Origin of the sequence: Kitasatospora sp. NPDC094019 (genome assembly GCF_044764505.1) — a bacterium.
In the GTDB taxonomy this organism is placed as follows: domain Bacteria; phylum Actinomycetota; class Actinomycetes; order Streptomycetales; family Streptomycetaceae; genus Kitasatospora.
Window position 1 is genome coordinate 1 of sequence record NZ_JBIWIF010000026.1, and the last position, 92,182, is coordinate 92,182.

80 protein-coding genes, 1 pseudogene and 1 riboswitch are annotated in these 92,182 nt (G+C 75.1%); of the genes and pseudogenes, 42 read left to right on the plus strand and 39 right to left on the minus strand.

Features of this window, described 5'->3' with window-relative positions:
* Positions 1-163: 163 nt before the first annotated feature.
* Positions 164-895 carry a dienelactone hydrolase family protein gene (locus tag ACIQ9P_RS35665; RefSeq protein WP_402365687.1) on the minus strand — a complete coding sequence of 244 codons (732 nt, stop codon included), beginning with the start codon at positions 893-895 and terminating at the stop codon, positions 164-166.
* A gap of 267 nt (positions 896-1,162) precedes the next feature.
* Here ACIQ9P_RS35665 and ACIQ9P_RS35670 point away from each other — a divergent pair, with 267 nt between their 5' ends.
* Both ACIQ9P_RS35670 and ACIQ9P_RS35675 read left to right on the plus strand, forming a co-directional pair.
* Positions 1,163-2,194, plus strand: coding sequence for a medium chain dehydrogenase/reductase family protein (locus tag ACIQ9P_RS35670; RefSeq protein WP_402365689.1), 1,032 nt, complete (start codon positions 1,163-1,165; stop codon positions 2,192-2,194).
* Between the two features lie 144 nt (positions 2,195-2,338).
* Positions 2,339-2,935, plus strand: a complete 597-nt coding sequence (locus ACIQ9P_RS35675) for a TIGR03086 family metal-binding protein (protein WP_402365691.1) — start codon at positions 2,339-2,341, stop codon at positions 2,933-2,935.
* Positions 2,936-2,962: 27 nt separating this feature from the next.
* Here the strand turns inward: ACIQ9P_RS35675 and ACIQ9P_RS35680 are convergent, their stop codons facing one another.
* The 5 genes from ACIQ9P_RS35680 to ACIQ9P_RS35700 form a co-directional block, all read right to left on the minus strand.
* Positions 2,963-3,676: a hypothetical protein gene (locus tag ACIQ9P_RS35680; protein ID WP_402365693.1), complete on the minus strand. Its 714-nt coding sequence runs from the start codon at positions 3,674-3,676 to the stop codon at positions 2,963-2,965.
* Positions 3,677-3,869: 193 nt separating this feature from the next.
* Positions 3,870-4,691 carry a lipase family protein gene (locus tag ACIQ9P_RS35685; protein ID WP_402365695.1) on the minus strand — a complete coding sequence of 274 codons (822 nt, stop codon included), beginning with the start codon at positions 4,689-4,691 and terminating at the stop codon, positions 3,870-3,872.
* Between the two features lie 165 nt (positions 4,692-4,856).
* The gene (locus tag ACIQ9P_RS35690) at positions 4,857-5,318 is read right to left on the minus strand and encodes a MerR family transcriptional regulator (protein ID WP_402365697.1); all 462 of its coding nucleotides are present in this window, start codon (positions 5,316-5,318) and stop codon (positions 4,857-4,859) included.
* Between the two features lie 283 nt (positions 5,319-5,601).
* Positions 5,602-7,059, minus strand: a complete 1,458-nt coding sequence (locus ACIQ9P_RS35695) for a hypothetical protein (RefSeq protein WP_402365699.1) — start codon at positions 7,057-7,059, stop codon at positions 5,602-5,604.
* A gap of 175 nt (positions 7,060-7,234) precedes the next feature.
* On the minus strand, positions 7,235-8,263 hold the full coding sequence (locus tag ACIQ9P_RS35700) for an MDR family NADP-dependent oxidoreductase (RefSeq protein WP_402365701.1): 1,029 nt from the start codon (positions 8,261-8,263) through the stop codon (positions 7,235-7,237).
* A gap of 228 nt (positions 8,264-8,491) precedes the next feature.
* On the opposite strand from ACIQ9P_RS35700, the gene ACIQ9P_RS35705 reads away from it, so the two are divergent.
* The gene (locus tag ACIQ9P_RS35705; RefSeq protein WP_402365703.1) at positions 8,492-9,595 is read left to right on the plus strand and encodes an NADH:flavin oxidoreductase/NADH oxidase; all 1,104 of its coding nucleotides are present in this window, start codon (positions 8,492-8,494) and stop codon (positions 9,593-9,595) included.
* 56 nt (positions 9,596-9,651) lie between these two features.
* Here ACIQ9P_RS35705 and pip read toward each other — a convergent pair whose 3' ends face one another.
* The gene (gene pip, locus ACIQ9P_RS35710; RefSeq protein WP_402365705.1) at positions 9,652-10,611 is read right to left on the minus strand and encodes a prolyl aminopeptidase; all 960 of its coding nucleotides are present in this window, start codon (positions 10,609-10,611) and stop codon (positions 9,652-9,654) included.
* Positions 10,612-10,661: 50 nt separating this feature from the next.
* On the opposite strand from pip, the gene ACIQ9P_RS35715 reads away from it, so the two are divergent.
* From ACIQ9P_RS35715 to ACIQ9P_RS35750, 8 genes are all read left to right on the plus strand, one after another.
* A complete protein-coding gene (locus ACIQ9P_RS35715; RefSeq protein WP_402365707.1) occupies positions 10,662-11,579 on the plus strand; it encodes a helix-turn-helix domain-containing protein in 918 nt (305 codons plus the stop codon).
* Positions 11,576-11,869 (plus strand): putative quinol monooxygenase, encoded by a 294-nt coding sequence (locus ACIQ9P_RS35720; protein ID WP_402365709.1) that lies wholly within the window; start codon positions 11,576-11,578, stop codon positions 11,867-11,869. The genes ACIQ9P_RS35715 and ACIQ9P_RS35720 overlap by 4 nt, the downstream gene beginning before the upstream one ends.
* A 217-nt stretch (positions 11,870-12,086) precedes the next feature.
* Complete coding sequence (locus ACIQ9P_RS35725) at positions 12,087-12,998, plus strand: arginase family protein (RefSeq protein ID WP_402365711.1); 912 nt, start codon at positions 12,087-12,089, stop codon at positions 12,996-12,998.
* A gap of 152 nt (positions 12,999-13,150) precedes the next feature.
* Positions 13,151-14,572 (plus strand): FAD/NAD(P)-binding protein, encoded by a 1,422-nt coding sequence (locus tag ACIQ9P_RS35730; protein WP_402365713.1) that lies wholly within the window; start codon positions 13,151-13,153, stop codon positions 14,570-14,572.
* Between the two features lie 208 nt (positions 14,573-14,780).
* Entirely contained in the window at positions 14,781-15,500 is a 720-nt protein-coding gene (locus ACIQ9P_RS35735; RefSeq protein WP_402365715.1) for a polysaccharide deacetylase family protein, read from the plus strand.
* A gap of 170 nt (positions 15,501-15,670) precedes the next feature.
* Positions 15,671-17,215 carry an alpha/beta fold hydrolase gene (locus ACIQ9P_RS35740; protein ID WP_402365717.1) on the plus strand — a complete coding sequence of 515 codons (1,545 nt, stop codon included), beginning with the start codon at positions 15,671-15,673 and terminating at the stop codon, positions 17,213-17,215.
* Between the two features lie 144 nt (positions 17,216-17,359).
* A complete protein-coding gene (locus ACIQ9P_RS35745) occupies positions 17,360-18,058 on the plus strand; it encodes a response regulator transcription factor (RefSeq protein WP_402365719.1) in 699 nt (232 codons plus the stop codon).
* Positions 18,058-19,521, plus strand: coding sequence for an ATP-binding protein (locus ACIQ9P_RS35750; RefSeq protein ID WP_402365720.1), 1,464 nt, complete (start codon positions 18,058-18,060; stop codon positions 19,519-19,521). The genes ACIQ9P_RS35745 and ACIQ9P_RS35750 overlap by 1 nt, the downstream gene beginning before the upstream one ends.
* Positions 19,522-19,593: 72 nt before the next feature.
* On the opposite strand, the gene ACIQ9P_RS35755 is transcribed toward ACIQ9P_RS35750, so the two are convergent.
* From ACIQ9P_RS35755 to ACIQ9P_RS35785, 7 genes are all read right to left on the minus strand, one after another.
* The gene (locus ACIQ9P_RS35755; RefSeq protein WP_402365722.1) at positions 19,594-21,126 is read right to left on the minus strand and encodes a hypothetical protein; all 1,533 of its coding nucleotides are present in this window, start codon (positions 21,124-21,126) and stop codon (positions 19,594-19,596) included.
* Positions 21,127-21,210: 84 nt separating this feature from the next.
* Positions 21,211-23,271 (minus strand): hypothetical protein, encoded by a 2,061-nt coding sequence (locus ACIQ9P_RS35760; protein WP_402365724.1) that lies wholly within the window; start codon positions 23,269-23,271, stop codon positions 21,211-21,213.
* A 190-nt stretch (positions 23,272-23,461) separates the two neighbouring features.
* Positions 23,462-25,192 carry a helix-turn-helix domain-containing protein gene (locus ACIQ9P_RS35765; RefSeq protein ID WP_402365726.1) on the minus strand — a complete coding sequence of 577 codons (1,731 nt, stop codon included), beginning with the start codon at positions 25,190-25,192 and terminating at the stop codon, positions 23,462-23,464.
* Positions 25,193-25,429: 237 nt separating this feature from the next.
* The gene (locus tag ACIQ9P_RS35770) at positions 25,430-28,210 is read right to left on the minus strand and encodes a molybdopterin-dependent oxidoreductase (RefSeq protein ID WP_402365728.1); all 2,781 of its coding nucleotides are present in this window, start codon (positions 28,208-28,210) and stop codon (positions 25,430-25,432) included.
* Positions 28,207-29,139, minus strand: a complete 933-nt coding sequence (locus tag ACIQ9P_RS35775; RefSeq protein ID WP_402365837.1) for an FAD binding domain-containing protein — start codon at positions 29,137-29,139, stop codon at positions 28,207-28,209. Before ACIQ9P_RS35775 ends, ACIQ9P_RS35770 begins: the two co-directional genes overlap by 4 nt.
* A gap of 273 nt (positions 29,140-29,412) precedes the next feature.
* The gene (locus ACIQ9P_RS35780) at positions 29,413-30,540 is read right to left on the minus strand and encodes a nucleotide disphospho-sugar-binding domain-containing protein (RefSeq protein ID WP_402365730.1); all 1,128 of its coding nucleotides are present in this window, start codon (positions 30,538-30,540) and stop codon (positions 29,413-29,415) included.
* A gap of 610 nt (positions 30,541-31,150) precedes the next feature.
* The gene (locus ACIQ9P_RS35785) at positions 31,151-31,963 is read right to left on the minus strand and encodes a LysR family transcriptional regulator (protein ID WP_402365732.1); all 813 of its coding nucleotides are present in this window, start codon (positions 31,961-31,963) and stop codon (positions 31,151-31,153) included.
* Between the two features lie 254 nt (positions 31,964-32,217).
* Here ACIQ9P_RS35785 and ACIQ9P_RS35790 point away from each other — a divergent pair, with 254 nt between their 5' ends.
* The 3 genes from ACIQ9P_RS35790 to ACIQ9P_RS35800 all read left to right on the plus strand — a co-directional run bounded on the left by ACIQ9P_RS35790 (position 32,218) and on the right by ACIQ9P_RS35800 (position 34,247).
* Entirely contained in the window at positions 32,218-32,913 is a 696-nt protein-coding gene (locus ACIQ9P_RS35790) for an SDR family oxidoreductase (RefSeq protein WP_402365734.1), read from the plus strand.
* Positions 32,914-33,087: 174 nt separating this feature from the next.
* Entirely contained in the window at positions 33,088-33,744 is a 657-nt protein-coding gene (locus ACIQ9P_RS35795; RefSeq protein WP_402365736.1) for a hypothetical protein, read from the plus strand.
* Positions 33,745-33,818: 74 nt separating this feature from the next.
* Positions 33,819-34,247: a cold-shock protein gene (locus ACIQ9P_RS35800; RefSeq protein WP_402365738.1), complete on the plus strand. Its 429-nt coding sequence runs from the start codon at positions 33,819-33,821 to the stop codon at positions 34,245-34,247.
* A 133-nt stretch (positions 34,248-34,380) separates the two neighbouring features.
* Here the strand turns inward: ACIQ9P_RS35800 and ACIQ9P_RS35805 are convergent, their stop codons facing one another.
* Complete coding sequence (locus ACIQ9P_RS35805; RefSeq protein WP_402365740.1) at positions 34,381-34,968, minus strand: lytic polysaccharide monooxygenase; 588 nt, start codon at positions 34,966-34,968, stop codon at positions 34,381-34,383.
* 164 nt (positions 34,969-35,132) lie between these two features.
* The gene (locus ACIQ9P_RS35810; protein ID WP_402365742.1) at positions 35,133-36,068 is read right to left on the minus strand and encodes a haloalkane dehalogenase; all 936 of its coding nucleotides are present in this window, start codon (positions 36,066-36,068) and stop codon (positions 35,133-35,135) included.
* Positions 36,069-36,201: 133 nt separating this feature from the next.
* On the opposite strand from ACIQ9P_RS35810, the gene ACIQ9P_RS35815 reads away from it, so the two are divergent.
* Complete coding sequence (locus ACIQ9P_RS35815) at positions 36,202-36,732, plus strand: MarR family winged helix-turn-helix transcriptional regulator (RefSeq protein ID WP_402365744.1); 531 nt, start codon at positions 36,202-36,204, stop codon at positions 36,730-36,732.
* A 121-nt stretch (positions 36,733-36,853) separates the two neighbouring features.
* Positions 36,854-37,339, plus strand: coding sequence for an RICIN domain-containing protein (locus tag ACIQ9P_RS35820; RefSeq protein WP_402365746.1), 486 nt, complete (start codon positions 36,854-36,856; stop codon positions 37,337-37,339).
* A 125-nt stretch (positions 37,340-37,464) separates the two neighbouring features.
* Here ACIQ9P_RS35820 and ACIQ9P_RS35825 read toward each other — a convergent pair whose 3' ends face one another.
* From ACIQ9P_RS35825 to ACIQ9P_RS35835, 3 genes are all read right to left on the minus strand, one after another.
* On the minus strand, positions 37,465-38,004 hold the full coding sequence (locus tag ACIQ9P_RS35825) for a hypothetical protein (RefSeq protein WP_402365748.1): 540 nt from the start codon (positions 38,002-38,004) through the stop codon (positions 37,465-37,467).
* A 163-nt stretch (positions 38,005-38,167) separates the two neighbouring features.
* Positions 38,168-38,740 carry a hypothetical protein gene (locus ACIQ9P_RS35830; protein WP_402365750.1) on the minus strand — a complete coding sequence of 191 codons (573 nt, stop codon included), beginning with the start codon at positions 38,738-38,740 and terminating at the stop codon, positions 38,168-38,170.
* A 45-nt stretch (positions 38,741-38,785) separates the two neighbouring features.
* Complete coding sequence (locus ACIQ9P_RS35835; protein ID WP_402365752.1) at positions 38,786-39,592, minus strand: hypothetical protein; 807 nt, start codon at positions 39,590-39,592, stop codon at positions 38,786-38,788.
* Between the two features lie 691 nt (positions 39,593-40,283).
* Here ACIQ9P_RS35835 and ACIQ9P_RS35840 point away from each other — a divergent pair.
* The 3 genes from ACIQ9P_RS35840 to ACIQ9P_RS35850 all read left to right on the plus strand — a co-directional run bounded on the left by ACIQ9P_RS35840 (position 40,284) and on the right by ACIQ9P_RS35850 (position 44,485).
* Complete coding sequence (locus ACIQ9P_RS35840) at positions 40,284-40,739, plus strand: hypothetical protein (protein WP_402365754.1); 456 nt, start codon at positions 40,284-40,286, stop codon at positions 40,737-40,739.
* Positions 40,740-40,897: 158 nt separating this feature from the next.
* Positions 40,898-44,017, plus strand: a complete 3,120-nt coding sequence (locus tag ACIQ9P_RS35845; protein WP_402365756.1) for an AAA family ATPase — start codon at positions 40,898-40,900, stop codon at positions 44,015-44,017.
* Positions 44,018-44,305: 288 nt separating this feature from the next.
* Positions 44,306-44,485 (plus strand): hypothetical protein, encoded by a 180-nt coding sequence (locus ACIQ9P_RS35850; RefSeq protein WP_402365758.1) that lies wholly within the window; start codon positions 44,306-44,308, stop codon positions 44,483-44,485.
* Positions 44,486-44,646: 161 nt separating this feature from the next.
* Here ACIQ9P_RS35850 and ACIQ9P_RS35855 read toward each other — a convergent pair whose 3' ends face one another.
* Together ACIQ9P_RS35855 and ACIQ9P_RS35860 are read right to left on the minus strand one after the other, a co-directional pair.
* Complete coding sequence (locus ACIQ9P_RS35855) at positions 44,647-45,084, minus strand: hypothetical protein (protein WP_402365760.1); 438 nt, start codon at positions 45,082-45,084, stop codon at positions 44,647-44,649.
* A 217-nt stretch (positions 45,085-45,301) separates the two neighbouring features.
* On the minus strand, positions 45,302-46,114 hold the full coding sequence (locus ACIQ9P_RS35860; RefSeq protein WP_402365762.1) for an SDR family NAD(P)-dependent oxidoreductase: 813 nt from the start codon (positions 46,112-46,114) through the stop codon (positions 45,302-45,304).
* A 199-nt stretch (positions 46,115-46,313) separates the two neighbouring features.
* Between ACIQ9P_RS35860 and ACIQ9P_RS35865 the strand changes: the two genes are divergently transcribed.
* The 9 genes from ACIQ9P_RS35865 to ACIQ9P_RS35905 all read left to right on the plus strand — a co-directional run bounded on the left by ACIQ9P_RS35865 (position 46,314) and on the right by ACIQ9P_RS35905 (position 54,345).
* Entirely contained in the window at positions 46,314-46,967 is a 654-nt protein-coding gene (locus tag ACIQ9P_RS35865; RefSeq protein ID WP_402365764.1) for a hypothetical protein, read from the plus strand.
* A gap of 111 nt (positions 46,968-47,078) precedes the next feature.
* On the plus strand, positions 47,079-47,522 hold the full coding sequence (locus ACIQ9P_RS35870; protein ID WP_402365766.1) for an NTP pyrophosphohydrolase: 444 nt from the start codon (positions 47,079-47,081) through the stop codon (positions 47,520-47,522).
* 459 nt (positions 47,523-47,981) lie between these two features.
* The gene (locus ACIQ9P_RS35875) at positions 47,982-49,688 is read left to right on the plus strand and encodes an ATP-binding protein (protein WP_402365768.1); all 1,707 of its coding nucleotides are present in this window, start codon (positions 47,982-47,984) and stop codon (positions 49,686-49,688) included.
* On the plus strand, positions 49,685-50,092 hold the full coding sequence (locus tag ACIQ9P_RS35880) for a roadblock/LC7 domain-containing protein (protein ID WP_402365770.1): 408 nt from the start codon (positions 49,685-49,687) through the stop codon (positions 50,090-50,092). The genes ACIQ9P_RS35875 and ACIQ9P_RS35880 overlap by 4 nt, the downstream gene beginning before the upstream one ends.
* Positions 50,089-50,448 (plus strand): DUF742 domain-containing protein, encoded by a 360-nt coding sequence (locus ACIQ9P_RS35885; protein WP_402365772.1) that lies wholly within the window; start codon positions 50,089-50,091, stop codon positions 50,446-50,448. The genes ACIQ9P_RS35880 and ACIQ9P_RS35885 overlap by 4 nt, the downstream gene beginning before the upstream one ends.
* Positions 50,429-51,049, plus strand: coding sequence for a GTP-binding protein (locus tag ACIQ9P_RS35890; protein WP_402365774.1), 621 nt, complete (start codon positions 50,429-50,431; stop codon positions 51,047-51,049). Before ACIQ9P_RS35885 ends, ACIQ9P_RS35890 begins: the two co-directional genes overlap by 20 nt.
* Positions 51,050-51,175: 126 nt before the next feature.
* Complete coding sequence (locus ACIQ9P_RS35895; RefSeq protein WP_402365776.1) at positions 51,176-52,771, plus strand: cytochrome P450; 1,596 nt, start codon at positions 51,176-51,178, stop codon at positions 52,769-52,771.
* A 123-nt stretch (positions 52,772-52,894) separates the two neighbouring features.
* The gene (locus ACIQ9P_RS35900) at positions 52,895-53,539 is read left to right on the plus strand and encodes a dihydrofolate reductase family protein (RefSeq protein ID WP_402365778.1); all 645 of its coding nucleotides are present in this window, start codon (positions 52,895-52,897) and stop codon (positions 53,537-53,539) included.
* Positions 53,540-53,874: 335 nt separating this feature from the next.
* Positions 53,875-54,345, plus strand: coding sequence for a hypothetical protein (locus ACIQ9P_RS35905; RefSeq protein ID WP_402365780.1), 471 nt, complete (start codon positions 53,875-53,877; stop codon positions 54,343-54,345).
* A 135-nt stretch (positions 54,346-54,480) separates the two neighbouring features.
* Here the strand turns inward: ACIQ9P_RS35905 and ACIQ9P_RS35910 are convergent, their stop codons facing one another.
* Positions 54,481-55,026, minus strand: a complete 546-nt coding sequence (locus tag ACIQ9P_RS35910; RefSeq protein WP_402365782.1) for a hypothetical protein — start codon at positions 55,024-55,026, stop codon at positions 54,481-54,483.
* Positions 55,027-55,206: 180 nt separating this feature from the next.
* On the opposite strand from ACIQ9P_RS35910, the gene ACIQ9P_RS35915 reads away from it, so the two are divergent.
* The 3 genes from ACIQ9P_RS35915 to ACIQ9P_RS35925 all read left to right on the plus strand — a co-directional run bounded on the left by ACIQ9P_RS35915 (position 55,207) and on the right by ACIQ9P_RS35925 (position 60,863).
* Positions 55,207-58,158, plus strand: coding sequence for an AfsR/SARP family transcriptional regulator (locus ACIQ9P_RS35915; protein WP_402365784.1), 2,952 nt, complete (start codon positions 55,207-55,209; stop codon positions 58,156-58,158).
* A 484-nt stretch (positions 58,159-58,642) separates the two neighbouring features.
* Positions 58,643-59,260 carry a hypothetical protein gene (locus ACIQ9P_RS35920; RefSeq protein WP_402365786.1) on the plus strand — a complete coding sequence of 206 codons (618 nt, stop codon included), beginning with the start codon at positions 58,643-58,645 and terminating at the stop codon, positions 59,258-59,260.
* Positions 59,261-59,468: 208 nt separating this feature from the next.
* Positions 59,469-60,863 carry a carbohydrate-binding protein gene (locus ACIQ9P_RS35925; protein WP_402365788.1) on the plus strand — a complete coding sequence of 465 codons (1,395 nt, stop codon included), beginning with the start codon at positions 59,469-59,471 and terminating at the stop codon, positions 60,861-60,863.
* A 382-nt stretch (positions 60,864-61,245) separates the two neighbouring features.
* On the opposite strand, the gene ACIQ9P_RS35930 is transcribed toward ACIQ9P_RS35925, so the two are convergent.
* Both ACIQ9P_RS35930 and ACIQ9P_RS35935 read right to left on the minus strand, forming a co-directional pair.
* A complete protein-coding gene (locus ACIQ9P_RS35930; RefSeq protein ID WP_402365790.1) occupies positions 61,246-61,908 on the minus strand; it encodes a GNAT family N-acetyltransferase in 663 nt (220 codons plus the stop codon).
* Positions 61,909-62,144: 236 nt separating this feature from the next.
* Positions 62,145-62,579, minus strand: coding sequence for a peptidase inhibitor family I36 protein (locus ACIQ9P_RS35935; protein WP_402365792.1), 435 nt, complete (start codon positions 62,577-62,579; stop codon positions 62,145-62,147).
* Between the two features lie 408 nt (positions 62,580-62,987).
* On the opposite strand from ACIQ9P_RS35935, the gene ACIQ9P_RS35940 reads away from it, so the two are divergent.
* Complete coding sequence (locus ACIQ9P_RS35940; RefSeq protein WP_402365794.1) at positions 62,988-63,941, plus strand: hypothetical protein; 954 nt, start codon at positions 62,988-62,990, stop codon at positions 63,939-63,941.
* Positions 63,942-64,076: 135 nt separating this feature from the next.
* Here the strand turns inward: ACIQ9P_RS35940 and ACIQ9P_RS35945 are convergent, their stop codons facing one another.
* Positions 64,077-64,769: a nitroreductase family protein gene (locus ACIQ9P_RS35945; protein WP_402365796.1), complete on the minus strand. Its 693-nt coding sequence runs from the start codon at positions 64,767-64,769 to the stop codon at positions 64,077-64,079.
* A 68-nt stretch (positions 64,770-64,837) separates the two neighbouring features.
* Between ACIQ9P_RS35945 and ACIQ9P_RS35950 the strand changes: the two genes are divergently transcribed.
* Positions 64,838-65,236, plus strand: a complete 399-nt coding sequence (locus ACIQ9P_RS35950; protein WP_402365798.1) for a winged helix-turn-helix transcriptional regulator — start codon at positions 64,838-64,840, stop codon at positions 65,234-65,236.
* A gap of 18 nt (positions 65,237-65,254) precedes the next feature.
* Here the strand turns inward: ACIQ9P_RS35950 and ACIQ9P_RS35955 are convergent, their stop codons facing one another.
* The 3 genes from ACIQ9P_RS35955 to ACIQ9P_RS35965 all read right to left on the minus strand — a co-directional run bounded on the left by ACIQ9P_RS35955 (position 65,255) and on the right by ACIQ9P_RS35965 (position 72,712).
* Entirely contained in the window at positions 65,255-66,028 is a 774-nt protein-coding gene (locus ACIQ9P_RS35955; RefSeq protein ID WP_402365800.1) for an SDR family oxidoreductase, read from the minus strand.
* Between the two features lie 244 nt (positions 66,029-66,272).
* Complete coding sequence (locus ACIQ9P_RS35960) at positions 66,273-68,741, minus strand: SpoIIE family protein phosphatase (RefSeq protein WP_402365802.1); 2,469 nt, start codon at positions 68,739-68,741, stop codon at positions 66,273-66,275.
* Complete coding sequence (locus ACIQ9P_RS35965; protein WP_402365804.1) at positions 68,738-72,712, minus strand: HAMP domain-containing protein; 3,975 nt, start codon at positions 72,710-72,712, stop codon at positions 68,738-68,740. Before ACIQ9P_RS35965 ends, ACIQ9P_RS35960 begins: the two co-directional genes overlap by 4 nt.
* A 226-nt stretch (positions 72,713-72,938) precedes the next feature.
* On the opposite strand from ACIQ9P_RS35965, the gene ACIQ9P_RS35970 reads away from it, so the two are divergent.
* Entirely contained in the window at positions 72,939-73,262 is a 324-nt protein-coding gene (locus tag ACIQ9P_RS35970; RefSeq protein WP_402365806.1) for a plasmid stabilization protein, read from the plus strand.
* Between the two features lie 470 nt (positions 73,263-73,732).
* On the opposite strand, the gene ACIQ9P_RS35975 is transcribed toward ACIQ9P_RS35970, so the two are convergent.
* Together ACIQ9P_RS35975 and ACIQ9P_RS35980 are read right to left on the minus strand one after the other, a co-directional pair.
* Complete coding sequence (locus ACIQ9P_RS35975; protein ID WP_402365808.1) at positions 73,733-74,203, minus strand: ATP-binding protein; 471 nt, start codon at positions 74,201-74,203, stop codon at positions 73,733-73,735.
* A complete protein-coding gene (locus ACIQ9P_RS35980) occupies positions 74,200-74,751 on the minus strand; it encodes an STAS domain-containing protein (RefSeq protein ID WP_402365810.1) in 552 nt (183 codons plus the stop codon). The genes ACIQ9P_RS35975 and ACIQ9P_RS35980 overlap by 4 nt, the downstream gene beginning before the upstream one ends.
* A 324-nt stretch (positions 74,752-75,075) precedes the next feature.
* Between ACIQ9P_RS35980 and ACIQ9P_RS35985 the strand changes: the two genes are divergently transcribed.
* From ACIQ9P_RS35985 to ACIQ9P_RS35995, 3 genes are all read left to right on the plus strand, one after another.
* Complete coding sequence (locus ACIQ9P_RS35985) at positions 75,076-75,609, plus strand: DUF6328 family protein (protein WP_402365812.1); 534 nt, start codon at positions 75,076-75,078, stop codon at positions 75,607-75,609.
* 188 nt (positions 75,610-75,797) lie between these two features.
* Positions 75,798-75,971, plus strand: a complete 174-nt coding sequence (locus ACIQ9P_RS35990) for a CsbD family protein (RefSeq protein WP_266309199.1) — start codon at positions 75,798-75,800, stop codon at positions 75,969-75,971.
* Positions 75,972-76,009: 38 nt separating this feature from the next.
* Positions 76,010-76,273 carry a hypothetical protein gene (locus tag ACIQ9P_RS35995; RefSeq protein ID WP_402365814.1) on the plus strand — a complete coding sequence of 88 codons (264 nt, stop codon included), beginning with the start codon at positions 76,010-76,012 and terminating at the stop codon, positions 76,271-76,273.
* 116 nt (positions 76,274-76,389) lie between these two features.
* On the opposite strand, the gene ACIQ9P_RS36000 is transcribed toward ACIQ9P_RS35995, so the two are convergent.
* Positions 76,390-77,190, minus strand: a complete 801-nt coding sequence (locus tag ACIQ9P_RS36000) for a VOC family protein (protein ID WP_402365839.1) — start codon at positions 77,188-77,190, stop codon at positions 76,390-76,392.
* 226 nt (positions 77,191-77,416) lie between these two features.
* Between ACIQ9P_RS36000 and ACIQ9P_RS36005 the strand changes: the two genes are divergently transcribed.
* Positions 77,417-77,977: a hemerythrin domain-containing protein gene (locus ACIQ9P_RS36005; RefSeq protein ID WP_402365816.1), complete on the plus strand. Its 561-nt coding sequence runs from the start codon at positions 77,417-77,419 to the stop codon at positions 77,975-77,977.
* Positions 77,978-78,053: 76 nt separating this feature from the next.
* Here ACIQ9P_RS36005 and ACIQ9P_RS36010 read toward each other — a convergent pair whose 3' ends face one another.
* A complete protein-coding gene (locus ACIQ9P_RS36010) occupies positions 78,054-78,614 on the minus strand; it encodes a type 1 glutamine amidotransferase domain-containing protein (protein ID WP_402365818.1) in 561 nt (186 codons plus the stop codon).
* Between the two features lie 145 nt (positions 78,615-78,759).
* Positions 78,760-79,236 carry a hypothetical protein gene (locus ACIQ9P_RS36015; protein ID WP_402365820.1) on the minus strand — a complete coding sequence of 159 codons (477 nt, stop codon included), beginning with the start codon at positions 79,234-79,236 and terminating at the stop codon, positions 78,760-78,762.
* Between the two features lie 789 nt (positions 79,237-80,025).
* Here ACIQ9P_RS36015 and ACIQ9P_RS36020 point away from each other — a divergent pair.
* A complete protein-coding gene (locus ACIQ9P_RS36020) occupies positions 80,026-80,250 on the plus strand; it encodes a hypothetical protein (RefSeq protein ID WP_402365822.1) in 225 nt (74 codons plus the stop codon).
* Between the two features lie 342 nt (positions 80,251-80,592).
* Here the strand turns inward: ACIQ9P_RS36020 and ACIQ9P_RS36025 are convergent, their stop codons facing one another.
* Positions 80,593-80,868, minus strand: a complete 276-nt coding sequence (locus ACIQ9P_RS36025) for a hypothetical protein (RefSeq protein WP_402365824.1) — start codon at positions 80,866-80,868, stop codon at positions 80,593-80,595.
* 389 nt (positions 80,869-81,257) lie between these two features.
* Here ACIQ9P_RS36025 and ACIQ9P_RS36030 point away from each other — a divergent pair, with 389 nt between their 5' ends.
* A complete protein-coding gene (locus ACIQ9P_RS36030; RefSeq protein WP_402365826.1) occupies positions 81,258-81,602 on the plus strand; it encodes a hypothetical protein in 345 nt (114 codons plus the stop codon).
* A gap of 244 nt (positions 81,603-81,846) precedes the next feature.
* Here the strand turns inward: ACIQ9P_RS36030 and ACIQ9P_RS36035 are convergent.
* Positions 81,847-81,999: pseudogene (locus ACIQ9P_RS36035) on the minus strand (STAS domain-containing protein); the annotation flags it as partial.
* Between the two features lie 653 nt (positions 82,000-82,652).
* Positions 82,653-83,624 (minus strand): SigB/SigF/SigG family RNA polymerase sigma factor, encoded by a 972-nt coding sequence (locus ACIQ9P_RS36040; RefSeq protein WP_402365841.1) that lies wholly within the window; start codon positions 83,622-83,624, stop codon positions 82,653-82,655.
* 741 nt (positions 83,625-84,365) lie between these two features.
* Here ACIQ9P_RS36040 and ACIQ9P_RS36045 point away from each other — a divergent pair.
* Both ACIQ9P_RS36045 and ACIQ9P_RS36050 read left to right on the plus strand, forming a co-directional pair.
* A complete protein-coding gene (locus tag ACIQ9P_RS36045) occupies positions 84,366-85,442 on the plus strand; it encodes an NAD(P)-dependent oxidoreductase (protein WP_402365828.1) in 1,077 nt (358 codons plus the stop codon).
* A 439-nt stretch (positions 85,443-85,881) separates the two neighbouring features.
* Positions 85,882-86,547 (plus strand): hypothetical protein, encoded by a 666-nt coding sequence (locus ACIQ9P_RS36050; RefSeq protein ID WP_402365830.1) that lies wholly within the window; start codon positions 85,882-85,884, stop codon positions 86,545-86,547.
* Positions 86,548-86,661: 114 nt separating this feature from the next.
* Here the strand turns inward: ACIQ9P_RS36050 and ACIQ9P_RS36055 are convergent, their stop codons facing one another.
* From ACIQ9P_RS36055 to ACIQ9P_RS36065, 3 genes are all read right to left on the minus strand, one after another.
* Positions 86,662-87,144 (minus strand): flagellar hook-length control protein FliK, encoded by a 483-nt coding sequence (locus tag ACIQ9P_RS36055; RefSeq protein WP_402365831.1) that lies wholly within the window; start codon positions 87,142-87,144, stop codon positions 86,662-86,664.
* Positions 87,145-87,199: 55 nt separating this feature from the next.
* On the minus strand, positions 87,200-88,303 hold the full coding sequence (locus ACIQ9P_RS36060; RefSeq protein ID WP_402365833.1) for a peptidase: 1,104 nt from the start codon (positions 88,301-88,303) through the stop codon (positions 87,200-87,202).
* A gap of 106 nt (positions 88,304-88,409) precedes the next feature.
* Positions 88,410-88,549, minus strand: a riboswitch (cobalamin riboswitch).
* A gap of 381 nt (positions 88,550-88,930) precedes the next feature.
* On the minus strand, positions 88,931-91,714 hold the full coding sequence (locus ACIQ9P_RS36065) for a M4 family metallopeptidase (RefSeq protein WP_402365835.1): 2,784 nt from the start codon (positions 91,712-91,714) through the stop codon (positions 88,931-88,933).
* Between the last annotated feature and the right edge of the window lie 468 nt (positions 91,715-92,182).

The following is a 92,182-nucleotide window of genomic DNA, read 5'->3' on the forward strand; positions in this document are numbered from 1 at the left end:
CCCGCCGGCCGGCCCTGCACTTTCGCACCGACGGCGCGGGGGCGCGCCCCCCCCCCCGGCCCCCCGCGGGGGGCGCGGCCGCCCCGGGGGGGGCCGGGGGGGGGGCCGGGCGCCCGGCGGCCGGAAAGGCCGTCGGCCCGAAACGCGGTCGGCCGGGTGCGGGTCAGCCCAGGTGACGGGCGAGGAACCGCACGGTGCTGTCGAGTTCGAAGGCCGGGATCTCGCCGTGCCCGCCGGGGTTGGCGTGCAGCGTCTTCTCGGCGGAGCCGAACGCCTCGAACAGCGCGAGGCCCGCCTCGCGCGGCACCCGCTCGTCGTCCCACTGCAGCAGGAACTCGACCGGGGCGGTGATCCGCGCGGCCTCCGCCGCCGAGGCGAGCGCCCCGCCCAGACCCAGGACCGCCGCGCGGACCCGGGGTTCGGCGGCGACGAACGGCACACCGAGGCCGCAGCCCAGGGAGACTCCCCAGTAACCCACCGGACCGGTGCCGACGTGGTCGAGCCGCTGGACGGCGTCCAGGACGGCCCGCCATTCCGGCACCGTCCGCCGTGCCACCAGGGCGTGGAACTCGGCGAGCAGCTGCCCCGGCTCCGCGCCGGCCGCGATCCGCTCCTGGTTGGCGACGGCGAGCCGGTTGTACTCCTCGACGACCGGCCGGTCGCCGTGCCCGGGGACGTCCGGCGCGACCACGGCGAAGCCGCACTCGGTCACCAGCCGACGGGCCCGGGCCAGGATGCCGGGCTGCTTCTTGTGTTCGCCGCCGCCGTGGCCCAGCAGGACCAGCGGGCGGGTGACGGCGGGACCGTCCGGCGTCCAGAGCGCGGCGGGAGTGTCGTCGACGACGACGATCTGCTCGCGGATGCCGTGGGAGAGGGTTTCGGAAGTGATGCGCACAGTAATCGGGCCTTTCGGGATGCCTGGTGCGGGCAGCCCTCAGACCATGCGAGGGAGGGGTGCCCGATCGGTCACAGCGTTGATCGGTCCCACCTCCTCTGGTCGCAGCGGCGCACGGCGGGAGTGAAGGTATCACGGCGATCTTGAATCGGGAGCTGTTAGAGGGTCTCACGATCGCGTTTGACGCTCACGGCTCGTTGGAGTTATAACTTCTAACGAACGCGAAAGTATCTGCCGAACGAAGAAGCGAAGAAGGAGAACGCGATCATGAGTGACGAGCGTCTGGTCCAGGTCGTCCTGCCGGGTGTCGTGGCCCCGGAAGGGCTGGAGCTCCGCTACGGGGCCGTGCCGGAGGCCGAGCGGGGCCGGATCGTGATCGGCGTCGAGGCGACCGGGGTCTCCTTCGCCGAGCAGCAGATGCGGCGCGGCCGGTACTACGACCAGCCGCCCTTCCCCTTCGTACCGGGCTACGACCTGGTCGGCCGGGTCCTGGCCACCGGCGAGGGCGTCGACCCGGCGTTGCTCGGCCAGCGCGTCGCCGCACTGGTCAAGGTCGGCGGCTGGGCCAGCCACGTGGTGGTCGACGCCGCCGACGCCGTGCCGGTGCCGGACGGCCTCACCCCGGCCGAGGCCGAGACCGTGGTGGTCAACGGCATCACCGCCTGGCAGATGCTGCACCGCCGGGCCCGGGTGCGCGCCGGACAGACCGTCCTGGTGCACGGCGCGAGCGGCGGCGTGGGCTCCGTCCTGGTCCAGCTCGCCGGCGCGGCGGGCGCCCGGGTGATCGGCACCGCCTCCGCCCGCCACCACGAGGCCCTGCGCGCGCTCGGGGTCGAGCCGGTCGACTACCGCGCGGGCGATGTCACCTCCCTGGTCCGGGAGTTGGCCCCGGGAGGCGTGGACGCGGTGTTCGACCACGTCGGCGGGCGCAGCGTGGTCGACTCCTGGAGCCTGCTCGCCCCCGGCGGCACGCTGATCGCCTACGGCAGCGCCTCGACCCGGGACGACAGCGGTTCCAAGCAGTGGCCGGTGCTCAAGATCCTCGCCCGCACCTGGCTCTGGAACACCCTGCCGAACGGCCGCCGGGCCCACTTCTACAACATCTGGGCCGGCCGCGGGCTGGGCAAGGACCGCTTCCGCGCCCGGCTGCGGGCCGACCTCGGCGAGGTCTTCGGCGCGGTGCGCCGCGGCGAGGTGACGGCCCGGGTGGCCGCCGAACTCCCGCTGACCCGGGCCGCGGAGGCACTGCGCCTCGCCGAGTCCGGCACGGTCGGCGGCAAGATCGTCCTGACGCCCTGAGCGGGCCGTGCGGCACCCCCGCCCCGGCTCGCGGCTCGGGGCGGCCGATTGTCAGTGCTGGGGCCTATGGTGAGGGTGAACGACTTCGGGGTTGCTGGTACGGCCGCCCCTGTCGATGCCGAACGAATCTGGAGGGGATGCCGGATGTCTGTCGACGGTTTCGCACTGCTGGCCGGGGCGCACGAGTACCTGCTGACCGCGGTGCGGGGGGTGCCGGAGAGCGCCTGGGGCGCGCCGACGCCGTGCAGCGAGTGGACGGTGCGCCAGGTGCTGAACCACGCGCGGCTCGACCAGCAGGCGCTGGTCATGCAGATCACCGAGGAGGCCCCGGCGGGGGACCCGTTCGACCCGGCGGACGCTCCGGCCGGCGGTACCGGGGACACGGTGGCCGAGCTGGCGGCGGTGCTCGCCGGGGCGGCCAAGGCGTGGGAGTCGGTCCGGGACGCCGGGAGCGTGCCGACCCCGATGGGCCCGATGCCGGCGGCGGCCGGGGCGGCGGTGGCGGCGCTCGACGCCGCCGTGCACGCCTGGGACATCGCCCGCGCGACCGGCCAGGACCTCCCGCTCACGGATGCCCTGGCGGAGGGGCTGGAGGACCCGGCCGCCCGGATCGTCGACTTCGTCCGGGACACCTTCGGCAAGTTCGGCCCCGTGGTCGAGGTCCCCGCCGACGCCGGCCGGGCGGCCGGGCTGCTCGGCTTCACCGGCCGCGACCCGCAGTGGGCGCCGCCGACCGCGTAGCGCCGGGCCGTCAGCCGCCCCGGGCCGTCAGCAGGTGGCGGCGTCGGCCGGGAGGGCGAGGCCGGCCGTCACCTGGCGCTCGCCGGTCACCTTGACGATCTGGTGGTACGGCCCGGTGGGTGCCGGGTTCGGGGCCGCCAGGTCCAGCCGCTGCGGCAGGTCGGCGTCCTTGACCGGCGCGCCCAGCTGGACCACGGAAAGCACCCCGGAGCAGTGCGAGGTCACCGGGGGCGCGCTCCCGGCGGCGATCCCGTTGGCCGGGCCGACCGTCACCTCGACGGAGTCCAGCGGGCTGTAGGCGTAGGACGGGCGCGTGACGGTGCCCGAACCGGTGTGGGACAGCCGCACGGTGAACCGGGTGATCCGCACGGTCACCGGTCCGCAGGGCCGCTGACTCGTCGCGGTGTCGAGGTGCAGGCCGTCCAGGTCCATGAAGATCCCCGGTTCGACGACCCGGGTGGCGCCGGGGAGCCGGCCGAGGTAGCCGGCCACGGTGGTGTCGCCGACCATGCCGGTGTCGTAGCAGCTCGGGCTCGGCGCCGGTGCGGCAGTGGTCGGGGTGGCCGTCGTCGCTCCCGTGGGGGTGCCCGTCGAATCGGGGACCGTCGTGCTCACCGAGGGCGACGGCGATCCCGCCGCCCCGGTGGAGCCACCGGACGTACAGCCCGCGATCCCCAGCGCGGCGGCCACCGCCCCGGCGAGGACCGCCGCTCCCGACCGCCTCGTACGCGTCCCACTCATCGCCCCGGGCCCCTCTCCTGCCGCACCGCCCGGAACGGGATCGGTCCGGAACGAGGTCGATGCTTCCAGAACTCGGCTGCGGGGAGGGCCCGTTCGTGGGAATCCGAGCCAGTTGTGGGAATCCGGAGCGTTCGTGGGGATCCTGGCCGGTCGTGGGGATCCGGGCACCGACCGACCCGGATCCCCACCGCCGTCAGGCGAGGTTCTTCTCCAGCGCGGCGAGGTAGTTGCGCATGAAATGGTCCCGCATGCCGTCACTGGCCGGTGCGAAGGCGTCGGCGGTCAGGCCCTTCGCCCGGTCCGCCAGACCGCCGACCAGGCCGACCGAGTCGTGAAGCTTGCCGCCGGAGTCGATGTACCGCAGCGCGTCGACATGGGTGTAGGCGGGCTCGGGCGGCAGCTGGGGGACGATGTCGTTGTTGTTGACGAAGCGGTACATCCGCTTCTGGAAACCCTTGTTGTACGCCGCGGCCAGCAGGCGGTCACAGGTCCGGGGCTGGCCGAAGGTGACCACGCCGTCGGCCGCCAGTCGCGGTTCCTCCAGCAGGAGCCGGGCGCCGGCCAGCATGGCCAGCGCCCCGCCCAGGCTGTGGCCGGTGAGCCAGATGCTCTGGTCCTGGGTGCGGAGCTCGGTCACGGCCTTCCGCACGTCCGGGAACACCGACTCCAGGGCCTCGCCGAAGCCGTAGTGCATGTAGCCGGTCCTGGCCGGCCCCGGCCAGGGCGGAGTGGAGGCGTCCGAGAGCCAGTCGCGGATCTGCTGCGGCTCGGTGCCCCGGAAGGCGGTCACGATCATGTGCTCACCGGCCATGGTGAATGCCTGGGTGTCCTGGAGCGGGAAGGGCGGGGCGAAGACGGTCTCGTGGTGCCGCACCTCGGTGAAGCCCCAGTCGCGGGCCTGTCGCTCGATGGTGTCCTTGTCCTTGTAGGCCAGGTCGGCGGCCCTGGCCAGCCAGTACGCGTGCGGCAGGCTGTAGCTCTTCACCCGATGGTCGAACGTGGTGGGGACGGCCACGCCGGGACTCCTCTCGTGGGGCCGGCGGCCGGCGGGCCACCGGCGCGGTGCGGTCCTGCACTTCCTAGCGCCCGATCGTCCACGCGCGACCGGCGCCGCACCGCAGGGTCACCCGAACGAACCGGTGGACCGGAACGACCGGCGACCCCGCCGCACCGCCCGGCGCTACCGGCCCGGCACCGCTCGGTCCGGGAGGTCCGGAACACCCGGGAGGTCCGGAACACCCGGGAGGTCCGGACCGGTCTGCGCCCCGGTGTGGCGGGACAGAGCCTCCCGCAGCCTGGTCAGCCGGGCGATCTCCCCGTCCAGTGCGGCGAGCCGCTGCTCGACCACCGGGGCGAAGGTGTCCGGTCCGGAGTCACCGTCCGAGACGCAGCTGCGCGGCGGGTCCTCGGCCAGCAGGTCCAGCCGGTGCGAGCGGCTGACCAGGTCGTCGACGGTGAGGCCGAGCGCCAGCAGAGCGCGGATGACCCGCACCCTGACCACGGTCTCCGAGCCGTACTCGCGCTGACCGGAGGCGCTGCGGACGGGTGGCGGGAGCAGACCGCGCTGTTCGTAGAAGCGCAGCGCCCGGGGTGTGGTGCCGGCGGCCGCCGCCGCGTCGCCGATCCTCATCCGAGTCGCCATCCGTCCTCCGTGTGTCCGTCGACCGAACCGGCCGGAGAGCCGACCGGTCCGCCGGTTCGTCAGTTCGTCAGTTCGTCAGTTCGTCAGTTCGTCAGTTCGTCAGTTCGTCAGTTCCACGATCAGCGCGCCGAAGAGGTCGCCCTCGATCAGTCGGGACAACGCTCCGGGTGCCTGGTCGATGCCCGTCAGCACGGTCCGGGGGGACGGTCCTTCCCCCGGACCGCCGCCGGGTCGGCGGTCCGGCGGTTGGCGGCCCTTGATCGCCGCCGACCGGCCACAGGGGCTACTGCGGTTCCCACTCGGCGACGAGATAGGTCCCGTCGTCCTGGCGGGCCAGGGTGACCAGGAAGTTCCCCTCCTCGGGGTTGCCCTCCGCGGTCTGCCGCCAGCCGTCCTCTCCCAGAACGTCGGACCGGACCTCGACGCTCAGGCGCACCTTCGCGTCGTCCAGTTTCGACGGCGGCCCCCCGACCCCGTCCTCGGCAACCTTTACTCGCACACTGCGCACCTGGCGCCACCCCTTGTGCGCGACGACCTCCTCCTCCTTCGGAGGAGTGGGGTTGTCCGGTTCCTCCGCCTGCAATGCCTCCCGGACCTCCTTGTCGTAGGAGTCCTTGGTGCGGTAGGGCTTGGTCCGTTCAATGGCCGCGATGCGGCTCGCGTAGTCCGTATAGGTACTGCTGTGCGAGGCGACACCCCACGCGACGGCGACGGACTCGGCATCCCGAGGAAGCACCGACAGGGGTGGAGGGAGCACGGCAGGACGGGTCGGAGCCGGCGGCGGTGGAGCCGGCGGTGCGACCCCGGTCGGCTGTGGCACCGTGCTGCCGTCCGGGGCGACACAGGTGGTGACGCAGCGCCTCGGCCCGACCGCCTCACCGGTGGCGTACTCGGTCCACGGCACGGGCAGCGCGTACACGATGTTGGAGCGGTCCTTGCGGATGCCGGAGATCCTGAAGGGCCTGTCGCCGTCCTTCAGGGTCCAGGTGGTCTCCTTGCCGTCGACCGAGCCGTCGATCCTGATGACGTAGTCGTAGCTGTACTCGGCGGCGACCGCCGTCACGGCGAAGACCTCCGGCTTCTGGTTCTCCAGATAGTGGAACCTGTCCTGAAAGTACGGCGCGTACCCTACGGTCTCGTGCTGGTAGACGGCCAGCGCGCTCGGGCTCGGTGAGTCGAGGTCCAGGCCGACGCCCGACGCGGCCCCTTCTCCCTGGGTCATGCAGCCGATCACGGTGCCGCCTTCCGGCGGGCGCGGACTGTCCACGCGTTCGGCGCGGATCCCCCGGATCGCGACGGTGCGGTCCTTCGCACCCACTGCCTCGATGTCGATCTTCGAGCTGCCGACATCCATGCCTCCGCGCTGGTGCGCCCAGGATCTGGCCGTCGTGCATCCTCCCGCCAGCGCGGAGGTCGGGATGTCGGCGGCCCCCACCACCGACGGCAGGACGGTGGCTTCGCCGCGATCGCCGACGGACTGCCCGTACCGGGCAGTGAACCGCGGTTCCTCCTTCACCAAATCGTCCTGAAGCACCGTCGTCAGGAGCGCGACCGGTACCCCGATCACCAGCAGCAGTGCGCCCACCACCACCCCCGTGATCACCTGCACCCGGCTTTGCGACCGCTCCGGCCGCCCGACCTGCTGCTGCGGCGGCGAGGCCGGCGGATCCGGCACCGCGGCAGGTTCCGGTGCCTGACCGGCACCGTCTGAATCCCCAACGCTCACTCGTGTCTCCCCCAAGACTCGAAACGGGTGTCGGCACGAGGCTACCGGCGGCCCCCGTCCGCCGGTAGACAGTGTCACGGCTCCTCGGAAGCCCAACAGCGCTGCAGGTCAATACACTTGCCGGATCTTCGGACATCGGCCCGGGCACCGAGCCGCCGAACTTCCAGCTGTCCGCCGGTTCATGTATTCGTCAGTTTGTCAGTTCCACGATCAGTGCGCCGAAGAGGTCGCCCTCGATCAGCCTGGACAACGCTCCGGGAGCCTGCTCGATGCCCGTCAGCACGGTCCGGGGGACGGCCAGTTCACCGGAGCGCAGCCAGTCGGCGAGCCGCTCGCGCCATTCCGGGTCCAGGTCCTGGTAGCGCTGGCCCGCGATGCCGTGGACGGCGGCGTCGCGGAGGAGCAGCCGGAAGCTGTCCACCACGGCGGGGGCGCTGGCACCGCGCCGGGCGGGGTCGAACTGTCCGGCGAGCGCGCCGATCAGCGCGAACCGCGCGCCCGGGCGGGCGGCGTCGACGGCCGCCGTGAGCTGCTCGCCGCCGACCATGTCCACGAGGACGTCGATGCCCTCCGGGGCGGCTTCGGCGAGCTGGTCCGCGATCGGGCGTCCGCCGCGTACCAGGACGGCGTCGTAGCCGAGTTCCTCCGTCAGCCGCCTCGCCTTCGCGGCCGAGCCGGTGGTGCCGATCACCCGCGCGGCCCCGAGCAGCCGGGCCAGCTGTCCGGCCACCGTGCCGACCGCTCCGGCCGCTCCGGTGACGAGGACGACGTCGCCCTCCCGCACCGCGGTCGCCCGGGTCAGCGCGCCGTAGGCGGCCAGGGCGGGCGACAGCAGGGCGACCGGGTCGGGGAAGCCGTCGGCCACCCGGGTGAACGCGGCGGGCTCGGCCACGGCGTGCTCCCGCCAGCCCAGGAGATGGGTCACCAGGTCCCCGGGGCGCAGCGGTCCGTCGGCGGGCGCGAACAGGACTTCGCCGAGCGCGGGTCCGAAGATCCGGTCCCCGGGGCGGACCGTGGGCAGTGCGGCGGATTCGAGTTCGCCCCCGATGAGGCTGCGCAGTCCGGGGAAGACCAGGAAGGCCCGGTTGCGGACGAGTACCCGGTCCGCTCCGGGCGCGGCCAGGGGGGTTTCGACGAGGGCGAAGTCAGTGGGGACGGGGAGCCCGTCCGGGGCGGTGACAAGGTGGACCTCGCGGGTGCTGGCGGGGAGCGATGGCATGGGTGAACTCCTCGGTTCGGCGGTGGCGTCGGCGGCGGAGCGGGACCGTCTTCGGGCCGTCCGACTCCGGGACGCTAACCCCTGCCCCGCGCGTCAGGGGCAAGCCCGTTCCCGGCCCTTCGCGGGCGCCGGTCGCGGTCGAGGCTTGCGATTGTGGCGCGCATGCAACTATTGTTTCCACAGAGATTGCACCTGCAATCAATCTTGGGCCGTCTCCTGGAGTCCGACATGAGCAGCAGCCTGTTCGCCCCCCTCACCCTGCGGTCGCTGACCGTCCCCAACCGGGTGTGGATGCCGCCGATGTGCCAGTACAGCGCCGCTCCGGACGGCGAGGCGGCGGGCGTGCCGACGGACTGGCACTTCACCCACCTGGCCGCGCGGGCCGCGGGCGGGACCGGGCTGATCATCACGGAGGCCACCGCGGTGAGCCCCGAGGGCCGGATCTCGGCCTACGACCTCGGGCTGTGGAACGACGCCCAGGTCGAGGGGTTCCGGCGGATCACCTCCTTCCTGAAGGAGCACGGCACCGTCCCGGCGATTCAGCTCGCCCATGCCGGGCGGAAGGCGTCGACCGAGCGGACCTGGGTCGACCGGGGACGGGCCGTCGCGCCGGACGAGACGCACGGGTGGCGGCCGGTGGCCCCCAGCGCGCTGCCGTTCGAGCCGGACCGGGTCGCGCCGGAGGAGCTCACGGTGGAGCAGATCGGCGCGATCGTGCGGCAGTTCGCCGACGCCGCGCGGCGGGCGCTCGACGCCGGCTTCCAGGTCGCCGAGATCCACGGCGCGCACGGCTACCTCGTGCACGAGTTCCTCTCCCCGCACAGCAACCGGCGCACCGACGGGTACGGCGGTTCGTTCGAGGGCCGGATCCGGTTCGCGCTGGAGGTCGTCGACGCCGTCCGCGCGGTGTGGCCCGAGGAGCTCCCGGTCTTCTTCCGGATCTCGGCCACCGACTGGCTCACCGAGAACCCCGAGGACGGGCGCGAGGGCTGGACCTCGGCGGACACCGTTCGTCTGGCCAAGGAGCTGCACGCCCACGGCGTCGACCTGCTGGACGTCTCCACCGGCGGCCTCGTGCCGGACGCCCGGATCGAGGCCGGCCCCGGCTTCCAGGTGCCGTTCGCCGAGGCGGTCCGCACCCAGACCGATCTGCCGGTGGCGGCGGTCGGCCTGATCACCGACCCGGAGCAGGCCGAGCGGATCCTCGCCGAGGGCCGGGCGGACGCCGTCCTGATCGGCCGCGAGCTGCTGCGCAACCCGTTCTGGGCCCGCCGGGCCGCCACCGAGCTCGGCGTCGAGGTCGCCGGCCCGATGCCGTACCACCGCGCGTAGCCCTCGCCACCACCGCGCCGGACGGGCCCGCGACGGCCCGTCCGGCGCGGCCGTGCTCAGCGGTCCTTGAACTCCTCCAGGGCCCGGCGGACGAGCAGGCTCATCTCCTCGCTGCCGCCGTGACCGGAGTCCTCGACGATGTGCAGCCGGGCGCCCGGCCAGGCCCGGGCCAGGTCCCGGGCGGTCCGCACCGGGCAGCTCAGGTCGTGCCGCCCGTGCACCAGCACCGCCGGGATCCCGGCCAGTTTCCCGGCGTCGCGGATGAGCTGTCCCTCCTCCAACCAGGCGCCGTGGCCGAAGACGTGGGCGCAGATCCGGACGAACGCCACCTGGGCGTCGGCCTCCCGCCGGCTGTACGCGCCGGGCACCCCGTTGGGCTCGCCGGCCACCACCGCGTCCTCCCAGGCCATCCAGTCGGCGGCGGCCCGCTCGCGCACCGTCCGGTCGGGGTGCGCCGTCAGTCGCGCGTACGCGGCGAGCAGGTCCCCCTCGCGTTCGGCCTCCGGCACGGCGTCCCGGAAGCGCTCCCACTCCTCGGGCCGGAACCGTGCCACGCCCCGGTAGAGCCAGTCGATCTCGGAGCGGCGGGCGGTGGTGACGGCGGCGATCACCACCTCGGTCACCCGCTCCGGATGCCGCTGCGCGTACGCGACGGCGAGCGCCGAGCCCCAGGAGGCGCCGTTGACCAGCCAGCGTTCGATGCCGAGGTGCGCCCGCAGGCGCTCGATGTCCTCGATCAGGTGCCGGGTGGTGTTCCGGTCCAGGTCCACGGCCGGGTCGGAGGCGTGCGGGGTGCTGCGCCCGCAGTTGCGCTGGTCGAAGCGGACCAGGCGGTAGCGGGCCGGGTCCCAGGCCCGCACCGGGCGGTCCGGCGTGCCCGAGCCCGGCCCTCCGTGCAGATGGACCGCGGGCTTGCCGGCCGGACTGCCCAACTGCTCGTAGTAGAGGCGGTTGCCGTCCCCGGTGTCGAGGAAGCCGCGGTCGTAGGGTCCGGTCGGAGGGTAGAGATCCACCATGGCGGTCGATCGTACGCGGACCCGACGGCGGCGCCCGTACCATCTGTGGAATGAGTCGATCACCTCACCCGGACGAGGAACTGACGGACCGCCGGGTTGTGGCGTTCGCCCGTCCGGCGGCGGGTCTGGCAGCCCTGGTCGAGCGGTACTGGTGGTCCGAGGGCGGCGCGGGCGCGCTGCCTCGGCTGCTGCCCGGCACCGGCGCGGAGCTCTGGGTGCACTGGTCGGGCGGGGTGGACCTGCGACCCGTGGGCGGCGGGCCTCCGGAGCGCAGGTCGCCGGCGGCGTTGCCGGCCGCGCACCTGGTCTGCCTGCGGCGCACGCCCTGGTCCGTGGAGCACCGGGCGGGGGCCGGCCGGCCCGGGTTCGTGGCGGTGCGGTTCCGGGCCGGCGCGCTGCGCCACCTGGTACCGGTCGGCCTCGACGAACTGGCCGACCGGACGGTGGGCGCCGAGGAGCTGTGGGGCGCTCCGGGGCGGCGGTTGGTCGAGCGGGTCCGGTCGGCCCGCGGCCCGGCCGAGCGGGTGGCGGTCCTGGACCGCTTCCTGACCGGGCGGCTCGAAGCGCACCATCGGCCGGATCCGTGGCTGGACGCCGCGGTCGGGCGGATCTACCGCAGGCCCGCCGGGCTGCGGATGGACCGGCTGGCGGAGACGATCGGGGTCGGCCCGCGGCAGCTGCAGCGGATGTTCCCGGCCGCGGTCGGTGCCGGACCCAAGGAGTTCCAGCGACTGGCCCGGTTCCAGCGGGTCGCCCGGCTGCTGCTGCGGTCGGAGCGGCCCCACAGGCTCGCGGCGGCACTCGACGCCGGGTACTACGACCAGAGCCACTTCACCCGGGAGTCGCGTCGGCTCACCGGGGAGCGCCCGGCCGAGCTGCTCGCACCCGGCCGGTCGCATTTCTACTATCCGTCGCTGACCGCCGACGGCCAGGCTGGGCTCCGACCGACACAGGAGGAGACCCGATGACCATGGTGCTGGCGATGCTGCGGGCCGAGCCGGAGTACGCGGACGAACTGGACGCCGCACTGCGCGAGGTGGCCGGGCGCACCCGGGGTGAACCGGGCGCGCTGGCGTACTCGGTCGCCCGGCAGGACGGCGGCCGGTTCCTGGTCGTGGAGCGGTACGCGGACCGCGCGGCCCGTGACGCCCATTTCGCCGCCCCGTACGTGTCCGCGCTGCTCGACCGGTTCCCGCTGCTGCTGGCGGAGGAGCCGGTGATCGAGTTCGCCGAGGTGGTCACCGCTTTCGCCCGCTGAGCGCCGTACCGGGCCCCGCGGGCCCCGGGCACCGTCCGCGCACGGTCCGCCGCTGCCCGAAGCGACCGGGACCGCCGACACCGGCGGGAGGAACGCGTCGCGCGCCCCGTCCGCCGATACGCTCGGCCCACTGCCGCGCTCCGTCCCGCGCGCCGCCCCGGTCCAGGGCGCGGACGCGGCCCCCGGCGGGGCCGGGACGAACGGACAGGGAGCGACCGTGGCCGAGGAGTTCGCACTGCTGGGGGTCCCGTCCTGCGCGGGCACGCACGGCCCCGGCCAGGAGAAGGCCCCGGCGGCCCTGCGCGCCGCCGGCCTGGTGGAGCGGCTGCGGGCGGCCGGGGTGACGGTGACCGATCACGGCGACCTGCCGGTGGTGCCGTTCCGCACCGACCCCGACCGCCGCGACCGGCAGAACCTGCCGCTGGTGGTCGAGGTGGTGCGGGCGGTGGCCAAGGCCGTCGGCGCCGTCCTCGACCAGGGCGCGGTGCCCCTGGTCGTGGGCGGGGACTGCACGATCACGCTGGGCGTGCTCGCCGCCCACGTCGCCCGCCGGCCCGGCACCGGCCTGCTGTACTTCGACGGGGACCTCGACCTGTCCGTCCCCGAGACCAGCCGCTCCGGGATCCTGGACACCATGGTGCTGTCGCACCTGCTCGGCGAGGGCGCGCCCGAGCTGCGGGAGGCCGGGCCGCGCACCCCGCTGCTGGGGCCGGAGGGGATCGTGGCGTTCGGCCACGACCCGGTGGAACTGGGCGCCGCGGGACGGGAACGGCTGGGCCGCTACCGGCTGCGCGCGCTGCCGTGCACCGAGCTCACCGCGCCCGGGGTGGACCCGGTGGTCGAGGCGCGGGCCGCCTGGCGGGCACTGGCCGCCGACCACGAGCGGTTCGTGCTGCACTTCGACGTGGACGTGATCGACTCGGTGGACTTCCCGCTGGCGAACTTCCCGCACTTCAACGAGGGTCTGCCGGTCGGCGTGGCCTTCGACTGCCTGGCCGAGTTCTGCTCGGCGCCGCAGCTGGCGGCGCTGGTGGTGACCGAGGTCAATCCGGACCGCGACCCGGACGGGGCCATGGTGGACCGGCTGGTCGGCGCCCTGGTCGGGGCACTGGCCCGGCGCGTCGACTGACCGGGCCCGGAGCGCGGAGCGCCGTGCCACCGGCGCCCGTTCCACCGGCCCCGGTTTGACCACCGCCGTTGATGGACATGGGTCAACCCGCTGGGCGGTTCGATCCGGACCCGTGAAAGCGCACCCGACCCGGGAGAGGCCGACCCCATCCCATGACCGAGAATCCCCGCCGCGTCGCCGTCGTGGGCGCGGGCGCCTCCGGCGTGCTGACCGCCGCGCAACTGCTGCGCCGCGCCGACCTGGCCGGCGTCCCGCTGGACGTCCGGCTGATCGACCGCGCCCCCGCCCCCGGCCGGGGCGCGGCCTACGCCACCACGGCCGACCGCCACCTGCTCAACGTCCCGGCCGGGCGGATGAGCGCCTTCGCCGACGCGCCCGACGACTTCGTCCACTGGCTGGACCGCCACGCGCCCGGCGTCCACACCGCCGCCGACCACGTCCCCCGCCGCCTCTACGGCGCCTACCTCGGCGAGGTACTGGCCGCCGCCGAGGCCCGCGCCGGCACCGCCCGGCTGCGCCGGGTGGACGACCGGGTCGTCTCCGCCCGCCGGGCCGGACCGGGGATGTCACTGCGACTCGGCACCGGACGCCGCCTGGACGCCGACGCCGTGGTGCTCGCCCTCGGCACCTTCCCGCCCGACAACGCCTGGGCGCCCGCCCGGCTCCGCCGCTCCCCCAGGTTCGTCGCCGATCCGTGGGCCCCGGGCGCGCTGCGCGGCCTCGCCGAGCACCAGGACCTGCTGCTCCTCGGCACCGGCCTCACCATGATCGACGTCGCACTCGTCCTGGCCCGCCCCGGGCGCCGTGTGCACGCGATCTCCCGGCACGGCCTGGTCCCCCGCCCGCACGCCGCGACGGCGCTGCCCCCGGCGCGCCCGCCGCGGGTCGACCCGGCGGCGGGCCTGCCCCGGGTGCGCCGCGCGCTGCTCGCGCACGTCTCGGCCTGCCGACGCGTCCACGGCGACTGGCGGGTCGGCATCGACAGCCTGCGCCCCGTCACCGCCGCGCTCTGGCAGGGCCTCTCCCCGGCCGAACGGATGCGCTTCCAGGCCGAGGACCGGCGGCTGTGGGACGTCCACCGCCACCGGGCCGCGCCCGCGACCGCCCGGGCCTTCGCCACGGCCGAGGCCGAGGGGTGGGTCACGGTCGGACCGGGCGAACTCGCCGACGCGGCCCCCACCGGCGACGGCGTGCTGGTCCGGCTGCGCGACGGCCGTACCCTCACGGTCGGCGCGGTGCTCAACTGCACCGGCCCGCAGGCCGACGTCCGCCGGGTGCCGGACCCGCTGGTGGCCGTGCTGCTCGGCGCCGGACTGGCCGAACCCGACGACCTCGGCCACGGCTTCCGCACCGACGCCCGGGGCCGGGTACGGCCCGCCGACGGGGCCCCGCCCGCGCCGCTGTGGACGCTCGGCGCGCTGCGCCGGGGCACGCTGCTGGAGAGCACCGCCATTCCCGAGATCCGCGCCCAGGCCGGGGAGGTCGCCGGGGACATCCTCGCCGCGGACCTCGCCGCGGCGGACGGCTCCGGCACGGATGCCGCCGCCACGGACTTCCTCGCCGGGGCGGGCTGACGCCGCGTCCGGCCGAAGACCGACCCCGCGCCGAGGCCGCACCGCCCGGTCCCGGGACGGTGCGGGGACGGAGCGCTACATTGGACGGAGGGCCGGGGAGGGGGCGGGCACCGGGTTCGTTCCGGTTCCGCGGCCGTTGGGAGCACCCGTGACCTCGACCCGAGTGACCTCACCCCCCGTTGCCTCGATCCTTGTTGCCTCGACCCGGGTGACCTCGCCCCGCGTGGCCCCGACCGGGGCGGCCGACCGGCCCCGGCGGCGCCGCGCCGCCCGCCTCGCGATCGGCGCCCTGGTGGCGGCCACCACCGCCGTGGTCGCCCTGCCCGCCGTCCCCGCCCAGGCGGCCGGGAACAGGGCGGCCGGGAGCAGGACCGTCTACCTCACCTTCGACGACGGACCGAGCCCCCGCTACACCCCCCAGGTCCTGGCGCTGCTGGCCCAGTACGGAGCCCGCGCCACCTTCTTCGAGATCGGCCAGAACGTCGCCGCGTACCCCGCGGTCACCCGCCGGGTGCACGACCAGGGCCACAGCGTGCAGAACCACAGCTGGTCCCACCCCGACCTGCGCTCCCTCTCCAAGTCCGCCTTCGACTCCCAGGTTTCGGCCACCGACGCCCGCATCCGCGCCAGCACCGGGACCACCCCGAGCTGCCTGCGGCCGCCCTACGGCGCGGTGAACTCCGCCGTGCGCTCCGGCGCCGCGCGGCTCGGCAAGACCGTCCAGCTGTGGAGCGTCGACCCGCAGGACTGGGCCCGGCCCGGACGGGCCGCGATCGAACGCCGGGTCCTGGACCGGGTCACCCCCGGCGCCGTCGTCCTGATGCACGACGGCGGCGGCGACCGCAGCCAGACCGTCGCCGCGCTGTCGAACATCCTGCGCACCCTCAAGGCCCGCGGCTACACCTTCGCCCCGCTCCCCTGCCGCTGACCCGCCGCCCGCGCCGTTCCCTCCCCTCCGCCCCTCCATCACCGGCACCGCCGGCACCAGGGGCCCGCCACTTCTTACACGCCTTTGCCGTCGCTCTGCCGATCCCCTGACCGGGGCCCGGCACTGTCGTCCTCACCAACGGGGCACGACAGGACGGAAGGAACACCACCATGACGAGGAACGCGGCCACCACCACGGGCACCCTGCGGCGGGCCGGGGCGGTCGCCGGGGCGGCGGCGGTGCTGCTGTCGGTGCTGCCCGCCGGGGCGGCGGTGGCGGCGCAGCACGGGGCACGGCCGGGCAGGGCCGCCTGGTGCCCCGAGGTGGAGGGGCTCCGGGTCGACTGCGGCACCGTCACCCGGCCCGTGGTGGGCGGCAAGCCCTGGCTGGGCAGCGTCCCCGTCGCCTACGCCGTACTCCGCCACCGCGACGCGGGCCCGGCGCTCGGCACGGTGGCGGTCAACCCCGGTGGCCCGGGCGAGACCGCGATCGACCGGGCCGGGGTCTTCGCCGCCGGGCTCGACGGCGTGCTCGCGACCCACGACGTGCTGCTCGTCGACCCGCGCGGCACCGGCCGCTCCGGCCGGATCCCGTGCGGGGTCACCGACGCCGAGTACCGGTTCGCCGACCGCGCGGGGCAGCGCGACGCCGTCGCCCGCTGCGCCGCCGCGCTCGGGCCCCGCGCCGAGGGGTACACCAGTGCCGCGACCGCCGACGACCTCGACGCCGTCCGGGCCAGGATCGGCGCCGCGACCCTCGTCCCCTACGGGCTCTCCTACGGCACGTACCTGATGCCGGTGTACGCGAGCCGCCACCCCGGGCGGGTCGACGCGATGGTGCTCTCCGGCGCCTACCCGCTCGGCGTCGACCCGCTGGCCCGGCCGAGCGCCGACGCGGTGTCGCTGGCGCTGAAGCGGGTCTGCGAGCGCAGCGGCGCCTGCGACGGGGACACGGCCGTCGAGGACCTCCGCACCGTGGCCGGGAAGCTGCGCGAGCGGCCCTCGACCCTGCGGATCGAGGCCGCCGGCCGGAGTCGCACGCTGCGTTTCACCGAGGACAAGCTCGCCAACCTGCTGTACGAGGCGGCCAGTCGCGGCGCCGGGGAGAGCCCGGCCGAGCGTTCGCTGCTCGGTGAGCTGCCGTCGGCCCTGCACGGCGCCGCGAACGGCGACGACCGTGCGCTGCGGGCCCTGGTGGACGCCGACTACCGGTCTGCCTCCCGGGAGGACCAGGCGCCGTTCCTGGCCGTGGTGTGCAACGACTACCCGCGGGCCTGGTCGGTCGACTCCGCGCTGCCGGAGCGCTGGCGCGAGTACCGGGCCGCGCTGTCGGCGGCCGACCCGGGCCGGTTCGGGGCGTTCAGCGTCAAGGGCTTCACCGAGGGGCAGACCGACGGCGCCGACGCCTGCATCCGGTGGCCGCGTGCCGGCACCGCCCGCCCCCAGCCGGTGGACGCGGCGCAGCCGGACGTGCCGGTGCTGCTGTTCGCCGGTGACCTCGACTCCAACACCCCGGAGAGCGCCACCCGGCAGGCGGCCACCCAGTTCCGGCGGGCGGCCGTCGTCACGGTGCCCAACGCCGGCCACGTGGCGGAGCTGGAGTCCACGCACTGCACGCTGGGGATCGTCGACTCCTTCGTCCGCACCGGGCAGCCGGGCGACACCTCCTGCACCGCCGCGGTGCCGCCGCTCGCCGTCTCCCCCGTGCGCCGCTGACCCCGGCCCGCGCCGACGGCACCCGCCCACGCCGACGACGAGGTCCACCGTCCGCCGACCGGGCACCGCGCGACCCCGCCCGGGCCCGGCCGGCGGACCTCGTCCGCACCCCGACCATCCCCCGCGACCAGCGAGAATGACGCCATGACAGATGCCACCACCCACGGCCGCACCGTGCTCGTCGTCGAGGACGACCCCGGTGTCCGCGCCACCCTCGACCAGTTGCTGCGCTTCGAGGGCTACCGGGTCCTGACCGCGACCGACGGGCAGGGCGCCCTGGAACTGCTGGAGCGGCACCGTCCCGACCTCGCCGTGGTGGACGTGGTGATGCCCCGGCTGGACGGACTGGCCCTGTGCCGGATGCTGCGCCGCCGCGGCGACCGCCTGCCGGTCCTGGTGCTCACCGCCCGGCACCAGCTCGGGGACCGGGTCGCCGGGCTGGACGCCGGGGCCGACGACTACCTCGCCAAGCCCTTCGCCACCGAGGAACTGCTGGCCCGGATACGCGCCCTGCTCCGGCGCTCCGCCCTGCCCGCCGACCCCGGCGTGCTGGCCTGCCAGGACCTCCTGCTGGACACCGCGGCGCGCAGCGCCCATCGCGGCGACCGGATCCTCGACCTCACCAAGACCGAGTTCGACCTGCTGGAACTGCTGCTGCGCAACCAGGGCGCGGTGCTCACCCGGCCGCAGATCTACGAGCGGATCTGGGGCTACGACTTCGACACCGACTCGCGCTCGCTCGACGTCTACATCGGCTATCTGCGCCGCAAGAGCGAGGAGGGCGGCGAGCCCCGGCTGATCCACACCGTCCGCAACGTCGGCTACCTCGTGCGGGCCGCGTAGTGCTGCGCACCAGGATCGCCCTCGTCGTGGTGGCCGCCACCCTGCTCGCCATCGCCGTCTCCGTCGTCAGCTCCTACCGGGGCGTCTCCGGGCTGGTCGCCGACCAGTTCGACCGGGCGCTGGTGGACCGGGCGGACGCCGTCGCCGCCGTCCTCGACGCCGGACGGGTCCCCGCCGAGCGGCCCGACACCGCCGAGCAGCTGCTCCTCCCGGACGGCACGGTCCGGCCGCTCTCCCCCGGCCGCGCGGTGCTGCCGGTCCCCCCGGGCGCGCTCGCCGTGGCGCGCTCCGGGGAGGGGCGGCTGATGGACGAGACCGCGGTCGGCGACCGCACGTTCGGGGTGCTGGTCCAGGGCCGCGGCGAGGGCCACGGGGCGCTGGTCGTCAGTCAGGACTACGCGGGCGCGGAGCGGGTGGACCGGGAGTTCCTCGGACGGATCAGCTGGACGACGGCGGGCGCGGCGGCGGCCTGCGCCGCGCTCAGCTGGCTGCTGATCGGCCGGATCCTGCGCCCGATGCGCCGGCTGGCCGGCGCCGCCGAGCGGATCAGCTCGACCCAGGACCTGAACACCGCGCTCCCGGCCGCCGGGCGCGACGAGGTGGGCCGGCTGACCCTCGCCTTCGAGGTGATGCTCGACGCGCTGCGCCGATCCCGGGAGGCGCAGCAGCGGCTGGTGCAGAACGCCAGCCACGAGCTGCGCACGCCGCTCACCTCGGTGCGCGGGAGCGCGGAGCTGTTGCAGCGGGCCCGGGGGCGGCTGGCGCCCGAGGACGAGGAGAAGATCCTGGGGACGCTGGTGACGGAGAGCGTGGCACTCGACGAGCTGGTGCGGGAGCTGGTCGAGCTCGCGACCGACCGGCAGGCCGACGAGGATCCGGTGCCGCTGGACCTGGCGGCGGCGGCCGAGGACTGCGCGGACCGCTTCCGGCGCCGGACCGGGCGGGTGATCACGGTCGGCGCGGCGGGCGCCGGTCCGGACCGGGACGGGGCGGTGCTGGTGCTGGCCCGGCCGCGCGCGCTGCACCGCTGCCTCGACAACCTGCTCGCCAACGCGGTCAAGTTCAGCCCCGGGGACACGCCGGTCACCGTGCTGGTGGAGTCGGCCCCCGCGGGGCCGGAACGGAGCGCGGGCGGAGGCCGCGGCGGGGACGCGGGCCGACGCGGGGACGGAGGCGGAGGCCGCGGGGGCGTCCGGCCGGGGGTGCCGTACGTCCGGCTGGTGGTGCGCGACCTCGGGCCGGGGATCGGGCCGGACGAGCGCGACGCCGTCTTCGACCGCTTCTACCGGGGCGCCGGCACCCAGTCGACGCCGGGTTCCGGTCTGGGGCTCGCCATCGTCCACGACCTCGTCACCGCCGACCGGGGCACCGTGTTCGCGGGCACCGGCCCGGCTGGCGGCGCGGAGGTCGGCTTCACCCTGCCCCGCGCCGTCCCCGCCGTCCCCGCCGCGCGCGGCCGGTAGCGCGACCCGTGGGCGCGCCCGGTAGCCCGTCCCGTCGGTGCTGCCCGTCGGTGCCGCCCGTCGGTGCTGTCGTCAGCCCTCGGCGCCGATGGAGCAGTTGCCGTCGGGGGCGTGGCCGAGCGGCCAGGCGACGGTGTCCAGGACGGCGCCGCGCACGGCCGGGTCGAGGTGGACGATCGGGACGGCCTTGTTGTACGGGTTGCCGTACTGGTCGAGACAGATCCAGCCGCTGGCCCCGTCCACCCGGTTGCCGCCGTGGAGGCGGCGCCAGCTCTGGGTGACGTCGTCCAGGGAGGGTATGGTGACGGACTCGCCGACGTCCTTGCGGATCCCCGCGACGGCGGTGGTCACCGCGTCGTAGGTGATGATGATCCGGCCGTCGCGGCGGTCGGCGGGCCCGATCCGATCGGGCTGCTTCGTCTCCTCCGCCCGCAGCAGGGCGGCGAGTTCGGCTGTCGGGCCCTTGGATCCGCCGGGGCCCTCGGCACTCGCCTCGCCCCAGCTGTCGGGGTGGGCCAGCGCCGTGTACCGCACGGTGATGCCCGAACTCTTGGTGAGCGAGCCCCAGTTGCCCTCGAACTTCTGGTCGACCATCAGCGTGGAGGCGTGCGAGCCGGTGATGACCGTGTACGCCTTGTTGCACTTCCGGTTGCCCAGTGCGACCAGGAACAGCCGCAGTTGCACCGGGCGGCCGGCGAAGAACAGGGTGGACGCGGCGGAGCTGCAGATGTCGGGCACCATCTGGGCGAAGACGTTGCCGAGGTTGCCCTCCTGGGTGAAGTCCTTCGGGGACTCGAAGGTCTCCGGGGCGTTGGGCGCGCCCTTGGTGAGCTTGGCGAAGGTGGCCCGCAGGGTGGCGAGGTAGTTGTCGCCCTCCCGGGTGTCCTCGACCACCAGGGTCTCGGCCGGCTTGATGGCCGCCCCGTAGGCGGCGAGGGCGCTCGCCTGGTCGCTGTTGCTCGGGGCGATCCGGGCCAGACCGGGGAACTCGCGCGGGTCGGCGGCGGTGTTGGCGATGTCGTCGGCGGTCATCGGCCCGGCCACGACCGGGATGTGCTTCTCCGCCGTGAGGTAGTGCACGGCGGCCTTGCTGTCGGCGATGCTGATGTTGATGCCGGTGACGGCCCGGAGGTTCTCCTTGCCGTCGGCCGCGGACCGCGCCAGCTGGTCGGCGACCCGCCGCCATTGCCCGTACTCCCGGCCGGGGTTGGCGAGGACCAGGCGGATCGGCGGCTGCTTCCCGCTCTCGCGGTTGGCCCGGTACTGGGCGAGGTAGGCGCCCTGGACCTGCTCGACCATCTCGCGCCGCTCGGCCTGCTGGTCGGAGACGAGCGGGATCATCAGGGCGACGGTGACCGGGTTCTTCCCGGCCACGCTCTCGTTCTCCTCCTTGATGCGCGAGGTCACCGGCCCCAGTTCGTCGGTGAACACGAACGAGCCGTCGGTGACACCGACGCACTCCTTTTCGACCTCCGTCACTCCCTCGGCGCAGCTGGGGTCCGTCAGGAGGCGGTAGCCGAAGAAGACGGCGGCACCGAGGACGGCGGCCGCGAGCAGGAGCACCAGCGCGCGGTTCAGGGGCCCTTGGGGCAGGGACGGTTTCACGGTCGGGCGTCTCCTCAGGTCGGGGCGGTTCGGCTCGCGGCAGACCGGGTCTCGTCAGGCCGGGTCGGGTGACGTCGGGTCTCGTCAGGTCGGGTCGGACGAGGTCGGCAGGTCGGGTGCCTGGTGCCAGCGGCGCAGCCGCCCGGGCCAGATCTCGTGCGCCCGGAAGAACACCGTCTGGTCGGCCGCGCCGGTGTGCTGGGCGAGGGTGAGCAGTTGGAGCCGGACGCTGTCGATCAGCGCCTCGGTGGGCGCCGACAGCGGGTGGGACTGGATCCACAGGCTGCGCACCAGGTGGAAGATCGCCTGGTGGACGGCGAGGCCGCCCTGCTGGCACGCCTCGCACGGCGTGTCCGCCCCGGTGGCGGCCGGCAGAGGTGCCGGTGGGTGCGGCGCGGAGCAGACCAGGTTGACGGTGGCGAGCCAGTCGGCCGCGCTCAGCTCGGCCAGCCGACGGTGCAGGGTGCGGACGACGACCCCGGTGTCGTGCAGGGCGAGCGCGTGGTGGAGGGCCCGGTCGGGCAGCCCGGCGCCGTTCACCGATTCCCGCGGGTACTGCGCGTACTGGGCGTACAGGGTGCCGTGCAGGTGCCGCCAGGTGTCCATGCCGGGCTCCCCGGCGACCCGCACGGCCAGGCGGTGGCCGAGCAGGACGCGCAGCGTCCGGTCCTGGACGAACGCGGCGTCGAGGGACCGGTCGGCGGCGGCGCGCCAGTGGTTGTGTTCGAGCAGTGTCCTGGCCTCCTGGACGTCGAGCGGGCCGCGGCCGATCTGCGGGTAGTAGACGCCGAGTTGGTCGGCGGCCGCGTTGTCGAGCGCCGCTCCGTAGAACATCAGCCGCTCACGGTCGCGCTCCTCGGGGACCAGCACCGTGAGCAACTGCTCGTGGACGGTACGCGCGGGCGCGTCGTCGGCCGGGAGGTCGAGCAGCCACCGGGGTTCCGCGCTGTCCCCCTGGCGGATCGTCTTCCGGGCGGCCCGCACCAGGGCGTCGGCGATCCCGGCCCGGCCCGCGCTGAGGCGGTGGACCGCGCGGGCGGTGCCGGACGGGGGGTGGTCGGTGTCGAACATCAGGGTGACCTCCTCCAGCCCGAGTCGGGCCAGCGGCAGCCGTACCGTCCAGCCGGCCGGCGTCCCGGGGCGGTCCCGGCGCCGGAACGGGCCCTCGGCGCGGCGGGTCGACGGCACGGTGTCGTCGGCGTCGGATCCGGGCGGCTCCCCGGCCAGGACGGTGGTGATCACGGCCGGCCTGGTCCCGGCCGGTTCCTCGTGCCAGACCCGCAGCAGCGTGCTCAGCACCGGCCGGCCGAGCGGGGTGTGGGCGTTGTCGAGGAGCAGCAGCGGGCGCGGCACCCGGTTCATCCGGCGCGGCCAGGTGTGGTGGGCGTCGATGTCCGCCAGGAACGCGGCCATCAGGTGGCGCTCCGCGGCCGCCCGGTCGTCCGGGTCGCCGCGGAAGCGCCGGGCCAGGGCGGCCAGTTGGACGTGGTCGGCGCCCTGGCCGACCACCGGCCGGGACGCCCACCAGCGCAGCCCGTGCCGGTGGGACGAGGGGCCGAGCAGTTCGGGGGCGACGAGGTCGACCAGTCGGGTGGCGAGGGGGTCCGCCGCGGCTCCGGGGGCGGCCGGGCCGGGGGCCAGCTGTCGCATCCACTGGATCACCCGCGCGCGCCGGGCCGCACCGACGGGGACGCTCTCCGCGAGCAGGCTCTCCAGGCGCCCGACGGCCGCCTCCCGCTCGCCGTTGCCGGCGGCCTGCCAGGCGGTCACCGCCAGCAGGCCCTGGACGAGCCGGGGGAGGGCGAGGCTTCCGCCGAAGTCGCCGGGTCGGCGGCTCAGTTCCTCGCGGAAGTGGAACAGCAGGTCGGAGGCGTGCGAGGCGTTGCGGCGGGCGGGGTCCTCGTCGGCGGCGGCCAGGGCGGGGAGGGCCAGGGCGGGTTCGGTCCGGGCCGGGTCGCCGCGGCCGAGGTCGGGGCGGCCGAGGTCCGCCGACGCGCGGCGCAGGTGGGCCGCGTACCGCGCGTCCAGGCCCCGCAGGAGGGCGGTGCGCCCGCTGAGCCGCCCGCCCGAGCACTCGACCACCAGTGGGGTCCCGTCCGGGACGGGCAGTCGCCGCGTCCTGACGTCCGGGCCCTCTCCGGTCACTTCCAGGCCGACGAGCGAAGGTACGACCGTCTCGAACACCGCCGCACGCCCGTGCAGAACCACCGCGACCCCCCAGCCGTCCGGCGAGGCCGTACCTCGCCGTGCGGATGGAGGATAGGCGACCGCGCCCGTCCTGTGCAGGGATACCACCAACAACGGGACCCGGGGTCCGGGCGGATCCGACCGGTCGTCAGCCCGCCCGGCGCGAACGTCCCTTGGTAACGGGCGGCGCCTCCGGCGCGGAGGGGGCACGGAGCGGGGCGGGGGCGCAGAGCAGGGCGGTGCGCAGGTCGAGCCGGTCGTCGAGCCGCAGCAGGCTCCGGCCGGTCAGTTCCTCGATCCGCTTGACCCGGTAGTGGACGGTGTTCACGTGGACGTGCAGGGCCTCGGCGGTGCGGGACCAGGAGGCGTTGTGGCGCAGGAAGGCGTCGAGGGTCGCGACCAGGGAGACGGTGTTGGCGCGGTCGTGGTCGACCAGCGGGGCGAGGAGCCGTTGGTGGAAGGCGGCGGTGACCTCGGGCGGGATGCCGCGCAGCAGGTCGGCGAGGGAGGCCGTGCCCGCCCAGCGGCCGACCGCGCCGGGCGGGCGGGCGTCCAGGGCGTAGCGGGCCTGCACCAGGGCGGGGCGCAGGTCGGCGGGGGTGGGCGGGACGGTGGGCCCGACGCCGGCGGCGGGCCGTCCCGGGGCGGCCTGGGCGCGGGACGCCGTCGGTCCCGGTCCGTCGCCGGGCCGGGGCGGTCCTTCGCCGAGCCGGGGCAGGGCGAGGTCCAGGGCTGCGGCGACGGCGTCCTCGGGCAGGGCGACCAGGGCGACGGCGCCGCCCCGGCCGTCGGGGGCGGCGATGAAGGGGGCCTCCGTCGGGTGCAGGGCCTCGGCGAGAGCGGCGGCGGCCCAGGCCCCGGAGGGGTCGGCGGGGCCGGGGACGGTTCCGGCGGTGCTTCCTCCCCAGGCGACTCCTCCCGAGGTGGCCGCGGAACCGGAGCCGGCGCCGAAGCGGGCGGCGACGGGGGTCAGCGGCTGCCGCGGCGGCAGCCCGGCGAGGGTGAGGGCGTGGCCGGCCTCCGGGTCGGCGCCGGCGGCGAGGAGTTCCAGCAGCCGGGTGCCGGCCTGCCGCTGGGCGGCCGCGGTGGCGCGGGCGCGTTCGGCGAGCGGCGCGAGCAGTTCGGCCAGGCCGTGCAGCATGGTGGCGGCGGCGGGCCCCGGCTCGGTGTGCGGTCGCAGCAGCCAGCCGTCGAAGGGCGTCGTCCCGGGCGGGCCGACCGGGATCGGGGCGGCGGCCGGCACCGCGGCCGGGGCCGGGATCGGAGCCGGGGCCGGGGCCGGGAAGGTCGCCGGGGCGACCTCCGCCGAGGAGGCCAGTACCCGGCCGGCGCCGGTGACCAGTGAGCAGTCCGGCACGCCCAGGTCGGCGACGGCCCGGCGCAGCAGTCCGTCCAGCGGCGCGTCCGCGCCCAGCATCGAGGTCAGGGTGCGCCGGACCCCGGCCGGCAGGCCGGCCCGGCCCTCGGCGCCGGCCTGGAGGTCGCCCCAGAGCCGGAGGTAGATCCGGTCGGTGACGGCCCGGAAGCTGGTGCCGCTGGGCACCGACAGCAGCGGCACGCCGTGGCGGCGGCAGGCTTCGGCCAACTCCGGAGGAACGGTGCCGTGGGTGCCCTCGCCGGCCAGCAGCGCGGCCGCCTCGGCGCTGCGCAGGGCGTTGGCGAAGCGCAGGGCGGTGGCGAGCCGCGGGGCGGGGCGGGTGTCCTCGGGCCGCCACCACACCAGGCCGGTGAGCACGATCTCGCCGGGCCGGAGGTAACGCGCCGGGTCCTGGAGGTCGGTGGAGGTCACTCCGGTGACCTCGCGGCCGAGCAGGTCGGGGGTCGCCCAGGCCACCTCGATGTGCAGTTCGTCCAGCGCCAGGAGGTCCCCGACGATCATGTTGTGCTCCCTGTGCCGTACCCACGGGCCACCCTCGCCCGTGCGATGTCTCTGTGCGTTCGGGCATGGTAAATGCCAGGGAGACGGGCCTTCTTCCCTCTTGTGCGATCACCCGGGACCGGGGCCTTCGGACCGTACCGATCTCCAGTGGTCCCGACAGTGGCGTTCCGCTTGGATCGGAGTGCGGGGAACGCGCGGCCGCCCCGACCTCAAGCGGGTCGGCCGCGCGCTTCCGCCTCAGGCCCCGGCCGTGGTGCCCCGGCCCGGACCGCCGGCTCCCCCGCCGCGGCGGTGCTCGTCGATCGCCTGCCACACCCGGTCGCGCAGGAACGGCGTCTCGGTGAACCGGACACCGGTGGCGTCGCGCAGCGCGTTGGCGAAGGCCGGAGCCACCGGGTTGAAGGGGCTCTCGCTCATCGACTTGGCGCCCAGGGGGCCGATCGAGTCCGAGGTCTCGGAGAAGTGCACCTCGGTCCGCGGCACGTCCGCGAAGGCCGGCAGCCGGTAGCGGCGGAAGGCGGCCGTCGTCACCTCGCCCCGCTCGTCGACCAGCACCCGTTCGAACAGCGTGGCGCCGAGGGCCTGCGCCACGCCGCCCTCGACCTGGCCGCGGCACTGCAGCGGGTTCATCACCCGCCCGGCGTCGGCCCCGTGGACGCTGCGCAGGATCCGGATCTCCCCGCTGTCCGGGTCCACCGCGAGCCGGAACCACTGCGAGTTGAACGCCACCGAGCGCGGCGAGCCGCCCCAGTGGCCCTCCCCGGTCAGGGCGGCACCCTGCGCGGCGGCCGCCGCGAACACCTCCTTGAGCGGCACCGGGCGCCCCTCGCACTCCACCGCCTCGGCGCCGAGCGCGATCCGGCTGCGCGGGGTGCGGGCGTACTCGGCGGTGAAGCTGAGGATGCGTTCGGCGAGCGCGTTGGCGGCCTTCATCACGGCCTTGCCCGCGACCACGGTGCCGGCCGAGCCGAAGGCCCCCGTGTCGTGGCGGACCACGTCGGTGTCGGACTGCCGGACGGTGATCCGGTCGACCGTCGTGCCGAGCGCCCCGGCGGTGATCTGCTTGTGCACGGTGGTGGTGCCGTTGCCGAACTCGGCCGTACCGACGGCGATGTCGTACGTGCCGTCCTCCAGCAGCGTCACGGCGGCGTCCGCGAAGTGGCCGCCGGGCGGGCCGGTCGCGATCGCCGACATCGCGAAGCCCTGGCCCACCAGCCAGCCCTCGGGGGCGAGTTCGGCGCTGCGGTCGTCGGCGAGGGCGTCCCGCACCACCCGCAGGCACTGGTCGAGGCCGTAGGAGGCAATGTGGAGGTCCTCCTCCTCCCCCGCCGGGCCCACCATGTGTTCGCCCGGGCCGATGATGTTCCGCTCCCGGAACTCCAGCGGGTCCATGTCCAGCCGCCGGGCCAGTTCGTCCATCGCCGACTCCACCGCGAAGGTCACCTGGCCCAGGCCGTAGCCCCGGAACGCCCCGGCGGGCACGCCGTTGGTGTAGACCGAGTACGCCTCGACCTGCTTGTGCGGCGCCCGGTAGACGCCCATCGACTCGCCCACGCTGTGGAACATCACCGCCGGACCGTGGTTGCCGTACGCGCCGGTGTTGGCGACCACCCGGAACCGCAGCGCGGTCAGGGTACCGTCCGCCTTCGCGCCCGCCTTCACCGTGATGGTGAACGGGTGCCGGGTGGTGGCGCCGAGGAACTGCTCGGCCCGGGTGAACTCCAGCTTCACCGGCCGCCGCAGCCGCAGCGCGGCCAGTACGGCGATGTCCTCGGTGAGCATCTCCTGCTTGCCGCCGAAGCCGCCGCCGACCCGGCCCGCCACCACCCGGACCCGCTCCATCGGCAGGTCGTACAGCGCGCAGAGGGCCCGCCGGGTGAGGAAGGGCACCTGGGTGGACGAGCGCACCACGATCCGCTCCTCGCCGGTCTCCTCGTGCTCCTCGAAGTAGACCAGGCAGCCGTGCGTCTCCAGGCTGGCGTGCTGCACCCGCTGGGTGCGGAAGGTCTCCTCGTACACGACCGCCGCCTCGGCGAAGCCCTGCTCGACGCTGCCGATCTCGCCGTGCACCTCGCCACAGACGTTGTTCTCCGCGCGGGCGATCCGCGACTCCGGGCCCTTGGGGTGCAGCACCGGGGCGCCGGGCAGCATCGCGAGCTCGGGGTCGAGGACGTACGGAAGCACCTCGTACTCCACCGCGACCCGTCGGCAGCCCTCGTCCGCCGCGGCCTCGTCGTCGGCGACCACCGCCGCCACCCGCTGGCCGGCGAAGCGGACCACGTCGTCCAGCAGCCGGGTGTCGTCCGGGTCCTCGGTGGGGTGCTCGTGCCGGGCGGAGGAGTAGAGGCGCTCCGGCGCGTCGTGATGGGTGAACACCGCGCGCACCCCGGGGACGCGCAGCGCCGCCGAGGTGTCGATCGACACGATCCGGGCGTGCGGGTGCGGGGAGCGGAGCAGTTTCATGTGCAGCAGGCCCTCCACCTCCAGGTCGAAGGTGTAGCGCGCCGTCCCGGTGACCACCTGCGGCCCGGCGGGGGCGCCCGGGCTGCGGCCGACCGCCTCGCCGGGGGCGGGCTCCTCGGTGTGCTTCACCCCGCGGAGCGCGTCCTCGATCGCCCGGTAGCCGGTGCAGCGGCACAGGTTCCCCTTCAGCGCCCGGGGCAGGTCGGAGAGTTGGTCCTCGTCGAGCTTGGCGGCGGTCATCAGGAAGCCGGCCGTGCAGAAGCCGCACTGGAAGCCCTGGGCGTCGAGGAAGCGCTGCTGCACCGGGTGGAGGCCGTCCTCGGTGGCGAGGCCCTCGACGGTGGTGACCGCGCGGCCGTCGGCGCGCCGCGCCGGGTAGAGGCAGCTGTGCACCGGCTCCCCGTCGACGTGCACGGTGCAGGCGCCGCAGTCGCCGGCGTCGCAGCCCTTCTTGACGCCGAACCAGCCGCGGTCGCGCAGGTAGGTGCGCAGGCACTGGCCGGGGCGGGGCTCCGCGTCGGAGTCCTCTCCGTTGACCCGGACCGTGAAGCTCATCGGCCGGTCTCCTCGGACGGGGCGGGTGCCGTCGGCGGGGCGGGTGGGGCGGGTGCCGTCGGCGGGGCGGGTGGGTGGGTGGTCCCGGCCCGCCCGGTCTGCGCCACCGGCGCGGCCGGCCGCACGAGTTCGCGCCGGACCTCCTCGGCGAACCGCAGGGTCATGTGCCGCCGCCAGGCCGGCAGACCGTGGATGTCGTCGAAGTACTCGTCCGGCGCGACGGCGTGCTCCACCGCCTCCCGCACCGCCTCGGCGTTCGGCGGCACGGCGAAGCCCAGCCGGACCGGCCGGACCGTGGCCGCGGTGATGTGCAGCGTGAACTCCCCGTCCACCGGGTCCAGGGTGCCGATCACCAGCGCGCCGGAGCGGCCCAGGCCGTACAGGGACGCCTGGCGGAACGCCGTCCGCCGGGCCAGCGCCCGACCGGGCAGGGTGATCGAGCGCAGCAGCTCGCCCGGCCGCAGGTCCTTGACCCCGGCACCGAGCACGAAGTCCCCGACGGGCAGGGTGCGGGTCGCGCCCGTCCGGTCGAGCAGGCGGCAGACGCCGTCGAGGGCGGCGGTGAGGGAGATCATCGGCCCGGCCGGCAGGCCGTTGCAGAGGTTGCCGCCGACGGTGGCCGCGTTCCAGATCTTCCAGGAGGCGAGGAAGGCCCGGCAGCACTGCTCGAACAGCGGCGCCGCAGTCCAGCCGGTCGGCTTCGGGTGGCGGGAGAGCTGCGCGATCGTGCAGGTCGCGGCGATCTCCAGGCCGCCGTCCGGGGTCGGCCGCAGCGGCTCCCAGCCCATCCGGTTCAGGTCGAACAGCCGCCGGAGGTGCGGCTGGGGCTCCGAGAACAGGTACGTTCCGCCGCCCAGCCAGGCGTCCCCCGGCCTCCACGTCCCGCGTTCGCGCGCATCGCGCAGTTCCACCACGGTGTTCAGGTCCATGTGCATCCACCGTCCTCGACAGATCGACATGGGTATTGCAGCAACGCGCCACGTCCGGAACGAGTGGATCCGCACACCAGCGCGCCGTCTCCCGGCTGGACGATCGTCCAGGGACGGCCCGGGCGGCTCGGCGGGTTCCGGCTCCGGGCGGATACGGTCCGTCCCCGGTGGGGGTGCGGGGCGGCACCTCCACCGGGGACGGGAAGCGGCCCCACAGAGGGTTATTGACGATTCCTCAGGTCCTTCGTGGAGCGATTCGCCGGACGGGTCCGGTCAGCGGTGACGGGTGACGAGGGCCTCGATCTCGGGGACGAGGGCGGCGGGGGTCGGCAGGGCCTGGTTCTCTGCCCGCAGTCGCTCGGCGCCCGCGCGCAGGTCCTGGTCGGTGACGAGCCGGGTGAGCAGGGCGGTGTCGACGGCGTCGGAGGCGGAGCTCAGGGCGGCCCCCGCGGCGGTCAGGGCGTCGGCCACCGCGAAGTTGTCGGCACCCTGGGGCAGCAGGAGTTGGGGCACGCCCGCCTGCACTCCGGTGAGGGTGCTGCCGGACCCGCCGTGGTGCACCACCGCGTCGCAGACCCGCAGCAGCTCCGCGAGCGGCACCCAGGGCAGCGGGCGGACGTTGTCCGGCAGGGTGCCCAGGTTGCCGAGGTCGGCGTCGCCGACGGCGAGCAGGAACTCGGCGTCGACCGCGCCGGCGGCCTCGACCAGCCGGGCGATCGCCGTCAGGCCGTCGAGCCCGGCGATGACGGTGCCCAGGGTGACCGCCACCCTCGGCCGGTGGCCCCGCTCCAGCAGCTCCGCCGGGACCACGCCTCCTCCGTTGTACGGGAGGTAGCGCATCCGCAGGCCGCCCGCGTCACCGCCGAGCGAGGCCGGAACGATGTTCAGCGGCGTCGTCGGCGCGGGGCCGGCCACACCGTGCTTCTCGTAGACGTCGGCGAAGTGGACGGCCAGCCGGGCCGCCAGGTCGAGGCCGGAGGTGAGGCCGAAGTTCTGCAGCGCGGCCGGGATGCCGAGCCGGGCCGCGACCAACTGGGCGGAGGCCAGGCAGGAGTCGTGGACGATCAGGTCGGCGCCCCAGCTCTCGGTGACCGCGAGCAGGTCCTCCACCGTGGAGCGCGAGCCGTGGGCGAAGGCGGCCGCGGCCATCTCCATGATCTCGTCCTGCGTCATTCCGGGCTGGGCGTAACCGGCCTGGAGGCCGGAGGTCTTCTCGAAGGACTCCCGCAGGGGCCGCCCGTCGCCGATCTCGACGATCGGGAAGCCGGCCTGCCGGAGCTGGTCGAACGGGCTCGGGCTGGCGAACAGCACCTCGTGCCCGGCGGCCCGCAGGGCCTGGGCGGTCGGCACCATCGGGAAGAGGTGGCTCGGCGCGGCCGGGCCGGTGAAGAGTATGCGCACGGTGATCTCCTGATCGTTCTCGATTGGGGCGTGCCACGGATCGCGCACGGGACGATCCGTCTCCCGTGAGCGTCAACTGACGAACGGTCAGATCTCTTTCCACGAAGGATCGACAATCGGACGTTCGGGTGCGCGGACGCGCGGGGACAGGGACGGACAGCCCGGCAGACGGGCCGGACGGACGTCGGAGCCGGACGGACGGCCTCGCGAGCGGGCCGGACGGCCCGGGGCTGCCGGATTCCCGGGGCCGTGGGAGGCGCGGGGCGTACGGGACGCGCCCCGGAGGGGACGGGTTATCTGCCCCGGCGCGCCGCTCCGGTCCGGTCCGTGGCCCGTCTCTCCCGGAGGCGGGCCACCGCGACGGGCCGCTCCGCGGCGGGGCGCCCGACGGCGAACGTCCTCGGCATGCTGCTTCCTCCCGTGGTGGTGCCGCGTCCCGCACGCGATCCCGCGCCGGGAGGAACGCACCGGACACCCTGGGAGGGAATGACTGGCCGACGGCCGGGGCCGACGGCGCCCGGACTACCGACCGGGCTGTGCTTTCGCGCGTTCCGGCGTCGATGCTACGACGAACCACCCGTCCGCGCACGGAATTCGGGGGATGGCCGGATCACGACCCCGGCCCGCGGAGCACGGCAGCGGCGATCTCCAGGAAGTCCGCGACCGGCCCCGGCCCGTGGCCCTCCGGCGCCACCAGGCAGGTGACCACCGGCGGGTGGTCGGTGATCGGGAGGTGGACCAGGCCCGGACGGTCGTACGAGCGCATGACGCTCAGCGGCACCAGGGCGAGGCCCTGGCCGGAGGCGACCAGTTCGAACTTCTCCTCCAGCGAGGCCGTCCGCCGACTGCGGTGGTCGAAGACCGGCTCGCCGTCCAGGTCCGCCAGCACCAGCGTGCCGCGCCCGGCCAGCCGGTGGCCGGCCGGCAGGCAGGCGACCTTGGTCTCGTGGCCGACCGGGACGGTGTGCAGCCCCGATTCGTCGAACGGGTGCCGGAGGAAGCCGACGTGCGCCCGGCCGTCCCGCAGCGGCGCGTCCCGCTCGGTCCACGGCAGCGGGAGGACGTCGACCACGAGGTCCGGGTGGCTCGCGGAGAAGACCCGGATCGCCTCCGCGACGCGCAGGCCCGCCGAGAAGCCGACCACCAGCCGCCCCGGGCGGCCCGCCTCCCGCACCCGGCGCACGGCACCCGCCACCGTCGCGGCGACCCCGTCCGCCTCCTCGTACAGGCGCTGCCCGGCGGGCGTCAGTTCGACACTGCGGGTGGTCCGGGTGAACAGCGGGCAGCCCAGCTCCTGTTCGAAGGCGCGGATCTGACGGCTGAGCACGGGCTGGGCGATGAACAGCGCCGCGGCCGCCCGGCCGAAGTGCCGGTGCTCGGCCACCGCGACGAAGTAGCGGAGCTTGCGCAGATCCAGATCCATGCCCGCACGGTATCAATGCGCCCGAAAGGGTATTGGACGCCCGGCCCGCGCTGCTCGGAGACTCGTCCGGGAGCCGCTCGGTTCGCCCGGTGACGGCCGGCCCGCACGATGACCGCCCGGGGCCCCGTCCACAGGACCGGACCCCGGCGAGCAGCACGTCCCTGAACGGCAGCTCCCCTGAACAGCGGCTCCCTTGAACAGCGGCTCCCTTGAACAGCACGTCAACGAACAGCACTTCCACGAACAGGACCCCCATGAGCGACACCCGCAGGACCGCCCTCGTCGTCGGCGCCTCCCGTACCCTCGGCCTCGGGATCGCCACCGAGTACCTCCGCCGGGGCTGGGACGTCATCGGCACCGTGCGCGGCGACCGGCCCACCGCGCTGCACGAACTGCTGGACTCCGCCGACGGCCGGCTGACCGTCGAGTCACTGGAGATGACCGACCCGGCCTCCCTGTCGGCACTCCGCGACCGGCTGGCCGGGCGCACCCTCGACCTCCTCTTCGTCAACGCCGCGATCGCCCGCGGCGATCTGCCGATCGGCGAGGTGCCGACGGAGATGTTCACCGAGGTCATGGTCACCAACGCGCTGAGCCCGCTGCGCGTCGTCGAGACCCTCCGCCCACTGGTCCCGCCGACCGGCACCATCGGTGTGATGTCCTCCGACCAGGGCAGCATCACGAACAACACCAGGGGTGGGCAGGACCTCTACCGGGCCAGCAAGTCCGCGCTCAACCAGCTGATGCGCTGCCAGGCCGCCCGGCACGCCGGGGACGGCCGGACCCTCCTGCTGCTCGACCCGGGCTGGGTGCGCACCGAACTCGGCGGACCCATGGCCGAGTTGAGCGTGGAGGAGAGCGTGCCCGGGGTGGTGGACACGGTCGAACGCCACCGCGGGGCGGGCGGCCTCCACTTCGTCGACCACCTCGGCCAGGTCGTGCCCTGGTAGGGACGCGATGACGATGTCGCGGCCGTGTCACCGTTCCGACGCGGGTCCGCCCCGGGGCCTCCGACGGGCTGGGCGCGCCGGGCGGGGGCGGGTGACACTCGTCACGGCGGACGTCCGGGGGGGCGTCCGCCACCACGGGGCCCCGGGGGACGTCCCGGGGGAAAGGGGGGCGGGTTGACAGCCGAGGACAGGGAACGGTGGGCGGCGGCGCAGCGGCGGTGCGCCGTGCTCACGCCGGTGGCGGTGGCGGCGCTGGTGGCCGCGGCCGGGCCGGTCGTGTGGTGGGAGTCGCAGGACACGCCGGGTGACCGGACCGTTTGGCTGGTGGCGGCCGGTGCCGCCCTGGTGGCGCTCCTCGCCGTCGCGCGGCCGGTGATCAACGACCTGTCCGACCGGGACTGGGCGGCGGCCTGGGTCGGCCTGCTGGCGGTGCCCGTGTTCGCGCTGGGCACGGTGTTCGCGGCCGCGCAGACCGCCCACGCGGTCGACGCGGCGCGGAACGAGTCGCGGCGGGTCTCCGCCACGGTCACCGGCTGCCGGGTCACCGGGCGCAGCGTGGACGAGCAGAACATCGGGCACGACCTCTGGGGCTGCACCTACCGCTGGTTCGTCGAGGACCGCGAGTTCCGCGAGGAGCGGCCGGTCCGGAAGCCGTATCCGGAGGGCCACGAGACCTCGGTGTGGCTCGACGGGTCCCGGATGATCACCGGGCGGCCGAGCCGGATCGCGATCCCGTTCTGGGGTGCGGCGGCGCTGGCCGCGTTCGTGTGCACGGTGATGCTCGCGATGATCACCCGCTGGAAGGCCCGGGTGGCCGGCCTGGTCCGGTGACCGTCCGGGCCCCGGTCGTCTATCCTCTACCTCAGGTTTCGGGCAGGGGGCCCGGGTTGTCCTTGGGGGTATGTGTGGTCACCGGTCGTGTGGTGCGTTACGACAGCGTGCGGGGCTACGGGTTCATCGCTCCGGACCACGGCGGGGAGGACGTCTTCCTGCACGTCAATGACATGCTGATGCCGGAGTCCGTGGTGCACTCGGGCCTGGTGGTCGAGTTCGAGATGGAGGAGGGCGACCGCGGGCTGAAGGCTTCGTCGGTGCGGCTCCCCAAGGGCGCGGTCTCGCGGCCGACCGGGCCGGCCGTCACGGTCCCCCTCGTCCCGCGGTCCGCGGCCGACCACGACGACGCGGAGTGCGACGTGTTGACCTCGGCCGAGTTCGTGGTGGAGGTGACGGAGCTGCTGCTCGCACAGGTGCCGTCGCTCACCGGTGAGCAGGTGCTCAAGGTGCGCGAGGCGATGCTCCGGTGCGCCCAGGGGCACGGCTGGACCGAGGGCTGAGCGGGGCGCCCGCGCCCGGTGGCCGTCGGTCGGCCTCGGGGTGCGGGGCCGACCGACGGCCGGGGGCCGCGGGTCCTGCGTCAGGTTGTGCTTCGGGTCCCGCGGCAGGTCGTGCGACAGGTCGTGCGTGGGCTCAGAAGAGCACGTCGGTGCAGGAGTAGAACGCGTTCGACGTGTCGGCGACGTCCCAGACCGCGACCACCACGTGGTGCCCGGTGCGACCCGTGGGGAGGGTCCCGGTGTGAGTGGTCGTGGCGGCGGGCTGGCGGCCGTTGTAGGGGACCGTCAGGAACGGCGTGAGGTCGAGGTTCGCCCGGGTGATCTTCTGGGTCGGGTCGTAGCCGGGCTTGGTCAGGAAGTACCGGAAGTTCGTGGTCGAGTGCCTGGCCTCGATCTCCCAGGTGAAGGTCTGCTGGCCGCCGGCCGTCACCCTGGTGGTCGGCCAGGCCCCGCTGCGCGGGTTGTCGAGCGGGGCCCAACGGGCGTCCGCCCCGGCGCAGATGGTGCCGTCGGCGGGACCGCGGGTCGGGAAGCCCTTCGGGCCCTCGACGCTCTGCGGCTCCCACTGGATGTCGCCGCAGTTCTTGACGACACCGGCACCGCACAGGGCCGAGCGGCTCGGCGGCAGGTTGATGAATCCGTGCGAACTGGCCGGGACGGCCATCGCGAGCGGAACGGCGACGGCGGCCAGGGCCGCGCCGACGGCAAGGCGTTTGCGCATGATGCTCCTCCGTGGGGGTGGATGGAGAGTGCGCCCGGCCCAGGACACGCGCGTGGGGGTGCGCCGACCAAGGGGATCTTGGCATGCCTGCGCCAGGTGAATGCCCATACCGTAGGCAGCGCGCGACCCCTCGTCAATGGTCTGGACCACTTGCCGAGCAACAATCAATCGCCTTGTACAACAGGTGCGTTGATATTCACCAAGCGGTGCCGCCCGAGCCATCCGGCGATCGCCCGGCCGATCTCCTCCGGCCGGTCCTCAGGAGCGTGGTGCCCGGCCGGACCGCAGTGCTCGACGGTGAGCGCGGCGACGTGCTCGCGCGCCCAGGCGACCACGGCCTCCCCGACCAGCAGGGTCGGCGAGGAGTCGAAGGTCAGCAGCAGCTTCGGCACCTCCGGACTTCCGGCCAGCCAGCCACCGTACGCCTCCATCCGGGCGACCACCTCGGCCGGATCGCCGTCGATCGGCGTCATCCGGGACCAGGCCAGCATCGGACGGCGGCTCTCCGGCGTCGGGAACGGCTCCCGGTAGGGCCGGACCTCGTCCTCGCCCAGCGGGTGCAGCACCCCGCCCTCGAAGGCCGTCTCGATGAAGATGTTCTGCTCCAGCACCAGTCGCTCGCCGACACCGGGCGCACGGAACGCCTCGGCGCGGGCCCGGGCCGGCGGCGGCAACTCCTCGGCGGCCAGCGGCTTGAGGAAGGTCTCCAGCAGGACGACCCCGGCCACCCGGTCCGGACACCGGGCCGCCCGGTCGAGAGCCAGGGCACCGCCCCAGTCGTGGCCCACCAGGACGACCCGGTCGAGGCCGAGCGCCTCGAACCAGGCGTCCAGATGGCGGGCCTGGTCGTCGAAGGTGTAGCCGATGGCCGGCTTCCCGGAGGAACCCATGCCGATCAGGTCGGGCGCGAGCACCCGGGAGCGGTCGGCCAGGCGCGGGACGACCTTGCGCCACAGGTGGGAGGAGGTGGGGTTGCCGTGCAGCAGGACGACCGGCGGGCCGCCGGCCGTGGCACCGGCGCCCGCACCGGTGTCCGCGCCGGTGTCCGCGCCGGTGTCCAGGTAGGCGAGGTGGGAGTCGAGAACGGGGACGGTGAGCATCGGGACGGTTCCTCTCGTGGCACCGGAGCGGGTGGGGCCGTGCCCCACCCCCAATCCGTTAGTGACACTAACGATTTGATGTTCACGACCGTATATCGTTAGGGTGACTAACGCAACGGCTAGACTGCGGGTCGTGAACACCGACGAGACGCCCCACCGCCCTCCGGGCGCCACGGCCGACCACACCGCCCCGGCCCGCGTCCGCAGCCTGCCCAGCCGACTGCTGGCCCTCAACGGCCTGCACGCCGACCGCCTGGTGAACGACGGCCTGGCGGCGGAGGGCGCCCGCAAATGGCACTTCGCCGCCCTCACCGCGCTCACCGAGGGAGGCCCGGCCAGCCAGTCGGAACTCAGTCGGCGCACCGGCATCTACCGCAGCGACATGGTCGCGGTCGTCAACGAACTCGCCGAACGCGGCCTGGTCGAGCGCACCCCCGACCCGGCGGACCGCCGCCGCAACGTCATCACGGTGACCTCCGAGGGGCGCGCCCACCTCCGGCGGCTCGACACCGTCGTCGACGCGGCCCAGGACGCGCTGCTCGCCCCCCTGGACGCCGACGACCGGGTCCGCCTGACGGACCTGCTGACCCGCCTCCTGGACTACCACGAGCGGACCGCCGCCGCGACCGCCGACACCCCCGCCCCGGACGCCGCCGACGGGTGACGGCGCGGGGCGGTTCGTGCGACAGAGGGAGATCGGGGACGGAGCGCTCGGGCCGGACCACCGGGCGGGTATGTCCTGGTGCGGCCGATGCGCGGTCGCGTTGATCGGAAGGATCCCTGTGATGCGCCGTAAGTGCTTGTTCACCGCCGCCGCGGCGGCGGCCGCCGTGTTCACCCTGACCGCCACGACACCGGCCTCGGCCTCTGCCTCCGTCCCGCCCGCGGGCAGCACCGTACGGCTGGAGCAGTACATGTCCGACCGCTGTCTGGAGAACGCCGGCGGCATCTCCGTCTCCATGGCCCGTTGCAGCGCACGGGCACACGACCAGCAGTGGAAGTGGACCCCACTGGCACCGGTCGGCCCGGCGACCCTCACCAACCGGGCCAGCGGGCTGTGTCTGGACAGCGACGCCGACGGCACCGTCCGTACCAGCCCCTGCGTCACGGGCACCGCGTCCCAGCAGTGGACCTACCAGCAGGCGCCGAACGGCGCCTTCCAGCTCCAGGACGTCGGCACCGGCCTGTGCCTGATGGGCGATATCGACGGGGAGGGGTTCACCATCCCCTGCCGGGGCATCGGCACCTGGGTGCTTTCCCGCGCCCACTGACCGCCCCGTCCCCGCGCGCACCCCGGCCCGCGCCGTCCGGCCGGGGTGCGCACCGCCCGCAGGACGGTCAGTGCCTGCGGGCGGGTGGCCCGGGGCCGGGGCCGGGCCACCAGTGGTGTGCTCGCTCAGCCGCGGTAGACCTGGAGCTCGCGGACGTTGTCGTTGAAGGAGCCCAGGTTGAAGATCGGCAGCTCCGGGTCCGGGTTCGACTCCTCCTGCTTCAAGTTCCACAGGTGGACCCTGTTGCAGCCGTAGTAGCCGTCCATCGAGGACACGTTCGTCGCGATCTCGTAGTAGTTGACGAGGTGGTAGCCCTCTGCGTCGCAGCCGCCGGCGTCCCCGTACATCGTGTAGATGCTGTTGTAGCGGTCGAGGTCCCTGTACTCCTCCAGCAGCGGCGTGCGGGTCGGGGTGTTGCGCTGGCCGACGGAGCGGTTGGGGGCGTCGGCGAGGGCGAGGGCGTCCTTGCGGGACACGTCCGAGCACGCCTCGCCGAGGACGCGGGAGTGCCCGGCGGCGTCCAGGGTCTTGCTGACGACGACGGCGCAGTAGCGATCGGCCGTCCTGGACGGCGCGTCCGGGGCGGGCGGGGCGGCCGCGACGGTTCCGCCCAGGGCCAGACACACCGCCACGGCGGGACCGACGAGCTTCGGGGACAAACGCATGGATTACCACCAGATGTGGGAAGGGACGGCGGCCGGGAACACGACCACCGACCCTCATTTCGGCAGATGCCCGGGGACACGGCCCGGCCGACACGCCGCACTGCCCGCAGGGCCACCCACCTGCGGCGACGGAGCGGAATCCCGGAGGTCCGCGGACGGACGGTCAGGGGCGGCTCGGCCCGCCGGGTGTGTGCCCCAGCTCGGCGATCGCCATCGCCCGGGCCCGGAAGGCCGGGAGCCGGTCGGGCCCGATCCGGTAGCGCTCCGGGGCCGTGTCCCCGGTCGCGGCGTCGAGCAGATCGGCCAGGCCCAGGTGCGCCCAGTCCCAGTGCAGGGAGTTGTAGGCCACCATGAGCGGGCCGACCTCCGCCCTGATCTCGGCCACCGCCGCCTCGTCGAGGCCGACCCGCGCCAGGGCCGCCGCGGTCGCGGCCCGCCGCGCCGGTGCGAACTCCGTGTCGAGGAAGGGTTCGAGAAGGTCGCCCCACACATCGGGCCTGGACATCACAGGGATCCCGTGACGTCGGCAGAGGTCCTCCAACTCGGCCCGCTGCACGGCCGAGAGGAAGAGTGTCTCCCCCGTGACGGTCCGGACCTCCGGCGGCGCGGCCGCCGGGTCGGCGTCCCGGACCGCCGCCACCGGGACGGCCTCCGCCCGGGCCCCGACCCCCGGGCGGGCCTCCGGCACCGGGCGAAGGAGCTGACCACGGATCAGGGCGCTGATCTCCGTGTCCACCCCGTCATCATCACAGACCGGCCGCCCGCCCTGGCCGTGGGGCGGTCAGCGGCGGATCGTCGGGACGGACTCGCCGTACGCGCGCAGCCGGTGGACGGCGTGCAGCCAGCGCAGTTCGGTGCCGCAGGCGCGCAGGGCCGTGCCGAGCGCGTGGCGCATCGCGGCGTCGACCGCCGCCCGGGCGGTGGCGGCGTCCGGTGCCTCCGGGCGGTCGCTGTCGGCCAGGTCGGCGAGACGGCGGGACGGATTCCACCCGATGTCCACCCCGCCGCTCCCGCCGTCGGCCTCGTTCCCGCCCTCGCCCTCGCCCGGCGGGCAGGGCGCCAGCGTGATGCCGGTGCCGCCGAGGTGGGTCGCGAGGGGCAGCCCGGCGAGCGCGGCGCTGCGCCGAACGGTCTCCAACAGAGCGCCGGGGAGAGCGAGTTCCTCCAGTGCAGGCCCGACGGGCCGGGCGGCCAGCACCCCCGGCGGGACGCGGAGCCCGCCGGCCGGGACCAGCGACGGGCCGACCCGCAACTCCCGGCCGGAGGCGTCCATGCCCGCTTCCAGCCCGAAGGCGGGCAGGAACTCGGCGAGCGCGTTCACCATCGCCGTCCCGACCACCTCCCGGGCCGGACCCGCCGGCTGCCCCGGCCCGGCCATCGCGGCCGCACCGGTCAGCCGGGGGGACGGCAACCAGTCCAGCGCCGCCGTACCGGCGCATCGGTCGGCATCGCCGGCGGGCCGCGCCGACCGCACGCGCACCCCTGGCCCCTCCTCCCCGAAGGCGACCGGAAGGCCGGAGAGCAGCACCGCATCGGTCAGACGGTCGGCCAGGTCGGGATCGACCCGCCCGGGCGGCGGAGGAGTCAACTGACGTGGCCCTTCGATCGGTTCGCGCAGCACAGTGTCGAACTCCCGTTCCCCACCCGGGCGGTGCCCCAAACACCTGGCCCGACCGGCCGGTTGCCCCAGAAGCCCGACCGACACCCCAGGAGGTGCGGGGGACGCCGCGGCCCGGAGCGCCGTCGCGGATCCGACGGCCCCGAAGAGGCCCCGACAGCGACCGGGAAATCGTCACCGCGGGTGCCGACGCGCACCGGGAAGGACATGGGAATCCGTTCCTCCGTGAAGCGAGTGGAAGCGGATCGGCCGGGGCGGGCCCGAGGCCGTCCCGGTCCTCGACCGCCTTCACCGATCCCGGCTCCGGGCCGGTGGCGCGGAGCCGGGATCGGACGGTCAGCGGGTTGATGACGAGGATCGTCGGAGCGAGCGGGACCGGCTCCATCCCGCCCGGCACCGCACCACGCCGCGCCTCCTGTTCCGGCTGCGGCCGGGCGCCACCGGACCGGGACGGGGACCCCTGGCGGGGGCCGTCGGTACGGATCGCACCAGTCCCACCAGCAATAGGTAGTGGCCCTCATTGATCCCCGTACGGTTCCGGGAGTCCGCTGGAAACCGGCCCGGTGGCCGCCGGGCCCCGCCCCGGCCCCGCCTCTCCCCCACCCGCCGTCCGGTGCCGTCCTCCCCCACTCGCCACAGTGACCAGAGCCAGGTGAACGGCATGCACGACCTCCACCGAGCGACACGTCCGACGATGCGGCGGGCCGCGATGTACCTGCGGTGCCGGCCCTACGACGCGCGGGAGGCCGACTACGTGCGGACCGCCATGGAGCAGCTCGCCGAACGGCTCGGGCTGCCGATGCCGGACGTGTACAGCGACCACGGGCTCAGCACCCGGGGGCCGCTGCCGGCACTGGAGAACCTGCTGCTGGCGGCCGAGCACCGCTGGGTGGACGTGGTGCTGGTGCCGGGGCCGTTCGTGTTCGCGCTCGACGACCGGGCGGCCGCGGAGACCGTCCGGCGGTTCGCCCGGGCGGGCTGCGAGGTCGTCGAGACGCCGGGGCGGGTCGTCCGGCCCGCCGGGGTGCCGCGGCCGTCGGCCGTCCCCGGATTCGGCCCGGGCCGGCCGCGCCTGCCCTCCCCGGGGGAGGACCCGGCCGCGTACCAGGCGGTCTGAGCCGGGCCGCGGGTCGGCCGCCCGGCGTGGGGCACCGGCCGCCCCGCCCGACGCCGATCCCCGGGGCGCGGGCATCATGGGGGTATGCCCGCTCAGACTGGATCCGCCCCGCGCCGGGGTGCCGACGGCCGCGCCGGGCGCGGCCGGGCGCGGCGCCGATGAACCGGCCACTGCCGCCGACCGCGCCGCAGGGGGGAGCCCCGGGGTACGCCTTCGTGGGGCGGACCGGTGAACTCTCCCGGCTGACGGCCGCGCTCTCCCGGCCCCCGGCGGTCCTGCTGGTGGAGGGCGAGGCGGGCAGCGGCAAGTCGCGGCTGGTCGCCGAGGCCGTCCGGGCACTGGACGGGAGCCCGGAGAGCGGGCCGGCCGTGAGCGGGACGGCCGGGACCTCCGACCACGCCGCCGCCCGGCGGCCGGTGCTGCTCGGCCGGTGCCACCCGCTGCGTGAACCGGAGCCGTTCGGGCCCCTGGTGGACGCCCTGCGGGACGCCGCCACCCTGCTGCCCCCGGTCGCCGAGCTGCCGCCCAGCACCGGTGCCCTGCGCCTGGTGCTCCCCGACCTCGCCGACCGGCTGCCGGCCGCGCCGCCGGACGGCGGGACCCTCCTGTCCGCGCGCCGACTGCTCGCCCAGGGGGTACGGGCGCTGCTCACCGCGCTCGACTCCCCGGTGCTGGTGGTCGAGGACCTCCAGTGGGCCGACGACGCGACCCTCGATCTGCTGCTCCGACTGGCCCGTGACCTGCCGCCGCGGCTCGCGCTGGTGGTCACCTACCGTCCCGAGGACCTGCCTCCCGGCGCCCCGGCGCCCGGGACGGCCTTCCGCCCCGCGCCCGCCCGCACCGACGGGCACCGGGGCGAGGAGGGGCACGGGGCCGTCGGCGCGCCGGTCCGGCTGGAACGGCTGGAGCCCCTGTCCGAGCCCGAGGTCGCGGAGCTGGCCCGGTCGGTGCTGGGCCCGGCGGCGACCCCCGAACTCGCGCGGGTCCTGCACGAGCGCGGCCAGGGCCTTCCGCTGGCCGTCGAGGAGGACCTGCGGGGTCTGGCCGAAGGCACCCTGACCGAACGCGCCCCGGCCGAGCGCGGCCCCGCCGGACGCACCGCCGCCGTCCGGCAAACCCCCGACCGGCACGCTCCCGACCGTTCGCCCGCCGAGCGGACCGGAGGGTCCGCCGGCTCCGGCGGCCCGGCCGCCGTCCTGGCCGCCGCCGAGCTCCCGCGCGGACTGCGCGACGCGGTGACCGAACGCCTCGCCCGCCTCGGTGGCAACGGCGCGGCCGTCGTGGCGGCGGCCGCCGTCCTCGGGGTACCCGCCGACGAGGAGCTGCTGACCGCCGTCGCCGGACTGGACGCCGAAGCGGGGGCCGACGGCCTGACCGAGGCGCTGCACGCGGCCGTCCTGTGGGAGACCGCGCCCGACCGCTACGCCTTCCGCTCCCCGTCGGCCCGGCAGGTCGCGCAGGGGCGGATCGCCGGGCCCCGGCGCCGGGTGCTGCACCGGCGGGCCGTGACCGCGCTGGGGAGCAGGGAGCCGCGGCCGCTCGCCCGGATCGCCGAGCACACCCTGGCCATGGGCGACCGCCCGGCCTGGCAGGACCTCGCCCAGGCGGCCGCCGACCAGGCCGCCGCGCTCGGCGACCCGGGCGGTGCCCGGCGGATGCTGCGCGGCCTGCTCGACGAACCCGACCTGGACCCTCGCCGCCGAGGCCGGGCGGCCCTGGCGCTGGCCCGGCTCGCGGCCGACGACGTCGACCCGGCGGCCAGTGTGCAGGTGCTGAGCGGCATGGTCGCCGATCCCCGGCTGCCGGTCGCCGACCGGGGCGAGATCCGGCTCGCGCTCGGCTTCCTGATGGCGGTGCACAGCGGCAACCGGGCCGGGTTCGACCGGATCCGGGAGTCCCTGGAGGAGTTGGAGGAGCGCCCGGTGCGCGCGGCCCGGGCCATGGTGGCGATCGCCATGGACGAGCGCGACGGCGCCGGCCGCCGGGCCGGGGAGTGGCTCGCGCGGGCGGAGGGCCTGCTGGCGGCCAACCCGGACGAGGACGTGTCCGCCGCGGTGCGGGCCACCTCGCTCACCTTCCAGGCCCGGGACGGCGATCCGGCGGTCTGGGACCGGCTGGACGAGCTGCCGCGCGACTCCGAGCGCCCCGAGGTGATGCGGCAGACCACCCGGGCGCTGTACAACGCGGGCGAGATCGCGATCGAACTGGGCTACGACCGCCGCTCGGCGAACCTGCTGGAGGAGAGCCGCCGGCTGGCCCGGCTGACGGGCATCCCGTACCTGGAGTGCTACAGCCGGCTCGCGCTGATCCGGCTCGACATGCTGGCCGGGCGCTGGGACCTGGTGGAGCCCCGGTTCGCCCGGCTGGGCGCCGAGTTCGACGATCTGGCGATGGCCGGCGCCGAGCGCTCGCTGCTGTTCGGGCGGCTCGCGGCGGGGCGGGGGCGGCTGGCGCTGGCGCGGGAGGAGTTCGAGATCGCCGCCCGCTTCGGCCAGCGGGAGTCGCAGGTGACGGTGGCGCTGCGGGCGGCCGCCGGGCTGGGCGGCCTCCAGCTGCTGGAGGGCGACACCGCCGGGGCCGCCGGCACGGTGGGGCCGGCGCTGGCCACGGCCCGGCAGGCCGACGCCTGGGCGCGCACCGCCGACCTGCTGCCGGTCGCCGTCGAGGCCCTGCTCGCGACGGGCGGGCGGGCCGAGGCCGGGGAGGTGACCGGGGAGGCGACGGAGTCCCTCGCCGACCGGGACGCGCCGGCCGTGACGGCGGCGCTGCACCTCGCCGGTGGGCTGCTGCTGGACGCGGACGGCGATCCCGCGGCGGCGGAGGCGTTCACCCGGGCCAGGGACCACTGGCAGGACATCGGGCGGCCGTACGAGGCGGCGCGGGCGGACGAGCGGATCGCCGCCGCGCTGGCCGGGAGCGACCGGGCCCGGGCGGCGGAGCGGATGGCCGCCGCCGAGCGCGTCTACCTGGAGCTGGGGGCCACCACGGACACCGCTCGTTGCCGGAAACTGCGCCGGGACCTCGATCTGGGCGGGATCGGCTCGCCGGGCCGCCGGGGCTACGGCAAGCGGCTCTCGCCGCGCGAACGGCAGGTGGCGGAGCTGCTCGCGCAGGGGACGGGCAACCAGGACATCGCCCAGGCCCTCTTCCTGTCACCGCGCACGGTGGAGCACCATGTGGCGAACGTGCTGCACAAGCTGAGCACCGGCCGGGCCGGGACGGCGCAGGCGCTGGCCCGCGCGGACGCCGAGGACGCGGCGGTCGAGGGCGGCGGGTGAGCGGAGTGCGGGAGCGGAGTGCGGTGAGCGCGCGGCAGTGAGCGCGCGGCGCCGAGCAGGACCGGAGCGCGCAGGACCGGGGCGCGGGCGGCCCTCCGGCGTCCGCTCTCCGAACGCCCTCCGGACTCCCCGCGGGCGCTCGCGGGCGCCCTGTCGCCGGTGCCCCCAACGTTCCCGCCGGCCGTTAGGTAGTCACCCGCATTGATCCGGCCGGTCCGGACCGGTTCCCTGGTGGTCATTGGCGAGCGAGCGGGGCAGCCGCTCCCCGACCAGGAGGGATCCAGAGTGATGAGTGCACGTCACCACGCGCCGAGCGCGACGGCCGGACCGGCGACGGACGGCCCGGCCGCGGCCGGGGCCACGGTCCGCCTCTCCCCCTCCCCCCGCAAGGCCGGGCAGCATCCGGTCGCCCTGGTCCGTCTGGCCCGGCTCAGCCGGTCCGGCCCCGGACTCCACTGGGCCCACTGAGCGCCGACCGGGACCGTGTGGGCGGTTCCCGGTCGGGAATCGGGGGGAGCGGCGGCGCCGGGACGGCCGGGAAGGGCCGGAACGGCTGACGCACGCGAGGAAAAAGGGCCCTGCCTGGCCGACCAGGCAGGGCCCTTCGCCGTGCGGACGTGCCCGCGGGATCAGCAGGACGCCGCGACGGAGAGGGTGACGGCGGCCGGCGGCCACCCCCACTGGGTGGTTTCGAGGGTGGCCTCGGCGGTGGAGCCGCAGGGCAGGACGCCGGAGATCCGGCCCACCGGGGTGGCGGACCAGCTGACGTTGACGCTCGGCGTGACGGTGCCGATCTCCGCCCCGTCGACGACCTTGGCGGTGAAGCGGTACGGCACCGGGCGCGGGGTCCAGCTGACGCTGGTCGGCGTGGTCCGGCCGTGGAAGGTCACCTCGTCGCCGCTGACGATGGCGCAGATCTCGTTGACCACCACGCCCCGGTAGCTGGTGACGCAGGTCCCCGGAACGCTCGGGGAGGCGGCCGCGTCGGCGGCGAGGGCGGTGCCGGGGAGGGCGCCGGCGAGGGTCAGGGCGGCGGCGGCGGCGAGGATGGCGAGGGGCCGATTCATCGGGCGATTCCCGTTCGTGGGTAGGGACGGCAGAGTGAAGCCATGTGACATTTCACGCTTCACACCCCACATGCTGCCATCGATTCAAGCGGAGGATTTACTTCCAGCCTTCCCTTTGAAGCCAATTGCTGATTTCGGCCTTTCAATGACCGAATTGCATCGGTCCAACGGTCGGGGCGGCCGCCCGCCCCGGCAGCCACCCCGACCGGTCCTCCGGTCAGCCGCCCGAGCGGGGCTCCATCCGGAGTCCGAAGGCCGCCGTACCGGGATCCAGAGCCGTCACCCCGCCGTCGACCGTGAGCACCGCGCCGTTCACATATCCCGCCGCCGGGGAGAGCAGCCAGCCGATCGCGGCGGCCACCTCCTCCGGCTCCCCGGGGCGGCCGGCCGGGGTCAGCGCCGTCGCCTCGCGGTAAGCCTCCTCGACACCGCCGGCCAAGTCCGCCTCCTCCGCGAAGCGCGCCATCCTGCGGTCCGCCATCTCGGTGCGCACCCAGCTCGGGCAGACGGTGTTGGCCCGCAGACCGCGCCGGCCGTAGTCGACGGCGAGCGAGCCGCACAGCTGGAGCAGCGCGGCCTTCGAGGTCGCGTACGCCGCGCCGCCGACGCCGTTGCGCAGCGCGGAGACCGAGGCCACCGCCACCACCGCGCCGCGCGCGAGCAACAGGTGCGGCAGCGCCTCACGCAGCAGCAGGAAGGGGCCGGTGAGATTGGTCCGCATCACCAGCTCCCAGTCCTCCGGTGTCACGTCACCCACCGAACCACCGCGGCCCACACCGGCGTTGAGCACCAGCCCGTCGATCCGGCCGTAGGCGGCGACGGCGGCCGCGACCAGTCCGCGGACGCCCTCGGGCTCGGTGGTGTCGGAGACGTGCGCGAGCGCCCCGGTCTCCCGGGCGACCCGCTCCAACGGCTCGCGCCGACGGCCGGACACCACCACATGGTGACCCTCGGCCCGCAGCAGCCGCGCGGTGGCCGCGCCGATGCCGCTCCCGCCGCCGGTGACGACGACTACACGCTGGTCGGACATTCCTGTGACCTCCGGGATCGATGTTTCGTGAACCGTCGATCCTAGGCCGACCACCCGTCAGGTCCGGTGCCCCATGGGTCCGGTCCCCCGGGCCCGGGCGGGGCGCTGTCGGTGGCGGGCCGTAGATTCGGCGCGACCGAGCACCAACCGAGCACCAGTCGAGCGTTCCGCGGACAGGACACCGAGCCCGATGAACCCCGTGACCCCGATCCCCCCGACCACCGAGCACGGCATCGCGCTCACCGAGCGCGTGATCGCCTCCGTCGAGGCGGACCCGCACCGTCCGATCCTCTCCTACAGCGCCTGGGCCGGACCGTGGCTGACCGGCGAGCCCCGGCCGCTGCCGGACGGACTCCTGGCCGGGGCGGTCTTCCCCAGTGGCCGCCCGCTGCCGCCGAGCCTGCGGCGCTGGCTGGCCTTCGACACCGGGCTGCTGCGCCGGTTCGGCTGGCTCGACGAGGACGACCGCTTCACACCCCGGTCGCTGGGCGAACTGGCGCGGGACGAACTCGGCGAGCTCTGGGGTTCCTGCTTCGACGGTGTCTCGGACCGCTTCGACGAGTGCTTCCTGCTCCCGGGCGGTTCCGACTCGCGCCGGGTCCTGGCCACCGGCTCGGCCGACACCCACGGCGAGTACCCGGTGTTCGCGCTCGACGTGGACGACATCCCGTGCGTCGAGCTGATGTACCCGGGCCTGGACGTCTACCTCGCCGGCACCTGCGGGCTGATCACCGTCGAGGGCGAGGGCTACTCCGCCCTGGCCCGGCACCCCGGGTACGCCCGCCGGATGCTCACCCACGCGCACCAGGTGTTCGGCGGCGAGTTCGCCGAGGAGTGCTTCCCCGACCTCTGAGCCGACCGGAGCCGACACCCCGGCGCCCCAGTGTTCCGGCGTTCCGGCGTTCCGGCGTTCCGGAGGCCGCTCCCACCGCCGCCTCGCGGGTCCGTGCCAGACTGACCCGCCATGGGTGAGAGCGAGACGGGCGCGGCCGCCCCGGAGGTGCCGCTGCTCGTGGTGGACGGCGCCAACGTGGTCGGTTCGGTGCCCGACGGCTGGTGGCGGGACCGGCGCGCCGCGGCCGAACGGCTGCGGGACGCGCTCGCGCCCGTCGCCGGCCGCGGTGTCCCCGGCGAGCGGTCCGATGTCCCGGCCTGGGCGCGCACCGGCCCACTGGAGGTGCTCCTCGTCGTCGAGGGCGCGGCCCGCGGCGTCGGAACCGTACCGGAGGTGCGCGTCGAGGCCGCCTCCGGCAGCGGTGACGATCTGATCGTGTCCCTCGTCGCGGCGGCCCGCACCGCCCGCCCCGGACGGAACTGCCTGGTCGTCACGGCGGACCGGGGCCTGCGCGCCCGGGTCACCGCACTCGGCGCCGCCGTGACCGGCCCCCGCGCCGTCCGCCCCGCCTGACCACCGCCCCCTCCGGACACCTAGCGGCACCTAACGGCCCCTCCCACCGCCGGTCGAGCGCGCCCGCCGCCCCTCCCCCGTCACCCCGTCACCCCGTCACCGGGGGCTCGACGAGTCATCATTTCGGTGGACCCGGGTCGGCCCCGGGCTGACGCCCCCGGGACCTCCGCACACCGCCCGGATCCGGGCCCTAGCACGAAGTGGCCCTTGCTCGGGGCAAGTTCACCCGGAGACCGCTCGCATTGGCGAACCGGGGGCGTGCGCCGGTTCGGGGCGTGCGGGGAGCGGTAAACCTGGTGCCATCACCGGCCCGGCGACGGGTCCGGAGGTCCGGCCGGACCGGTGCCACCGTGCCGCGCACCACCCGCGCGTCCCCGCCCACCGCACCGCTCCGAACCCCCGCGGCCCACCGGCCGCCCGTCCTGTTCCCCCACTCTTCCGATCGTTTGAGGATGCTGAATGCTTGGAGCTGGTTCGTCACCCGGACGCCGGCGCTCCGCCCCCGTGCTCGTCTGGCTCCTGCCCACCGTCGTGACGACCGCCGTCGCCGCCGTCGCCCTGGCCACGGCCTCCCCCGGCGCACGCGTCCCGGTCGCCCTCTGCGCGGCGGCGGGCACCCTGGCCGTGGTCCTGGTCGCCACCGAGGCGGCCCGCCGGGGCCGGGCGACGGAGGAACTGCGCGAGCGGGCCGTCCAGCGCGAGGGTGAACTGATCCGCCGGCTCACCCGGCAGGAGACCGAGTACATCCGGCTGGCCAAGTCGGTCCTGCCCGCCGCGATGGCCCGGCTCACCCACGGCGAGGGCCTGGAGGACGTGGTCAACGCGTACACCCTCCAGGACGTCACGGTCGGGGCGGAGTTCCGGGCCGCGCAGCAGACCCTGCTGCGCGCCGTACTGGAGACCGTCGAGAACGAGGAGGCGCTGCGCGAGTCGTCACGCCGCTCCTTCGTCAACATCGCCCGCCGCGTGCAGGCGATCGTGCACCGGCAGGCCGCCGAGCTGCGCAGCATGGAGCACCGGCACGGCAACGACCCCGCCGTCTTCGACGACCTGCTGCTGGTCGACCACGGCAACGCCCTCATCGGCCGCCTGGCCGACAGCATCGCCGTCCTCGGCGGCGCGCGGCCGGGCCGGCAGTGGAACCGGGCGGTGCCGCTGTACAGCGTCCTGCGCGGCGGCATGTCGCGAATCCTCGACTTCCAACGGGTCGAGCTGCACCCGGTCTCCGACGTGGCGGTGGTCGGCCCGGCGGTCGAGCCGCTGATCCACGCGGTGGCCGAACTCCTCGACAACGCCACCCGGTACTCGCCCCCGCACACCAGCGTGCACCTCACCGCCGTCGAGGTGCAGACGGGCATCGCGATCGAGATCGAGGACGGCGGACTCAGCCTCAGCGAGGAGGGCCGGGCCCGCGCCGAGCGAATGCTGCTGGAGGCGCAGGCCGGTATCGACCTCAACGAGCTGGGCGAGACCCCCCGGCTCGGCCTCGCCGTCGTCGGCCGGCTCTCCCGCGCCTACGGCTTCCAGGTCTCGCTGCGCCCCTCGGCCTACGGCGGGGTGCGGGCGGTGCTGGTCGTGCCGCAGGAGCTGATCACCACCGCGCCCGCGACCGGGCGGGCCCACGGCATCGGTGTCACCGGTTCGTCCGGTCCGGAGCCGGTGGACGACCGCCGTCCGCACACCTCTCCGCCGCCGCGCCGACCGCTCTCCGGGTCGCTGCCGGGGCCGCTCAGCGGTGGTGGGGAGGACATCCCGGTGGTGACCGAGCGCACCCCCACCGGGCTGCCCCGCCGGCGCCGGCACGCCGCGCCGACCGCCCGGATCGGCGTCGCCCCGACGACCCGGACCACCACCACCCGTTCCACCGGTACGACCGGCCGGGCGGCCGCCCGGGGCGGCGCGGCGGGCTCGGCCGGCGGCGCGGCCCCCACCGGCCCGACCGGCTCCCCGGCGGGCTTCACGGGCTCGACGGCCCCGACCGGCCGGAGCGACGGCTTCGTCGGCGGCCCACCGTCCCGGCCCGGCGGTGATCCCCCCGCGGGGGCGGTGCAGCCGGGCCTCTGGCTGGCCGCCTTCACCGAGGGGGTCAACGGCACCGCACCGGCCACCGGCACGGCACCGGCCGACCACGACAACGGGGATTCGACGGGGAGGGACGAGCGGTGATTCAGCCACGGACCAACATGGACTGGCTGCTCAAGCAGCTGGCGGACGAAGTCCCGCACGTCCGGAACGTCATCGTGCTGTCCGCGGACGGCCTGCGGATCGCCCAGCACGGCACCGAGACCGACACCGCCGACCGGCTCGCCGCCGCCTGCGCCGGTCTGCAGAGCCTGGCGGCGGCCGTCGGCCACGAGTTCCCGCACGGGGACGGCCGGATGCGGCTGGTGGTGATCGAGATGGGCGGCGGCTTCTTCTACCTGATGGCGGCCGGCGCCCGGGCCTTCCTCGCGGTACTGGCCGACGAGGGCGTGGACGCCGGGCTGATGGGCCAGCGGATGCGCGACCTGGTCGCCCGGATCGGCGAGCACCTCAGTACGCCTCCCCGAAGGGGCGAGCCCGTCGCATGAGCACAGCCGGCCGGGACTGGGGCGAGGAAGCCCCGGAACGCTTCTACGTGATCACGCGCGGCCACACCCAACCGGCCGGACGGGCCGCGTTGGACCTGGTCACGCTGATCGTCTCCCGCGCGGAGCCCACCCCCTCGATGCCGCCCGAGCACGCGGCGATCCTCCGGTTGTGCGGATCGCCGCTCTCGGTGGCCGAGATCTCCGCCTACCTGCGGCTGCCGGTCAGCGCGGTCACCGTGCTGCTGGCCGACCTCGTGGCCGAGGAGCGGGTCGAGGCACGCGCCTCCGTCCCGCCCGCGCTTCTCCCCGACCGTGCCCTGTTGGAGGCGGTGATGCATGGACTTCAGCGCCTCTGACACGGTGCGCGGGCCGGCCGACGAGGATCTGCTGCCGGACTCGGCCGCCGCGGCCGTCAAGGTGGTCGTGGTCGGCGGCTTCGGCGTCGGCAAGACCACCCTGGTCGGCGCGGTGAGCGAGATCCGCCCGCTGACCACCGAGGAGACGATGACCCAGGCCGGGGCGGAGGTCGACGACCTGGCCGGGATCGAGCGGAAGTCCGAGACCACGGTCGCGATGGACTTCGGCCGGATCAGCATCAGCGACGAACTCGTGCTGTACCTCTTCGGCACCCCCGGACAGGAGCGGTTCTGGTTCCTGTGGAACGGCCTGTTCGAGGGGGCCCTGGGCGCGGTGGTGCTGGTCGACACCCGCCGGCTGGAGGTCAGCTTCGACGTGATCGGGCGGCTGGAGGACCGGGGCGTGCCGTTCGTGGTCGCCGCCAACGCCTTCCCCGGCGCGCCCGCCCACCCGGACGAGGAGCTGCGGCTCGCGCTGGACCTGCCGCCCGAGGTCCCGATCGTCGCGTGCGACGCCCGGGTCCGCGAGTCCGGACGGGACGTGCTGCTCGCGCTCATGCACTACCTCTACGACCTGGCGGGGGCGCGGGCCGCGCGGTGAGCGCACGGCCCGTCCCCATCCCGGCCGCCACCGTTCCCCCACCGTTCCCCCACCCCGACGAAGCCCCGTCGAAGCCCCCGACGACGCCCCGCCGACCCCTTGTCGACGACGACCCCCGGAGAGACCGTGACCACCCCGTTCCGCGACGACGCCCCCCTCGCCCCACCGGTCGGCTGCCCCGCCCACGGGGCCGACGGCCCGGGCACCGACCGTCCGGCCACCGCCGTCCCGGGCCTCGCCGTACCGAACCCGGCCGGACCGGCGAGCACGGGTGCGGGCCCCACCGAACCGGGCCCCACCGAACCGGGCAGCGGCGAACCGGGCAGTGACCGGCCCAGCCTCGACGAGCTGCCCGTCGCCGAACTCCGCCGCCTCTACGGTCCCGAGGCCGAGGCCGACCCCTCCGGCCTGTACGAGAAGCTGCGCGCCGAGTACGGGGAGGTCGCGCCCGTCCTGCTGCACGGTGACCTGCCGGCCTGGCTGGTCCTCGGCCACTCCGCCAACCTCACCGTGATGCGCACCCCCTCCCGCTTCTCCCGGGACTCGCGCCGCTGGCGGGCGTTCCAGGAGGGACGGGTCGGAGCGGACTCGCCGCTGATGCCGGTCATCGCCTGGCAGCCGCTCTGCGTCTTCGCCGACGGTGCCGAGCACCGACGGCTGCGCGGCGCCGTCACCGACGGCCTGAACGGCACCGACCGGCGTGGCGTCCGGCGCTTCGTCACCCGCTACACCGCCGAACTCGTCGAGGAGTTCGGGCCGACCGGACAGGCCGAGCTGGTGAGCCGGTTCGCGGAGCACCTGCCGATGCTGGTGATGACCCAACTCGTCGGCATGCCCGAGGAGTACGGCCCGCGCCTGGTCGACGCCGCCCGGGACCTCATGAAGGGCACCGAGACCGCCATCGCCAGCAACGACCACGTGGTCGCCGCCCTGCGCCGGCTGGTCGAGCGCAGGCGGACCGATCCCGCCGCCGACCTCTGCACCCGGCTGATGCAGCACGAGGCCGGGCTGACGGACGAGGAGGTGCTGGAGCACCTGCGGGTCGTCCTGCTGGCGGCGAACGAGACGACGGTCAACCTGATCGCCGACACCCTGAAGATGGTCCTGACCGACGAGCGCTTCCGGGCCCACCTGTCGGGCGGCCACATGACCGTGCCGGACGCGCTCGACCAGGTCCTGTGGGACGCCCCGCCGATGTCCCTGGTCGCCGGACGCTGGGCCACCGGGGACACCCTGCTCGGCGGGCAGCGGATCCGGTCCGGGGACATGCTGCTGCTCGGCCTCGCCGCGGGGAACGTCGACCCGGTCGTCCGGCCCGACCTGGCCAAGCCGCTGCACGGCAACCGCTCCCACCTGTCCTTCGGCAGCGGCCCGCACGAGTGCCCGGGCCAGGACATCGGCCGGGCGATCGCCGAGACCGGGATCGACTGCCTGCTCACCCTGCTGCCGGACCTCCGGCTCGCCGTCCCGGAGCAGGACCTGGCCTGGACCTCGGCCTGGATCTCGCGCCATCTGGTCGCGCTGCCGGTGGAGTTCACCCCGCGCGAGCGGCAGCCCGCCCAGGACTCCGCCCGCCCGGCGCCCGCGCCCGCCGCCCCGCCGCTCCCGCCGGTGGCGTCGGCCCCGCTGCCCGGGCCGACGCCCGTCGGACCCTCCGCCGCCTTCGGCGCCGGACCCCGGCCCGGCTGGTGGGCCCGGCTCACCTGGTGGTTCCGGCGCTGACCGGCCGTCACCCGGCCCGGGCGGCGCGTCCCCGGCCGAACCGGGCGGGCCCGCAATAGAGTCGGCGCGAACCGGGCGCGGACCCACCGCCGCGCCCGAACCCCGCCTGCCGGAAGGTGTCCCGTGTCCCTGGTCCGCGTCCACAACTTCTCGGTCTCGCTCGACGGCTACGGCACCGGCGAGGGACAGACCCTGGAGGCACCGTTCGGCCACGCCGGCGACCGGTTGCACAGCTGGTTCTTCTCCACCCGCACCTTCCGCGCCATGCAGGGCGGGGAGGGCGGGGAGACCGGCGTGGACGACGCCATGGCGCGGGCCTGGGGCGACGGGATCGGCGCGGAGATCATGGGTCGCAACAAGTTCGGCCCGCAGCGCGGGCCGTGGCAGGACCACGAGTGGAAGGGCTGGTGGGGTCCGGACCCGGTGTTCCGCACGCCGGTGTTCGTCCTCACCCACCACCCCAGGCCCACCGTGGAGATGGCGGGCGGCACCACCTTCCACTTCGTCGACGGCACCCCGCACGAGGTCCTCGCCCTCGCCCGGGAGGCCGCCGGCGGCCTGGACGTCCGGATCGGCGGCGGTCCGAGCACCGTCCGCGCCTTCCTCGCGGCGGACCTGGTCGACCATCTGCACGTGGTCGTGGTGCCAGTCCTGCTCGGCCGGGGCGAGCGCCTGTGGGACGGGCTCGAAGGACTGGAGCAGCGCTTCCGGATCGAGTCCGTCACCAGCCCGAGCGGGGTCACCCACCTGACGTTCACCCGACCCTGACAGCTTCTGCCCACTTCTGCCTGCCTCTGCCTGCCTCTGCCCGCCTTTGCGCGGCCGTGCGGGCTCCTGTCTGCCGGTCCACCCGCTCCGGTCCACCCGCTCCGGACCTCCCGCAGACCGGATGTCCGTGGGCCGGCGCCGGGAACGGCGCCCCGCATCCCACCCTTCTGGGGGGCGCCGACACCGCGCGACCGGCGTGCTCCCGTGCGCCGGGTTTGCCGCCCCCGGTGCCGGTGCCATATCCGAGATTCGGGGGTGCGGGCCGGACGCGGTGGCGGGGTGCCGGTCCGACCCGTCGAAGGGATTTCGAGGAAGTCGACGGAGGGGACGACGGGATGACGGACATTCGGCGACCGGCACTGCGGTACACCGCGGACATCACCGTGGAGGACATCGACGGGCTGGCCGGGTTCATCGAGCGGCGGGTCGTGCTGCTCCGGGACGCGGCCCCGGGACCCGGGGGCGAGGAGGAGCTGGTCGGGGCGGCCCTGACCCACACGGTCACGGCCCTGACGGGGAGCGCGCGGGAGGTGCTCGGCACGCTCGCCGGGCACGCGGCGGAGGCGTCCGGCGGCGACCCCGGGCCCGCCGGGGCGAGCGGTGAGAAGCGGGACCTCACGGCCTTCGACGAGGAGTTCGAGGAGCTGATGGCCCGGCTCAGCCGCCTCTGGCGGTATCTGCTGACCGCCGCCGAGGCATGGAGCCACCTGCCCGACTACGACGTGGCGCGCTGGCGACTGGACGGCCACCTGGACGCGGAGCACGAGGCTCGGGACCGCTGGTCGGAGGCCGGGTACACCTGGTGAGGGGCGCCCCGGTCCGGACGCCCGGCTGAGCGGCGCGGGCCGGTGGCCGGGGAGTCCCGGTGACCGGCCGCGCCCGGCCGGCCCCCCGCCCGGGTGGGCAGGGGGCCGGTCCCGAGCGGCGGGCGACGGTGCGGGTCAGTTCCAGGGGTTGGCGTTCTGGTCGTTGATGTATGTCCAGAAGCGCACGCCCTGGGGCAGGCTGCCGGAGGCCCAGAAGGTCCAGCCGCCGGTCGAGGAGTAGTTCGGGCCGTAGTGGCCGTCGTGGAACTCGGCCTGCCGCCAGGTGCGCCCGAAGGTCGAGCGGCAGACCTCGTTGGCGGCCGCGGCGCTGGTCAGTTCCGATCCCTTGACCGGGCGGCTCAGGGCCACGCTGCCCAGGGCCCAGCCGTTGTAGAAGCCGAGGCCGAGCCCGGCCGGCGCGGGCCGGCCGTCCTGGTTGAGGCAGAGCACCGACAGCGAGGCCCAGGGAGCGGTGTCGCCCTGGTAGGCGTCGCTCGCGGTGCCACCGGGGCCGCCGACCTGTACAGTGCCGCCCGGACCGTAGTTGAGGACCTCCCAGGTCATGCCGTAGTGGGTGGCGTCCGAGGTGCGGGCCTGGGCGGCGGGGGCGACGGCCAGCGGGACGAGGGCCGCCACGGCGGCGGCGGTCGCGACGGCGGCGAGACGCTTGATGCGGGTCATGGTCCTGTTCCTCCAGGGAACTCCGGGGAAAGAGCGATCATGGCGCCGGCCGGCCTCCGGACCGGCACGTCACCGACCCTCTCAACCACGCGCACGATTCTGGCATGATCTGGTCATCGGTTCGTCACCAAACGCGACGGCCCGACAGCAGCGCGCAAGAACCCTGGGGAGGGGGAGCGCATGGAGTTCGCGATTCTGGGACCGCTGGAGGTCCGGACCCGCACGGGGACCCGGATCCGGCTGGGCGGCGCCCGACAGGAACGACTGCTGGCCGCACTGCTGCTCAACCCGGGCGGCGCGGTACCGGTGTCCCGGCTGGTGGACGCCGTCTGGGAGGAGCGGCCACCGGCCACCGCCGACCGACAGGTCCGCAACCTGGCCGGGCTGCTGCGCCGGGCCTTCCGCAAGGCGGACCCGACCGGGCCGCCCGTCCTGCTCACCGACGGGCGCGGCTACCGCATCCCGCTCGACGACCACCGACTGGACTCCCGGGTCTTCGCCGACACCGTGACCCGGTCCCGCCGGACGGCCGCCGCCGGGCAGCAATCGGCCGCCGCGGCGGGCCTGCGGCAGGCCCTCTCGCTCTGGCGCGGCCCCGTACTCGACGGCCTGGACGGACAGTTGCTCGACGCGGGCGCCGTCGCGCTGGACGAGCTCCGGCTCACCGCCTGGGAGGACTGCCTCGATCTGGACGCGGCCCTCGGGCGGCACCGCGCGAGCATCCCCGAGCTGACCGGCCTGGTCGCCGGCCATCCGTTGCGGGAGCGGTTCGTCGGGCAGTTGATGCGGGCGCTGCACGCCTCGGGCCGCACGGCCGACGCGCTGATCGTGCACCGGCGGTTCACCGGCCGGCTCGCCGAGGAGCTGGGGCTCGACCCCAGCCCCGAACTGCGGCGGCTGCACCTGTCGTTGCTCACCGCCGACACGGATCCGGACCTGGGCCCGCCCGACCCCGGCCCCCGGGCCGCCGCGACCCGCACCACCGCCGTCCGCACCACCGCCGTCCGCACCACCGTCACCCGTGCCGCCGTCACCGGTACCGCCGTGCCCCGCGGCGCCGGACGCCCGGCCGGGCCCGGTGCGGAACGGCCCGACACCGAACGGCCCCGGGCCGCCCGAACGGATCCCGCCCCGGAGGCCGCCCCCGCCGTGCCCGTGCCCGCCCAACTGCCGCCCGCACTGGCCACCTTCACCGGACGCAAGGCCGAACTCGCCGCCCTCGACGCCTTCGCCGAGGCGGCGGCCGCGGTCGGTGACCGGCGCTCCGGCCCGGGCACCGCTTCCACCGCCCGGATCTGCGCCGTCTCCGGCAGCGCCGGGATCGGCAAGAGCACCCTCGTGGTCCAGTGGGCGCACCGGGTCCGCGGCCGCTTCCCCGGCGGCCAGCTCTTCGCCGACCTGCACGGCTTCTCCGCCGAGCCGACACTGACACCGCACGCCGTCCTGGCCCGGTTCCTGCGCGCGCTCGGAGTGCCCGGCGAGCAGGTGCCGAGCGTCCCCGAGGAGGCCGCCGCACTGTACCGGTCGATGCTCGCGGACCAGCGGGTCCTGGTCGTCCTGGACAACGCGCGGAGCGCCGAACAGGTCCGCCCGCTGCTGCCCGGCGCCCCGGAGTGCCTGACCGTGGTGACCAGCCGGGCCGGCCTGGCCGGGCTCACCGCCCGGGAGGGCGCCCGCCCGCTGGCCCTGGACCTGATGCCGGCCCCCGACGCCGTCGCACTGCTGGACCGCGTCATCGGCGCCCGGCGGGCCCGGTCCGAGCCCGCCGCCGTCGCCGAACTCGCCTCCGTGTGCGGCCGGTTGCCGCTCGCGCTGGCGATCGCCGCCAGCCGGCTCGCCGAACGCCCCGGCCGGACCGTCGCCGACCACGTCGCCGAACTGCGGGACACCGGGAACCGGCTCACCGCGCTGGCGATCGACGACGACGCGGGCTCGGCCGTCCGTGCGACGCTCGACCTCTCCTACCGCGCCCTGCCCACCGCCGCCCGCACCCTGTTCGGCCTGCTGGCCCTCGCCCCCGGCTCCGGTCTGACGGCCGCGGCCGCCGCCGCGCTCTGCGGCGAGCGCGTCGCCGTCGTGCGGCCCGTGCTGGACCAACTGGCCACCGCCCACCTGCTCGCCCACGAGGGCGGCGACCGGTACCGGCTGCACGACCTGCTGCGCCTGTACGCCGCCGAACGCGCGGCCGCCGAGACCGGGCGGGCCCTGAGCGGCGCCGCCCGCGAACGGCTCGGCACCTGGTACCTGCACCACGCCGACGCCGCCGCCCGGCTGCTCACCCCCCACCGCCGGCGGATCCCGCTCGGCGACCCGGGCCCCTGGTACGAACCGCCGGCCTTCACCACCGCCGCCGCGGCGCAGCGGTGGTGCGAGAGCGAACACCCCCGGCTGCTGGGCATGGTGCGGGCGGCGGCCGAGCACGGTCCTGACGCGCTGGCCTGGCGACTGCCGGTCGCCCTGTGGAGCTACTGGTTCACCAGCCCGCACCTGGACGACCGGGAGGAGGCGGCCCGGCTCGCGGTGGCGGCGGCCGTCCGGGCCGGCGACCGGTACGGCGAGGGTCATGCCCGCAACGACCTGGCGACGGCGCTGGGCGCGCTCGGCCGCCATGACGAGATGCTGGCCGAACTCCGGCTCGCCCGGCCGCTGTTCGCCTCGATCGGCGACCGCGTCGGGGAGGCCCACGCGATCGGCAACCTCGGCGACCACTGCCTCGGCACGGGTGCCTACGGGCAGGCGCGGCTGCACTTCCAGGGGGCGCTGACGCTGTTCCGGGCGCAGCCGGAGGAGCGCCGGGACGATTGGGCGATCCGGGTCTGCGAGACCAACATCGGGGTGACGGCGATGCTGGCGGGCCGCTCCCGGGAGGCGGGCGAGTACCTGCACCGGGCCCTCGACCGGCACCGGTCCACCGGCGATCCGGTCCTGGAGAGCATCACCCTCTACCACCTGGGCGACCATCACCGGCGGCAGGACCGCCCGGAGGAGGCGGTGGAGCGCCTCCGGCAGGCCCTGGCGGTACTCGACGGCACGACCCGCAACCCTCGGCTGCGCGCCGACGTACTGGCCGCCCTGGCCCGACTCGGCGAGCGGGCCGGCCCACCGGGGCCAGTGTCCGCACCCGGCGGGTAGCAGGCCGTACCAGGTGCGCCGCGCCCCGCGCCGACGACGACGCGAACGGCCGTCCGATCGCCCGGCCACCCCACGAGCGCCGGCGACCCCGCCGCGCCGGACACTCCGCCCGGCAGCACCCAGGCCACCCGGCCGCACCCGCGCTCGCCCCCGCAAGCCGGACCCCCGCCCCCGCCCCGACGGCACAGAACACGCGATCTCCCTCGACCGGCCACCACCGACCTCGACCCGTGACAGCGTCCGCCCCTGCGCGCCCCGCCTCCGACGGGCCGGACCTGCGGCTCCGGCGCGATGGCCGCGCCCTCGCGACGGCGTCCGCCGTAGCACGCCGCCGGGCCTCGCGGGAGTGCCGGTGGCGGGTGTCGCCCGGGCGGGTGGTCGTGGCCGTCGGGCGGCACGGCGGGTGGCCGGGCGGGGGGTGGTGCGTGGTCGGATGGTCCGTCGGTGGTGCGGGCGGGCGTCGGCTGGGCGGGGAGGCGGGGCGGTGCGGCGACTGAGGGTGGCGGCGGCGGTGGCGGCCGTCGCGGTGCTCGCGACGGCGGCGGTCGGGCCCGGGGCGCCGCCGCCTCCGGGTGGGACGGCGGCCGGGCGGACGGTGGTGGGGGACGGCCCGGGAGCGGAGCGGTCGCCGGAGGAGCGCGGCGGCTCCGGCCCGTTCGGTGACTTCGGCGGCTTCGGCGGCTTCGACGACTTCGGGGCCGTCGGCGGGTCGACCGCCGACCAGGGCGGTCCCGGCGGACTCCCCCGGCCCGGCGGGCTCGGTCCGGGTCGGCTGCGGACGCTGGCCGGGGTCCTGCGGCAGGATCGGCCCGGCAGCGGCTGGTACCTGGTCGGCGGGGCGCACCTGGTGCTCGACCTGGAGGTCGCGTACGCCGACCACCAGCAGATCGTGCTGCGGTTCCCCGCCGCGCGACGGGTGGTGTCGGTGCTCTGCGGACCGGACGAGACCTATGCGCCCCTCGGCTACTCCTGCGGCGCCTCGGTGTCGCTGGACGAGATCCGGGTCCGGCTGGGCCGGAACGGGCGGCCCGCCGACCCGACGGCCACGGCGGCCGGGCGGTACGCCAACTTCTGGCTGCTGGGGCTCGTCGAGCGGCGTTGAACGGCGTGGGGACGGGGCGCCCTTGACGGAATGGTCAACGGAACGGTCTTCTGTACCACGCGGCCGAACTCCCACCGAACGCCCACCGAACGTCCGCCGACCCCGGCGATAGCACCGGGCGGTACCTCCGGGTGACATCTCCCCCGGCGGCGGACGCGGCTCCTACGGTTTCCGGCGACCCCCACACCGCGACCGCAGGAGACCACCCATGCTCCGACGACCCATCAGGGCCGTGTGCGCCGTCCTGGCCACCGCCGCCCTGGGCCTGACCGCCCTCCAGGGCACCGCCGGCGCCGCCGCCCCCGCTCTCGGTCCCGCCGCGGCCGCCCGAACCGCGGCGGCAGCCGCGCCGGACACCCTCGGTGTGGCCGCCGCCGCGCCCGAGGTGATCGAGGCGCTGCGGCGCGACCTCGGCCTGACGGACGCTCAGGCCCGTTCCCGGATCGCCGCCGAGGCCGGTGCCGGTGCCCGGGCCGCCGTACTCGCCCGGGCGCTCGGCGGCGGCTGGGCCGGCTCCTGGCTGGAGGGCCCGGAGGCCGGTCTGGCCGTCGCCACGACCCGTTCCGCCGACCTCGCCGCGATCCGCGCGGCGGGCGCCCGGCCGGTGCTGGTGGGCCGGCCGCTCGCCGCCCTGGACGCCACGCTGGCCGCGCTGGACCGGGCGGCCGGACGCGGCGCCACCGGCCGGGCCGCCGCGCTGGCCGCGCCGGTGCGCTACGTCGACGTGACCGCGAACACCGTCGTCGTGCAGGCCACCGACCGGGCGGCCGCCGAGCGCCTGGTCGCCGCCGCCGGGGTGGAGCGGGCGGCGGTGCGGGTGGAGACGGTGGCCGAGGCCCCGCGTCCGCTCTACGACCTCCGCGGCGGTGACGCCTACTACATCGACAACAGCAGCCGCTGCTCGATCGGCTTCCCGATCACCCGGGGGACCACCCAGGGCTTCGTCAGCGCGGGCCACTGCGGCCGGGCGGGGTCCAGCACGACCGGCGCCAACCGGGCCGCCCAGGGCAGCTTCCAGGCTTCGGTCTTCCCGGGCAACGACATGTCCTGGGTCGCCACCAACAGCAGCTGGACCGCGACCCCGTACGTGAACAGCGCGTCCGGAGCGGTGACCGGCTCGGTGCTCCAGCAGGTCGGGGCCTCGGTCTGCCGGTCCGGTTCCACCACCGGCTGGCACTGCGGCACGATCCAGCAGCACAACACCAGCGTCACCTACGCCGAGGGCACCGTCTCGGGCGTCACCCGGACCAACGTGTGCGCGGAGCCGGGCGACTCCGGCGGCTCCTTCATCTCGGGCACCCAGGCACAGGGCGTGACCTCGGGCGGCACCGGGAACTGTTCCCAGGGCGGCACCACGTACTTCCAGCCGGTCAACCCGATCCTGCAGAACTACGGCCTGACACTGAAGACCGACGGCCAGGGCCCCGGCCCGGGTCCCGGCCCCGGTCCCGGCAACCCGGGCGGCACCTGGGCCGCCGGCACCGTCTACCAGGCGGGCGACACGGTCACCTACGGCAGCGCCTCGTTCCGCTGCCTCCAGGGTCACCAGGCGCAGGCCGGGTGGGAGCCGCCGAACACCCCGGCGCTCTGGCAGGCGGTCTGAGCCGTTGACCGTCCGTTGTACGACCCGGGCCGCCAGGCCCGCCGCGCCCTCGATCGGAGCAACCGGCGCTGCCGTGGGGGGCCCTCCCTGTGAGACCTTGGACAGGGGGTCAACCCACCAAGGAGGCCCGATGTCCTCGAAGCGTCGCCGGAAGAAGAAGGCCCGCCGCAAGGGCGCGAACCACGGCAAGCGGCCGCAGTGCTGAACCGGTACTGAGGCCGGCGCCCGGCCGACACCCAACCGCTGCCCGGCCCCGGACACCCGTCCGGGGCCGGGCGGCGGTCACGCGCGGGGCGGGAGCCGGGCTCAGCTCCCGGAGCCGGGCCCACGGGCGGGGGCGGGGGCCGGGCCAGGGGCGGCGATCACACCCGCGGGCCGGTGGTCAGGCGCCGGCGGACTCCGCCGGCTCCGGGGCGTAGTAGAGGCTCGCCATCGGGGCACGGAGCGTCCAGCCGAGGGTGCTGTAGAGCGCCTTCCCGTCGGGGGTGCCGACCAGGAGCCCGGTCCCGGCGCCGTTGCGGTGCCCGGCGTCCTCCAGGGCCCGCATCACCACGGAGCCGAGACCCCGGCGCCGGTGCGCGGGCGCGGTCTCGATCTGGTCGGCCACGGCGGCGGTCCCGGCGAGCCCGAGCTGGCCGCGCGCGGCGAAGTGGCCGTCCTCGGTGCGGACCAGGACCCGGACCACGCCGCCGCGCTGCCAGCTGGTGAGGGTGTACCCGGCCGGTACGACCGGACGTCCGGCGGCGAGCGGCACGGTCATCAGATAACCGGGGACGTCGAACCGCCAGCCCGGGGCGATCCAGGGACGGACGGTGTCCTCGTCGGCGAACACCTTCAGCCAGGTGCCGGGAGCGGTGGTGGCCGCCACCAGCTTGCGGACGTCGGGCTCGGCCGGCTCGGGCAGGACGTGCCGGGCCACCTGGGCCGACTGGCCGACGTCGATCGTCCAGCCCCAGGGCTCGTCCACCGGGTCGGCCGCCCCCCGTGAGACCACCCAGCCCGCGATCCAGCTCCGCACCAGCCCGCTGACGACGGACTCGCCCATCCCCGACTCCCTGTAATAGTCATTAATGGAGATCAGAGCTTACCGGAAGTCGCCGACCTGCCAACCCCCGCTCCTGAGGAGCGCTCAGTACAGCAGGTGGCGCGGGAGGCTCCGCACCCGGGCCCCCTCCGACGCACGGCCGCCGACCGGGCAAACTCGTCCGGCTCCCGATCGCGCGAGCCGGGTGCCGGTGACGGACGGGCCGTCCGTCACCGGCACCCGGCCGTGCGGAATTCTCAGGGGCAGTGCTGGAAGAAGTCGAAGCACTGCGACGCGTTGTTGTTCTTCAACTGGTCGTTGAGGTTGGCGCCGGTCATGCGCTTGATGTACTGGCTCGGGCCGGTGTTGTTCGAGTTGTAGTACACCGTCACGCTGTAGTTGATGTTGAAGTTCCACCCCGACGCGGCGTGGTTCTTCACGTAGTTCCCGGCGCCGTTGCCGCCCGAGAACGTGTACCAGTTCGGAGCTCCGTAGTTCTCGGGGGTCTGCGAGTTGCCCGCGCCGTCCTCGAACGTGGCGCCCTGGTAGTTGGAGTTGAAGTAGAGGCAGAAGTTGGTCCCGCTGCACGTGCCCGGATTCGGGGCCGCGGAAGCGGCCGGCACACAGAGCGCGAAACTGCCGGCGGCGAGCAGCGCCGCGGCTCCGATCCTGATTTTCCCCGTGAGCTTCATGAACACCCTTCGATCACTCGAATCGGCGCGTCGGGCCGAATCGGAAACCATCGCCCGGGGCGGTCGGTCGACGCCCGGGCCATGATTCCCTTCGGCTCCGAATCAGCTGACGCCCAAGGGGCCGGAGCATGCCCGTCCCCCCCGGGCTCCGAGTATCATCGGACGGCGCTCCACCCCGGTCAATACTCCTGACATCCCCTCACCCCGGTCGTACCACAACGACCGTGCATGACCATCGCATTCTCCGCGACGCACGACAGCGCGACCCCTTCCCGACCCGGCGTCCACAACGGGCCGTTCCGGGCCCGCAGTGGACATCGGGGACCAATGGAGCGGATAGCCGACCAATCCACCGGAATGCACGCACATCAAACAAACCCGGAAACATCCCCGAAGGGACCGATTGTCGTGCCGAACGGAAAGCCGAGAATTCGAGCGAAACTCCTTCTGGCGGGAATCGTCGCGACGCTGCCAGTGGCCTGTACGAACCCGAACGGAACCGAATCCACCCGGGTCCCGGAATCCCCGGTACCGGCCGTCGCCGCTCCCACCGTTTCCGCCACCCCCACCCTCGCGAGCACGCTCGACCTCGAACTTCCCGTCGAGAAGTACCTGATCACCCCCGAGGAGAACGCGCGGATGGACCGCGGCTGGGCCCACCTCGTCTCGACCTGCATGAAGCGGTTCGGGCTGGACTACGAACCGGCGGTCCGCGAGTCCCACGAGCGGACCGGCCAGACCGCGCACCGGTACGACCCCACCGACCCGGCCGTCGCCGCCGCCCGCGGCTACCACGGCGACGATTCGGCGGGCGGGACCCCGACACCCCCCGCCGAATCGGTCTCCCCGGACGTTCGCCTCGTCCTCGGCTCGGGCAGCGGGTCGCCCGAAGCCCCCGGGGGATCCCGGGAGTCACGGTTCCGGGGGATTCCGATTCCCCCCGGCGGATGCGCGGGCGAGGCCCAGGAGGCGATCCGGGCGGGCGGTGGGACCTACCAGGACGCCCAAGTGGCCATCGACGTCAATTTCGGCGACTACCAGCGGTCGATGGCCGACGGGAGGGTGCGGGAGGTGTTCGGGAAGTGGTCCTCGTGCATGAAGGCGAGCGGCTTCGACTACGAGACGCCGACGGCCGCCGCGAACGACCCCGCGTGGAGCTCCCCCACCCCCTCGGCGACCGAGAGGGCGACGGCCGCCGCCGACGTCCGCTGCAAGCGGGAGCACAACGTCGTCGGAGTCTGGTTCTCCGTCGAGTCCTCCTACGAGGAACAGGACATCGCGGCGAAGCTGCGCGAACTCACCCGGGTGCGGGAATCGATCGACATCGCGCTCGGGAACGCGGCGGCGGCACTGCGGAAATGAGCGGACCCGGCGGCCGGGCGGGGAGACCGGTCGTGCCTGGGACCGTCCGCTCGTCCGCCCGTCCGACCGGGCGCATCTGGCCGGCCGGGCGGACCACGGTTCCGCCGCCTTCGACCGGCGGTCCGGCCGCCGGTCCTAACGGCGGCCGGCTTCGGAGGACAGCGACGGCCCGGACGGTTCGTCGGCGCCGTAGGTCCCGTCGAAGACGACGCGCCGACGAGGGCGGCGGCCCGGGTGGAGACGGGTGCCGACCGGGTGCCCGACCGAGACCAGCAGGGCGATGGCGAGGTCCTCGCGGCCCTCGATCCCGATCACCTTCTTGACCTTCTCCTCGTCCCAGCCGTTCATCGGCGAGGTCGCCAGGCCCATCTCGGTGGCCGCGAGCATCACGAAGGAGGCGGCGATGACCGCGTCCTTGACGGCGTACTCGCGGAGCAGGCCGCGCTGTTCGAGGCCCTCCTGGAACTCCTGCGAGGCGGCGGAGAACATCTCGACGAACTCCTCGCTCCACGCGCCGTTCTGCCGGGCCTCGTGGTGGATGTCGCTGCGGTCCTCGCGCCACGCCTGCGGCTCGGCGACGAAGACCAGCACCACCGGAGCCTCGCTCGGCTGGGGCTGGCCCCCCGTGGCCCAGGCCAGACCGGCCCGGCCCTCCTCGTCGGACACCACCACGATCGAGCGGTCCTGGAGGTTCCAGCTGCTGGGGGCCTCCACCGCCAGGTCGAGCAGGGCGTCGAGCAGCTGCGGGGGGACCGGCTCGGGACGGTAGTGGCGGACGGTGCGGCGGGTGCGGATCGCTTCGGCGACGGACATCGTGTGCTTCGTCATGCGAACCACTCTCGGAGAGTCACTCTCTTTTCGAAAGAAGGCACTTGAAAGTGCGTTACTCTCTCCGGGTGAAGACCACCGTGGAATCCTCCGGCCTCCCGGCCGACGTCTACTCCGCGAAGTGCCCGACGCGTCAGGTCCTCGACCGCATCGCCGGCAAGTGGACGGTCCTGGTCGTGGACAGCCTGCTCGACGGCACGCTGCGCTACACCGAGCTGTTCCGGCGGATCGAGGGGGTGTCGCAGAAGATGCTCACCCAGACCCTGCGGGAACTGGAGGCCGACGGGTTCGTCACCCGCACCGTGCACCCGACCGTCCCGCCCCGCGTCGAGTACACGCTGACCGGACTCGGACAGAGCCTCGCCGGACCGATCAGCGCCCTCCGCGAGTGGACGGAGTCCCACATCAACGACATCGAGCGGGCCAGGGCCGCCGCCCTCCCTACGGACCGGGGGACGGCGACCTGACGGAGGGGCTGACGGCGGTCAGGCCCGCGCCAGCCACTCCTCCAGGGTGGGACCGGCCAGCGTGGTGGCGGGACCGGCGACGAACGCGCCCTCCTCCAGGAGTTCGCGGTCCGGGGTCCCCTCCTCGCTCACCTCGACAACCGTGACCTGCTCGCCGCGGGCGGCGTAGACGAGCTCGGCGGCCCTGGCCAGCTTCTCCTCGCGCGGGCCGGCGATCTCCGGGAACGGCGCCGCCGTGGTCCCCGGCTCGGGCACGGGCCCCTCCGCGAGGTCGACCAGCGCCTCCGCCACCGCCGCGCCCGCGACCAGCTGGGTGCGCATCAGCGGGACGTACACCGTGTCGCCCTTCCGGCCCCAGCTGACCAGCGGCTCGACGAACTCGTGGAACTGCGCGGCGCGCAGGATCTGCACCGGCAGCGGACCGGCGACCAGGGCCCGCTCGTGGGCGACCTTGGCGCGGTAGTAGCCACCGGTCGACGCGTCGATACCGATGATGGACACGGACACGAGCCGCTCCACCCCGGCCCGGGAGCCCGCGGCGTGCAGGTTGGCGGCGGCGGCGGTGAAGAACGCCGTCGCCACCGCCTCGTCGGCGGAGGGGGTGCCGGAGGTGTCGATGACGACATCGACCCCGGTCAGCGCCTGGTCGAGCCCCTCGCCCGTGACGATGTCGACGCCTGCCGAGCGCGAGATCGCCACGACCTCGTGACCGCGTTCCGCCAGCACACGGACGACGTGCTCGCCCAGACGGCCGGTCGCGCCGACCACCGCGACGGTCCTGCGGTTCGACATGGTTGTTCTCCTTCGTGGTGCGTGTGTCGTCGTGGGACACCGCCGGGTCCGCGCAACCCCCGTGCGCGCGGCCGCCCCGACGACCTCCGGCCATCGACCCTAGGACCGCGCGGCGTCCCGGAGGTGTGCGGAGCGCGCAGGATTTCTCGACAATCCGTGCAAGACCGGTGGGCGGGTCCGCGACCGGGCGGGTCCGCGACCGGGCGGGTCCACGGCCGGGCCGGCCCCCGGACGTCGGATCGCCTCACCCGGCAGCCTCCGACGGCTCGATGCGCACGGCGACCAGGCAGGTGTCGTCGTCGGTGTCGGCCGGGCTCAGCTCCAGCAGCAGGTCCAGGTAGCGCTCCAGATCCGGACCGGGCGGGCCCGCCGCGCGGATCAACTGGTCCACGGACTCCTCGACCGGGCGGTCCCGGCGCTCGACCAGGCCGTCGGTGTAGAGCAGCAGCACGTCCCCCGGGGCGAGCCGGGCCGTGTACTCCTCGTACCGGGCGTCCGCCATCGCCCCGAGCAGCACCCCGTGCGGCAGCGGCAGCACCTCGGCGCCGCCGGCGGCCAACCTGATCGGCGGCAGGTGGCCGGCCCTGGCCCAGCGCAACGAGCCGTCCTCGGGCCCGACCAGCACGCAGACGGCGGTGGCGGTCACCTGGTCCGGTTCGCGCAGGGCGACCGTGTTGGCCCACTCCAGCAGCCGGCCCGGACCGGCGCCGGTGACGGCCAGTCCGCGCAGCGCGTGCCGGAGCGCGACCATGCCGGTGGCCGCGCCGACCCCGTGCCCGGCCACGTCGCCGACGGCCAGCAGCACCTGGCGGTCCGGCAGCACCAGGACGTCGTACCAGTCGCCGCCGACCCGTTCGCGTTTGGCGGCCGGCCGGTAGCGGACGGCCGCGCGCAGTCCGGGGGCGCCGAGCGGCGGAGGTGCCGCGGGCAGGATCGCCCGCTGCAGCCGGAGCGCCAACTGCTCGCGCTCGGCCGTCTCCTGCTCGCTGTCGGCCAGTCTGGCCCGGGTGGCGCCGAGGGCGACCTCGGTCCAGTGCTGGGCGGACACGTCGTGGTAGGCGCCGCGGATCGCGTCCAGACGTCCGTCCTCGTCCAGGACCGGTTCGGCGACCACCCGGGTGTAGCGCTGGGAGCCGTCCGGGCGGATCAGCCGGAACACGGCGGAGGCGGTGCGCAGCCGGTGCTGGACGGTGTCCACCAAACGGCGGACGGCGGGCCCGTCGTCCGGGTGGACGTGCCGGGCGAGCCGGGCGAAGGGCACCGCGGCCTCCGGCGGCAGGCCGAACAGCTCGCTCAGGCCCTCGCTCCAGAGGATCCGGCCGCTGCCGGGCTGTTCCTCGAACCCGGCCACCCGGGCCAGGCGTTGGGCCTGGCGCAGGAGGTCGGCCCGCTCGGACTCGCCGGACCGGTCGGTGTCGCGCTGCCAGCTGAGCAGGAGGCGCGGGCCGAGCGGGGCGACGGCGATCCGCAGAGCGGCGGGCACGGCGATCCCTCCGCTCTGGAAGACCAGGCGCAGGCGGTCGTCGGTCCGGGGTTCGCCGGTCTCGTGGGCCCGCAGCAGCGGTTCCAGCAGGCCGGTGGCGCAGGCCATCGGGTAGGTCTCCAGGAGGGAGGTGCCGTCCAGGCCGCTGCGGGGGCGGCCGAGCGGGTCCTGGAACAGCCGGTTGGTGCGCAGGACGGTGAAGTCGACCACCCGGCCGTCCCGCAGCACGGGTTCGAGCAGCAGGGCCGGGTCGAGCAGGCCGTCGAGAAGGTCCGCCTCCCGTTCGGCCGGCACGGGGGGCTCCGGGTGGCCGAGGAGGGTGGCGCAGAGGTCGGCGAGGGCGCGGAGCCGGCGGCGCTGCGGCGGGCCGAGGGTGGGCTCGGCCCCGGGCCAGAGCACTTCGAGGGCGCCGAGGCGGCGGCCGTCGGCGAGCAGGGGCAGGACGGCCCTGGCGGCGGTGGCGCCGCCGGCGAGGGGGCCGGCGACGGGGCCGGAGGGCGGCGGCCGGTCGGGCCAGCGGTCCTCGCCGTCGCCGACGGCCTGGCGGGCGGGGGTGTCGACGCCGGGGGGCACCCTGGTCCAGGCCGTGGCCTCGTCCAGGGGCAGGCCGGCCTGGGCGGCGAGGGCGAGGCTGCCGCCGGGCAGCCGTTGCCAGACCAGGACGGCGTGGGCGCCGAGGGGGGCGGCGCCCTGTCGGAGGACGGCGTCGACGGCGTCCGCGAGGTCGGGGACGGCGGCGAGCGCGCGGGCCGGGGGCGGCGGGTCAGCGGCTCCGGCGGGATCGGCGGGATCGGCGGGTCCGGTGAGTCCCCCAGGCCCGGTAGGTCCGGCGGGTCGGGGCCCGCCGCGGTGGGCGGAGCGTGCGGGCCGGTCGTCCCGGGCGGGCGCCCCGGGCGTACGGCCGACCAGGTCGGCGGCCAGGGTCGCGACCGGTACCCCCGCCTCCCGGGCGAGCACGGCCAGCCGGGCGGCGGCCTCGGCGGGCGACACGGCCAGCCGCTCGGCGAGCATGCCGGTGGCGAGGTCGACCAGCGCGCGGGCGCCCTCCTCGGCGCGCATCCGCTCCACGGCGTGCTGGAGCCGCCGGACGGCCCCGGCGAGCTGCCGCGCGACAGCGCCCTGCGGCTCGCCCGCGGCGGGGGCCGGCCCGGCCGGCGGGCCCTCCGCACCGGGTGCGCGCGGCTCGCCCGGCGCACCCGACCGGCCGCCGTACCGGGGGCCGTCGGTCATGACACGTCCAGCCAGTGCCGCATCCGCTCCAGCAGCAGCGCGGTGTCGACCGGCTTGCTGACGTGGTCGTCGGCGCCCGCGGCGAGGCTCTTGGCCCGGTCGCCCGCCATCGCCTTGGCGGTGACGGCGACGATCGGGATCCGGGCGAACCGCTCGTCGGCGCGGATGGCGGCGATGGTGGCGTAGCCGTCGAGGCCCGGCATCATCACGTCCATCAGCACCAGGTCCGTCTCCGGGTGGGCGCGCAGCAGGTCGAGCCCGGCGCGGCCGTCGGCGGCGTGCAGGACGGTCAGGCCGTGCTGTTCGAGGGCGGCGGCGAGGGCGAAGACATTGCGGACGTCGTCGTCGACGATCAGCGCGGTGCGTCCGGCGAGCGGTTCGTCGGCGGGGCCGGCGTGTTCGCCGGGTTCGGCCCCGGTGGGGGGTCGTCCACCGATCAGCGTGATCAGACGCTCGCGCAACCCGTCCAGTCCCGAGGGGAGTTCCAGGCCGGCGATCGCCGCCGTGGTGACCCCGACCGGGTCGCCTCCGGCGGGATCGCCCCCGCCCTGGCGGCCGAGCACGGGCGTGCCCTCCGGGAGCGCCGTGAGCAGCAGCGGCGCGAGTTCGGCGGCGTGCGCGAGGTCGAGCACCGCGCACCGGTACGGACCCTCGGCGAGGGCGGCGCGCAGGTCCGCCTCGGTGCCGGCGCCGATGACCTCCACCCGCGGGTCGTCCCCGTGCGCCTCGGCGGCGGTCCGGGCGAGCAGGGTGAGCAGGCCGGGCGGCTCGGCCTCGACCACCAGGACCCGGGCCACGGCCTCCGGACCGGTGCCCGCCCGGTCCCGGTGGGCGAGCGGAAGGAAGAAGGTGAAGCGGCTGCCCCGGCCCGCGGCGGAGCTGACGGTGAGGGCGCCGCCGAGCAGTCGGGCGAGTTCGCGGCTGATGGAGAGGCCGAGCCCGGTGCCGCCGAAGCGGCGGGCGGTGGTGCCGTCGGCCTGCTGGAAGGCACCGAAGATGCTGTCGAGGTGGGCGGGGTCGATGCCGATCCCGGTGTCCTCGACGTGGAAGGCCACCGCGGCCTCGGCCTGGCCGAGTTCGCCCGGCAGCTCGTCGGCCGCCACGTGTTCGATTCGCAGCTCGACCGTGCCCTTGTCGGTGAACTTGATCGCGTTGGACAGCAGGTTGCGCAGGATCTGCCGCAACCGGGCCTGGTCGGTCACGAGTTCACCGGGGACGCCGTCACCGACGCGGATCCGGAAGGCGAGGTCCCGTTGGTCGGCCAGGGGCTTGAACGCGGACTCCACGTACGTCAACAGCTCCTGCACGGGGAAGGGCTCGGGGCTGAACTCCATCTTCCCGGCCTCGACCTTGGAGAGGTCGAGGATGTCGTTGATGAGCTGGAGCAGGTCGGAGCCGGCCGAGTGGATGACACCGGCGTACTCGACCTGCTTGGGCGTGAGGTTGCCGGTGGCGTTCCGGGCGAGCAGCTGGGCCAGGATGAGCAGACTGTTGAGCGGGGTGCGCAGTTCGTGGCTCATATTGGCCAGAAACTCGGACTTGTACATCGAGGTGAGGCTCAACTGCCGCGCTCGCTCCTCCAGTTCCTGTCTGGCCTGCTCGATCTCCAGGTTCTTGGCCTCGATGTCGTGGTTGCGTTCGGCCAGCAACGCGGCCTTCTCCGCGAGTTCGGCGTTGGAGCGGCGCAGCTCCTCCTGCCCCTCCTGCAACTCCTCCGAGCGGGCCTGGAGTTCGGTGGTGAGCCGCTGGGACTCGCCGAGCAGTTCGTCGGTGCGGGCGTTGGCCAGCAAGGTGCCGAGGTTGACGCCGCAGACTTCGGCGAACTGCTCCAGGAAGTCGCGGTGGACGGCGCTGAACGGGTGGACGGAAGCGAACTCCATGACGCCGAGCAGCCATTCCTCCAGGGCGATCGGCAGGATCAGCACGGACCGGGCGTGGGTGGTGCCGGCGGCGGAGCCGATGGTCGCGTAGTCCGGCGGCAGGTCGTCGACGGCGACGGTGCGCCGGGAGCGGGCGGCCTGGCCGACCAGCGACTCGCCGAGCCGGACCCGCGCGGGTGGACCGGCGGCGCCGTCGGCCGGCGCGGCGTCCACTGGTGCGGAGTCGGCCGACGCGGTGCCGGCCGAGGGGTCGGCCGCGCGGCCGTAGGCGCTGATCCGGGCCAGGACCATGCCCTCCAGCCCCTCCTCGGCCAGGTAGAACGCCCCGAACTGGGCCCCGACCAGCGGCGTCAGCCCGTCGGTGATCAGCTCGGCGACGGACCGGATGTCACGCTGCCCCTGCATGGTGCCGGTGAAGCGGGCGAGGTTGGTCTTGAGCCAGTCCTGCTCCTCGTTGGCGCGGGTGGTCTCGCGCAGCGACTCGACCATGAAGTTGACGTTGTCCTTGAGGTCGGCGACCTCGCCGGAGGCGTCGACGCTGATGGAGCGGGTGAGGTCGCCGGCGGCGACGGCTCCGGTGACCTCGGCGATGGCGCGCACCTGGCGGGTGAGGTTGCCGGCGAGTTCGTTGACGTTCTCGGTGAGGCGCTTCCAGGTGCCGGAAACACCCTCGACCTCGGCCTGGCCGCCGAGCCGGCCCTCGGTGCCGACCTCGCGGGCCACTCGCGTCACTTCGGCGGCGAAGGAACCGAGTTGGTCGACCATCGTGTTGACGGTGTTCTTGAGCTCCAGGATCTCGCCGCGGGCGTCGACGTCGATCTTGCGGGTGAGGTCGCCCTCGGCGACGGCCGTGGTCACCTGGGCGATGTTGCGGACCTGGCTGGTGAGGTTGTGGGCCATGAAGTTGACGTTGTCGGTGAGGTCCTTCCAGGTACCGGCCACGTTGGGGACGCGGGCCTGTCCGCCGAGGGTGCCCTCGGTGCCGACCTCGCGCGCCACCCGGGTCACCTCGTCGGCGAACACGGACAGGGTGTCCACCATGGTGTTGATCGCGTCGGCGAGCGCGGCCGTCTCGCCCTTGGCCTCGACGGTGATCTTCCGGGACAGGTCGCCCCGGGCGACGGCGGTGGCCACCTCGGACATCGAGCGGACCTGGCCGGTCAGGTTGGAGGCCATCACGTTGACGTTGTCGGTGAGGCCCTTCCAGGTTCCGGAGACGCCCCGGACGGTGGCCTGGCCGCCGAGGTCGCCCTCGGTGCCGACCTCCCGCGCCACCCGGGTGACCTCGTCGGCGAACGCCGAGAGCTGGTCGACCATCGTGTTGATGGTCTCCTTGAGCAGAAGGATCTCGCCGCGGGCGTCCACCCGGATCTTCTGGGTGAGGTCGCCCTCCGCGACGGCGGTCATCACCTCGGCGATGGACCGAACCTGCGCGGTGAGGTTGTCGGCCATCACGTTGACGGACTCGGTGAGGTCGCGCCAGGTGCCGGAGACGTCCCGGACGTCGGCCTGGCCGCCGAGCCGCCCCTCGGAACCGACCTCCCGCGCCACCCGCGTCACCTCGTCCGCGAACGCCGACAGCTGGTCCACCATCGTGTTGACGGTGTTCTTGAGTTCGAGGAGTTCGCCGCGCGCGTCGACCTCGATCTTCTGGGTGAGGTCGCCCCGGGCCACCGCCGTGGTCACCTGGGCGATGTTGCGCAGCTGCCGGGTCAGGTCGCCGGCCATCGCGTTGACCGCGCCGATGAGGTCGAGCCATGTCCCGGCCGCGCCGGGGACGTGTGCCTGGCCGCCGAGGCGACCCTCCGAACCGACCTCCCGCGCCACCCGGGTCACCTCCGAGGTCACCCGGGCGAGCTGCTCGACCATGCCGTTGAACACGGTGGCGATCTCCCCCGGCACGCCGGGCAGGTCGGGCCCCAGCCGGGTGCGGAAGTCACCGTCCCGGACGGCCGTCAGCCCGGCCAGGAGCTGCCGCAGGACCTGCTCCGGCTGCTCGGGCCGGCTCGGTCCCGGGTCGTGCCCCGGGTCCCCGCCGCCCGTACGGGCTGTAGGGCCCGCTGCGGAATCCGGCGCTCGGCGCTCGTCCATCCGTCCACCGCCCGGATCGACCGCACGGCCGGACCGCTCCACGGCGGCCCCGGCCGGTGGGAGCGGCGGCGCCGCCCCGCCTCCCACTGTGCCACCGTCCCGCCGCCGGTGACAGGCGGGGCGGGAAGGGCGGCCGGGGCGGGGGGACCGGCGGCCCCGTTTTGCCTCCGGGTCGCCGGGTAGGCGCACCCGGGCAAGGACGCGGCCAGCGGAAAGGAGTGCGGTCATGCCCCGAGGATCGAGCCCCAAGCGGGAACGTCAGTACGAGCACATCAAGGACAGCGCCCTGGAACGCGGGGAGAGCGAGGACCGCGCCGAGGAGATCGCCGCCCGGACGGTCAACAAGGAACGCGCCCGGCACGGCGAGTCCAGGACCGCCAGCCGCAGCTCCACCCACGACATCTCCTCCGCCCGCCGGGGCGGCCTGCGCTCGCACCGGGGCGCCGGCGGGCCCACCTACGACCAGCTGTACAACGAGGCGAGGCAGCGCAACATCGAGGGCCGCTCGAAGATGAACAAGAGCGAGCTGGCCCGGGCGCTCGGTCACTGACGGCTCGGCCTCTCCGGACCGCCGCGCTCTGCTCCGGTCTGCTCGCGCCGCCGGTCCACTGCCGCTCTCTGAGCCGTTCGGGTGAGCACCGGCGTACGGGCCGGGACCGCCCGCCCACACCGAGGCCCCCGGGAAGAACCCGTACGACACCAGGAAAGAGGTCCGACCGCCATGACCGTCCCGTCCCCCGTCCATCCGGACACCGAACCGTTCCCGCACCCCGACCCCGCGCCCCGGCCGATGCCGGACCCGGCACCGCCGCCCGTACCGCCCTTCCCGCCGCCCGGCCCCGACCCGGGCCCGCCCGAGCAGCCTGCGCCGGGCCCGTCCACGGAACCCCGGCCGCTCGGCGGCTGAGCCGCCCCGGAGCGGGTCGGCGTCAGCCGACGTGAAGGGCCCGGACCGTTGCGGCGGTCCGGGCCCTTCCGTTCGTTCTCGTTCTCCCCGTCGTTCTCGTTCTCCCCGCCGCTTCAGACGGGGTGGCCAAGAGGGGAGGACACTTCCAGCCAGACCGACTTGCCGCCGTCCTCGGGCCGCGAACCCCAGGCCCGCGCGAGCCGGTCCACGACCCGCAGGCCGTGGCCGCCCGGCTGTCCCGGATCGGCGAACGGACGCAGCTCCGGCGGGACCGGGCTGGCGTCGCTGACCTCCACCCGCAGCCGGACGGTGTCCCAGCGCAGCCGCAGCTCGCGCGGACCGCCGGGGGCGTGCAGACAGGCGTTGGTGACCAGCTCGGACACCATCAGCAGGACGTCCTCGAAGACGGCCACCTGTTCCTCGTCCGGCCACTCGGCGCCGTCGACGGCCAGCCAGTGCCAGTCGAGCAGGGCCTGACGGCTGAAGTCCCGGCACCGCTGCACGGCGCCCACGCTGCTGCTCAGCGGCAACCGCCGGGTCTGGTCCCGATCCGGTGCGGCGGCGGTTCCGTGGCCGGTCGTCATGGCTGCTCACGTGCCGCGGGCCCGAGATCGTCAGGACGACCGGAACCGGTCGGGCCGGTCGGACCCGCCGGGCCGCCGTCCGCCGCCAGCGCGGCGGCGACGCTGGGATGGATCCGCAGGACGGTGTCCGCGCCGGTGACCGCGAAGAGCCGGACCACGGCGGGACGGAGCCCGGCGAGCTCCAGCGCGACACCGGCCGGCTCGGCGTCCTGCCGGGCCCGCAGCAGGACGTTCAGACCGGTCGAGTCGCAGAAGCCCAGCCCGGTGAGGTCGACGAGGATCCGGGTCACGCCGTCCTCGGACAGTCCGGCCAGCGCGGTGCGCAGACCGTGCGCCGAGTCGCGGTCGAGTTCTCCCTCGACCGACACGATCCGCACCGGCCCCGTTCGGCGCACGTCGATGCGCAGTTCCCCCGGATCGTCGGCACGCGGAGACCGGTTTCCGGTCGCGCCGGCGGGACCGGCGACCCCCTCCGTCTCCGGCTTGCCCCTGCTCCCCTCGTCCCCCTCGTCCCCCGCGTCCCCCGCGTCCCCGGCGGACAGCTGCATGCGTTGCTCCCGGTCCGGTCGGAACGGCCTCGTGCCGTCCGGACCATGATGACGCGCGCCGGGCCGGACCGCGCGGACTGCGGGCACCGTCCGGTCGACCACCGGGCAGGACCGCGTCGGCGGCGGCCGGGTCGTCACGTCCATGCCCCGCGTTTGCCCGGGCCCGGCGCGGCTACACGCGAGGTGGACCCAGGAGGAGCGCACCACCGGGACGCACCGCCGGTGGTGTGCCGGCCGCCCGGGCACCGGACGGCCGGCACACGGCACGGACGGACCCCGGGGCGGCCGCCCCGGGATTTCCGGGCACGGACGGAGGCGAGCCGGATGCCACCGGCGACAACCGGGCGGGGCGACCCCGCCCACGAGCGCACCGGGCGGCGGGAGTCCGCGGACGAACGCGCCGACCGCCGATGGGGCGACCTGCTCCAGGAGGTCCGGGTCGCGCAGACCGGCTCGCAGATCCTGTTCGGCTTCCTGCTCAGCGTCGTCTTCATGCCGCGTTTCGCCGAGCTGGGGGACTTCGACCGCGGGCTCTACGTGGTCACCGTGGTCCTCGGCGCGCTCGCCACCGGTGCCCTCACCGCGCCGGTCTCCTACCACCGACTCTTCGCCGGCCACCGGCTCAAGCCGGAGCTGGTGGACGCCGCGGCCCGGCTGGTCGTGATCGGCCTGGTGCAGTTGGCGCTGACCATCGGCGCCGCGCTGCTCCTGCTGCTGCGGGTCGCGACCGGGAGCGCGGCGGCGGCCTGGATCGCGGGGGCGGTGACGGCCTGGTTCGCGGCCTGCTGGCTGCTCCTGCCGGTCCTCCAGCTGCGGCGGCACCACGATGACCGGCCCCGCGGCCGTCCCCTCGACTGAGGCGGGCCCGGCGTCGGCCGCCCGGCCCCGGTACAACCCGCTGCGGCACCGGCCCGCCGACGTGGTCGACGGCCTGGCCCGGCTGACCGCCACCGTTCCGCCGCCGGGCTGATGCATGGATAGGCCCGAGGGGGGCAGACGCGGGTCGGGCGGGCACCGGCTCGTCCATCGAAAGGGAGGCAGGACCCATGGCCACCGACGACAAGATGCGCAACATGGCCGAGAAGGCCCGTGGCAAGGCGAAGGAGGTCGCCGGACGGGCGACCGGCGATCGCACGATGGAAGCCAAGGGCCGCGGCACCCAGATGAAGAGCGACCTGAAGCAGGCGGCCGAGAAGATCAAGGACGCGGGCAAGGACTGACCCCGCGCGGACGACGGCCCCGATCGGAGGTGACCGACATGACCACCCCGGACAGGTCGGCGGACGAACCCCGCGACCCGCCCGTGCGGACCGAGACCCCCGAGTCGCGGATGACCGGTGAGGGCGCTCCTCCGCCCGATCGCGATCAGGACGAGGACCCGGCGGAGGGACCGGAGCACGCCGCCGCCGATCCGAACCGCTCCACCGATCCGAACCGCTCCACCCCCGCGGCCGGCTCCGACCGGCCGGACGGCTCCGGCGCCCCGGCGGGGGCGCCGGAGCCGGAGGAGCCGCCGGACTGATCCGCCGGCTCCTCGACCACCCGTACGCCGCAGCGTCCGGCGGATCGTCACACCTTCCGCCGGTCCGCGGCGTACGGGTGCGCCCGTCCCGGCGCCCGGCCGGTTGACGGCCGCCGTCAGCCGGCCGGATCCTCCGGCGTCGGCCAGGTGATCACCGAGAACGCTCCGCCCTGCGGGTCGGCGAGCACGGCCAGCCTGTTGCCGCCCATGTCGAAGGCCGGGGTGAGCACGGTGCCGCCGGCGCGGACGACCGCCGCCTGGATCGCGTCGACGTCGTCCACGTTGAAGTACGGCTGCCAGTGCGGGGGAACCCCCGGCGGGAAGGTGGACAGGTCCATCATCCCGCCGACCGCGCGACCGTCGACCTTGAACTCGATGTACGCCTCGGCACCGGGCGCCTCGGAGTGGCCGGTGGTGACCGGCAGCACGGCGGAGTAGAAGGCCGCGGCGGCCGTGCGGTCACGGGTGGCGAGTTCGTTCCAGATCAGCGCGCCGTGCTCGTTCACGATGCCCGCGCCGTCGAAGGTCCCGGGCTGCCAGAGGCCGACGACGGCCCCGGTCGGGTCCGCGATCACGGCCATCCGCCCGAGGTCCATGACATCCATCGGTCCCGCCATCACCGAGCCACCGCCGTCGGTGACGGTCTTGAGCGCGGCGTCGAGCGAGTCCGTGGACAGGTACGTGGTCCACACCGTCGGCGGCATCGGGTCGGGGACACTGCCGTCCGGGTTCATCGCCTTCATGATCCCGGCGACCGGCTTGCCCTTCAGTGTGCAGACCGCGTACCCGCCCTGCTCGGCGGGTCCGACCTCGCCCTGCCAGCCGAACACCTCGCCGTAGAAGTCGAGGGCCGCCTGCTGGTCGGGCACCATCAGGTCGATCCAGCACGGGGTGCCGGGCTTGTAGGGGCCGTTCATATCGGGCACGGATGCCTCCGGGGGCGCGTTCGGCGGGGTCGGACGGCCGGTTCCGTACCCGCCCCGCCTCCCCGGAATCGGGCCGCCCGGGTGAAATCGGTGCGGACCCCCTCCCTCTCCCCTCCGCGTACGGCCGTCCGCTGCCTCGGTGCGATTGGAACGCCGCGATCCGGGCAGACGCCGGAGTCGGACGGAACGACGCACACCCCGGCGGTACGGAGGCATCATGAACGGCCACGACGGACTTCTGGGAGAGCTGTGCGTCGAACACCGCGCGCTGGAGGCCCTGCTGCGCAGGCTGGACCGCGTCCACGCGCGGAACGGGCACGCCGTGGTCGAGGACCGTCGGCTGCTGGCGGAGCTCAGCGCCCTGCTCGACGAGCACCTGACGGCCGAGGAGAGGTACTTCTATCCCCTGGTCGCCCGCCACCTCCCGGCGGGCCGGGCACTCGCGGACGCGGCACGGCACACCCATGCCACGGTCCGGCGGCTCCTGTCCCGCGCCATGGACGAACGCCTGGCCGCCGACGACCGGGTCCGCTGCACCGGCTCACTGCTGGTCCTGCTCCGGACCCACCTGAACGGGGAGGACGAACGGCTCTTCCCCCTGGTCCGGGTGGCCGTCCCGGCGGCCGAGCTGCGGCACCGGGGCGGGCGGCTCGCGGCGTCCCGCCCACCCTGCGCGACCGCCCCGGTCTGGGGCCTGCCGCCCGGCCTCGGCGGGATCGCCGCGGTCCGCGACCGGCTCACCGGCCACGGCGTCGCGGGGCGGCAGGACTCCCCGTAGCCCTGCCGAACCGCGGCCCTGCCGATCGTCGCCCTGCCGATCGTCGCCCTGCCGAACCGCGGCCGCGGCGCGCGCGTCAGGCCGCCTCGGTGCCCCGCAGCGCGGCGTCGATGCCCAGGGTGAAGGGCCCGAGGTCGTCCGGGTCGCGGGAGGTCACCAGGCGCCAGCCGCCCGAGTCGTCCTCGACCAGCGGCGCGTCCGTCCACTCGGCACCCGCGTTGGTGAGATCGGTGCGCAGCGAGCGGTAGGAGGTCAGGCGCTTGCCGTCGACGACGCCGGCCTCGGCCAGCAGCCACGGACCGTGGCAGATGGCGGCGATCGGCCGGCCGGTACCGGTGAACGCGCGCACGAGGTCCACCGCCTCCTTCCGCAGGCGGAGCGTGTCGGCGTTGACCGTGCCGCCGGGGATCAGCAGGAGGTCGTAGTCCGCCGGGTCGACCTCGCCCAGGGTGTGCGTCGGGCGCACCGTCGCGCCCGGTTCCTTGTCGTGCACGAGGGTGCGGATGTCCTCCGGTTCCACCGCCGCGATGTCGACGCGCACGCCGTCGTCGCGCAGATGGCGTACCGGGACGAGGAGTTCGTCCTGCTCGACGCCGTAGTTGGTGACGATCGCCAGGGCCTTGGTGTGGTGGGTCATGGTGCTCCTCCGGATCGATCGGCCGCCGCCCGGGGCGACGGTCGGGGCACGGTGCGTGCGCCCCGGATCCCCGCGGCTACCCGTCCCCCTTCGTGCCACGCGCGGCGGCGGCGGGGAATCGGCGCGGGCCCGGCCGGATGAGCGTTCACCGACCGTCCGGGTCGTCCGGGTCGATCGCTCCGTCCGGGGCGCCGGGACCGTCCGGTCCGTCCGGGTCCCCGTAGCGGGCGCGCCACTCCCGGGCCCGGGCGTTGTGCCAGTCGATGCCCTGCTGGGCCTGCTCCTCCGACAGTCCGCTCATGGTGGCGACCAGGCCGAGCGACACCGGCTCGTCGTAGTCGGCCAGTGTGCGGCAGACCTTGGCCGCGAACTGCTCCTCGGGGACGAACGGGCGGCTGCGGTACACCGCGACCAGCATCCCCAGGTGCTCGGCCGAGCACGCGGTGACGACCCGCTTGCCGTCGAGCTCCGGGTCGGACGCGTGGACGGCGGAGGAGTCCGGAACGAGCGCGCCGAGCAGGTCCTCGGCGAGGAGGGCCCGGCCGCAGTGGTCGCAGAGGTCGTACGCCGACGCGTCGTGCGCGCCGGCGTCGCCGTCCGCCGGAGGTTCGAAGTGCTCCACGCCCGACGCCTACCCGGTGGACCGCCGGACAACCGCCGGGGTTCGAACGACCGGGCCGTCGGCGCGGAACGGACCCGACTCCCCCCGGGGACCGGGCGGGCACGACCGCGCCCCCGGTCCACCGACGGAACCGGGGGCGGTGCGGCTGCCGCCGCGCCCGGGCCCAGTTCGGGCTGATGCGTCCCCGCCGGCCTCCTTGCTCCCGTCCCCGATCCTCGACGCAGTCCTTGAACCGCCGCAGGTCACCCTTCACCTTCCGGTCGACCAGGCCCGTCGCGGAACCGGCCCGCTCGGCCCGGCCCTCGGGCCGGAAGTCCATGGCCAGGCTCACCCTGATACCCCCGATGCTGGTCCGCCAGTGGTTGTGGCGGTCGTCCAGTCGGGTCACCGGGTCGACACCCTCCATGAAGCGGGGGAACTCCTCGAAGCGGGTCCACTGGTTGTAGGCCGCGTGTGGTTGTAGGCCGCGTGCAGCGGCACATCGACGTCGACCGATTCCTTCACCATGCCCATCAGGTGCCTCCCTGCTGCTCGCCCTGTGGTCGGGGCCGGTACTCCCTGCCCCGACCGCGCGCCTGCCCCGACGGCACGCCGGCAACACTCGGGACCCGAACCACCCCAATCACCCCAACCACTCGAACCAGCCGGATGGCCCGAAGCCCGCCGCCCCGGGAAGCCCCGCCCAAACCTCCGAACCCCGGAACCGTCCCAGTGGGTGCCACCCGGTGGCCGACCGACGCGGCCCGGGATTGCATGAGAGAGCCCGAACCCCTGCTCAGGGAGGCAGTCGTGTACGAGATGTGGGCCGAGACCGATGCGGCCGAGGAACCTTCGGGTCTGATGTGGCACGTGGTGTCGAAGGACGACGCGTCCACGGCACTCTGCGGGCAGCAGCTGGAGCTGTCCCGCCGGGTCGTGCCGAACGGCATCGAGACGCCCCTCGGGGCACCGGACCGCTACTGCGATCCGTGCCTGATGACGGTGCGCGAGACCATGGCCGCCGCGGACAACTGAGCCCCGACCGAGGCGGGCCCGGCTCCACGGACGACGAGCCCCCGCCACCGCTCCGCTGCGGTGCGCCGGCCGGAGCCGGAGTCCCGCCGGTGCGGCACATCGCCGCATCGCCGCATCGCCGCATCCGGAGCAGCCCGGCGTCCCACTCCCGGTCGGGGTGCAGGCCCGGCAACCCGCGGTCGTGCAGCTCGTGGCAGAGGTGGAGCGCGAGTTGGTGGTCCTCGCCCCGGGGGTCGCCGCCACCGGCCGGGTCCGGGCGGGCGGTGCCGTCGGGCGGTACCGCGGTGACGAGGTCCGGCACAGCGGCGGACAGCGGCCCCCGGGCGGTCGGCGGCAGCCGCCTCATCGCCCGTTCACCCCCGCCCCGGAACGGCGCGCCGCCCGAGTCCGGCCACCGCTCCCGGCCAGGCCGCGGAGCAGCAGACCGACGCAGCCGAGGGCCAGCAGCCAGCCCGCGACCAGTGCCCACAGCACCGGCGCCGGCTCGGCGGCGAGCCCTCCGGCCAGCAGCACCGGCGGCAGGAGTCCCAGCGTGGGCAGAACCCGCGGACGCTGCCCACTGGTCACCGCCCACGCCCGCCCGCGCACCGCGAGCGCCCGGGCACGTGCACCGGCCACGATCCGTCCTTGCTGCCTCATCCGTCAGTCTCCCTCTCCGCCTGCGCGGCCCGGCCCCCGGCCCTGCGGGTTCCCCGAACGGCGCCCGCCGAACGTCGTCACACCGTTTCGCCCCGGCACCGCCCCGCCGCGTCCACAACCCCGCGCCGTCTCCACTCCCCCACCGTTCCTGCGGCCCGTGTCGTCGGAGCACCGGGAGGAGATCGCGGTCGGGCCCGTCCGGTGGCGCGAGCCGCTCGACGGGGAGGTGCCGTCGGGTTCGGCCCAGGGAGAGAAGGGCGGGGACGACGGGCCCGGACCGGCCCTCTCGCCATGACGCCACACCCGCGCCTCGGGACCGTGATGACCGCGTCCCCTCCCGGGGATCACGACGTCGTAGGCTGCGGCGCATGCACGGAACACTGACCGAGCACGCTCGGTGTCTGTACGGAGATGAGTACCGTCCGACACCGGCGTGCGCTCAAGAGCACGACGAGCACAACTTCATCGAGGAGCTGACGTTCGCCGACGCGGACGCGATCCTCTCGATGCTGCGAGAGCTCTGCCCGTACGTGGCCGACGGCTGGCTCCCGGTGCGGATTCGCAACCTCGCCTACCGGCTCGTGCTGCTGCAACGGCCGGACCAGCCGGCCCTTCTGCGGGAGGCCGCGCAGAACCTGCGGCTGCACGGCCCGGACTGGGACCACATCGCGGCGGAACTCACGCAGCGGGCCGAGGTGCTGGAGGCACGCTGACGGACCGGGCCCATGGTGCCTCGTGCCACACGCTGCCCTCGTGCCTCGTACGCATCGAGGCTGCCGGTCACGGTGCCCGTGAAGACGTGGGAGCGCCCGTTGCAACGGCTGGCCACGGCTCCGGGACACGTGAGCCGCTCGATCGCGCGCCCGACCTCGTCGCGTCGCTCGTCCATGCCTCCCACCGGTCCGGGAGTGCGCGAGTGGGACGCGGCGAGCCGCGTCCCCGAGTGGGGCGCGGCGGTCACGGCAAGCCGTCGTGGACGGGGAACGCGTCGGTGACACCGGTGAGTTCGAGAACGCGCCGGACGATCGGCCGGGGCCGGGCGAGCTCGATCCGGCTGCCGCTGTCCCGCGCCCTGATGACGGCATGAAGCAGTTCGGAGAGGCCGGTCGAATCGCAGAAAGGCGAGTTCGCCGCAGTCGATCAGGACGACCGTGCCGGGGGCGGACAGGGCCCGGTCGAGCGCCTCGCGCAGCACGGCGGCCGAGTCCAGGTCGAGCTCCCCGCGCAGGACGAGGACGGTGCCGCGGGCCCACGGCCGGGCGCGGGTGGTGAGGCCGACCGGCTCGTCCGGGGCACTCATGGTGCCGGCGGCGGGTGGTCGGGGCGGGCGGCGGGCCATAGCGGGTGCTCCTGTTCGTTCGGTGCGGGCGGCCGGGTCCGGGTGCCGGGGCCGGGTTCGGGCGCTCCCGGACGGGGCCGCCCGCATCGGGGCGAGGGTGTCGTCGTGGAGCAGCCGTTCGGCCCCGGCGCGGTCGCGGTGACGGGCCGGGCGCCGGAGGTCGGGGGCGGCGGTGGCGGTGTGTGCGCGCAGGTGCGGGGCGTTCGCCCCGGCGAGGGGGCGGCGTGCGGCCGAGCGGCGCGACCGGCACGACGGGTGGCGCCGGCCTGGAGGTAGTAGCGATGCCACCGCGCTCGTCTCCCTTCACGTGTCCGGCCCCCCGCAATGCGGCTAACCGCTGCGGGAGGCCGGAAACACGGGACGGGGAGAACGTTGTCGGACGGTCCGCGCGACCGGGGCTGTCGACCCCCGGGCCCAAGTGATCTCAGGCGGGAGCGCGGTCCGGGCAGGCCACCGGGTCGGCAGTATCGCGACGGACCGGCGGGTCGTGGTCGTCCAGCTCTTCGCGCAGGTGGGCGAGGGTGGTGGAGAGCAGCCGGGACACGTGCATCTGCGAGACGCCGATCCGCTCCGCGATCTCGGACTGGGTCCGGTCCTCCCAGAACCGCAGTTCGAGCACCATCTGCTCGCGCCGCGGCAGCCGTCCCAGCAGGGGCCGCACGGCCGTGCGGAACTCGGCGAGCTCGATGCCCGGGTCACAGGAGCCGAGCCGGTCCAGCAGCGCGCTGCCGGGCTCGTCACTGTCCTGCTCGCGCAGGGCGTCGAGGGAGTCGGGCCGGTAGACCCGCCCGGCGATCAGGCCCTCGACGACCTCCTCCGGATCGAGGTCGAGCGCCTCGGCTATCTCCTGGGGGTGCGGCAGCCGGCCGAGTTCCTGCTCCAGCCGGTCCGAGCCGCGCGCCACCGCGAGGTAGCACTCCTGCATCCGGCGTGGCACCCGGACCGGCCAGGAGGTGTCGCGGAAGAAGCGCTTGATCTCGCCGGCGATGGTGGGGATGGCGTAGGTGACGAACTCGACGCCCCGCCCCGGATCGTAGCCGTCGACCGCCTTGATCAGGCCGACGGTGCCGACCTGGAGGATGTCGTCCATGTCTTCCTGGCGGTAGCGGAAGCGCCCGGCGATGAACCGCACCAGCGGCATGTTGAGTTCGATGATGGTGCCGCGCACGTAGCTGTAGGCGTGCGTCTCGCGGGCGAGCCCGGCGAGCCGATCGAAGAGCGCGTCGCTGAGTTCGCGCGCCTCGGTCTTGCCCATGGCGCGCAGCTGCGCCTCGGTGGGACGCGGGGGGAGGTCCGCGGGTAGGGCCGGAGGCTGGTCGGCGCAGGGCAGGGGCGGCTGAACGTCGGAGGAAGCGGACGGCGGACCGGCCCGGTGGCCGACCGCCGATGTCATCATGGACACGGCGAATCTCCTGGGCGGCGGGAACGCCTCGGACCGCGAGAGGGGTGGGCGTGGTCGCCCGCGCACTGCGGCCCCTCTTCCCTTCTGCCCGGCTTCTTCGAGAAGCAACGGTCCAGGTGGCGCCCGGTGAGGGCGCAGGAGTGACCCGCGATGCCGCTCGGTCGCTCCACTGGTTCTGATACCCGGCACGGGTCGATTCACTCTGTTTTGCCCAGGTTTACTCTTCCGGCTCCGCAGTCCGCCCTCCCGGGGCCGGACGCGGGGGCGAACAACGCGCGCCCGGAGTCACCGACAACCGGGGATGCCCGACCGTCCCGCACCGGCCTCGGCACCGGGAGGCGGAGTCCAGCGCCCGGACCGCACGGGTCCCACGGGTCACACGGGTCACACGGGTCGGCGGCACGCGGCGCATGGTCCGCAGCCCACGGTCCAGGCGGCGGTCCACCCCCGGATCACCCGCGATCTCCGCCAGGACCCGGCGTTGCCGGTCCGACGGCCCCGCTCCGTCCATCACCGCCGCCTCGCGCCTCGGCGCTCCGACCCCTCGGACATCGGCCCGGTGGCTCCTTCCCCACGCCCCGTACGCCCCGTACGCGGCGTACGCCGACAGCGCAACGCGTGCCCCGGCTCCAGTCCCGGTCCCGGTCCGCTGTAGCGTGACCGTGCCGGTGATCATCGGTCGGCCGCCGCGTGCCGTGCCACGCTCGCGCGGCCCCGGCCGGGAGCGTGGGGGGCGTGTTGGAGCCGCATCGGATCCTGCTGTTGGACGCGGCACCCGGGGACCTCCTCGGCGTGGAGCTGGAGCGGCTGCTCGGCCACGGCCTGGCCGTCACCCTGAACCTGCGGCGGGTCACCGACCGGGCGGCCGCGCGGGCCGCCTGGGGCGGGCGGGTGGAGTTCACCGACTTCGACCCCTTCGACGAGGCCGCCCTGGTCACCGAGACCCTTCGCGGCGGCGGACACCAGGCCGTCAAGTCCCGGGCCGGGGTGCCGTTGCGCGCCGCCTTCCTCGCCGCCGCGACCGGTTCCGCAGCCGGTGCCGGCGCCGCCGCCCGAGGGCTGCGGGTGGTGGGCCGGGCCGGGGCCGGCACCGATCACGTCGACCTCACCGCCGCCGCCCGCCACGGAGTCGTGGTCACCCACACGCCCGGGTCCAACGCCGGGGCGGTCGCCGAGTTCGCCCTGGCCCAACTGCTCGCCCTGACCCGGGACCTGGTCGGCCACAACGCGGCTTCCCACCGGGGCGACTGGCGCAGTCCGGCGGCACCGGCCCGGGCGCTGTCCGAACTGAACCTCGGCATCCTCGGCACCGGCCGGATCGGCCACGCCCTGGCCGGACGCGCCCGCGCCCTCGGCATGACGGTGCGGGGCCTCGGCCGCCGCCCGGCCGAGGCGGACGGCGTCCGGCGCGTGGACTCGCTGGCCGAACTGCTCACGACCAGCGACGTGCTGTCCGTCCACCTGCCGCTCACGGCGCGGACCCGGGACCTGATCGGCCACCGCGAACTGGCGCTGCTGCGGCCGGGCGCGATCCTGCTCAACACCGCCCGGGGCGGCATCGTCGACGAGCAGGCCCTGGCCGACGCTCTGCGCGACCCCGGGCACCCGCTCGCGGCGGCCGCCGTCGACACCTTCGAGCACGAGCACGCCGCGTTCGCCTCACCCCTGTTCGGACTCCCGAACGCCCTACTGACACCCCACGTCGCCGGCATGACCCGCGGCGCCATGGCCGAGGCCGCCGTCCGCTGCGCCGACCACATCGCCGCCCTCCTGGCCGGCCGCCCGACCGGCGTCCCGGTCGCGACCGGCTGACCTCGTGCTTCGACGTCCGGCTTCCAACCGGCCGAGCCGGTTCGCAGCAGACCCCCGCAGAGTCCGCCTGCTCGGCCGAGTACGAGCACGAGCACTCCGATCAGCCCCGACGGCGCTCGGTCGGGACCACCGCGGCGGTCCCGACGGCAGGCCCTCCCCCACCACCGACCGTCCGCCCCTGGGCTGCTGCCCGGCCTCGGAGCCGCGGCACCGGCAGCCGGCCCGCCGGCGGGTCGGCACGGAATCACGCAGCACGGGACGACGCACGAGCTGATCGAGCATCCGCCTCTGCCCCGACCCCTGCCGTTCGGCAGGGGTCGAATGCCCTGCCGGGTCCGATAGATGTGCCGATCTGCACATGTGCGGGTGGGGGTGCCGCGACCAGGATTGGGGGCATCGAGAGGGCGGCCGACCGGGCCGCCGGGGAGGGAGATCCACCATGTTCCGCATCCGTACCCGCAACCGTGCCACTGTCCGGACGGCCAGGGCCGCCGCTGCCGCCGGGCTGGCGCTCGCGGCGCTCACCGGCATCGCGCCGGCCTCCGCGGACGCCCTGTCCGGGGGCTCCGCGCCCGAGGGGCGGGGCGACCGGTCCGCGCGGCCCGCGACCGTCAGCGGCAGCGCCCGGATCTGGTACGCCTTCTCCCCGGAGGACGAGATCCGGTTCACCGTCGACGCCCGGGCGAAGCCGTACTCCCGCCCCCTCCCGGGGACCAACTCGCCCAACGGACTGCCCACCGACGCCGTGGGCACGGTCCGCTACTCGCACCGTGACGCGGCCTCAGGGACGGTCTACAGCGCCGAGGCCGAGGTGGACTGCCTGAGCACCGGAGGTCCGGTCGCCACCCTGACCGCCGTCATCAGCTCGGGCGCCGGGGGCTCCAAGGAGCGGATCGGTCTGAGCGTCTACCAGGGCAGCGGCCGCGACGGCGCCCGGCTCGGCTTCTCCTGGGGCGTGGTCAACCTCGACCTGGACGCCGACCAGAAGCCCTATCAGCCGGTGGTCGGCACCTGCATGGCCCCGGCCCCGTTCGCCCCGGTGCTGCGGGGCGGCTTCACCGTCCACCACGTGGAGTTGGAGGCCCCGAGGACGCCCGGCACGTAGGGCACGCCCGGGCCGGGCCGCCAGGGCGTGATCCGTCCGACGGACGCCGTGCGGGCACCCGGCCTGTGGGTCGGCCGGGCGCCCGCACGGAGAACGCGTCGAGCGGGTCCGCGGTCAGGGAGCGGTGATGCCCGGCTGGGCACCGGCGCCGAAGGACCAGCCCTCGACCTCGCCCGGGGCCGGGTTGTAGGAGCCGGCGCCGAGGCTGCTGTAGGTCCACGGGCCGCCGTGCGGGGCGTGCCAGTACGACCAGTAGGCGGTGCCGGTGGGGTTGGTGCAGGTCGTCGGCAGTGCGTTGATCTTGCAGACGAAGCCCGGGAAGCGCGGGTGGAAGGAGTAGGAGAAGCCGGCGCCGGTGATCGCGGCGAGGCCGCTGGCCGGGTCGCCCGGGGCGCAGCCGGTCTCGATGCCGCCGCCGAGGGCGGTGAAGTCGACGACCACGGTGACACCGGAGGTGCCGGTGCAGGCGGCGGCCCGGGCGGGCGGGGCGGTCGCGGTGGAGACGCCGAGCAGACCGGCGGTGAGGGCCGCGGCGGCGGCGAAGGCGCCGAGGGTACGGCGGGTGGGGCGAGGGGAGGTGTTCGTGGAGGTGGTCATGGAGGTGCTCCTCTGGTGCGGCGGGCGGCGGTGCGCGGTCTCGGGCGGGCGACCGTCAGGGGCGTGCGGCCGGGGCCGGGCAGGCCAGGGTGGGGGCGGACGGGCGGGCGCCGTGGGCGCTGAGGCCGGCGAGGCCCTGGCCGGAGAGGCCGAGCACGGCCTGGGCGGTGGCCCGGGTGGCGTTGGCGGGGTTGAAGCCGCTCGCGTCGTAGGCGACGGCGCCGCGCACGGCGGGGTCGGCGGAGCAGCCCTGCTGGAGCTTGACCAGGCTGCTCCAGCCCTTGAGGCCGCTGACGAGCCGGCCGCCGGGCAGCAGGGCGGAGGTGGCCAGGCCGGTGCTGTTGGCGTTGGAGGTGGTGGCACCGGCCGCGGCGAACCCGCCGTCGGTGTTCTGGTGGGCGGTCAGCCAGTCCAGGCCCGCCCTGGCCTTGGCGCTGCGGCCGGTGGCGGCGAGGGCCTGGGCCGCGAGTGCGGTGGCGTCGGTGTCGGCGGTGCAGGTCGCCTGGCCGAAGGCGACCGGGAAGCCGCCGTCGGCGCACTGGGCGGCGGCCAGGAAGTCGACGGCGGAGGCCGGGGCCCCGCCGGGGGTGCGCTGAAGGGCGATCAGGGCCAGGGACTGGCCGAAGGCGTTGCTGTAGTCGCCCCACTGGGAGCGGTCGGAGAAGCGGCCGCTCGGCGTCAGCAGGGATCGCAGCCGGGCGGGCAGGTCGACGCCGCCGAAGGCTGCCGGGGCGGCGCCGCGCACCTCGGCGGCCAGCAGCAGCTTGGCGGTGGCACCGGCGTACGCCTCGGTGGTGCCGTCGCCCAGGTAGCCGCCGAGGATGTCGGGCCGGGCGAGCCAGGCGGTGGCGCGGGCGGCCGCCTGGTCGGCGCTGCCGGCGGCGGCGAAGGCGAGCACGGCGTCGATGGTGAGGCCCTGGTCGGGGTAGGCGGTGCCGTCGAAGACCGACTCGAAGTGGTCGCCGTCGACGAGTTGACGGGCCAGCCAGCCCGCTGCGGCGGCGTCCGGGCGGTAGGTGCCGGTGGCACCGGTGGTGGAGGCCACGGGGGCCGCGGCGGTGGCGGCATGGGCGGCAGTGGCCGGAAGGGCGGCGGTCAGGGCCAGTGCGGATATCGCGAGCAGGCGGAGCGGGCGGTGGCGGAGCGCGGAGGCGGGCATGCGGGGCCTTTCCGGGCCTGGACGCACGGGCGGCCACCGGCGACCGTGCGGGGCAAACTGCCCGACGGCTCCGGGAGCCCCTGGCCGCAGACCACGACGGGAGGAGGGGACACACACCTCCGCCGACGGGTACTCGGGCTCGCCGCCGACTGCCGTCGGCGGCCTACCGTTGCGGGTCAGCGCCGGAATTGGACCGGACTTCCCCCGACGGCGGAGTCAGAACATGACGGCTCATGATGTCGGCTCGGCCGAGAGAGGGTCAAGGCCGGTGCGGGATCGAGCCGCCGACGGTGCGGGTGCGCGGTCTCCCGAGCACGGTCATCGAAGCACGGCCTCCCGAGCACGGCCTCCCGAGCACGGCCGCCGGAGCGCGGTCACCAGGACGGGGACGGCAAGGACGGGGACGACAGCGCGGGGACGACAGGGCCCGGTCACCGGGGCGCCGATGGGCGCCCCGGGCCGGCGACCGGGACCAGGAGCGGCGGACCGGGAGCGGAGGCCCGGTGACGACAGGGACCCGCCCGGCCGCCGCGGGGATGCGGCGGCCGGGCGGGAGACCGGGGCGGACGAGGTCCGGGCCTTCGGGGTCGGAAGCCCTGGATCGGACCTCGGGGCAGCCGCCTCCGGTCAGCAGGTGCCGGCCGCGCGCTCGCGCACGACCAGATCGGTGCGGCCCGCCGTGGCGTCCAGCCAGACCACCCGGGTGCCACGGTCGGCCACCGGGGAGTACTGACCGCCCCGGTTGCAGGACATCCGCTCGGGGGTGCCACCGGTGAGCGGGAACTGCCAGACCTTGGGCAGGTCGGCGTTCTTGGTGCCACCCGTCACCCGGCGAGCGGCGTCGGCGAAGGTGACCGCCCGGTCGGAGGCGGTGAAGCCCGCGATCCGGCGCGGCTCGGCGCCGGTGCCGGTGCCGGGCCGAGGGCCGGCGGGCAGGAGATCGGTCACGCCGGAGCCGTCCAGCGCGCCGGAGCGGATCACGCTGCCCTTCGCCGGGTCGAACGGTGTCTCGACCCACAGCAGTCGCCCGCCGACGAGGCGGGTACCGGAGACGTCGGTCCCGGAGGTGGTGTTCGGGTCGTCCACCACGTACTGGGCGACCACCTTGCCGGCGGCGAGCGAGTAGACGGTCGGCGCGCTCACCGTCCGCTCACCGGCCTGCCAGCTCTCGGTCCAGGCGAGCAGGCCGTTCTGGAAGGCGAGACCGGCGGCGCCGTGGCCCTCCGGCAGCGCGATCGGCACCGCCGGGGCGCCGTCGCGGGAGATCGCGGGCCCGCCGCGGCCGGTCGCCTGGTCCGTCATCAGGAAGGCGATGTCGCCGCCGGAGACCTTGACGTCGCGGAGGTACTGGTTCACGCCGCGGTGGACGCTGCGCACCGGGCCGCCGGCGAGCGGCCGGGCCAGGACCTCCATGCCCCAGCTGCCGTCGGCCCCCGCGCCCATCGCCACCCAGGTGGCGGTCGTGCCGTCGGTCGCGGGCCAGCCGTGCGAGCGGCCGTCCTCCGGGCTGAGCCGGGTGGGCTCGGCGGAGCCGCCGACGGCACCCGCGTACACGGCCATGCTTCCCCTGGCCCCCTTGCCTGCGGTGGCCGCCACCCAGCGGCCGGCCGCGACGTCCGGTGCCATGCTCTCGGTGGAGAGTTCGCGCAGCAGCGGCCGACTGTCCACGCCGATCCGGCGCTGCCAGCCGTCCTTGATCCCGTGGGCGTCGAACGCCCCGGCCACGGTGCGGAGTCGGGCGCGGTCGAGACCGAGCGCACGGCCCGCGGCGAGGACCGCGTTGCGGGCGTCCACGAAGTCGTCCAGCGGAGTGAGGTACTCGGCGAGGGCGCGGTAGACCAGGCGGTCGGCGAGAAGCGGGTCGAGGGTGCGCCGGATGTCCCACAACGCGCCCGAGAAGACGGTGGAGTTGAGGTGGACGCCGCCGTTGTCGACCCCGGCCGGCGCCCCGACGTAGTCGGCCACGGTGGTACGGCGGTCGTCCATGCGGCGGCCGGCGCACGCCTCGGGGGTGCCGGTGCGACAGAGGTCCTCGCCGAGCAGCGCGGCCCTGGGGTCGGTCATCGGGATGTTCCGGCTGGTCACCTCGATGGCGTTGCCGAAGTAGTCGGCGAGGGCCTCGTCGAGGGCGCCGGACTGGCCGAGGCCGACCAGCTCCGCGGTGTACTTGACGACGCCGTGGGTCATCTCGTGACCCGCCACGTCGCGCGCGACGGAGAACGGGCGGTACTTGCCGCTCGCGCCCCCGTAGATCATCTTCTGGCCGTCCCAGTAGGCGTTGTCCAGGGGCTCGCCGAAGCTGGTGACGTTGACGACGGAGGTGATCGGTCCGGCCTTGCCGTCGATCCCGTCGCGGCCCAGGCGGTCGCGGTAGAAGTCGTACACGGCGGCGGCGTTGAGGTGCGCGTCGGTGGCGCCGCTGGTGCCGGTGGAGGCCGGGAAGTCGGTGCTCGCCGAGGCGGCCGGGCGGGCGTCGGGCGGCAGGGTGCGGTCGAAGTCCATCACCTCCCGGCCGGCCGCGTCGTAGGTGGTGACGGTGGCGGGGCGGGTGAGGTCGACCAACTGGTAGGTGCCGTCAGGGAGTCGGCCGATGTCGACCCGGACGGGGCGGCCGAGGGCATCGGGGGCGGTACCGGTGGCGGGTTCGACGGCGGGGGCGCCCGCCGCCGGAGCAGCGGCCGCGGCCACCGGGGCGCCGAGCGGGTACGGCGCGCGCACCTCGTAGGAGAGCGCGACCTCCCCGACGGCGGCGTCCACGAACACCTCCTGCGCCTTCGCCGCCCAGACCGCCGGATCGCTCCCGCGCACGGTGAAATGGCGGACGAGCCGGCCGGCGCCGCCGGGCAGCACCACCAGGCCGTGGTCCTCGGCCGCGACGCCCGCTCGGGCCGCCGGATCCTGGACCGCGCCGATCGCGAGTCGGCGCAGCGCCTCGTCCGGGACGGTCTGCGCGGTCGGGGCGGTGAGGCCGGTGAAGTACTTGCCGCCGGCCGACTCGACCCGCCGCCCGGCGCCTTCGCCGACCAGGTGGACCAGGTACCTGGCGCCGAACACGGGTATGCCGCCGTACCGCTGCTCGAACTTGACGGTGCGCCGGCCGTCGGCGGCGCGCTCCACGCCGGCCTCGGCGAGCTGTGCGGGGTCGATCCGGTAGCGGTCCTGATGGGCCGCCAGGTGGGCGCGGGCCGCCTCGGCCGGATTGTCACCGGGGGCCGCCTCGGCAAGGCCGGTGATCAGTTGCGGAGCGGCGGTGTCCGATCCGGCGACCAGTCCGGGCACCGGGTCGGCGTCGGCGGACGGTCCCCCGACCGGTCCGGCGAACGCGGGTGGCACGGCCACTCCGAGACCGAGTACGGCGGCGATCGCGATGCCGAGCAGCTTGGGTCCGGGTGTACGGGAACGGTGATGCACTGCGGTCCTCCCACGGGAAGCAGTCGACCCGACGGTGTGCCGGGCCTCGCACGGACGGCGGATGCCCACCCCACGGCTCGTCCGTTCTCCGGAGCCGCCGGTCCGTCCTGCGGATCAACATAGGCCATCTCTCTGCATATGTCGATTGACTGCATATACAGATCGACCGACACCCATCTCTCGACCGAGAGGCCCGCGCCCACCGACCCACCTCACCAGCGGACTTGATCCGACCGCCACACCCCGCCAGGTGAACGTCTACATCGAAGTAGACGAATTAGGGAGCCCTTAGTAAGGTTCACCTAATCTTCCCGGCCACCGTCCGCATGCTGTCCGCAGGCCGGCCGCGACGCCACCGACCACGCCCCGGAGTCCGCATGTCCGCCCGTCGTTCCACCGCAGCCACGCTGCTCACCCTCGCCGTGGCGACCGCCGCACTGGCCGGCTGCTCGCAGAAGAAGGACGACA

Bases quoted from the DNA above. Each gene is read 5' to 3' on its own strand.
- ACIQ9P_RS35670 (WP_402365689.1), top strand. From the start codon at position 1,163: ATGAGTGACGAGCGTCTGGTCCAGGTCGTCCTGCCGGGTGTCGTGGCC.
- ACIQ9P_RS35675 (WP_402365691.1), top strand. From the start codon at position 2,339: ATGTCTGTCGACGGTTTCGCACTGCTGGCCGGGGCGCACGAGTACCTG.
- ACIQ9P_RS35680 (WP_402365693.1), bottom strand. From the start codon at position 3,676: ATGAGTGGGACGCGTACGAGGCGGTCGGGAGCGGCGGTCCTCGCCGGG.
- ACIQ9P_RS35690 (WP_402365697.1), bottom strand. From the start codon at position 5,318: ATGGCGACTCGGATGAGGATCGGCGACGCGGCGGCGGCCGCCGGCACC.
- ACIQ9P_RS35700 (WP_402365701.1), bottom strand. From the start codon at position 8,263: ATGCCATCGCTCCCCGCCAGCACCCGCGAGGTCCACCTTGTCACCGCC.
- ACIQ9P_RS35705 (WP_402365703.1), top strand. From the start codon at position 8,492: ATGAGCAGCAGCCTGTTCGCCCCCCTCACCCTGCGGTCGCTGACCGTC.
- pip (WP_402365705.1), bottom strand. From the start codon at position 10,611: ATGGTGGATCTCTACCCTCCGACCGGACCCTACGACCGCGGCTTCCTC.
- ACIQ9P_RS35715 (WP_402365707.1), top strand. From the start codon at position 10,662: ATGAGTCGATCACCTCACCCGGACGAGGAACTGACGGACCGCCGGGTT.
- ACIQ9P_RS35720 (WP_402365709.1), top strand. From the start codon at position 11,576: ATGACCATGGTGCTGGCGATGCTGCGGGCCGAGCCGGAGTACGCGGAC.
- ACIQ9P_RS35730 (WP_402365713.1), top strand. From the start codon at position 13,151: ATGACCGAGAATCCCCGCCGCGTCGCCGTCGTGGGCGCGGGCGCCTCC.
- ACIQ9P_RS35740 (WP_402365717.1), top strand. From the start codon at position 15,671: ATGACGAGGAACGCGGCCACCACCACGGGCACCCTGCGGCGGGCCGGG.
- ACIQ9P_RS35745 (WP_402365719.1), top strand. From the start codon at position 17,360: ATGACAGATGCCACCACCCACGGCCGCACCGTGCTCGTCGTCGAGGAC.
- ACIQ9P_RS35765 (WP_402365726.1), bottom strand. From the start codon at position 25,192: ATGATCGTCGGGGACCTCCTGGCGCTGGACGAACTGCACATCGAGGTG.
- ACIQ9P_RS35770 (WP_402365728.1), bottom strand. From the start codon at position 28,210: ATGAGCTTCACGGTCCGGGTCAACGGAGAGGACTCCGACGCGGAGCCC.
- ACIQ9P_RS35775 (WP_402365837.1), bottom strand. From the start codon at position 29,139: ATGGACCTGAACACCGTGGTGGAACTGCGCGATGCGCGCGAACGCGGG.
- ACIQ9P_RS35785 (WP_402365732.1), bottom strand. From the start codon at position 31,963: ATGGATCTGGATCTGCGCAAGCTCCGCTACTTCGTCGCGGTGGCCGAG.
- ACIQ9P_RS35790 (WP_402365734.1), top strand. From the start codon at position 32,218: ATGAGCGACACCCGCAGGACCGCCCTCGTCGTCGGCGCCTCCCGTACC.
- ACIQ9P_RS35805 (WP_402365740.1), bottom strand. From the start codon at position 34,968: ATGCGCAAACGCCTTGCCGTCGGCGCGGCCCTGGCCGCCGTCGCCGTT.
- ACIQ9P_RS35810 (WP_402365742.1), bottom strand. From the start codon at position 36,068: ATGCTCACCGTCCCCGTTCTCGACTCCCACCTCGCCTACCTGGACACC.
- ACIQ9P_RS35820 (WP_402365746.1), top strand. From the start codon at position 36,854: ATGCGCCGTAAGTGCTTGTTCACCGCCGCCGCGGCGGCGGCCGCCGTG.
- ACIQ9P_RS35825 (WP_402365748.1), bottom strand. From the start codon at position 38,004: ATGCGTTTGTCCCCGAAGCTCGTCGGTCCCGCCGTGGCGGTGTGTCTG.
- ACIQ9P_RS35840 (WP_402365754.1), top strand. From the start codon at position 40,284: ATGCACGACCTCCACCGAGCGACACGTCCGACGATGCGGCGGGCCGCG.
- ACIQ9P_RS35845 (WP_402365756.1), top strand. From the start codon at position 40,898: ATGAACCGGCCACTGCCGCCGACCGCGCCGCAGGGGGGAGCCCCGGGG.
- ACIQ9P_RS35850 (WP_402365758.1), top strand. From the start codon at position 44,306: ATGAGTGCACGTCACCACGCGCCGAGCGCGACGGCCGGACCGGCGACG.
- ACIQ9P_RS35855 (WP_402365760.1), bottom strand. From the start codon at position 45,084: ATGAATCGGCCCCTCGCCATCCTCGCCGCCGCCGCCGCCCTGACCCTC.
- ACIQ9P_RS35860 (WP_402365762.1), bottom strand. From the start codon at position 46,114: ATGTCCGACCAGCGTGTAGTCGTCGTCACCGGCGGCGGGAGCGGCATC.
- ACIQ9P_RS35870 (WP_402365766.1), top strand. From the start codon at position 47,079: ATGGGTGAGAGCGAGACGGGCGCGGCCGCCCCGGAGGTGCCGCTGCTC.
- ACIQ9P_RS35875 (WP_402365768.1), top strand. From the start codon at position 47,982: ATGCTTGGAGCTGGTTCGTCACCCGGACGCCGGCGCTCCGCCCCCGTG.
- ACIQ9P_RS35885 (WP_402365772.1), top strand. From the start codon at position 50,089: ATGAGCACAGCCGGCCGGGACTGGGGCGAGGAAGCCCCGGAACGCTTC.
- ACIQ9P_RS35890 (WP_402365774.1), top strand. From the start codon at position 50,429: ATGGACTTCAGCGCCTCTGACACGGTGCGCGGGCCGGCCGACGAGGAT.
- ACIQ9P_RS35905 (WP_402365780.1), top strand. From the start codon at position 53,875: ATGACGGACATTCGGCGACCGGCACTGCGGTACACCGCGGACATCACC.
- ACIQ9P_RS35910 (WP_402365782.1), bottom strand. From the start codon at position 55,026: ATGACCCGCATCAAGCGTCTCGCCGCCGTCGCGACCGCCGCCGCCGTG.
- ACIQ9P_RS35915 (WP_402365784.1), top strand. From the start codon at position 55,207: ATGGAGTTCGCGATTCTGGGACCGCTGGAGGTCCGGACCCGCACGGGG.
- ACIQ9P_RS35925 (WP_402365788.1), top strand. From the start codon at position 59,469: ATGCTCCGACGACCCATCAGGGCCGTGTGCGCCGTCCTGGCCACCGCC.
- ACIQ9P_RS35930 (WP_402365790.1), bottom strand. From the start codon at position 61,908: ATGGGCGAGTCCGTCGTCAGCGGGCTGGTGCGGAGCTGGATCGCGGGC.
- ACIQ9P_RS35935 (WP_402365792.1), bottom strand. From the start codon at position 62,579: ATGAAGCTCACGGGGAAAATCAGGATCGGAGCCGCGGCGCTGCTCGCC.
- ACIQ9P_RS35945 (WP_402365796.1), bottom strand. From the start codon at position 64,769: ATGACGAAGCACACGATGTCCGTCGCCGAAGCGATCCGCACCCGCCGC.
- ACIQ9P_RS35955 (WP_402365800.1), bottom strand. From the start codon at position 66,028: ATGTCGAACCGCAGGACCGTCGCGGTGGTCGGCGCGACCGGCCGTCTG.
- ACIQ9P_RS35960 (WP_402365802.1), bottom strand. From the start codon at position 68,741: ATGACCGACGGCCCCCGGTACGGCGGCCGGTCGGGTGCGCCGGGCGAG.
- ACIQ9P_RS35965 (WP_402365804.1), bottom strand. From the start codon at position 72,712: ATGGACGAGCGCCGAGCGCCGGATTCCGCAGCGGGCCCTACAGCCCGT.
- ACIQ9P_RS35970 (WP_402365806.1), top strand. From the start codon at position 72,939: ATGCCCCGAGGATCGAGCCCCAAGCGGGAACGTCAGTACGAGCACATC.
- ACIQ9P_RS35975 (WP_402365808.1), bottom strand. From the start codon at position 74,203: ATGACGACCGGCCACGGAACCGCCGCCGCACCGGATCGGGACCAGACC.
- ACIQ9P_RS35980 (WP_402365810.1), bottom strand. From the start codon at position 74,751: ATGCAGCTGTCCGCCGGGGACGCGGGGGACGCGGGGGACGAGGGGGAC.
- ACIQ9P_RS35985 (WP_402365812.1), top strand. From the start codon at position 75,076: ATGCCACCGGCGACAACCGGGCGGGGCGACCCCGCCCACGAGCGCACC.
- ACIQ9P_RS35990 (WP_266309199.1), top strand. From the start codon at position 75,798: ATGGCCACCGACGACAAGATGCGCAACATGGCCGAGAAGGCCCGTGGC.
- ACIQ9P_RS35995 (WP_402365814.1), top strand. From the start codon at position 76,010: ATGACCACCCCGGACAGGTCGGCGGACGAACCCCGCGACCCGCCCGTG.
- ACIQ9P_RS36000 (WP_402365839.1), bottom strand. From the start codon at position 77,190: ATGAACGGCCCCTACAAGCCCGGCACCCCGTGCTGGATCGACCTGATG.
- ACIQ9P_RS36005 (WP_402365816.1), top strand. From the start codon at position 77,417: ATGAACGGCCACGACGGACTTCTGGGAGAGCTGTGCGTCGAACACCGC.
- ACIQ9P_RS36010 (WP_402365818.1), bottom strand. From the start codon at position 78,614: ATGACCCACCACACCAAGGCCCTGGCGATCGTCACCAACTACGGCGTC.
- ACIQ9P_RS36030 (WP_402365826.1), top strand. From the start codon at position 81,258: ATGCACGGAACACTGACCGAGCACGCTCGGTGTCTGTACGGAGATGAG.
- ACIQ9P_RS36040 (WP_402365841.1), bottom strand. From the start codon at position 83,624: ATGATGACATCGGCGGTCGGCCACCGGGCCGGTCCGCCGTCCGCTTCC.
- ACIQ9P_RS36050 (WP_402365830.1), top strand. From the start codon at position 85,882: ATGTTCCGCATCCGTACCCGCAACCGTGCCACTGTCCGGACGGCCAGG.
- ACIQ9P_RS36055 (WP_402365831.1), bottom strand. From the start codon at position 87,144: ATGACCACCTCCACGAACACCTCCCCTCGCCCCACCCGCCGTACCCTC.
- ACIQ9P_RS36060 (WP_402365833.1), bottom strand. From the start codon at position 88,303: ATGCCCGCCTCCGCGCTCCGCCACCGCCCGCTCCGCCTGCTCGCGATA.